Source organism: Noviherbaspirillum massiliense JC206, from assembly GCF_000312045.1.
Classification (GTDB): Bacteria; Pseudomonadota; Gammaproteobacteria; order Burkholderiales; family Burkholderiaceae_D; genus Noviherbaspirillum; species Noviherbaspirillum massiliense.
On sequence record NZ_HE978634.1, the window covers coordinates 159,903 to 271,910 of the forward strand.

112 protein-coding genes, 2 tRNA genes and 2 pseudogenes (1 of these 116 cut by a window edge) are annotated in these 112,008 nt (G+C 59.1%); 38 read left to right on the forward strand and 78 right to left on the reverse strand.

The features are described 5' to 3' along the window. Positions 1-111: 111 nt before the first annotated feature. Both HGHM_RS00775 and mltA read right to left on the reverse strand, forming a co-directional pair. On the reverse strand, positions 112-888 hold the full coding sequence (locus HGHM_RS00775; protein WP_019139592.1) for an enoyl-CoA hydratase: 777 nt from the start codon (positions 886-888) through the stop codon (positions 112-114). Between the two features lie 176 nt (positions 889-1,064). Then, on the reverse strand, positions 1,065-2,108 hold the full coding sequence (mltA, locus tag HGHM_RS00780; RefSeq protein ID WP_245549133.1) for a murein transglycosylase A: 1,044 nt from the start codon (positions 2,106-2,108) through the stop codon (positions 1,065-1,067). Between mltA and HGHM_RS23645 the strand changes: the two genes are divergently transcribed. Continuing rightward, entirely contained in the window at positions 2,008-2,442 is a 435-nt protein-coding gene (locus tag HGHM_RS23645; RefSeq protein WP_245549274.1) for a hypothetical protein, read from the forward strand. The genes mltA and HGHM_RS23645 overlap by 101 nt on opposite strands. Positions 2,443-2,444: 2 nt before the next feature. Here HGHM_RS23645 and apaG read toward each other — a convergent pair whose 3' ends face one another. Further along, positions 2,445-2,819, reverse strand: coding sequence for a Co2+/Mg2+ efflux protein ApaG (gene apaG, locus HGHM_RS00790; RefSeq protein ID WP_020693795.1), 375 nt, complete (start codon positions 2,817-2,819; stop codon positions 2,445-2,447). A 124-nt stretch (positions 2,820-2,943) separates the two neighbouring features. Here apaG and rpe point away from each other — a divergent pair, with 124 nt between their 5' ends. From rpe to trpC, 6 genes are all read left to right on the forward strand, one after another. After that, a complete protein-coding gene (gene rpe / locus HGHM_RS00795; protein ID WP_019139596.1) occupies positions 2,944-3,609 on the forward strand; it encodes a ribulose-phosphate 3-epimerase in 666 nt (221 codons plus the stop codon). Positions 3,610-3,623: 14 nt separating this feature from the next. After that, positions 3,624-4,298 carry a phosphoglycolate phosphatase gene (locus HGHM_RS00800; RefSeq protein ID WP_019139597.1) on the forward strand — a complete coding sequence of 225 codons (675 nt, stop codon included), beginning with the start codon at positions 3,624-3,626 and terminating at the stop codon, positions 4,296-4,298. A gap of 193 nt (positions 4,299-4,491) precedes the next feature. Continuing rightward, positions 4,492-5,988, forward strand: coding sequence for an anthranilate synthase component I (gene trpE / locus HGHM_RS00805; protein WP_019139598.1), 1,497 nt, complete (start codon positions 4,492-4,494; stop codon positions 5,986-5,988). A 1-nt stretch (position 5,989) separates the two neighbouring features. Then, positions 5,990-6,553, forward strand: coding sequence for an aminodeoxychorismate/anthranilate synthase component II (locus HGHM_RS00810; RefSeq protein WP_026075577.1), 564 nt, complete (start codon positions 5,990-5,992; stop codon positions 6,551-6,553). A 22-nt stretch (positions 6,554-6,575) separates the two neighbouring features. Then, the gene (trpD, locus tag HGHM_RS00815) at positions 6,576-7,613 is read left to right on the forward strand and encodes an anthranilate phosphoribosyltransferase (protein WP_019139600.1); all 1,038 of its coding nucleotides are present in this window, start codon (positions 6,576-6,578) and stop codon (positions 7,611-7,613) included. 6 nt (positions 7,614-7,619) lie between these two features. Further along, entirely contained in the window at positions 7,620-8,420 is an 801-nt protein-coding gene (gene trpC / locus HGHM_RS00820) for an indole-3-glycerol phosphate synthase TrpC (protein ID WP_019139601.1), read from the forward strand. A 2-nt stretch (positions 8,421-8,422) separates the two neighbouring features. Here the strand turns inward: trpC and HGHM_RS00825 are convergent, their stop codons facing one another. The 3 genes from HGHM_RS00825 to HGHM_RS00835 all read right to left on the reverse strand — a co-directional run bounded on the left by HGHM_RS00825 (position 8,423) and on the right by HGHM_RS00835 (position 12,404). Beyond that, entirely contained in the window at positions 8,423-10,213 is a 1,791-nt protein-coding gene (locus tag HGHM_RS00825; RefSeq protein ID WP_019139602.1) for a M61 family metallopeptidase, read from the reverse strand. Between the two features lie 243 nt (positions 10,214-10,456). After that, positions 10,457-11,179, reverse strand: a complete 723-nt coding sequence (locus tag HGHM_RS00830) for a DsbC family protein (protein WP_026075578.1) — start codon at positions 11,177-11,179, stop codon at positions 10,457-10,459. A gap of 10 nt (positions 11,180-11,189) precedes the next feature. After that, a complete protein-coding gene (locus HGHM_RS00835) occupies positions 11,190-12,404 on the reverse strand; it encodes a UbiH/UbiF family hydroxylase (RefSeq protein WP_019139604.1) in 1,215 nt (404 codons plus the stop codon). A gap of 120 nt (positions 12,405-12,524) precedes the next feature. Here HGHM_RS00835 and HGHM_RS00840 point away from each other — a divergent pair. Next, positions 12,525-12,600 (forward strand) — tRNA-Phe (locus HGHM_RS00840). Between the two features lie 236 nt (positions 12,601-12,836). Here the strand turns inward: HGHM_RS00840 and HGHM_RS00845 are convergent. Then, complete coding sequence (locus HGHM_RS00845; protein WP_019139605.1) at positions 12,837-13,871, reverse strand: fumarylacetoacetate hydrolase family protein; 1,035 nt, start codon at positions 13,869-13,871, stop codon at positions 12,837-12,839. A 259-nt stretch (positions 13,872-14,130) separates the two neighbouring features. Further along, on the reverse strand, positions 14,131-15,378 hold the full coding sequence (locus HGHM_RS00850; protein WP_161603759.1) for a GNAT family N-acetyltransferase: 1,248 nt from the start codon (positions 15,376-15,378) through the stop codon (positions 14,131-14,133). Positions 15,379-15,703: 325 nt separating this feature from the next. Here HGHM_RS00850 and HGHM_RS00855 point away from each other — a divergent pair, with 325 nt between their 5' ends. The 12 genes from HGHM_RS00855 to HGHM_RS00910 all read left to right on the forward strand — a co-directional run bounded on the left by HGHM_RS00855 (position 15,704) and on the right by HGHM_RS00910 (position 28,178). After that, entirely contained in the window at positions 15,704-16,882 is a 1,179-nt protein-coding gene (locus HGHM_RS00855) for a GNAT family N-acetyltransferase (protein WP_019139607.1), read from the forward strand. Between the two features lie 169 nt (positions 16,883-17,051). After that, positions 17,052-17,567, forward strand: coding sequence for a septal ring lytic transglycosylase RlpA family protein (locus tag HGHM_RS20315; protein ID WP_245549135.1), 516 nt, complete (start codon positions 17,052-17,054; stop codon positions 17,565-17,567). A 122-nt stretch (positions 17,568-17,689) separates the two neighbouring features. Then, positions 17,690-19,243: a DHA2 family efflux MFS transporter permease subunit gene (locus tag HGHM_RS00865; protein WP_026075579.1), complete on the forward strand. Its 1,554-nt coding sequence runs from the start codon at positions 17,690-17,692 to the stop codon at positions 19,241-19,243. A gap of 97 nt (positions 19,244-19,340) precedes the next feature. Further along, a complete protein-coding gene (locus HGHM_RS23575; RefSeq protein ID WP_218918027.1) occupies positions 19,341-19,586 on the forward strand; it encodes a hypothetical protein in 246 nt (81 codons plus the stop codon). 261 nt (positions 19,587-19,847) lie between these two features. Continuing rightward, a complete protein-coding gene (locus HGHM_RS00875; protein ID WP_019139612.1) occupies positions 19,848-20,537 on the forward strand; it encodes a response regulator transcription factor in 690 nt (229 codons plus the stop codon). Positions 20,538-20,699: 162 nt separating this feature from the next. Continuing rightward, entirely contained in the window at positions 20,700-21,989 is a 1,290-nt protein-coding gene (gene hemA / locus HGHM_RS00880) for a glutamyl-tRNA reductase (RefSeq protein WP_019139613.1), read from the forward strand. Between the two features lie 89 nt (positions 21,990-22,078). After that, positions 22,079-23,161, forward strand: coding sequence for a peptide chain release factor 1 (gene prfA / locus HGHM_RS00885; protein ID WP_026075580.1), 1,083 nt, complete (start codon positions 22,079-22,081; stop codon positions 23,159-23,161). Positions 23,162-23,251: 90 nt separating this feature from the next. Next, on the forward strand, positions 23,252-23,728 hold the full coding sequence (locus tag HGHM_RS00890) for a disulfide bond formation protein B (protein ID WP_019139615.1): 477 nt from the start codon (positions 23,252-23,254) through the stop codon (positions 23,726-23,728). 56 nt (positions 23,729-23,784) lie between these two features. Beyond that, entirely contained in the window at positions 23,785-24,621 is an 837-nt protein-coding gene (prmC, locus tag HGHM_RS00895; RefSeq protein WP_026075581.1) for a peptide chain release factor N(5)-glutamine methyltransferase, read from the forward strand. Between the two features lie 112 nt (positions 24,622-24,733). Continuing rightward, positions 24,734-27,079, forward strand: a complete 2,346-nt coding sequence (locus tag HGHM_RS00900) for a Tex family protein (RefSeq protein WP_019139617.1) — start codon at positions 24,734-24,736, stop codon at positions 27,077-27,079. A gap of 170 nt (positions 27,080-27,249) precedes the next feature. Further along, a complete protein-coding gene (gene grxD, locus HGHM_RS00905; protein ID WP_019139618.1) occupies positions 27,250-27,561 on the forward strand; it encodes a Grx4 family monothiol glutaredoxin in 312 nt (103 codons plus the stop codon). Positions 27,562-27,593: 32 nt separating this feature from the next. Beyond that, a complete protein-coding gene (locus HGHM_RS00910; protein WP_019139619.1) occupies positions 27,594-28,178 on the forward strand; it encodes a UbiX family flavin prenyltransferase in 585 nt (194 codons plus the stop codon). 110 nt (positions 28,179-28,288) lie between these two features. Here the strand turns inward: HGHM_RS00910 and HGHM_RS00915 are convergent. The 8 genes from HGHM_RS00915 to HGHM_RS00950 form a co-directional block, all read right to left on the reverse strand. After that, positions 28,289-28,364, reverse strand: a tRNA-Thr gene (locus tag HGHM_RS00915). Between the two features lie 28 nt (positions 28,365-28,392). Further along, positions 28,393-28,890, reverse strand: a complete 498-nt coding sequence (locus HGHM_RS00920) for a ClpXP protease specificity-enhancing factor (protein WP_019139620.1) — start codon at positions 28,888-28,890, stop codon at positions 28,393-28,395. 115 nt (positions 28,891-29,005) lie between these two features. Beyond that, entirely contained in the window at positions 29,006-29,617 is a 612-nt protein-coding gene (locus tag HGHM_RS00925; RefSeq protein ID WP_019139621.1) for a glutathione S-transferase N-terminal domain-containing protein, read from the reverse strand. Between the two features lie 83 nt (positions 29,618-29,700). Beyond that, positions 29,701-30,465: a cytochrome c1 gene (locus HGHM_RS00930; RefSeq protein ID WP_020693797.1), complete on the reverse strand. Its 765-nt coding sequence runs from the start codon at positions 30,463-30,465 to the stop codon at positions 29,701-29,703. A 23-nt stretch (positions 30,466-30,488) separates the two neighbouring features. Further along, a complete protein-coding gene (locus HGHM_RS00935) occupies positions 30,489-31,892 on the reverse strand; it encodes a cytochrome b (protein WP_019139623.1) in 1,404 nt (467 codons plus the stop codon). A 5-nt stretch (positions 31,893-31,897) separates the two neighbouring features. Then, entirely contained in the window at positions 31,898-32,506 is a 609-nt protein-coding gene (gene petA, locus HGHM_RS00940) for a ubiquinol-cytochrome c reductase iron-sulfur subunit (protein WP_019139624.1), read from the reverse strand. A 292-nt stretch (positions 32,507-32,798) separates the two neighbouring features. Continuing rightward, positions 32,799-33,500: a response regulator gene (locus tag HGHM_RS00945; RefSeq protein ID WP_034348588.1), complete on the reverse strand. Its 702-nt coding sequence runs from the start codon at positions 33,498-33,500 to the stop codon at positions 32,799-32,801. Positions 33,501-33,579: 79 nt separating this feature from the next. Next, positions 33,580-34,341, reverse strand: coding sequence for a Nif3-like dinuclear metal center hexameric protein (locus HGHM_RS00950; RefSeq protein ID WP_026075583.1), 762 nt, complete (start codon positions 34,339-34,341; stop codon positions 33,580-33,582). A 15-nt stretch (positions 34,342-34,356) separates the two neighbouring features. Between HGHM_RS00950 and HGHM_RS00955 the strand changes: the two genes are divergently transcribed. Then, a complete protein-coding gene (locus HGHM_RS00955) occupies positions 34,357-35,520 on the forward strand; it encodes a Do family serine endopeptidase (protein WP_026075584.1) in 1,164 nt (387 codons plus the stop codon). 5 nt (positions 35,521-35,525) lie between these two features. Then, the gene (locus HGHM_RS00960) at positions 35,526-36,215 is read left to right on the forward strand and encodes a DUF2461 domain-containing protein (RefSeq protein WP_019139628.1); all 690 of its coding nucleotides are present in this window, start codon (positions 35,526-35,528) and stop codon (positions 36,213-36,215) included. Here HGHM_RS00960 and tatC read toward each other — a convergent pair. The 34 genes from tatC to HGHM_RS01130 all read right to left on the reverse strand — a co-directional run bounded on the left by tatC (position 36,212) and on the right by HGHM_RS01130 (position 68,813). Beyond that, a complete protein-coding gene (gene tatC / locus HGHM_RS00965) occupies positions 36,212-36,976 on the reverse strand; it encodes a twin-arginine translocase subunit TatC (protein WP_019139629.1) in 765 nt (254 codons plus the stop codon). The genes HGHM_RS00960 and tatC overlap by 4 nt on opposite strands. After that, on the reverse strand, positions 36,976-37,488 hold the full coding sequence (tatB, locus tag HGHM_RS00970) for a Sec-independent protein translocase protein TatB (RefSeq protein ID WP_019139630.1): 513 nt from the start codon (positions 37,486-37,488) through the stop codon (positions 36,976-36,978). The genes tatC and tatB overlap by 1 nt, the downstream gene beginning before the upstream one ends. Before the next feature lie 66 nt (positions 37,489-37,554). Continuing rightward, positions 37,555-37,767, reverse strand: a complete 213-nt coding sequence (gene tatA / locus HGHM_RS00975) for a Sec-independent protein translocase subunit TatA (protein WP_019139631.1) — start codon at positions 37,765-37,767, stop codon at positions 37,555-37,557. A 61-nt stretch (positions 37,768-37,828) separates the two neighbouring features. After that, on the reverse strand, positions 37,829-38,203 hold the full coding sequence (locus tag HGHM_RS00980; RefSeq protein WP_019139632.1) for a histidine triad nucleotide-binding protein: 375 nt from the start codon (positions 38,201-38,203) through the stop codon (positions 37,829-37,831). A 121-nt stretch (positions 38,204-38,324) separates the two neighbouring features. Continuing rightward, positions 38,325-38,687 carry a phosphoribosyl-ATP diphosphatase gene (locus HGHM_RS00985; RefSeq protein WP_020693798.1) on the reverse strand — a complete coding sequence of 121 codons (363 nt, stop codon included), beginning with the start codon at positions 38,685-38,687 and terminating at the stop codon, positions 38,325-38,327. Between the two features lie 64 nt (positions 38,688-38,751). Next, the gene (hisI, locus tag HGHM_RS00990) at positions 38,752-39,156 is read right to left on the reverse strand and encodes a phosphoribosyl-AMP cyclohydrolase (protein ID WP_019139634.1); all 405 of its coding nucleotides are present in this window, start codon (positions 39,154-39,156) and stop codon (positions 38,752-38,754) included. Continuing rightward, complete coding sequence (gene hisF / locus HGHM_RS00995; RefSeq protein WP_019139635.1) at positions 39,153-39,917, reverse strand: imidazole glycerol phosphate synthase subunit HisF; 765 nt, start codon at positions 39,915-39,917, stop codon at positions 39,153-39,155. The genes hisI and hisF overlap by 4 nt, the downstream gene beginning before the upstream one ends. Next, positions 39,914-40,708: a 1-(5-phosphoribosyl)-5-[(5-phosphoribosylamino)methylideneamino]imidazole-4-carboxamide isomerase gene (hisA, locus tag HGHM_RS01000; RefSeq protein WP_026075585.1), complete on the reverse strand. Its 795-nt coding sequence runs from the start codon at positions 40,706-40,708 to the stop codon at positions 39,914-39,916. Before hisA ends, hisF begins: the two co-directional genes overlap by 4 nt. A 65-nt stretch (positions 40,709-40,773) precedes the next feature. Beyond that, on the reverse strand, positions 40,774-41,412 hold the full coding sequence (hisH, locus tag HGHM_RS01005) for an imidazole glycerol phosphate synthase subunit HisH (RefSeq protein WP_019139637.1): 639 nt from the start codon (positions 41,410-41,412) through the stop codon (positions 40,774-40,776). A 41-nt stretch (positions 41,413-41,453) separates the two neighbouring features. Further along, positions 41,454-42,050 carry an imidazoleglycerol-phosphate dehydratase HisB gene (gene hisB / locus HGHM_RS01010; RefSeq protein WP_019139638.1) on the reverse strand — a complete coding sequence of 199 codons (597 nt, stop codon included), beginning with the start codon at positions 42,048-42,050 and terminating at the stop codon, positions 41,454-41,456. Between the two features lie 20 nt (positions 42,051-42,070). Next, a complete protein-coding gene (hisC, locus tag HGHM_RS01015; protein WP_019139639.1) occupies positions 42,071-43,147 on the reverse strand; it encodes a histidinol-phosphate transaminase in 1,077 nt (358 codons plus the stop codon). A gap of 69 nt (positions 43,148-43,216) precedes the next feature. After that, on the reverse strand, positions 43,217-43,939 hold the full coding sequence (locus HGHM_RS01020) for a DNA-methyltransferase (protein ID WP_081583574.1): 723 nt from the start codon (positions 43,937-43,939) through the stop codon (positions 43,217-43,219). 67 nt (positions 43,940-44,006) lie between these two features. Beyond that, positions 44,007-45,320 carry a histidinol dehydrogenase gene (gene hisD / locus HGHM_RS01025; RefSeq protein WP_019139641.1) on the reverse strand — a complete coding sequence of 438 codons (1,314 nt, stop codon included), beginning with the start codon at positions 45,318-45,320 and terminating at the stop codon, positions 44,007-44,009. A gap of 7 nt (positions 45,321-45,327) precedes the next feature. After that, positions 45,328-45,978: an ATP phosphoribosyltransferase gene (gene hisG / locus HGHM_RS01030; RefSeq protein ID WP_019139642.1), complete on the reverse strand. Its 651-nt coding sequence runs from the start codon at positions 45,976-45,978 to the stop codon at positions 45,328-45,330. Beyond that, positions 45,978-47,228, reverse strand: a complete 1,251-nt coding sequence (gene murA, locus HGHM_RS01035; protein WP_019139643.1) for a UDP-N-acetylglucosamine 1-carboxyvinyltransferase — start codon at positions 47,226-47,228, stop codon at positions 45,978-45,980. Before murA ends, hisG begins: the two co-directional genes overlap by 1 nt. Further along, positions 47,228-47,464 carry a BolA family protein gene (locus tag HGHM_RS01040; RefSeq protein ID WP_019139644.1) on the reverse strand — a complete coding sequence of 79 codons (237 nt, stop codon included), beginning with the start codon at positions 47,462-47,464 and terminating at the stop codon, positions 47,228-47,230. Before HGHM_RS01040 ends, murA begins: the two co-directional genes overlap by 1 nt. Positions 47,465-47,490: 26 nt before the next feature. Next, positions 47,491-48,246: an ABC transporter permease gene (locus HGHM_RS01045; RefSeq protein WP_019139645.1), complete on the reverse strand. Its 756-nt coding sequence runs from the start codon at positions 48,244-48,246 to the stop codon at positions 47,491-47,493. Continuing rightward, the gene (locus HGHM_RS01050) at positions 48,243-49,154 is read right to left on the reverse strand and encodes an ABC transporter ATP-binding protein (RefSeq protein ID WP_019139646.1); all 912 of its coding nucleotides are present in this window, start codon (positions 49,152-49,154) and stop codon (positions 48,243-48,245) included. The genes HGHM_RS01045 and HGHM_RS01050 overlap by 4 nt, the downstream gene beginning before the upstream one ends. Positions 49,155-49,279: 125 nt before the next feature. After that, on the reverse strand, positions 49,280-49,585 hold the full coding sequence (locus HGHM_RS01055; protein ID WP_019139647.1) for an STAS domain-containing protein: 306 nt from the start codon (positions 49,583-49,585) through the stop codon (positions 49,280-49,282). Between the two features lie 8 nt (positions 49,586-49,593). After that, positions 49,594-50,244, reverse strand: coding sequence for an MlaC/ttg2D family ABC transporter substrate-binding protein (locus HGHM_RS01060; RefSeq protein ID WP_019139648.1), 651 nt, complete (start codon positions 50,242-50,244; stop codon positions 49,594-49,596). Positions 50,245-50,295: 51 nt separating this feature from the next. Then, a complete protein-coding gene (locus HGHM_RS20320; protein WP_019139649.1) occupies positions 50,296-51,228 on the reverse strand; it encodes an MlaA family lipoprotein in 933 nt (310 codons plus the stop codon). Next, on the reverse strand, positions 51,225-51,698 hold the full coding sequence (mlaD, locus tag HGHM_RS01070) for an outer membrane lipid asymmetry maintenance protein MlaD (RefSeq protein ID WP_019139650.1): 474 nt from the start codon (positions 51,696-51,698) through the stop codon (positions 51,225-51,227). The genes HGHM_RS20320 and mlaD overlap by 4 nt, the downstream gene beginning before the upstream one ends. Positions 51,699-51,808: 110 nt before the next feature. Then, positions 51,809-52,588: a lipid asymmetry maintenance ABC transporter permease subunit MlaE gene (mlaE, locus tag HGHM_RS01075; RefSeq protein WP_019139651.1), complete on the reverse strand. Its 780-nt coding sequence runs from the start codon at positions 52,586-52,588 to the stop codon at positions 51,809-51,811. Continuing rightward, complete coding sequence (locus HGHM_RS01080; protein ID WP_019139652.1) at positions 52,585-53,388, reverse strand: ABC transporter ATP-binding protein; 804 nt, start codon at positions 53,386-53,388, stop codon at positions 52,585-52,587. The genes mlaE and HGHM_RS01080 overlap by 4 nt, the downstream gene beginning before the upstream one ends. Positions 53,389-53,699: 311 nt before the next feature. After that, positions 53,700-55,163 carry a glutamate synthase subunit beta gene (locus HGHM_RS01085; RefSeq protein ID WP_019139653.1) on the reverse strand — a complete coding sequence of 488 codons (1,464 nt, stop codon included), beginning with the start codon at positions 55,161-55,163 and terminating at the stop codon, positions 53,700-53,702. Positions 55,164-55,321: 158 nt separating this feature from the next. Next, positions 55,322-60,001: a glutamate synthase-related protein gene (locus HGHM_RS01090; RefSeq protein WP_019139654.1), complete on the reverse strand. Its 4,680-nt coding sequence runs from the start codon at positions 59,999-60,001 to the stop codon at positions 55,322-55,324. Between the two features lie 170 nt (positions 60,002-60,171). Next, the gene (locus HGHM_RS01095) at positions 60,172-60,873 is read right to left on the reverse strand and encodes a transposase (protein ID WP_026075586.1); all 702 of its coding nucleotides are present in this window, start codon (positions 60,871-60,873) and stop codon (positions 60,172-60,174) included. 143 nt (positions 60,874-61,016) lie between these two features. Further along, the gene (locus HGHM_RS01100) at positions 61,017-61,577 is read right to left on the reverse strand and encodes a DUF2726 domain-containing protein (RefSeq protein ID WP_019139657.1); all 561 of its coding nucleotides are present in this window, start codon (positions 61,575-61,577) and stop codon (positions 61,017-61,019) included. Positions 61,578-61,644: 67 nt separating this feature from the next. Continuing rightward, on the reverse strand, positions 61,645-63,144 hold the full coding sequence (locus HGHM_RS01105; RefSeq protein WP_019139658.1) for an HDOD domain-containing protein: 1,500 nt from the start codon (positions 63,142-63,144) through the stop codon (positions 61,645-61,647). Between the two features lie 16 nt (positions 63,145-63,160). After that, positions 63,161-64,876: a putative bifunctional diguanylate cyclase/phosphodiesterase gene (locus tag HGHM_RS01110; protein ID WP_019139659.1), complete on the reverse strand. Its 1,716-nt coding sequence runs from the start codon at positions 64,874-64,876 to the stop codon at positions 63,161-63,163. Positions 64,877-65,145: 269 nt separating this feature from the next. After that, positions 65,146-65,892 (reverse strand): polysaccharide deacetylase family protein, encoded by a 747-nt coding sequence (locus HGHM_RS01115; protein WP_019139660.1) that lies wholly within the window; start codon positions 65,890-65,892, stop codon positions 65,146-65,148. Then, positions 65,889-66,959, reverse strand: coding sequence for a glycosyltransferase family 4 protein (locus HGHM_RS20325; RefSeq protein ID WP_019139661.1), 1,071 nt, complete (start codon positions 66,957-66,959; stop codon positions 65,889-65,891). The genes HGHM_RS01115 and HGHM_RS20325 overlap by 4 nt, the downstream gene beginning before the upstream one ends. Before the next feature lie 150 nt (positions 66,960-67,109). Further along, complete coding sequence (gene ssb / locus HGHM_RS01125; RefSeq protein ID WP_019139662.1) at positions 67,110-67,610, reverse strand: single-stranded DNA-binding protein; 501 nt, start codon at positions 67,608-67,610, stop codon at positions 67,110-67,112. A 9-nt stretch (positions 67,611-67,619) separates the two neighbouring features. Beyond that, positions 67,620-68,813 (reverse strand): MFS transporter, encoded by a 1,194-nt coding sequence (locus HGHM_RS01130; protein ID WP_019139663.1) that lies wholly within the window; start codon positions 68,811-68,813, stop codon positions 67,620-67,622. A 134-nt stretch (positions 68,814-68,947) separates the two neighbouring features. Between HGHM_RS01130 and uvrA the strand changes: the two genes are divergently transcribed. Both uvrA and HGHM_RS01140 read left to right on the forward strand, forming a co-directional pair. Continuing rightward, positions 68,948-71,800 carry an excinuclease ABC subunit UvrA gene (gene uvrA, locus HGHM_RS01135; RefSeq protein ID WP_019139664.1) on the forward strand — a complete coding sequence of 951 codons (2,853 nt, stop codon included), beginning with the start codon at positions 68,948-68,950 and terminating at the stop codon, positions 71,798-71,800. Positions 71,801-71,822: 22 nt separating this feature from the next. Then, the gene (locus HGHM_RS01140; protein ID WP_019139665.1) at positions 71,823-72,101 is read left to right on the forward strand and encodes an acylphosphatase; all 279 of its coding nucleotides are present in this window, start codon (positions 71,823-71,825) and stop codon (positions 72,099-72,101) included. Between the two features lie 31 nt (positions 72,102-72,132). Here HGHM_RS01140 and HGHM_RS01145 read toward each other — a convergent pair whose 3' ends face one another. Both HGHM_RS01145 and HGHM_RS01150 read right to left on the reverse strand, forming a co-directional pair. Further along, a complete protein-coding gene (locus tag HGHM_RS01145; protein ID WP_019139666.1) occupies positions 72,133-73,041 on the reverse strand; it encodes an AEC family transporter in 909 nt (302 codons plus the stop codon). Between the two features lie 90 nt (positions 73,042-73,131). Next, positions 73,132-75,117 carry a monovalent cation:proton antiporter family protein gene (locus HGHM_RS01150; protein ID WP_019139667.1) on the reverse strand — a complete coding sequence of 662 codons (1,986 nt, stop codon included), beginning with the start codon at positions 75,115-75,117 and terminating at the stop codon, positions 73,132-73,134. A 109-nt stretch (positions 75,118-75,226) separates the two neighbouring features. Here HGHM_RS01150 and HGHM_RS01155 point away from each other — a divergent pair, with 109 nt between their 5' ends. From HGHM_RS01155 to HGHM_RS01190, 8 genes are all read left to right on the forward strand, one after another. Then, positions 75,227-76,255: a KpsF/GutQ family sugar-phosphate isomerase gene (locus tag HGHM_RS01155; protein ID WP_019139668.1), complete on the forward strand. Its 1,029-nt coding sequence runs from the start codon at positions 75,227-75,229 to the stop codon at positions 76,253-76,255. Next, complete coding sequence (locus HGHM_RS01160; RefSeq protein ID WP_019139669.1) at positions 76,255-76,782, forward strand: KdsC family phosphatase; 528 nt, start codon at positions 76,255-76,257, stop codon at positions 76,780-76,782. The genes HGHM_RS01155 and HGHM_RS01160 overlap by 1 nt, the downstream gene beginning before the upstream one ends. Next, the gene (lptC, locus tag HGHM_RS01165; protein WP_019139670.1) at positions 76,779-77,372 is read left to right on the forward strand and encodes an LPS export ABC transporter periplasmic protein LptC; all 594 of its coding nucleotides are present in this window, start codon (positions 76,779-76,781) and stop codon (positions 77,370-77,372) included. Before HGHM_RS01160 ends, lptC begins: the two co-directional genes overlap by 4 nt. 36 nt (positions 77,373-77,408) lie before the next feature. Beyond that, positions 77,409-77,951 carry a lipopolysaccharide transport periplasmic protein LptA gene (gene lptA / locus HGHM_RS01170; protein WP_019139671.1) on the forward strand — a complete coding sequence of 181 codons (543 nt, stop codon included), beginning with the start codon at positions 77,409-77,411 and terminating at the stop codon, positions 77,949-77,951. A gap of 1 nt (position 77,952) precedes the next feature. Continuing rightward, on the forward strand, positions 77,953-78,693 hold the full coding sequence (gene lptB, locus HGHM_RS01175) for an LPS export ABC transporter ATP-binding protein (protein ID WP_019139672.1): 741 nt from the start codon (positions 77,953-77,955) through the stop codon (positions 78,691-78,693). Between the two features lie 18 nt (positions 78,694-78,711). Continuing rightward, positions 78,712-80,187, forward strand: a complete 1,476-nt coding sequence (locus HGHM_RS01180; RefSeq protein ID WP_019139673.1) for an RNA polymerase factor sigma-54 — start codon at positions 78,712-78,714, stop codon at positions 80,185-80,187. A 96-nt stretch (positions 80,188-80,283) separates the two neighbouring features. Then, complete coding sequence (gene hpf / locus HGHM_RS01185) at positions 80,284-80,634, forward strand: ribosome hibernation-promoting factor, HPF/YfiA family (protein WP_019139674.1); 351 nt, start codon at positions 80,284-80,286, stop codon at positions 80,632-80,634. A gap of 152 nt (positions 80,635-80,786) precedes the next feature. Continuing rightward, entirely contained in the window at positions 80,787-81,878 is a 1,092-nt protein-coding gene (locus HGHM_RS01190) for an enoyl-CoA hydratase/isomerase family protein (RefSeq protein WP_019139675.1), read from the forward strand. Here the strand turns inward: HGHM_RS01190 and HGHM_RS01195 are convergent. The 7 genes and pseudogenes from HGHM_RS01195 to HGHM_RS01225 all read right to left on the reverse strand — a co-directional run bounded on the left by HGHM_RS01195 (position 81,871) and on the right by HGHM_RS01225 (position 89,792). Continuing rightward, positions 81,871-83,034 (reverse strand): deoxyguanosinetriphosphate triphosphohydrolase, encoded by a 1,164-nt coding sequence (locus HGHM_RS01195; RefSeq protein ID WP_019139676.1) that lies wholly within the window; start codon positions 83,032-83,034, stop codon positions 81,871-81,873. The two genes, HGHM_RS01190 and HGHM_RS01195, sit on opposite strands and share 8 nt — an antisense overlap. Beyond that, positions 83,031-84,664 (reverse strand): annotated as a pseudogene (gene aroKB, locus HGHM_RS20330) (bifunctional shikimate kinase/3-dehydroquinate synthase AroKB). The gene HGHM_RS01195 and the pseudogene aroKB overlap by 4 nt, the downstream one beginning before the upstream one ends. 88 nt (positions 84,665-84,752) lie before the next feature. Further along, positions 84,753-86,879, reverse strand: a complete 2,127-nt coding sequence (gene pilQ / locus HGHM_RS01205; RefSeq protein ID WP_019139677.1) for a type IV pilus secretin PilQ — start codon at positions 86,877-86,879, stop codon at positions 84,753-84,755. Continuing rightward, positions 86,876-87,418, reverse strand: a complete 543-nt coding sequence (locus HGHM_RS01210) for a pilus assembly protein PilP (RefSeq protein WP_019139678.1) — start codon at positions 87,416-87,418, stop codon at positions 86,876-86,878. The genes pilQ and HGHM_RS01210 overlap by 4 nt, the downstream gene beginning before the upstream one ends. Continuing rightward, entirely contained in the window at positions 87,415-88,071 is a 657-nt protein-coding gene (locus HGHM_RS01215) for a type IV pilus inner membrane component PilO (RefSeq protein WP_019139679.1), read from the reverse strand. The genes HGHM_RS01210 and HGHM_RS01215 overlap by 4 nt, the downstream gene beginning before the upstream one ends. Positions 88,072-88,086: 15 nt before the next feature. Next, complete coding sequence (locus tag HGHM_RS01220; RefSeq protein ID WP_019139680.1) at positions 88,087-88,713, reverse strand: PilN domain-containing protein; 627 nt, start codon at positions 88,711-88,713, stop codon at positions 88,087-88,089. Continuing rightward, positions 88,710-89,792 carry a pilus assembly protein PilM gene (locus HGHM_RS01225; RefSeq protein ID WP_026075588.1) on the reverse strand — a complete coding sequence of 361 codons (1,083 nt, stop codon included), beginning with the start codon at positions 89,790-89,792 and terminating at the stop codon, positions 88,710-88,712. The genes HGHM_RS01220 and HGHM_RS01225 overlap by 4 nt, the downstream gene beginning before the upstream one ends. A 311-nt stretch (positions 89,793-90,103) precedes the next feature. On the opposite strand from HGHM_RS01225, the gene HGHM_RS01230 reads away from it, so the two are divergent. Continuing rightward, positions 90,104-92,449: a penicillin-binding protein 1A gene (locus HGHM_RS01230; protein ID WP_019139682.1), complete on the forward strand. Its 2,346-nt coding sequence runs from the start codon at positions 90,104-90,106 to the stop codon at positions 92,447-92,449. A gap of 52 nt (positions 92,450-92,501) precedes the next feature. On the opposite strand, the gene cyaY is transcribed toward HGHM_RS01230, so the two are convergent. Beyond that, positions 92,502-92,843 (reverse strand): iron donor protein CyaY, encoded by a 342-nt coding sequence (gene cyaY, locus HGHM_RS01235; protein WP_019139683.1) that lies wholly within the window; start codon positions 92,841-92,843, stop codon positions 92,502-92,504. On the opposite strand from cyaY, the gene lptM reads away from it, so the two are divergent. From lptM to HGHM_RS01245, 3 genes are read left to right on the forward strand one after another with little or no spacing between them, the layout of a single operon-like run. Then, positions 92,771-93,082 (forward strand): LPS translocon maturation chaperone LptM, encoded by a 312-nt coding sequence (gene lptM / locus HGHM_RS22530; protein WP_081583576.1) that lies wholly within the window; start codon positions 92,771-92,773, stop codon positions 93,080-93,082. The two genes, cyaY and lptM, sit on opposite strands and share 73 nt — an antisense overlap. A 12-nt stretch (positions 93,083-93,094) precedes the next feature. Beyond that, positions 93,095-94,378 (forward strand): diaminopimelate decarboxylase, encoded by a 1,284-nt coding sequence (lysA, locus tag HGHM_RS01240; protein ID WP_019139684.1) that lies wholly within the window; start codon positions 93,095-93,097, stop codon positions 94,376-94,378. A 33-nt stretch (positions 94,379-94,411) separates the two neighbouring features. After that, positions 94,412-95,164: a transporter gene (locus HGHM_RS01245; protein ID WP_019139685.1), complete on the forward strand. Its 753-nt coding sequence runs from the start codon at positions 94,412-94,414 to the stop codon at positions 95,162-95,164. Here the strand turns inward: HGHM_RS01245 and HGHM_RS01250 are convergent. From HGHM_RS01250 to HGHM_RS20335, 5 genes and pseudogenes are all read right to left on the reverse strand, one after another. After that, entirely contained in the window at positions 95,131-95,775 is a 645-nt protein-coding gene (locus tag HGHM_RS01250; RefSeq protein ID WP_019139686.1) for a protein-methionine-sulfoxide reductase heme-binding subunit MsrQ, read from the reverse strand. The two genes, HGHM_RS01245 and HGHM_RS01250, sit on opposite strands and share 34 nt — an antisense overlap. Positions 95,776-95,852: 77 nt before the next feature. Beyond that, entirely contained in the window at positions 95,853-96,833 is a 981-nt protein-coding gene (gene msrP, locus HGHM_RS01255; protein ID WP_019139687.1) for a protein-methionine-sulfoxide reductase catalytic subunit MsrP, read from the reverse strand. 70 nt (positions 96,834-96,903) lie between these two features. Further along, entirely contained in the window at positions 96,904-98,061 is a 1,158-nt protein-coding gene (gene ccsB, locus HGHM_RS01260; RefSeq protein WP_019139688.1) for a c-type cytochrome biogenesis protein CcsB, read from the reverse strand. Positions 98,062-98,108: 47 nt separating this feature from the next. Beyond that, positions 98,109-100,214, reverse strand: a complete 2,106-nt coding sequence (locus HGHM_RS01265) for a cytochrome c biogenesis protein ResB (protein WP_026075589.1) — start codon at positions 100,212-100,214, stop codon at positions 98,109-98,111. A gap of 83 nt (positions 100,215-100,297) precedes the next feature. After that, positions 100,298-100,956 (reverse strand): annotated as a pseudogene (locus HGHM_RS20335) (c-type cytochrome). A gap of 157 nt (positions 100,957-101,113) precedes the next feature. Here HGHM_RS20335 and yihA point away from each other — a divergent pair. Together yihA and hemB are read left to right on the forward strand one after the other, a co-directional pair. Then, entirely contained in the window at positions 101,114-101,833 is a 720-nt protein-coding gene (gene yihA, locus HGHM_RS01275; RefSeq protein ID WP_026075590.1) for a ribosome biogenesis GTP-binding protein YihA/YsxC, read from the forward strand. Between the two features lie 196 nt (positions 101,834-102,029). Then, complete coding sequence (gene hemB / locus HGHM_RS01280) at positions 102,030-103,049, forward strand: porphobilinogen synthase (protein WP_026075591.1); 1,020 nt, start codon at positions 102,030-102,032, stop codon at positions 103,047-103,049. An 84-nt stretch (positions 103,050-103,133) separates the two neighbouring features. On the opposite strand, the gene HGHM_RS01285 is transcribed toward hemB, so the two are convergent. From HGHM_RS01285 to secY, 13 genes are all read right to left on the reverse strand, one after another. Beyond that, entirely contained in the window at positions 103,134-103,772 is a 639-nt protein-coding gene (locus tag HGHM_RS01285; RefSeq protein WP_019139693.1) for a peroxiredoxin, read from the reverse strand. Between the two features lie 137 nt (positions 103,773-103,909). Beyond that, on the reverse strand, positions 103,910-105,745 hold the full coding sequence (gene dsbD / locus HGHM_RS01290) for a protein-disulfide reductase DsbD (protein WP_019139694.1): 1,836 nt from the start codon (positions 105,743-105,745) through the stop codon (positions 103,910-103,912). Continuing rightward, positions 105,732-106,064, reverse strand: a complete 333-nt coding sequence (cutA, locus tag HGHM_RS01295; RefSeq protein ID WP_019139695.1) for a divalent-cation tolerance protein CutA — start codon at positions 106,062-106,064, stop codon at positions 105,732-105,734. Before cutA ends, dsbD begins: the two co-directional genes overlap by 14 nt. 26 nt (positions 106,065-106,090) lie before the next feature. Further along, positions 106,091-106,876, reverse strand: a complete 786-nt coding sequence (locus HGHM_RS01300) for an ABC transporter permease (RefSeq protein ID WP_019139696.1) — start codon at positions 106,874-106,876, stop codon at positions 106,091-106,093. A gap of 3 nt (positions 106,877-106,879) precedes the next feature. Beyond that, on the reverse strand, positions 106,880-107,812 hold the full coding sequence (locus HGHM_RS01305; RefSeq protein WP_019139697.1) for an ATP-binding cassette domain-containing protein: 933 nt from the start codon (positions 107,810-107,812) through the stop codon (positions 106,880-106,882). A 111-nt stretch (positions 107,813-107,923) separates the two neighbouring features. Further along, positions 107,924-108,319, reverse strand: a complete 396-nt coding sequence (gene rplQ, locus HGHM_RS01310) for a 50S ribosomal protein L17 (protein ID WP_019139698.1) — start codon at positions 108,317-108,319, stop codon at positions 107,924-107,926. A 129-nt stretch (positions 108,320-108,448) separates the two neighbouring features. Continuing rightward, a complete protein-coding gene (locus HGHM_RS01315) occupies positions 108,449-109,426 on the reverse strand; it encodes a DNA-directed RNA polymerase subunit alpha (protein ID WP_019139699.1) in 978 nt (325 codons plus the stop codon). Between the two features lie 95 nt (positions 109,427-109,521). After that, positions 109,522-110,145: a 30S ribosomal protein S4 gene (gene rpsD, locus HGHM_RS01320; RefSeq protein ID WP_019139700.1), complete on the reverse strand. Its 624-nt coding sequence runs from the start codon at positions 110,143-110,145 to the stop codon at positions 109,522-109,524. A 156-nt stretch (positions 110,146-110,301) separates the two neighbouring features. Then, positions 110,302-110,706, reverse strand: coding sequence for a 30S ribosomal protein S11 (gene rpsK / locus HGHM_RS01325; protein WP_019139701.1), 405 nt, complete (start codon positions 110,704-110,706; stop codon positions 110,302-110,304). A 31-nt stretch (positions 110,707-110,737) separates the two neighbouring features. Further along, on the reverse strand, positions 110,738-111,103 hold the full coding sequence (rpsM, locus tag HGHM_RS01330; protein WP_019139702.1) for a 30S ribosomal protein S13: 366 nt from the start codon (positions 111,101-111,103) through the stop codon (positions 110,738-110,740). 27 nt (positions 111,104-111,130) lie between these two features. Then, the gene (gene rpmJ / locus HGHM_RS01335) at positions 111,131-111,244 is read right to left on the reverse strand and encodes a 50S ribosomal protein L36 (RefSeq protein ID WP_014004415.1); all 114 of its coding nucleotides are present in this window, start codon (positions 111,242-111,244) and stop codon (positions 111,131-111,133) included. A 35-nt stretch (positions 111,245-111,279) separates the two neighbouring features. Next, positions 111,280-111,498 (reverse strand): translation initiation factor IF-1, encoded by a 219-nt coding sequence (gene infA / locus HGHM_RS01340; RefSeq protein ID WP_005663428.1) that lies wholly within the window; start codon positions 111,496-111,498, stop codon positions 111,280-111,282. A gap of 21 nt (positions 111,499-111,519) precedes the next feature. Continuing rightward, a protein-coding gene (gene secY / locus HGHM_RS01345; protein WP_026075592.1) for a preprotein translocase subunit SecY crosses the window boundary here: on the reverse strand, positions 111,520-112,008 show its end. Its footprint extends 843 nt past the window's final position; 489 of the gene's 1,332 nt are visible here — the last part of the coding sequence; its start codon lies beyond the right edge, outside the window — the gene reads right to left on this strand; its stop codon occupies positions 111,520-111,522.

Below are 112,008 nucleotides of genomic sequence, written 5' to 3' on the forward strand. Positions count from 1 at the left end.
TTTGAAAAAGTTTTTTGATTTTTCCGAAGGCCTTGCGCTGCTTTCCACCTCTTCCGCTGCATTATTGGGCCGGTGTTTCTAGCCCCCGTTTGCAGCGGGAGGCGAACTATATCAAAGGTTTCTGAAGCGTGGCAAGCGTTTTTCTAGAAATGCCGCCATTCCTTCCTTTTGGTCTTCAATCGCGAAGGTGGCGTGAAATAGTCGGCGCTCGTACTGAACCCCTTCTGCGAGAGTAGTTTCGTATGCTCGATTAACGGCTTCCTTGATCATCAGGACCGTGGGCAGGGACATGCCGGCGATAGTTTTTGCGGCAGCGAGCGCTTCGTCGAGAAGCTTGTCGGCAGGCACGACGCGCGATACGAGCCCTGCCCGTTCGGCTTCAACAGCATCCATTATCCGAGCGGTCAGGCACATGTCCATTGCCTTTGCCTTCGAGATGGCCCGCGGAAGCCTTTGGGTGCCGCCCGCTCCGGGAATGGTTCCGAGCTTAATTTCGGGTTGCCCGAACTTGGCCGTGTCCGCAGCAATGATGAAGTCGCACATCATTGCCAGTTCGCATCCGCCGCCGAGCGCATAGCCCGCCACTGCTGCAATCACGGGCTTTCGGATGTTGCGAATCTGCTCCCAGTTACGGGTGATGTACCCACTCTTGAAGACATCCATGTAGGAATAGTTCGCCATTGCAGCAATATCCGCGCCCGCTGCAAAAGCTTTTTCGCTACCGGTAATGATCATGCAGGCGATCGCGTCGTCGGCGTCGAAAGCCCGCAGCGCATCCCCCAATTCATCCATCAATTGATCATTGAGGGCATTCAGTGCCTTGGGGCGATTCAAGCGTATCAGCCCCACCTTTTCGTTTGTCTCGACAATAATGTTTTCGTAGTCCATGAATCCCCTCCATGACGGCGTTGGTCCAAGATTGAGATGGTAAAGCATCAATGCGCGACAGGACATCAGGTCGGCCACGCGGAAAATCTTCTTAACGATCCCTTGTCACTTTCGGCAAATTCTTGATTTTCAGCAAAACGCAGTCGCTGCCGAATTCAGCTTCGCCCCCTGTAGCCCTACTGAGCACGGGTATTTACAGAATCCGCATTCCTGCCCAGCCTTGGCAACAGTAGCCACATCATTCCGCGCTGCCTCATCCTACCGGCCTTCTCGCCCGCCTCCGGACCGAAACCCCAGAAGTAGTCAGCGCGCACCGGATTTCTGATCGCACCGCCTGTATCTTGCGCCACAACCAGCCGCTGCAAGGGAATATCCTTGCCGGGATGTGTCGTTGCCAGGAATACCGGGACACCGAGCGGTACGAATTGCGCATCGACCGCGATCGAGCGCTGCGGCGTCAATGGGACGCCCAGCGAACCTTTTGGGCCTTTATTGGGATCAGTCAACTTCTCTTCCTTGAAAAACACATAACTTGGATTCGCATTCAGCAATTCCTGCAGCCGCGAAGGATGGGCAATCACCCATGCCTTGATGCTTTGTGCGGACGCCTGTTCCAATGTCATCTCCCCCTTGTCAACGAGGTAGCGGCCGATCGATTTGTACGGATGGCCGTTTTGATCGGCATACGCAACACGCACCACCTCTTTGGTGTCCGCCAGCTGCACCCGGCCAGATCCCTGGACCTGCAGGAAGAAAGCCTCGATCGGATCATCCACCCATAACATCTCTTTGCCGGCAAGCACGTTGGACTGCGCCATTTCGGCCCGCGTGAAATAAGGCACAACCTTGCCGCCGATCAAGCGGCCTCGCAGGCGCATGCCTTTCAGATCGGGATATACGCTTGCCAGATCAATCGCCAGCAAATCGTCCGGCGTCCGGTGCAGCGGCGTCTGATAACGACCGCCGCGCTTGCGCGATCCGCGCAGGAGAGGCTCGTAATAGCCGGTCACCAATCCATTGTCCGAACCGTCCGGATTGAGAACTTGATGCGGAACGAAGAAGGATTCGAAAAAGAGCCGCACTGCCTTTGCATCTTTTGCATTCACATCGCTTGCAACCGTGCAGGGCTCTTTCCATTCCGGTTTCTTTGCCAGCACCTCGCAGGAAGCAAGAAAAGCCGGCAAGGCTTCGCGCAGATCATCCTTGTCCCAACCGGGCAAAGCCGCAAACGTCGTCGGGCGCAGCAGTTCTTTTGGACCTTCAGCCGGCTTCGCCGGCGGCGTAGCCGCCGGAGGAGCGACTGTTACCGGTGGCGCGGGAGGATTGAGCGTGGTGCAGGCAGCAAGGCCGATCGCGAACAGCATTGCCGATACGGGTAAACTTCTCTGTTTGAATGACATTGGGATGCTAGTTATGTGGCTATTGTTGCTGGAAGCTGGTGTTGCATTATTCTTATTTATATTCATCGTCTGGTGGACGATGTTTTCAGGCAAAAAGCCGATGGACCCGCCGCAGCAGAAATCCACGCCGCCCGAAGACGACAATCCTCATTGAGTTCAGTGCAAGGTGCGCGGCAAGGACAATACGAACTCCGGAATCCTTGCCTCGAATTGTTCTCCGTCCTCGGCAACGCAGAAATATTTGCCCGCCATCGTGCCTTGCGGCGTTGCCAGGGTCGCTCCGCTGGTGTATTCGAACTGCTCGCCTGGCCGCAATAAAGGCTGGTGACCGACCACACCGAGGCCGCGCACTTCCTGCACATGGTTGCTGGCGTCGACAATCACCCAATGGCGGGAAATCAGTTGCGCGGCAATCTGACCGGTATTCCTGATCGTGATCGTGTAGGCAAACGCATAATTGGAGCGCTCCGGATCGGATTGCTCTTCCAGGTAGCGCGTCTTGACCGACACGGTGAATTCATAAGCAGCCATGGGAACTCCCTGTTCTTTATAAGGCATGCACGACGGCCCATTGCTGCCTGAGCAGGACCGGGCCGCAATACGTCATCTGCAAGCAAGCAGGTAAAATAGCGCATTCTTTCCGAGATGATCTGCCATGTCTACCTATCGTATCGCCCCAAGCATTCTATCCGCCGACTTTGCCCGCCTGGGAGAAGAAGTGCGCAATGTCGTGGCTGCCGGCGCCGACATCATCCATTTCGACGTGATGGATAACCATTATGTTCCCAACCTGACAGTAGGGCCGCTGGTCTGCCAGGCGATCCGGCCGCATGTGCAGGTGCCGATCGATGTCCACCTGATGGTCAAGCCGGTCGACCGCATCATCCCGGATTTTGCAAAAGCCGGCGCCAACATCATCACCTTTCACCCGGAAGCGTCCGAGCATATCGACCGCACGCTGCAACTGATCCACGACAATGGTTGCAAGGCTGGCCTGGTTTTCAACCCTGCCACGCCCCTGCACTATCTCGAGCATGTCATGGACAAGCTCGACATCGTCCTTATCATGTCGGTCAACCCGGGCTTCGGCGGACAGTCCTTCATTCCGCAGGCTTTGAAGAAGATTGCAACAGTACGCAAGATGATTGACCAGTCGGGCCGCGACATCATGCTGGAAGTTGATGGCGGCATCAAGGTTGAAAACATCGCGGAAGCCGCGCGCGCCGGCGCCGACACCTTCGTCGCCGGATCAGCCATTTTCGGCAAGCCCGATTACAAGGTGGTAATCGACGCCATGCGCGACCAACTGCCGCGCGCATGAGTACTCCACAGTCAATGCTCCTGAGCGGCATCCGGGCAGCCATCATCGATCTGGATGGCACCATGCTCGACACTGCACCGGATTTCCATGTCGCGGTCAATCGCATGCGGGAGGAGCTCGATCTGCCGCCGCTTCCTATCGAAACCATTACCGATTTCGTCGGCAAGGGGACGGAAAACCTGATCCGGCGCGTGCTGGGCGTGAATTTCGATGCGGCCGGGGTGGAACGGCATTTTGAACAGGCGCTGCACTCTTATACCCGCCACTACCTCGCCATCAATGGCGATTACGTGAGCATTTATCCCGGGGTGCGCGAGGGGCTGGAAGCGATGCAGGCCAAGGGTATGCGTCTTGCCTGCGTGACCAACAAGCCGATCGCATTCGCCCGGCCGCTGCTGGCAAGAATGGGACTGCTGCAATACTTCGACGTGGTGTACGGCGGCGATTCGCTGCCCCGGAAAAAGCCAGACCCGTATCCCTTGCTGAAGGTATGCGAGGATTTCAATCTGCAACCTCCGCAGGTGGTCGCCATCGGCGATTCATCGAATGATGCGCAGGCAGCGCGCGCAGCCGGTTGCCGGGTGCTGAATGTCCCTTACGGCTACAACCATGGGCAGCCTATACAAGAAGTCGATTCGGATGGTATAGTTTCGTCGCTGCTCGACGCAGCTCATCTTATTTCGGCATAAAACCACCAAATGTTTCTCGCAAAAAAACGTTACGTAACCCAGCTGGGCGCCTTTGAGGCTTGGCTGTGGCGACGCTGGCAATCCCGGGCTGAATAACCCAGATCGCCGCCAACCCCTTTGCACGGTTGGCAACGTTTTTAGACATTTGCCCCGCTGTTCCGCATACAACCTACAATAGCGGGCGGAGAGAAACATGACCGAACTCGAATTCAAATCGCTGGCCGCACAAGGCTACAACCGTATCCCGCTGATCGCCGAGGCTTTCGCCGATCTCGAAACTCCCTTGTCGCTCTACCTGAAACTGGGCCAGTCCCAGGGCGGAGGCAGGAACACCTTCCTGCTGGAATCCGTGGTCGGCGGCGAGCGTTTCGGCCGCTATTCCTTCATCGGCCTGCCGGCATCGACCCTGATCCGCAGCTTCGGCAACCGCGTCGAAGTCGTCAGGAACGGCAAGGTGGTCGAGACCGCGGACACCAATCCACTGGATTACATTGCCGAATTCCAGTCGCGCTACCGTGTCGCCATCAGCCCCGGCATGCCGCGCTTCTGCGGCGGTCTTGCCGGTTACTTCGCCTACGATACGGTGCGGCATGTCGAAAAGCGGCTTGCGCATTCGGCACCCAAGGATGATCTCGGTCTGCCGGAAATCCAGTTGCTGCTGACGGAAGAACTGGCTGTCATCGATAACCTGTCCGGCAAGCTGTACCTGATCGTGTATGCCGATCCGACCCAGCCGGAAGCTTATTCCAGGGCACGCCAGCGCCTGAAAGACTTGCGCGCCATGCTGCGCCGTGCTGTCGATGTGCCAGTCACTTCCGGTTCGGTGCGCACCGACACAATCCGCGAATTTGCCAAGGAAGATTATCTGAGGGCGGTGGCAACTGCGAAGGAATACATCATGGCCGGCGACCTGATGCAGGTGCAGATCGGCCAGCGCATCAAGAAGCCCTATGTCGATGCGCCACTGTCGCTGTATCGCGCGCTGCGCTCGCTCAATCCTTCGCCATACATGTATTTCTACAACTTCGGCGATATGCACATTGTCGGGTCCTCGCCTGAAATCCTGGTGCGCAATGAAAGCATCAGCGGCGGCGGGAAGAAGGTCACGATTCGTCCGCTGGCAGGCACGCGTCCGCGCGGCTCGACGCCGGAACGCGATGCGGAACTGGCCAAGGAACTGCTGTCCGATCCGAAAGAGATTGCCGAGCATGTGATGCTGATCGACCTGGCCCGCAACGATATCGGCCGCATCGCCGAAACCGGCAGCGTGCGTGTCACCGACAAGCTGGTCATCGAAAAATACTCTCATGTGCAGCACATCGTTTCAAATGTCGAAGGCATCCTGAAGCCGGGCCTGTCCAATCTCGACGTGCTCAAGGCGACCTTCCCTGCCGGTACCCTGTCCGGCGCACCGAAAGTGCGTGCGATGGAAATCATCGACGAGCTGGAGCCGGTCAAGCGCGGCATTTATGGCGGCGCCTGCGGCTACATTTCCTTCGGCGGCGAAATGGACCTGGCGATTGCGATCCGCACCGGCGTGATCAAGGATGGCATGCTCTACGTGCAAGCTGCAGCCGGCGTGGTAGCCGACTCGATTCCGGAAATGGAATGGCAGGAAACCGAGAACAAGGCTCGCGCAGTGCTGCGCGCTGCCGAGCAGGTGCAAGACGGTCTGGATGGGGGAATCTGACATGCTGCTGATGATCGACAATTACGATTCCTTCACCTACAACCTGGTCCAGTACTTCGGCGAACTGGGTGAAGACGTCCGCACCTTCCGCAATGATGAAATCACGCTGGACCAGATTGCGGCGATGAAGCCGGACCGCATCTGCATTTCGCCCGGCCCCTGCAGCCCAAATGAAGCAGGCGTCTCGGTGCCCGTGCTGAAGCGCTTTGCCGGCGAAATTCCCATCCTCGGCGTCTGCCTCGGCCATCAAAGCATCGGCGCAGCCTTCGGCGGCAAGGTCGTGCGCGCACAGCAAGTCATGCATGGCAAGACCTCCACCATCGAGCATACCGGCGTCGGCGTATTCAAGAACCTGCCGAGCCCCTACACCGTGATCCGTTACCACTCCCTCGCGATCGAGCGCGCCTCGCTGCCGGAGTGCCTGGAAGTGACCGCCTGGACCGACGATGGCGAAATCATGGGCGTGCGCCACAAGCAGTTCGACGTGCAGGGTGTGCAGTTCCACCCCGAATCCATCCTGTCCGAACACGGCCACGCATTGCTGAAGAATTTCCTTGCCGGTTGACATCCACGGAGCACGACTCGCCATGCCGATTACCCAACAAGAAGCGCTGCTGCGCTGTATCGAACATCGCGAAATCTTTCACGATGAAATGCTGTCCCTGTTCCGCTCGCTGATGAGCGGCGAGATGTCGCCGGTGATGATTGCTGCACTCACCATGGGGTTGCGCGTCAAGAAGGAAACCATCGGCGAAGTCACGGCTGCAGCCCAGGTGATGCGCGAATTCTGCACCAAGGTGCCGGTGGCGGACACGACCAATCTTCTGGACATCGTCGGCACCGGCGGCGACGGCGCCCACACCTTCAATATCTCGACCGCGACGATGTTCGTCGTGGCGGCAGCTGGCGGACGCGTAGCTAAGCATGGCGGCCGCAGCGTATCCTCGTCCTCGGGCAGCGCCGACGTGCTGGAAGCGCTTGGCGCAAACATCAACCTGAAGCCGGAACTGGTCGCCCAGTCGATCGCGGAAACCGGCATCGGCTTCATGTTTGCCCCCAACCATCATGCCGCCATGAAGCATGCGGCGCCGGTGCGCAAGGAACTCGGGGTACGGACGATTTTCAACATCCTCGGTCCGCTGACCAATCCGGCCGGCGCGCCCAACATACTGATGGGCGTATTCCATCCCGACCTCGTCGGCATCCAGGTGCGCGTCCTGCAACGCCTTGGCGCCCAACATGCCATCGTCGTCTGGGGGCGCGACAACATGGATGAGGTGTCGCTCGGCGCAGGGACCATGGTGGGCGAACTGATCAATGGCGAAGTGCGCGAATATGAAATCCATCCGGAAGATTTCGGCCTGCAGATGGTGGCCAGCCGCAATCTGAAGGTCGCGGGAGCCGCCGAATCCAAGCAGAAAGTGCTGGAAGCGCTGGACAATGTGCCGGGCCCGGTGCGCGACATCGTCGCCCTGAATGCCGGTACCGCACTGTATGCAGCCGGCGTTGCCCCCTCGATTGCGGCGGGTTTGCAAAAGGCCCGTGAAACCATCGCTTCGGGAGCGGCACGCGCCAAGCTCGAACAATTCATCAAGGTAACGCAACAGCTCGGCGCTGCTGCCTGATCGACCATGTCCGATATCCTGAACAAGATTCTTGCCATCAAAGCCGAAGAAGTCGCAGCGGCAAAAAAATACCGTGATCTGGCGAGCCTGCGCCGTGAAGTCGAAAGCAATGCGGAAGCGCACCAGGCCTTGCGCGGCTTCGAGGCCAGCCTGCGCAAGAAGATCGCAGCGGGGCATGCCGGCGTGATTGCCGAAGTCAAAAAAGCTTCGCCTTCCAAGGGCGTGCTGCGCGCGGATTTCCGGCCCGCCGATATCGCCGCCAGTTATGCCGAACATGGTGCCGCATGCCTGTCGGTGCTGACGGACAAGCAATTCTTCCAGGGTTCGCCGGAATACCTGCAGCAGGCGCGTGCCGCCTGCGTGATTCCGGTCTTGCGCAAGGACTTTCTGGTCGACCTGTACCAGGTCTATGAAGCGCGCTCCTGGGGCGCCGACTGCATCCTGCTGATCGTCGCGGCGCTGGACCATGGCTTGATGGCGGAGCTGGAAGCCTGCGCGCTTGAGCTGGGCATGGGTGTGCTGGTGGAGGTCCATGATGCGCAGGAACTGGAAGCGGCCTTGCGATTGAAAACGCCGCTACTCGGCATCAACAACCGCAACCTGCGTACCTTCGAGACTTCGTTGCGTACCACGCTGGATCTGCTGCCGCGCATTCCCTCGGAAAAGCTAGTGGTCACCGAATCCGGCATCCTGTCCGCGGACGACGTGAAGCTGATGCGCGATGCGAATGTCCATGCCTTCCTGGTCGGCGAAGCCTTCATGCGCGCCGCCGACCCGGGCAAGGAATTGAGCCGCCTGTTTAACTGATCCTATCTGGTCATCAGCCACGCGGCCCGCGCACGGGCTGCGTCCGCAGGCTGCGCATTCGGCTCCAGGCTGACCTGCGGCGCATCGTCGCCTTCCAGCCTTACCCAGAACATCATCAACTCATCACGCCGGAAGGCGTGCACGGCGACCTGATCGCCGACGCGGTAACGCGTGATCAGATTTTCCAGATTGCTCGCCGTCACCCGCAAACCATCGACAGCAACCAGAATGTCGCCCGCCGACAAGCCTGCCTGGTGCGCCGGCCCGCCCTCGTACACATTGGCCAGCTTGCAATCATTGCTGTCCCGCGTGGTGCGAGCGCCGAGAGCGGGCTTGCCATTCTTGCGCTTGTCGGAGAACGTGACGCCGAACGGCGCGAACAGCTTCGCGAATGGAAAATCTTCCGTGCCGCGCACGTAGCGGTCGAAAAAGCGCTTCAGCTTCAACCCGGTCACTTCATCGAACAGCGCTTCCACCTCGGCTTCGGTAATGCCGCGCCGGCCACCTTCATAAAAGTCCCGGCCATAGCGCCGCCACAGCGTGCGCATCACGTCATCCAGCGATTTCCTGCGCCCGGTCTGTTCGCGTATCGTCAGATCCAGCGCCAGCGCCACCAGTGAACCTTTGGCGTAATAGCTGACCACTGCATTCGGTGAATTTTCATCCTGGCGATAGTATTTGACCCAGGCATCGAAGCTCGACTCTGCCACACTCTGCTTGCTGCGGCCGCTGCCGCGCAATACGCCGTTGATGGTTTTCGCGACCAGCTTGAAATACGCTGCCTCATCGATCACACCGCTGCGCACCAGCATCAGGTCGTCGTAATAACTGGTGAATCCCTCGAACAGCCACAGAAGCGTGGTATAGCCTTCATTCTGCAAGTCATACGGCGCGAAAGCTGCGGGCTTGATGCGCTTGACGTTCCAGGTATGGAAATACTCATGACTGCACAGTCCGAGATAGGTCCGGTAGCCATCGCTCATTTCCTTTTGCCCCTTGACCGGCAGGTCACCACGGGAACAGATCAGTGCGGTCGACGCACGATGCTCCAGCCCGCCGTAGCCGTCACCCACCGCCATGGTCATGAACACGTAGCGCTCCATGGGCGCGCGCTTGCTCCTTGGCTCGAACAAGGCGATCTGCGCCTCGCAAATCTTTTTCAGATCAGCGCAGAGCCGTGCCATGTCGAGATTCGGCACGCGCCCGGTGATGACGACATCATGCGGCACGCCATGCGCCCTGAATGTCGCCAGTTCGAAGGTACCCATCTCGACTGGATGGTCAATCAGCTCGTCATAATCGGCTGCGATATAGGTACCGAAGCCGTAGCGCTTCGCCTTCAGTTCCCGCAATGCAGTGGCCACCCGCCAGCCATCGTAAAAGGCGTCGTCGGGCCGGCGGATGTCCACCACATGTTCGCCCTCTTCCTGCCCCACGACCCGCAGGAACACGCTTGTGCCGTTGAAAAAGCCATGCGTCTGATCGAGATGGGCGGCGCGCACCGACAAATCCCAGGCATACACCTCATATTCGAGCGTCAGCGGTCCGCTGCAAGGTTCTGCCTGCCAGGTATGCTTGTCGAGTTTCTCGAGTGCCACTGGCTTGCCGGCGGATTCTGCGCGAATTTGCACGATATTACGTGCGAACTCGCGAATCATGTAGCTACCGGGAATCCATGCCGGCAAGGCAAAGCGCTGCCCTTCGGGGTCCGGCTGAAGTACGACGAGCGTCACGCCAAAGAGATGCGCTGCCGGGTCTTTCGGAACGATGGTGTATTGGATTGCGTTTTTCATATTCTTCCTTGCCGGGTACGCGAACGCGAGGCCATGCGCCATTCGCAGTCAAAGCGCATAGTGTAGCGGGATTGGCGGAAAAGGCCGGGGTGAGGAGAAAGGCAGGCCGGCTCGATCCTGGGAGGAATGCGTTGCGATGCCGGGATGATGTGAATGCGGATAAAGGTAGTCGCGCATACGGGATCATTCAGGCGTCCATCGATCTGGACTCGAGCGACCCCGTTTCCGCGACTGCCGGCTTTGCTACTTGAGCGATGCCAGCTTGCCTTCCAAGGTCTTGGCGTCCACTGCGCCAGGGATGCGGCTGCCGTCGGTGAAGATGATGGTCGGCGTACCGGTGACTTTCAATTTCTCGCCAAGCGCGCGGATCTTTGCGTTCGGATCCGCGGAGCAACCGGCGGGCGCGGCCGCAGGTGCTTTCCCGTTCAACATCCAGTCATCCCACGCCTTGGCACGGTCGGCGGAGCACCAGACATTCTTAGACTTGACGGCAGAATCTTCCGCGAGGATGTTGTACATGAAGGTGTACACCGTAATGTTGTCCACCTCTTGCAGGGTATGGCGGAAACGCTTGCAGTAGCCGCAATTCGGGTCTTCAAAGACGGCGATCACGCGCTTGCCATTGCCCTTGACTGTCTTCACCGCCGATTCAAGCGGCAGGTCGGAAAACTTCACCCGGGTCAGGTCATCCACACGTGCTTTCGTATAGTCCTCGTGCGTTTTCGCGTCGATCACGCGACCGACAAACAGGTAGTCGGCCTTGGCATCGGTATAGAGGATGTCGCTCCCGATGCGCACTTCGAACAGTCCGGCATACGGCGTTTTCGCGACGGCATCCACTTTCGCATCCCCGCCTAGCCGCGCTTCGACCAGCTTCCTGATCGACGCTTCCTGGGCGGTTTCGGCAGAAGCCATCATGGTAATCAGTCCGAGGACTGCTGCTGCGCTTATTCTGGCTAGTCTCATGGCTCTCCCTTTAATCCGTATGTTTCCAAGGTCTTTTTCCCAATGCCTGGGCAATCAATGTGCGCTTTATGACAGGCAATTTGTTGACCAAGTTCAATCCAATGTTTCGCGCCAGCCGCAAAGGCTCGAAATCGGCCGCAAACAAGCGCTCCAGGCCATCGGTAGCAAGCTGCATCAGGAATATATCCTCTTTGCGTGCCCGCGCGTATCGCGACAATACCCGATCATCGCCGCAATCGCGATGCTGTTCACGTTCCGCAACAATTTTCAGCAAGGCGTCCACATCGCCGAAGCCAAGATTCATTCCCTGCCCGGCAAGTGGATGCACGACGTGAGCGGCATCGCCTACGAGCGCTACGCGTGATGCCGTAATTGCATGTGGCCGTATCAGGCTCAGAGGAAAAGCCCTGACGAGTTCCGGCTGCAGTGGCCGCAATGAACCGAGCTGGTGCCCGGTCAAGGCATTCAGGCGCTCGGCAAGCTGACTCAGGGAGCCATTCAGGAGCGTCTGCGCCAGGGCCTCCGGCGCCGACCACACCAGCGATACCCGCTGCCCGGGCAGGGGCAGCAAGGCCACGATGCCTTCGGCAGAGGTGAACCACTGATAGGCGACGCCGTGGTGCGGCTTGTCGCATTCGAAGTTGCTGACGATCGCCTGATGGCCATACGAGCGGTAATCGATCCCGATATCGCACTGGTTGCGCACCCAGGACTGGCCGCCGTCGGCGCCGACTAACAGTTCGGCACTGAGCATACCGCCATTGTCGAGCTGGACACTGGCGCAATCTGGGCCGGCGCGCAGGGCGACTGCCTTGCCATTCACGATCCGAAGATTGGGCGCAAACCGCAGGGCCGTATCGAGCGCCCGATTCAGGTTGCGGTCTTCCACGATCCAGGCCAGCGCATCGGTGCGGGCGCCGTAGGCATCGAAATCGAGACGACCCGGGCGCTGTGCATCATCGCCCCGGACCACCATGCCGTCGACCGGCGCAATGCGCGCAGCGTCCATCGCATGCCAGGCCTTCACCGAATCCAGCAAGCCACGAGCCACATGGTTCAAGGCATAGACCCGCGCATCCCAAGTTTCCTCCTGAGGATTCAACTCTGACGATGCAGCCTGCGGCGCCAGCAGAGTGACGCTCAAGCCCATCTGCGCAAATCCGAGGGCAGCGGTCTTGCCGATTGCGCCATTGCCGATCACACAAATATTGCTTCGCACATCCATAGAAGAAAGCCGCCGAAAATTGAAATGCCACTCGAAGAGCGGCCATTATAGCTGTTGAGAAATCGCGTCACGACGATAAGTCTTGCATAATCCCACAGGTTTGTTATACTTGCGCGCCTTGGCCCGGTAGCTCAGTTGGTAGAGCAGAGGATTGAAAATCCTTGTGTCGGTGGTTCGATTCCGCCCCAGGCCACCAAGAAAATCAAGGGCTTACAAGTTTCGGCTTGTAAGCCCTTTTGTTTTGCCTATTGTTTTGCGCACGTCCCTTTGTCGGGGGCCTGAAGACCTGGCCCTGCTTCTTTCCTGCGCTTCTGGAAAAACCTTTCTTTCCTCTGTACGGCAACGCACGCCCTTGGTACCGGACGTTCATCATGACGTTCCGCCCGCGGGCGCGAGCGGAACGAAGTGGCAGAGGAAGTCAGGGAGCTGCGGTCAAGCCAGCCGGAATTTGAGATCCCCCAGCTTCTCGATCGAGCTGACGACTTCGTCCCCAGCCTTCAGCCACACCTGTTTGTCCTTGGGATAGCCGGCAATCACGCCTTGAGGCGTTCCGGTGAAGATGATGTCGCCGGGCTGCAGCGTCCAGAACTTGCTGATGTAGGAAATCATCTGCTGCGTGTTGAAGATAAAGTCGTTGGTATTGGACGACTGGCGCACTTCGCCATTGACCCGCGTTTCGATCTTCAGGTTGTTCGGATTGCCAACCAGGTCTGCGGAGACGAAGTAGGGACCGATCGGCGCGAAGTTGTCCAGCGTCTTCCCGATCATCCACTGGCTATTGGGCAGCTCCAGCTGCAGGTCGCGCGCGGAAAAGTCGTTCGAGGTGCAGTAGCCGGCCACGTACTGCAGCACGTCCGCTTCGCTCACGTTGCGGGCCGCCTTGCCCATCACGATCAGGAGTTCGGTCTCGTAGTCGAACTTGTGCGAGATGTCCTTGGGTGGCAGCTTGATCGTGCCGTTGTGGGCAGCCAGGGCATTGTTGTACTTGTTGAAGAGCGGCGGCACGCGCGGCGGCTGCATGCCCACTTCCCTGGCGTGCTGCCGGTAGTTGAGGCCGACGCAGATGATCTTCGAAGGACGCGTGAAGAGCCTGCCATGGGTGATCCTGGATTCGTCCAGCAAGGGCACGCCGGAGGACGGTGCGGCAGCAATCACCTGCTTGAGGCCGTCGGCATTGCCTTCCTGGAGCAGCTCATCCAGCGTCAGCGGTGCGGCAATTTTGCGCTTGGCGGCAACTGCCCGCACATCGATGACACCCTTGTCCGTCACTGCGCCCAGCGTCTCGGTGCCATCGGCATTCCGCATCGACAGCAGCCTGACCCCTTCCGGCATCTTGTGTGGGCCGTTATAGCGGGCGCTGGCCGTGTTTGTCGCCTTTGCTACATTAGCGCACCCCGTCATGCCAGCCGCTGTCAGTCCGACGCCGGCAGCGCCGACCCCTTTGAGAAAGTTGCGTCTTGAAGCCATGTTGTCTCCTCTTGTGTCGTTATGGAGTTTTAAATTGGATTTCGCATTGGCATGGCACGCACGACGGAGGCATGTAACTTTATTCCGGGGCTGCGCGCCCTCACCCATGCGCAATCCGCTCTAAAATTACACAACGCTGGATTCACGTATTGTCAGGAATCAACGACCTGTCGAGGGCTGCGAGTTTCGCTTTTCAGCCCTTTCGCTTTTGTCCGCCCATAGGATTTGTGCCGAGGGAAATCACGGAAAAAGCTGCTGCTTACGAATTCGCCGCCTTGGCTTGCAATTCCGCTTCCGGCTGCACCGCCTGCAGCTTCCTTTGGCGCAGACCGCGCGCCAAGTCGATGGCAAGACGCAGCACGGGATTATCCCGGCGCTCGGGGGCTTGGAGCCAGAGCCGGAACTGCCGCTCATGGCGCCTGGCGAGATTCCGCAGGACCACATCGCAGCTCAACACCATGTGCTTGCGCGAGCGGTAGATGGCGAGGTGATCAAGGCCACGCTCGATGCCGCCGAGCCGGTACTTGTAATCGTTTTGCCCCCACAGGAAATGGTATTCCCGGCCGCCGCGGGCGATGCATTCGCAAATGGTGAAGTAACAGCAGAGGGTCCCGAGCCGGTAGTCGTTATATTCGGAATCATGGCTGATCACATCCAGGAAATAATTGCTGCCCGCCTGGTAATTGATCGTCCCGGCACATACCCTGCCATCTATCTCGAGCACGCTCACCAGTCCATGCGAACGGGCAAGCTGGAGCACACGCTGCACCTCCTCTTCATCCTTGTTGGATACCCTGCCCTTCTCCGCCATGCGCGCCCGGTTCAGCTGGATGATGTCCCGGACATGCTTTTCCTGTACCTCCTCCCCCGTGTAGACAACATGGCGATATGAGGGAAAGCTTCGCTTCAGCTTGTTCTGATAACGGCCCAGATAGTTGCGTGTGGCCTTGCCCAGGCTGGCCCGATACTCCTCTGCGGTATCGGGCAAAGTCAGGACAATGTCTTCAAGGCAGTTGAAGCGCTGCATGGGCAAGCGCATTCCACCGGTCTCGGCAGTAACCGCATGCAGGGAAATGACTTTCACCGATGCGTAGGTGCTGAAGATGAAGTCGGCAAAACGCTGCAGTTCGACGCCACTGATCCTGGCGCCTTCATTGAGGACTTGCACCCGCGTTTTCTCGCGGAGAAACAGCAGCATGCTGACCAGTTCTCCGCCTTCACGCACCATGCAAGTGCTGATGTTTCCGATGTTGACGCCGCGGCATACGGTTATCTCGCTCAGCGACGAAAAAATATTGCCGTACAGCCGCTCCAGCTCCGACTCGACAAAAGGCGGCACAGCATTCTCGTAACACGCAACCGAGTAGCCATCGCAGTTCAGGATATGTGACGGCTCGGATTCCCCGACCGGCATATGCAGCAACTGCAAGTCCCTATTCGATACCCCCCCGTTTCCGGGCGCCGCCGCCTCATTCTCGAGCTCCCGGCATTTCGTATCAAGTGCCATATGCGCGCTTCTTGACTTATTGATTGATGGAATACTTTCCCTTGATATCTTTCGGCATTCCAAAGCGACTGCGAAGGAGGAAACGAGTCCTGCGCGAACTGAAGGAAATGCCAGTCTTGTTCGAGCAGCGTAAAGACATATTCGTTTTTTGTTGATGGTTTCCATTGTGTGGAATCAAGAACTCTCTCCAAGTTCCAGGACACATCTTGCAAAATCGCGTTTCCTTGTTAAAGCACAAGAAACATGACTTGCGGGTGTTGGAAAGTACAACAGATGTGGATGTGCGCTCGTCCATCGAGTGCAGCCCACCTGGAAAATAGGGAACATGGAATTTGACAACATGACCGCAGGCAGTCCGCTCGCTGATGTATCCTCCATCACGCTGGAACCGAGGCAGGCAGGCATTCCGGGCAGCATTTCCATCACCTGTTACGAGCATGATGTCCCACCCTTTGTCGAAGCCGAGCTCGAGCGCCTGTACGCGCACATCTATTCATCGCTGGTCCAGTTCAGGATTTATGGGGGTCTCAACGAGCAGACGAATACCTATGTCGTCCATGAAGGCGAGAAAGTCGTCACCATATTTCTGTTCCGCATTGACGGAGAATCGGTGGAAGTGCTGAACCAGAGCATCTGGATCAGCAACGAGGATATTCTCCGGTTCGCACGCCACATCTTTTCCGCTTATCCCTCAATCAAGCGCATTGCCTTCCATGCGGTGCGGGCCGACGCGCTGCAGCTTCCCTATCCGCATCAGCGTTTCAACTGCACGGATGACATCGTCATCACTCTGCCTTCGACGGCCGAGGAATATCTCGCAAGCCTCGGCAAGAACACGCGCAGGAACATCAAGCGCTACATGGACCGGCTCAAGCGCAGCTTTCCCTCGTTCCGCTATGAGTGCCATGTGAAGGATGAGATCAACGAGCAGCAGGTACGCGAGATCATCGGCTTCAATCGCGCCAGGATGGCCGGCAAGAACAAGGTGTCGACGCTGGATCAGCTGGAAGAAGAACGCATCGTCCAGCTCGTCAAAGCCTGCGGGCTGTTCGGCGTCGCCACCATTGACGGCCGCACCTGCGCTGGCGGCATCGCTTATCGCTGCGGGGACAATTATTTCCTGTACGTCATCGCGCACGATCCGGCCTATGACGATTACTGGATCGGGATACTCTGCTGCTACCTGACGATTTGCGAATGCATCGCCCGTGGCGGCAAGGCCTTTCACTTCCTGTGGGGCCGCTACGAATACAAGTTCACCCTGGGCGCAGTCCTTCGCCAGCTGGACCGCATCATCATCTACCGATCGCGCTTGCAGTTCCTCCTGCATGCAAGGATGGCGTTGCGGATCGCTTTCAACGGCTACATGCACAAGCTGAAATTCGGGCTGCTGGAAAAAGCCCGGCGGCGCGACAGTTTCTCCGCGCGACTGCTCTCCGATTGCTTCAACCATGGCCGCCGGCTGAAGCGGTTTGCCGACGGCCTGCTGCAGCGCCGAACATGAACCCTGCCCTCTTGCCCGCCACATGAATCCGCGTAGTGCAACTGGCACTGATTCGGGACAGAGAAACTTCTTGTCAAAAAGTCCATCGAACGGATGTCATTGAACTAGATGCGTTCAATGATATTTTCCGCCGCGCAAATCATTCCCGCCGCGGTGGATGGAGATGGCAATGCGATCGAAGCGAACAATCAGAACCTGCATCGGCCTGTCTCTGGTACTCGCCTCCATGAGCCTTGCAGTTGCAGCGAAAGAGCCGGCTCCCGAGAAAGCGAATCCCGAGACCGCGAAGACCAGCAAAAAGCCGAAACTCGACCGCTCCGGCAAGCCACGCCGTGGCAAGGCGTCCTATTACGGCAAGGAGTTCCACGGCAGGAAAATGGCCGACGGCACGCCCATGAATCCGAACTCGAATGTTGCCGCGAGCAGGACGCTGCCGCTCGGCACCAAGGCCAGGGTCACCAACCTGGAGAACGGGAAAAGCGCCGTGGTCGAAATCCGCGACCGCGGCCCCTATGTGGATGGACGCATCGTCGACCTGACGCCCAAGGTCGCGGATGCACTCGACATGCGGGAACAGGGTGTCGTGCCGGTCGAGGTCAAGCCGATCGAACTGCCTGGATCGCCCGCCCGCGCCGCCCCCCCCACACCGGAACCGCAACAGGCTGCCGCCGAGCTTACCCCCTGAAGAAGTGGCCTGGCGACATGTCCGGACTACCCGCCGGCAAGAATGACCGAAGCGGACTATAGTGTCGATCTTTTGCGCAGCTGCAGCGTCGCGCCTGCGCTTTCTCATCCCATCGTCCGTACATGAGTTCTCCAGCCAGTTCTCCCTTGCCGCCGCTGCAGGGCGGCCAGCTCGTGCTTGGCACCATGGCACTGTCTCTCGCGGTGTTCATGAACGTGCTCGACTCTTCCATTGCCAATGTCTCGATCCCGGCCATCTCCGGCGACCTTGGCGTGTCACCGCAGCAGGGCACCTGGGTCATCACTTCCTTCGCCGTGTCCAACGCCATCTCGGTTCCGCTGACCGGATGGCTGACGCAGCGCTTCGGACAGGTTCGCCTGTTCATCAGTGCGGTGCTGCTGTTCGTGATCGCTTCCTTCCTGTGCGGGCTGGCGCCGAACATCGCCATCCTGATCGCGGCACGGGTAATCCAGGGTGCGGTGGCCGGGCCGATGATTCCGCTCTCGCAGGCGCTGCTGCTGGCCAGTTATCCGCGTTCGAAAAGCGGGATGGCGCTCGCCTTCTGGGGCATGACGACGCTGGTAGCGCCCATCATGGGGCCCTTGCTCGGCGGGTGGATTTCCGACAACTACTCCTGGCCCTGGATTTTCTACATCAATGTGCCGGTGGGCATCCTCGCCGCCTGGGCGACCTGGACGATCTATCGCAAGCGTGAATCGGCGACGCACATCCTGCCGATCGACAAGATGGGGCTGTTCCTGCTGGTCGTGTGGGTCGGCAGCCTGCAGCTCATGCTCGACAAGGGCAAGGAACTGGACTGGTTCAATTCGGGCGAAATCATCGCGCTCGGCATCGTCACCTTCATCGGCTTCATCTATTTCATCGCCTGGGAATTGAGCGAAGCCCATCCGGTCGTCGACCTGTCGCTGTTCAAGGGCCGCAATTTCAGCGGCGGCGTGGCGGCCATTTCCGTCGCCTACGGCCTGTTCTTCGGCAGCCTGGTGATCCTGCCGCTGTGGCTGCAAACCCAGATCGGCTATACCGCGACCGAAGCCGGCAAGGTCATGGCGCCGGTGGGCATCCTCGCGATCATCCTGTCGCCGGTGGTGGGCAAGCTGCTGCAGAAATTCGATGCCCGCTATTTCGCGACCGCCGCCTTCACCATCTTCGCCGTCGTGTTCTTCATGCGCGCGAAATTCACGCCGGATGTCGACACCTGGACCCTGATGATCCCGACCGTGATCCAGGGCGCAGCGATGGCCATGTTCTTCATCCCGCTCACCTCGATCATCCTGTCCGGACAGCCGCACGAGAGGATGCCGGCTGCGGCAGGCCTGTCGAACTTCGTGCGCATCATGTTCGGCGGCATGGGGACTTCCGTCATATCCACCATGTGGGAAAACCGCACCACGCTGCATCATGCGCAGCTCGCGGAAAGCACCGGCCTGCAAAACCCGGCCTTCGGGCAAACGGTTCAAAGCCTTGCCGAACAAGGCATACCGCAGTCCGGTGCCTGGGCCGTGATCGACCGGACCATCAACGTGCAGGCCAGCACCATGGCCGCCACCGACATTTTCTGGATTTCAGGCTGGCTGTTTCTCAGCCTGATCAGCCTGGTGTGGCTGACAAGGCCGATCAAGTCGAGCGGCCCGGTGGATGCGGGCGGGGCGCACTGAGCGGCACACCGCGCGTCATCGCGGCGAAGTCTGCTTGCACAGGGCTTTCTGGCCCTTGCAGCTCGCATCCTCGGATGGATTTCTTGGCGTGTGCCTTTTGCCGGGCTTCCTGCTCTTGGCAGGAGATGTCGGCTTCGCCTTTCCGGCCGCCTCGGGGCTCGCATTTTTTCGCTCCACCGGTTTCGGCGACATGATGATGGCGCCGGAATCCACCGGCGCCTTTTCCCCGGATCCCGGTGGCGCATCCGGCGCGGGAGACTGCGCCCACGCGGAAACAATGAATGCCAAGGGCAAGGCCGCAATGAAAAGCTGTGGTTTTTTCATATCTTCGGCGACGAATTGAAAAGAGTGAAGCAGGAATGGATTGCATCCGCTCGACATCATGGAGCGAGCATGCCGGCGGCCCTGCCGATATGACAGAAACTCTTCCGCCACATCCGGCTGCCTGAACAATTCGATAGGCTCTTTTTGCAATAAAAGGTTCCTTGCGATTCGACAAGGACAATGGCCAGGTCTCCGCTGCCTGCGTGGCCATGGCTTCAGGTGGAGGATTTGGCATAAGATGATGCCGGCCAATTGTTAAGGCAAAGGGACTCCCCAGCTTATGAAGATTGCAGTACTCAGCGACCAGCCGGACCAGACTGCCTTGCTATGCGACGTCCTCGCAGCAACGGATCATGCCTGCCAGGCTTTCGCGACCGGCAAGGAATTGGTCGCCGCGCTTCATCGCGAGCGTGCGGACATGCTGGTGCTGGACTGGCAAGCGACCGACGGAAGCGCCGCTGACGTACTGGCCTGGGCACGCGCCAACATGGCGCCGGAAGTGCCGATACTCCTGGTTGCCGGCCGCTCGGCCGAAGAAGCGGTCGCATCGGCTCTGGCAGCGGGCGCCAGTGACTACATTGTCAGCCCGGTGCGGCGCGGCGAGCTGCGCATGCGCACGCAAGTCCTGCTGCGTCGCGCCTATCCTGCCCAAGCCGCGCCGGAGCAGATCCGGTTCGGCCCTTACCTGTTCGAAAAGCCGACGGGAAGGCTGACCGTAGGCGGACGCCCTGTCGAACTGACGCAAAAGGAATTCGATCTCGCGCTCCTGTTCTTCCGCAACCTGGGCCGCCCCTTGTCGCGCGCCTACATACAGGAAGCGGTATGGACGCGAGAGGCGCAACTACCTACCCGCACCGTCGACACCCACGTTTCGCGGGTAAGAAGCAAATTGCATCTGCGTCCGGAAAACGGCTTCCAGCTGACACCGGTGTACAGCTATGGCTACCGGCTGGAACAGCTTGCAAGTTGACGACCTCTGCTGAAATGGCAGGCAGGCAATATTGCATTTTCGGCGAGCTCGATCTGATGCAAATCCGCCATCAAACTGCCCGAACGACGGCTTCCGTCTCCTTATGCGAGGCAGCAACAGGCTATAATACGAGTCACTTCTGGTTCACTGATCTCCCCCGGAATGCAGCTTCTTGCCGTTGGCCTCAACCACACTACCGCGCCTGTCTCGCTACGGGAAAAGGTCGCGTTCCCGGCTGACCGGCTGGGACATGCAGTGGCGGCGGCGCGCGCATGGTTCGGCCGTGTCGGTACGGTCCCTGCAAATGATGAAGCTGCAATCCTCTCGACCTGCAACCGCACCGAACTGTATGCGGCCAGTCAGCTCTCCGGCGGCGTCAATACCGCGATCGATCTCACCGGCCATTTCCTCGCCGATTACCACAAGCTGCCCTATGGCGAGCTGCGTCCCTACCTGTACGCGCTGCCGCAGGACAATGCGGTGCGTCACGCGTTCCGCGTCGCTTCCGGGCTCGATTCCATGGTGCTGGGCGAACCGCAGATCCTGGGCCAGATGAAGGATGCGGTCCGGCAGGCGGAAGCCGCCGGCGGCCTCGGGACTTACCTGCATCAGATGTTCCAGCGCACGTTCGCAGTGGCCAAGGAAGTGCGCAGCACGACCGACATCGGCGCCCACAGCGTATCGATGGCGGCTGCGGCAGTCAGGCTGTCGCAGCGCATCTTCGACAAGATCTCCGAGCAGCATGTGCTGTTCATCGGCGCCGGTGAAATGATCGAATTGTGCGCCACCCATTTCGCCGCGCAGAACCCGAAATCCCTGACGATCGCCAACCGCACGCTGGAGCGCGGCGAAGCGCTTGCCAGCCGCTTCAACGGGCGCGCCATCTGCCTCGCGGAATTGCCGGACCAGTTGTCGAAGTTCGACATTGTCGTGTCCTGCACCGCGTCTTCTTTACCGATCATCGGCCTCGGGCTGGTCGAGCGCGCGGTCAAGGCGCGCCGCCACAAGCCGATGTTCATGGTCGACCTCGCGGTGCCGCGCGACATCGAGGAAGAAGTCAGCCGCCTGGACGACGTCTTCCTGTACACCGTCGATGACCTCGGCGCTGCGGTCCAGACCGGCATCGAAAGCCGGCAGGCGGCTGTGGCACAGGCGGAAGCCATCATCGAAACCCGGGTGCAGTCCTTCATGCACTGGATGGACAGCCGCACGATCGTACCGGTGATCCAGCACCTTCATGAGAGCAGCGAAGCCATGCGCACGGCCGAGCTGGAACGCGCGCGCAGGTTGCTGGCCAAGGGCGAGGATATCGATGCGGTGCTGGAAGCGCTGTCGAAAGGCCTGACGGCGAAATTCCTGCACGGCCCGCAGCAAGCCTTGAACAATGCACAGGGTGACGAGCGCGCGCGTCTTGCCGCCCTGCTGCCGCAGCTGTTCCGCACCAAGCGTTAGCCGTTCTCCCTCGCGCCTTCGGTGGCGCATCCCGTTCAGCACAGCCTTGCCGCTGCCGCGTCTTTTCCAATCCATTACCGATCACGCTTATGAAACCTTCGATGCTTGCCAAACTCGACCAGCTGAGCGAACGCCTGGTGGAAGTGAACAGCCTGCTGATGCAAGAAGGCGTGACTTCCGACATGGATCAGTACCGGAAGCTGACGCGCGAGCATGCGGAACTGGGCCCGCTGGTGGAGGTGTACAAGGCGTACTCGCAGGCCGACAAGGATGTGAAGACTGCCCAGGAAATGCTGGCCGATCCGGAGATGAAGGAATTCGCGCAGGAAGAAGTGACGACCGCGAAGGCGCGCATGGAGCAGCTGGAAGTCGACCTGCAGAAAATGCTGCTGCCGAAGGACCCGAACGACGAACGCAATATCTACCTCGAGATCCGTGCCGGTACCGGCGGCGACGAGGCAGCGCTGTTTGCAGGCGACTTGTTGCGCATGTACACGCGATTCGCCGAGCGCAACCGCTGGCAGGTCGAGATGGTGTCGGAGTCGCCGTCGGAAATCGGCGGCTACAAGGAAGTCATCGTGCGCATCATCGGCTTCGGCGCGTATTCGAAGCTGAAATTTGAATCCGGCGGGCACCGGGTGCAGCGCGTGCCGGCGACGGAAACGCAAGGCCGCATCCATACATCGGCCTGCACGGTGGCGGTGATGCCCGAAGCCGACGAGGTGAGCGATGTCGACATCAATCCGGCCGACATCCGGATCGACACCTTCCGCGCCTCAGGCGCGGGCGGCCAGCACATCAACAAGACCGACTCGGCAGTACGCATCACGCATATGCCGACCGGCATCGTGGTCGAGTGCCAGGACGACCGCAGCCAGCACAAGAACAAGGCTTCCGCACTGAAAGTGCTGGCAGCCCGGATCAAGGACGTGCAGCTGCGCGAGCAGCAGGCGAAGGAAGCCGCCACCCGCAAATCCCTGATCGGCTCCGGCGACCGCAGCGAGCGCATCCGCACCTATAACTTTCCGCAGGGCCGGATGACCGACCACCGCATCAACCTGACGCTGTACAAGCTCGACTTCATCATGGATGGCGACCTGGAAGAACTGACCAACGCGCTGATGGCCGAGCACCAGGCGGAATTGCTGGCGGCGCTGGCCGAAGAGGCATAATGAGGGTTTGCGCGGCGCGTACAGCGAAAGAGTCGCATGCCGGAGCGCACCTTTCCTTCATCACATTCTTATAACTGCTCGCAGAGAACAATGAAAACCTCCAGACCTTATCTCGTCGGCGTCGGCCTCGTTTGCCTGGCACTGCTTGGCTTTGCGCTCTACCTGCAGCACGTCGAAAAGATGCTGCCCTGCCCGCTGTGCATCATCCAGCGCTATGCGTTTGCCGCAGTCGCCCTGATCTGCTTCATCGCCGCGCTGCTGCCTGCGCGGGCAAGGCCTGTCGGTGCCGGACTCGGCGTGCTGGCGGCATTGTCCGGGGCGGGCGTCGCCGGCTGGCACATATGGGTCAAGGCCCATCCCAGCGTGTCCTGCGGCATCGATCCGCTGGAAACTGCGCTGAACCGGATCCCCTCGGCGGAACTGCTGCCATTCCTGTTCAAGGCCGATGGCTTGTGCACGACCGAATATGCGCCCATCCTCGGCCTGTCGATCCCGCAATGGTCACTGCTATGGTTCCTGGCGCTTGCACTGGTGTTGGTCCGTGCCACCTTGTTCCGCCTGAAATAAGGCTCGACAGCAAAGGCTGACTTCAGATGGCCGACCAGCTTTCCAGCAATTCTCAAATGCCGAGCCGCGACAGCGCCCTGGTCGCGCCGGGCGCGGCTATCGGGAGCATTCTTCGCAAGCCTCCGATCGATCCGCTGGAAGGCCGCATCCTGCTGAGCCACGCACTCGGCCTGTCACGCGTGCAACTGGTCACGCAGTCCGAACGCGAATTGTCAGCCGAGGAAGCGCAAACCTTATCCGAGCTGTTCCAGCGCCGCCTGCAAGGCGAGCCGATTGCCTATATCACCGGCGAGCGCGAGTTCTTCGGCCTGCCCTTCCATGTCACGCCCGATGTGCTGATTCCGAGGCCGGAGACGGAACTGCTGGTCGAGCTCGCGCTGGAGCGCCTGCCACGGCATGGCCGGGTGCTGGACCTCGGCACCGGCTCCGGGGCCATCGCGGTGGTGCTTGCCGCAACTCGTTCCGATGCCTCGGTCACCGCGATCGATCTCAGCGCCGCCGCCCTGACGATCGCAATGCGCAATGCCGAACGAAACCGTGCAAACGTGACATTCTTGCAAGGAAGCTGGTACAGCCCTTTGGGCAATGAGCAATTCGATCTCATCGTTTCCAATCCTCCCTATATCGCTGCCGGTGACCGGCATTTATCGGAAGGCGATCTGCGCTTCGAGCCGGCCAGCGCGCTGACCGATCACGCCGACGGCTTGTCGGCATTGCGCACGATCGTCTCCGGCGCCGGCAAGCATCTCGCGCCGGGCGGCTGGCTCCTAATGGAGCACGGCTACGATCAGGCTGCGGCAGTTCGCGATTTGCTCGCTCAGCACGGCTATTGCGCGCGGCAAAGCTGGAAGGACCTGGCCGGCATCGAGCGGGTGTCCGGCGCAACCCGATAGCAGAATGGCAAAGACCCTCGCGTTGCTGCGGCTTTTCTGCACTGTCAAGACTGGCAGGCTCGCATAATTTGCGTATCATCTGCCGCTGGATTTTTTCTCATTTCAGGTTTACATGCTGCCCTCCATCGAACAACGTCTTGCCGTAGAACTCTCCGCCAAACCCGTACAAGTCGCTGCCGCCGTAGCCCTCCTCGATGAAGGCGCGACCGTGCCCTTCATCGCCCGCTACCGGAAGGAAGCCACGGGCGGGCTGGACGATGCGCAGTTGCGGCTGCTGGAAGAGCGGCTGCGCTATCTGCGCGAGCTGGAAGATCGGCGTGCTGCGATCATTGCCTCGATCGAAGAACAGGGCAAGATGACGCCGGGACTGCTGGATGCGATCACCCATGCGGAAGACAAGACCCGGCTGGAAGACCTCTATCTCCCCTACAAGCCGAAGCGCCGCACCAAGGCGCAGATTGCGGCGGAAGCCGGCCTGACGGAACTGGCCGATGCGCTGCTCGCCGATCCGAGCCTGAACCCGGAAGAGGAAGCGGCGAAGTATTTGAAACCGGCGTTCACCACCGACAATGGCGACAACCCGGGCGTGCCGGATGCGAAGGCAGCGCTGGATGGCGCGCGTCAAATCCTGATGGAGCGCTTCGCCGAGGATGCGACGCTGCTGCAGGCCCTGCGCGAATACCTGACTGAGCACGGCGTGGTGGAATCGAAAGTCGTGGAGGGCAAGGAAGATGCAGGTGCGAAGTTCGCGGATTATTTCGACTATTCCGAAACCATCGGCACCATCCCTTCGCACCGCGCGCTGGCGCTGTTCCGCGGCCGCCGCGAGGAAATGCTGACTGTCTCGCTGCGCCTCGACAGCGAGGGAGAAAAGCCGAAATGGGATGCGCCACACAATCCCTGCGAAGGCCGGATCGCGGCGCGCTTCGGCATCAGCAACCAGGGACGTCCGGCGGACAAGTGGCTGTCGGACACGGTGCGCTGGGCCTGGCGGGTGAAAGTGTTCATGCACCTGGAAACTGAATTGATGACCAGCCTGCGCGAGCGGGCGGAAGCCGAGGCGATCAACGTCTTTGCGCGCAACCTGAAGGATCTGCTGCTTGCCGCGCCTGCCGGACCGCGCGCGACCATGGGCCTCGACCCGGGCCTGCGCACCGGGGTGAAGGTCGCAGTGGTCGACGCCACCGGCAAGGTGGTGGATACGGCGACGATTTATCCGCACCAGCCGCGCAACGATTGGGAAGGCTCGCTGCACACCCTCGCCCTGCTCGCCAGGAAGCATAATGTTGCACTGGTTTCGATTGGCAACGGCACGGCCTCGCGTGAGACCGACAAGCTGGCGCAGGACTTGATCAAGCGCCATCCGGAACTGAAGCTGACCAAAATCGTAGTGTCCGAGGCGGGAGCGTCGGTGTACTCCGCATCGGAATATGCATCGCGCGAATTACCGGAGCTGGATGTTTCGCTGCGCGGCGCGGTATCGATCGCGCGCCGCCTGCAGGATCCGCTGGCGGAACTGGTGAAGATCGATCCGAAATCGATCGGTGTCGGCCAGTACCAGCATGACGTGAGCCAGAGCCAGTTGGCGCGTTCGCTGGATGCAGTGGTCGAGGATTGCGTGAACGCGGTCGGCGTTGACGTGAATACCGCCTCCGCTCCCCTGCTGGCACGCGTATCCGGTCTGAACGCGAGCGTGGCGCAAAGCATCGTGTCTTATCGCGACATGAAAGGCATGTTCGCTTCCCGTGCCGCGCTGCGTGAAGTGCCGCGCCTGGGAGAAAAGACGTTCGAGCAGGCGGCCGGCTTCCTGCGCATCATGGGCGGCGAGAATCCGCTCGATGCATCCGCCGTGCACCCGGAATCCTATCCGGTCGTGCAAAAAATTCTGGCCGACATCAAGAAGGATGTGAAGGAAGTGATTGGCGACGGCAAGCTGCTGAAAACGCTCACGCCGGCCAAGTACGCGGATGAAAAATTCGGCGTGCCGACGATCACCGACATCCTCAAGGAACTCGAAAAACCCGGCCGCGACCCACGCCCGGAATTTACGACGGCGACCTTCAAGGAGGGCGTGGAAGACATCAAGGATTTGCAGCCGGGCATGATTCTCGAAGGTGTAGTCACCAACGTCGCCGCTTTCGGCGCCTTCGTGGATATCGGCGTGCATCAGGATGGCCTGGTGCATATCTCGGCCCTGTCCAACACCTTCGTGCGCGATCCGCATAGCGTCGTGAAAGCCGGGCAGGTGGTGAAGGTGAAGGTGCTGGAAGTGGATGAGAAGCGCAAGCGCATTGCCTTGACGATGCGCCTTGCGGATACACCGGCAGCAACCGGATCGAAACCCGAGCAGCGCGGCGACCGCAATGATGCGAAGCGTCTTGCGCAGCATCAGCAGCAGTCACGCCAGCCGGCGGTGAACAATGCGATGGCGGCTGCGTTCGCCAAGCTCAAGCGATAGCACGCCTGTCCACAAAGGGAAAAAGCGGTTGTCCTGACGGCAACCGCTTTTTTTTATTCTTCGCGTGCATGCGCGGTCGGCTGTCATCGCTGCGCGCATTTTTGCCACGCCCGCATCGGCAACGCCTTTTTCATATAATGGCGATATTCCGAATTTTTTGAGGTGATGTCATGAGCGATGTACAAAACTGGATCAAAGAGACCGTGACCAACAATCCGGTCGTGCTGTTCATGAAGGGGACCGCGCAATTCCCGCAATGCGGCTTTTCCGGGCGCGCAGTGCAAATCCTGAAAGCCTGCGGCGTCGACAATATCGTGACGGTCAATGTGCTGGAAGACCCGGAAGTACGCCAGGGCATCAAGGAGTTCTCGAACTGGCCGACCATCCCGCAGTTGTATGTGCGCGGCGAGTTCATCGGCGGCTCGGACATCATGAGCGAGATGTTCGAGTCCGGTGAATTGCAAACCGTCCTGAAAGGCTGAGGCAAGCGTTCACTGACGCTTCGCCTTCCTCCATGTCTGCTCCGCGGCGCCTGATCATTGCGCTTACCGGCGCTACCGGCGCCGTGTATGGCGTGCGGCTTCTGCAGGTTTTGCGGGTCATGCCCGGCATCGAGACCCATTTTCTGATTTCCGATGCCGGCGTACTCAGTCTGCACCAGGAACTCGAGATGCATCGCAAGGAGGTTGAAGCCCTCGCGCATGTCACGTACAGCGTCCGCGATGTAGGAGCCTCGATCGCCAGCGGCTCCTTTCAATCGGAAGGCATGATCGTCGCCCCATGTTCGATGAAGACGCTCGCGTCGATTGCTCACGGACTTTCGGACAACCTGATTTCCCGCGCAGGCGACGTGGTGCTGAAGGAACGGCGCCGGCTGGTGCTGATGGTGCGCGAAACGCCCTTCAATCTTGCCCACCTGCGCAACATGACTGCTGTGACCGAAATGGGCGGCATCATCTTCCCGCCCTTGCCGGCGTTCTACCAGCGGCCGCAATCCATCGACGAAATGGTTGACCACACTGTCGGGCGCGCCCTCGATCTGTTTGGGATAGGACATGACCTGGCGCCACGATGGAACGGCATGAAAGTTGCGATTTGAGAAGTGCGCAGCGCATACGGCGGCCTTGAATACAGAGATTCCAACTCGCGGCGCTGAAAGTGGCCGCGCAAGAAAAAACCCATGCACATTTCTGAGCATGGGTTTTTTATTGGTGCCGGCTGCAGGACTCGAACCCGCCACCTGATGATTACAAATCAACTGCTCTACCAGATGAGCTAAGCCGGCGGAAACTGAAAAGGAACGTAATTATAGTTTATTTGATGCGGGTAAGTGTAGGCCTGCCACCTTTTTTCGGTGGATCGTTATTGTCGTCCGGATTGTCCGAAGCATTACCCTCTCCGGATTCCTGCTGCGATGGCGGCACTGCGGTCAAAGCTGGCCCGGAAGAACCAGCGTCGTCCTTATTTGCCTGGCTGCTTTCTTCCGGCGTCGAGGAAGGCCGCGACACTTCGAATGCCATGCCCTGTCCATTCTCCCGCGCATAGATCGCGACAACATTGTCTACCGGCACCGATACTTCTCTTGATACACCGCCAAAGCGTGCATGGAAGCTAATGAAATCATTCTCCATCTTCAATCCGCTGGTGGCGGCAAAACTGATGTTCAAGACGATTTCACCATTCTTGACATACTCCCTTGGCACGCGTGTGCGTGCATCCACTGCCGCTGCGACATACGGGGTGTACCCATTGTCGGTACACCACTCGTAGATGGCGCGAAGTAGATAAGGCTTGGTAGAAATTTCGGACATGATTTGAAGACCCGGACGGCCGAAGCCGTCTATGTCAGATACACGCCAGGCAGTATCGCCGAATATCGGCAAACCTGCACTGGGCGCAGGCATGCAGGAATGGCAACAATGCCGGTCAACGCCGCATTACTTTTTCCGAGGGCGTCAATGCCTCGATATATGCCGGCCGGGAGAAAATCCTTTCAGCATATTTCATCAGCGGCGCCGCAGTCTTCGACAGTTCGATGCCGTAATGGTCGAGACGCCACAGCAACGGCGCAATCGCCACATCCAGCATCGAGAACTCATCGCCCAGCATGTACTTGTTCTTCAGGAACAATGGCGCAAGCGTGGTTAGGCGGTCGCGAATTTCCGCGCGTGCTTTCTCGTGCTGCTTTTCCGCACCCTTCGACTTGTCATTCTCGAGCGTGTGCACGTGGATGAACAATTCCTTTTCGAAGTTGAACAGCATCAAGCGTGCCCGCGCACGCATCAGCGGGTCTGCCGGCATCAGTTGCGGATGCGGGAAGCGCTCGTCGATGTATTCGTTGATGATGTTGGACTCGTACAGGATCAAGTCCCGTTCGACCAGGATCGGAACCTGGCCATAAGGGTTCATGACCGAAATGTCTTCCGGCTTGTTGAACAAGTCGACATCGCGAATCTCGAAATCCATGCCCTTTTCGAACAAGACGAGACGGCAACGCTGGGAAAATGGGCAGGTTGTGCCCGAATAAAGAACCATCATTTTGCAGTTCCTCAGAAACAAAGAGGGTGAGACGCTTTACGGCTCACCCCGAAATCAACTGCCCGCAAGGCGGGCGCTAAATCTTACTTGACGTTTTTCCAATAAGATGCGTTCAAACGCCAGGCAAGCACCAGGAAGAAACCAAGGTAGAGCAATACCCAGACCCCGAGACGCTTGCGCGCATTCTGCGCCGGCTCCGCCATCCACTGGAGGTATCCAACGAGATCGGCGACTGCATTGTCATACTCGATCGGAGTCATCTTGCCTGGCCTGACCTGCTCGAAACCGACAAATTTCTCTACCGTCTTGGCAGGATCGTGCGGATCCTTTTCTTCGACGAACTTCGCCCTGTTCACGCCTTGCAACTCCCAGAGGACATGAGGCATGCCGACGTTCGGGAATACCAGATTATTCCAGCCGGTCGGACGCGTATCGTCACGGTAGAACGTCCGCAGATAAGTGTACAGCCAATCAGGGCCGGTTCCGGCTTCGGATGCCTTGGCGCGGGCAATTACCGAGAGATCCGGCGGCACTGCACCGAACCAGGCTTTGGCATCCTTGGCAGGCATCGCAACCTTCATCAGGTCGCCGACCTTTTCGGAGGTGAAGAGCAGGTTGTTCTTGATCTGGTCTTCAGTCAGGCCGATATCTTTCAGGCGGTTGTAACGCATTGCCGACGCCGAGTGGCAGTTCAGGCAATGGTTGACGAACAGCTTTGCGCCGTTTTGCAACGCGGCAAGGTCTGTGGTCCGGTCAGGAGCCTTGTCAAGGGGAAAACCACCCTCGGCAGCCAAGGCCAGTGTCGGCGCCAATGCCAGAGCCGCAATCAAATTTTTCAGCAATTTCATGATTGTCATATCCCTTTTACACCTTAGTGCGGCTGGTAGGTGACGCGATCAGGCACGGGCTTGAACTTGCCCATCGTGCTCCACCAGGGCATCAGCAAGAAGAAGCCGAAGTAGATGAAGGTGCAGACCTGGGCCACAATCGTGCGGGTTTCGGTCGGCGGCAAGACACCGAGATAGCCGAGGATGAGGAACGCGACACCGAACACGAGATACACATACATGTGCCAGCCCGGACGATAGCGGATCGACTTCACTTCGGAATGATCGAGCCACGGCAGCGCGCCGAGGATCAGTACGGAAACGCCCATCAGGACCACGCCCCAGAATTTCGCGTCAAAAGTGAACATGCCGATCAGCGCAAGCACCGCAATGACAGCAATCGCCGCCTTGACCGTGCCGCGCAGCCTGGTCTTGACAAAAATCAGGGCCACATAAGCGATGACGCCAGCGGCCAGCCAGTACATGAATTGGGAGGTAGTGGCACGCAGAATCGAGTAGAACGGCGTGAAGTACCAGACCGGAGCAATGTGCGGCGGTGTCTTCAGCGGATCAGCCGGGATGAAATTGTTGTACTCAAGGAAGTAGCCTCCCATTTCCGGAGCAAAGAAGACGACGGTGCTGAACACGATCAGGAAGACCGCGGCAGCCAGCACATCGTGCACCGTGTAATACGGATGGAAAGGAATGCCGTCGAGCGGTATGCCGTTGGCGTCCTTGTTCTTCTTGATCTCGATGCCGTCCGGATTATTGGAACCGACTTCGTGCAAGGCGACGATGTGCGCAACCACGAGTCCGATCAGGACCAGCGGAATGGCGATCACGTGGAAGGAGAAGAAACGGTTCAAGGTCGCATCGGAGACCACATAATCGCCGCGAATCCAGAGCGACAGGTCAGGACCGATGAACGGGATTGCACCGAACAGGTTCACAATGACCTGCGCCCCCCAGTACGACATCTGCCCCCAGGGGAGCAGATAGCCGAAAAAGGCCTCTGCCATCAGGCACAGGAAAATGGCGACGCCGAACAGCCAGACGAGTTCACGCGGCTTGCGATAGGAGCCATAGAGCAGGCCACGCACCATGTGCAGGTAAACGACGATGAAGAATGCCGAGGCGCCAGTCGAGTGCATGTAGCGCACCAGCCAACCCCAGGGCACATCACGCATGATGTACTCAACCGAAGCGAACGCAAGGTTGGCATCCGGTTTGTAGTGCATCACCAGGAAAATGCCGGTGACGATCTGGATGACCAGCACCAGCAGAGCCAGAGACCCGAATGCATACCAGAAGTTGAAATTCTTGGGCGCGTAGTATTCCGATACGTGAGCTTTCCAGGTAGAAGAAAGCGGAAAACGCTGATCAATCCACTCCAGGGCCCTGCCCGAGAATGGCACAGGGGTGCCGGTTGGTTTTTGTTGTGTCGACATGATGATTAAGCTTCGCCTTTCTCGTCTTTACCAATCACCAGCTTGGTGTCGCCTACATACATGTGACGCGGCACTTGCAGGTTATCCGGCGCCGGCTTGTTCTTGAATACGCGGCCAGCAAGGTCGAATGTGGAACCGTGGCAGGGGCACAGGAATCCGCCAGCCCAGTCATCCGGCAGCGAAGGCTGCGGGCCGGCCTGGAATCTGGCAGTTGGCGAGCAGCCGAGATGGGAACAGATACCAACCGCAACCAGGACGTCGGGTTTGATCGAGCGATGCTCGTTGCGGGCATACGGCGGAGTCAGGTCATCCGGATTGCGCTGCGACTTGGGGTCTGCGAGCAGAGGATCAAGCTTGGGCAGTTCCGCCACCATGGCTGGCGAACGCTTCAAAATCCACACGGGCTTGCCGCGCCACTCGACTGTCTTCATCTCCCCTGGCGCCAGGTCCGAGATATCCACTTCCACCGGTGCGCCCGCGGCTTTCGCCCGCTCCGACGGCTGGAAGGTGGACACAAAGGCCCCGGCAGTGGCCAACCCGGCCACACCGCCCGCCGCACATGTGGCGACGAGCAAGCCGCGCCGACCGGAATCGACCTGCTTTTCGTTACTCATACCAACCCCAATAAGTGAAAATGCCAAACCTGTTTGAACTTCTTGCAACCTGCGATTATAGCGGACGCCGAAACTGATTTAAAGGGAATCACTATTCCGTTGCGCAACATCGGGTTTTAAGGGGGGGTGGGGGAACAACCGCGGCCGCTTGAAAATCCGGCACTTCGGCGTCGCGCCGGCGCGGCTTCGATCGCGGAGAACTTAAGGAACACGCAGAAATGGCTGCCGGATTCGGGGAAAATGCAGCCTCACGACAGACTTTTTCTGCGAAAAGGAAGGACGAGCCTTGGCGTCATTCCGGTTTGGGGCGCCCCAACTGCAGCAAGCCGCGCCGATGTGCCTCGAACACTGCCTCGCCTCGGGAATGCACCGAAAGCTTGGCGTAAATATTCTTGATATGCGTCTGTACGGTACCGACCGACACCGACAGTACACGCGCGACTTCGCCGTAGCTGCCGCCATGTGCAATCAGTTCGAGAATTGCAGCTTCTCGCTTGGTCAGGGTGACGGGCTCGGCTTCCTCGACCGCGGCAGCCTCGGCTTCGGGCTTCTTGTTGCGCATCTTTGCCAGCACCATGCGCGCAATCGTCGGACTCATCGGCGCCCCGCCCGCACGCATATCCAGGATGGAGCGCGCGACATCGATACGGCCGGCATCCTTCAGGATATAGCCGGATGCACCCGCTTCAATGGAAGCCAGCACGTTCTCTTCGTCGCTGGAAATCGTCACAACCATGATGTCGCAATGCGGATGGTTACGGGCGCAGGCCTTGATCACCTCCAGACCGGAGCCATCCGGGAGGCCAAGATCCGTCAGCAACACGTCGACAGTTCCCGTTTCCAGCCAGGTCAACGCCTGGTAGATATTGTCGAAGTCGGCAGCCAGCCGCAGCGAAGGCTCTGCCTTGATCCCCAGGCACAAGGTCTTGCGCGTCACCGGGTCGTCCTCAACCACCATGACGTCAAGCGGACGTCCCGCCGTTTTTTGCAGCATTGCTTGTCTCTCGCTTGCGATGATCATAGTCCGCGATTCATGCCTGAATGCAGGAATGCAACCAAATGGCGGTAACTTATCAGACTGGATTGGCAATGTCGACAAATTGGTGGTGTATACCAAATTGTGCCGCGAGGTGGTCGCCCAGCGCCTGGACGCCATAACGCTCGGTCGCATGATGGCCGCAAGCGAGATAGGCCACCCCGCTCTCCCGCGCGAGATGGACGGTCGGTTCCGAGATTTCTCCGCTGAGGTAAGCAGTCGCGCCGGCCTCAATCGCCGCGCCGAGCATGTTTTGCGCAGCGCCCGTGCACCAGCCGATGCGTCCGAGCGGCTGGTGCAGGTCGCCGATGATCAGCGGCGTACGCTCCAGGCGCGCTTCGATCAGGTTCGCAAGGTCGCCGACCGTCCTGACACCGTCGGCGGTCCCGAGCCAGCCCAGGCTGTCTTCGCCGAAGCGCCCGTCGGGATGCAAAGCCAGTCGGCGTGCCAGCTGGACGTTATTGCCGAACTCGGGATGCATATCGAGCGGCAGATGATAGGCGAACAGGCTGATGTCGTTCCCGAGCAGCAGCTTCAGCCGCTTCTGCTTTTGCCCGATGACGCGTGCATCTTCCCCGCGCCAGAAATAGCCGTGATGCACCAGAATCGCATCCGCTCCCGCATCGATAGCGGCCTCGATCAGTGCCAGGCTAGCGGTGACGCCGGTCACCAAGCGTCGGATCGTCGCTCTGCCTTCAACCTGGATTCCGTTTGGGCAATAATCACGAAAGCGATTAATATCAAGGGTTTGCTCTAGATATTTTGTAAATTCGTCCCTATCTACCTGTCCCTTGCTCATTTCTGACATTCCTTTATGCGACGCCTCTGGTTATTGTTTGCCCAGACCGTAACGGTCGGTCTGGCGATTTGGTTCATTGTAGCGACCTTGAAACCGGATTGGGCCCGGGTGACGGGCGGCAGCCTGCATGGCGTGCAAATCGCCTCCTCCACCGTCCCGCTGCTGGAAGCCCCGGCGAGCGCTGCGCCCGCACAGGATTCTTATCGCAATGCCGCCCAGCGCTCCATGCCGGCGGTCGTCAACATTTACACCACAAAAGGAATGAAGGAGCCGAATCATCCCTTCATGGATGATCCCCTGTTCAGGCGATTCTTCGGCGAACAGGACGAAAGGCAGTACAGCCTGGGCTCCGGCGTGGTGGTCAGCTCGGAAGGCTTCATCCTGACTAATAACCATGTGGTGGAAGCGGCGGACGAGATCGAGGTGGCGCTGGCCGACGGCCGCAAGGCGGTGGGCAAGCTGGTTGGCACCGATCCGGAAACCGACCTCGCCGTCATCAAGATCAATATGCAAAACCTGCCCAGCATCACACTCGGGCATGTGGAACAGGCGCGCGTCGGCGACGTGGTGCTCGCCATCGGCAATCCTTTCGGTGTCGGCCAGACGGTCACGATGGGCATCATTTCCGCGCTCGGCCGCAATCATCTCGGCATCAACACCTTTGAAAACTTCATCCAGACTGATGCGGCGATCAATCCCGGGAATTCCGGTGGCGCCCTGATCGACACCCGCGGCAATCTCCTCGGAATCAATACCGCGATTTATTCGCGTAGCGGCGGTTCGCTCGGCATCGGCTTTGCAATCCCGGTCAGCACGGTGAAAACCGTCATGGAATCCATCATCACCACCGGCCAGGTAGTGCGTGGCTGGATCGGCGTCGAGCCCCAGGACATCACTCCGGAACTGGCGGAAAGCTTCGGCCTGAACCGGAAGTCGGGCGCGATCATTGCCGGCGTATTGAAGGGCGCCCCCGCGGACCGGGCCGGCATGCGGCCGGGCGACATTCTCGTGGCCGTCGATGGCAAACCGGTCAATGACACCACCGAAATGTTGAACCTCATTGCCCAGCTGACGCCTGGGCGGCGGGTGAAGATGACCGTACTGCGCAAAAACCAGGAATCGGTGCTCGACATCACCGTTGGCCGGCGTCCGCGGCCGCAGCGCCAAGAACAGGAATAAGCATCGTGCACACACGCGACCTGATCCAATTCCTTGCAGAACTTTCGGAAAACAACAAGCGCGCCTGGTTCGTCATGAACAAGCCGCGTTATGACATCCTGCGCGCGGAATTCTGCGAACTGGTCACCCGCCTGATTGCGGACATCAGCAGATTCGATCCGGCGGTCGCCGATTGCAATCCGAAAAAGGCCTTGTTCCGCATTAACCGCGACATGCGGTTTTCCCATGACAAGAGCCCTTACAAAACCACATTTTCAGCGGCAATTACTGCGAGCGGGCTGAAAAAGCCAAGCCAGGGCGGCGGTCCAGCCTATTACTTTCACATTGATGCAAACGGAATGCTGCTGGTGGCCGGCGGCGAATACATGCCGCCACCCGACCGCTTGCGGGCCATACGCCAACAGGTAGTCGAGGATGCGGCAGGATTTGCGAAGCTACTGAAGAACAGGCGGCTGGTCGAGACCTTTGGCGACTTGCAGGAGGAAGGCAAGCTCACGCGCCCGCCCAAGGGCTTCGATGCGGACGCGCCGCACATCGAATATCTGAAGCTCAAAAGCTTTATCGTTTGGAAAGAAACGAGCCTGAAAAAGAAAATTCCGGCAGATCTGGAAAAAGAGATTGCTGCCGGCTTCAAGGATGCCTACCCGCTGATCGCCTGGCTGCGCCAGGTAAAACAGGCGGTGCCGGCAGCTTAGGTTTCTTCCACTTCTTCCGGCGCCTGCGTCGCGCGCACGAATAGCGGCGCCACCAGCAGGCCGGCTTCGAACAGCAGCCAGAGCGGCATGGCCAGCAGCATCTGGCTCATGATGTCCGGCGGCGTCACCACGGCGGCGATGATGAAAGCGGCAACGATGACGTAGGGACGCATCTCCTTCAGCTTGTCGACTGTCACCAGCCCTATCCGCACCAGCACGATCACGATGACCGGGACTTCGAAAGTCATGCCGAACGCAATGAACATCGTCATCACGAAGCCGAAATAGCTTTCGATATCCGGCGCCACTGTAATCGACTTCGGTGCGAATTCGTTGATGAACTTGAAGATCACGCCGAACACGAAGAAATAACAGAATGCCACGCCGATGACGAACAGGATCGATGACGAGATCACCAGTGGCGCGACCAGGCGCTTTTCATGCGCATACAAACCCGGCGCGACGAATGCCCATGCCTGGTAGAGCACCCACGGCAGCGCGATGAGGAAGGCGAGCAGGAGCGTCACCTTTACCGGAATCAGGAAGGGAGTGATCACGCCGGTAGCGATCATTTTGCTTCCCGTCGGCAGCGCGGCCATCATCGGGATGGCGAGCATGTCGTAGATTTTGCCGGCCCAGGGCATCAGGCCGAAAAACACCAGAAGAACCGCCGCAGCCGCCTTGAGGATGCGGTTACGCAGTTCGACCAGATGCGAAATGAAGGTGTCTTCCGCACCTGTCTTGAATTGATCTTCAGCCATTAGTAGAAAGAGACGGGAGACTTGCGGGCGGCGCCAGCAGGCCGGTACTTGGCGACACGTGCCGCGCCTGAAATCACGTGGGTCCGGTAACCATTGTGCCGCTTGTACCAGGAGGGAATGGCCGAAGTGCGGGCCAGCTTCTTGCGCCGGAAGTCCTTGGCTTTCACTGCAATCTGTTCGGGATTCGGAGGTTCCCGCAGCGGATCGGCTGACACGCCATCATGGGTAGGATCACTCCACGCCGACTTCAGATCGCTCTGGACTTCCGAGACGTCTTTTGCAAAGCTTTGCTCGAAGTTACTTGCAGTATCCTGCATATCCTTCTGCATCTTGCGCAGCTCTTCCAGCTCGATTTCCCGGCTCACTTCCGACTTGACTTCATTGAGGTAGCGCTGCGCGCGACCAAACAGGGTACCGGCCATGCGCGCCACCTTGGGCAGGCGCTCGGGGCCGACGACGATCAAGGCGACAACCCCGATCAAGGCGAGCTTGGAAAGGCCGAGATCAATCATGCTGGACAGTCAAAGAAGAAAAGGTCGGCTCGGGCCGCGTGCTTATGCACAGCGGCAGCGCAAGCATCAACCTTTGCTCTTTTCTTTTGCATCCACGTCAATCGTGGTCTTGTCAGCGACCGGCGCCGTAGGCTTTTCTTCTTCGGACTTGATGCCTTCCTTGAAGCCCCTGACCGCCTTGCCAAGGTCGGTGCCGATATTGCCGAGCTTTTTCGTACCGAACACCAGCATCACCACGATCAGCACGATCAACCAGTGCCAAATGCTAAACGAACCCATTTTCTTCTCCTAGCCGGACACAAGTCCGATGACAATTCCTACTTCAGACGCCCAAAGCTGCTTATCGCATGCCACGCCAGGGACGCGGCCCGCCGATAACATGCAGATGAAGATGGTACACCTCTTGGCCCCCATCCGGTCCGGTATTGAAAAGCGTCTTGAACCCGCCCTTGCCAGCAGCGCCATCGCCGTTGCTGGTGTAGCCGCAGCCTTGGTCTTGTGCGAGCTTCGGCGCCAGCAACATCATTTTACCCAACAAAGCAGCATGCCTCTCATCACAATCTGCCAATGTATCAATATGCTGCTTGGGCACAATCAGGAGATGTACGGGCGCTGCCGGATTGATGTCATGGAAGGCGATCAGGTCCTCGTCTTCATACACTGTCTTGGACGGGATTTGCCTGGCAGCGATCTTGCAGAAGATGCAGTTTGTCATGGCTTTCGGATAAGGATGAATGTTTAAATTCGGTAATTCCGGGTCGGCTCAAACACATATAGCCAAAGAGCCTTGCACCAAAAAAATCGTTGCGGAATCGCCGACGCAAAGCTTGCGACCATCAGTCTCCGTTTTGCTCCCGCTCCATCAATTTGCGATTCGCTTTTTCCTCGATCCCTGAAATGCCTTCGCGGCGAGCCAGTTCATTCAATACATCCTGCGGCGTCAGGTCGAATTGTGCCAGCATGATCATTGAATGGAACCACAAATCGGCACACTCATACAGTACCTTGGACTTGTCGCCGGTAAAGCGCGCGTCCTTGGCTGCCATCACGGTTTCGGTGGCTTCTTCACCGATTTTTTTCAGGATCGCATCGTCACCCTTGGAAAACAGGCGGGCCACATAGGACTTGTCCGGATCCCCGCCGTTGACCAGTTTGCGTGATTCGATCACATTGGCCAGGCGTTTCAGTGTTTCACTCATATATTTCGACGGCATGGCCGTCTTCCGCTCTCAGCCGGGACAGGCCAATTGGCGCACCCCATGTTCACTTGTAAATATGTTCCGGATCTTTCAGCACCGGTTCGACGGCTTCCCAAGTGCCGTTGTCGGCGGCGCCTTCGAACTTCTGATAAAAGCAGGAATGCCGGCCGGTGTGACAGGCGATTTTGCCGACCTGCTCCACCTTGAGCAGCACCACGTCTTCGTCGCAGTCCAGGCGAATTTCATGCACTTTCTGGATATGGCCTGACTCTTCGCCCTTGTGCCACAGCTTCTTGCGCGAGCGGCTCCAATACACCGCTTCGCCCAGCTCCACCGTCCGGGCCAGCGCCTCCCGGTTCATCCAGGCAAACATCAGCACATCGTTGGAGCCAGCTTCCTGCGCGATGACCGGCACCAGGCCGTGCTCATCCCATTTCACCTTGTTCAGCCAGGCTGCCCGTATATTCATGCCAGTCTCATCGGGATGTTGCGCTCGGCCATGAAACGCTTGGCTTCCTGGACCGTATGCTGGCCGTAATGGAAGATGCTGGCGGCCAGCACCGCGTCTGCCTTGCCGACCTGGATACCATCCGCCAGATCCTGCAGTCCGCCCACGCCGCCGGAAGCGATCACGGGAACCGATACCGCGTCCGATACCGCGCGCGTCAGTGCAAGATCGAAGCCGCTGCGGGTGCCGTCGCGATCCATGCTGGTCAGGAGGATTTCGCCGACACCCAGGCTTTCCATCTTTTGTGCCCACTCGACCACGTCAAGACCGGTCGGCTTGCGTCCGCCATGAGTGAACACTTCCCACTTGCCTTCGCCGGCCTTCTTGGCGTCAATCGCCACCACGATGCATTGGGAACCGTACTTCTGGGAAGCGTCAAACACCAGTTGTGGGTTGGCAACCGCAGCACTGTTGACGCTGATCTTGTCGGCTCCGGCATTCAGCAGGCGGCGCACATCGTCCACCGTGCGCACGCCACCGCCCACCGTCAGGGGAATGAATACCTGGGATGCCACTGCTTCGATGATGTGCAGGATCAGGTCGCGTTCGTCGGAAGTGGCGGTGATGTCAAGGAATGTCAGCTCATCCGCGCCCTGCTCGTCGTAGCGCCGCGCGATTTCCACCGGATCACCGGCATCGCGCAGCTCGACGAAATTGACGCCCTTGACCACACGGCCGGCAGTCACGTCCAGGCAAGGGATGATGCGTTTGGCAAGGGTCATGCTTCGTCTTCTTCTGCCGCTTCTTCAAAGCCGCTCAGTTCATCCGCCCGGTCCTGCGCTGCACGCAGATCGAGGGTTCCTTCATAAATCGAGCGGCCGCAGATCACGCCTTCGATGCCCTCATCCTGAACTGCGCATAGTGCTTCGACATCCTTGATGTCATGCACGCCGCCGGATGCGATCACCGGGATGGTCATGCTCTTGGCCAGCTTGACCGTCGCCTCAATGTTGACGCCGGCCATCATGCCGTCGCGTCCGATGTCGGTGTAGACAATGGCTTCGCAGCCGTAATCCTCAAATTTTTTTGCCAGGTCGATCACTTCATGCCCGGACAGCTTGCTCCAGCCATCGGTAGCCACCTTACCATCCTTGGCGTCGAGGCCGACGATGATCTGGCCGGGGAAGGCGCTGCACGCATCATGTAGAAAGCCGGGATTCTTCACTGCCGCCGTGCCGATGATGATGTAAGACAGGCCGTCGTCCAGATAGCGCTCGATCGTGTCGAGGTCGCGGATACCGCCGCCCAGCTGAATGGGAATTTCTTCGGTGTCGTTCTCGACGGCGAACTCGCGCACGGCCTTGATGATCGCCTTCACCGCCGCCTCGTTCTTGGGCTTGCCGGCGAACGCGCCGTTCAGATCCACCAGATGCAGCCGTCGTGCACCCTGTTTCAGCCAATGCCGCGCCATTTCGGCGGGGTCTTCGGAAAACACGGTGGCTTTGTCCATATCGCCTTGTTTGAGGCGCACACAATGACCGTCCTTAAGGTCGATGGCAGGTATGAGCAGCATGGCTACATTCGGTGTGGATTGAGGTTAAGTGGGTGAGTGAAAGTATGCCTTGTCACGATCGGCAATCAGGGCTTCCAATTTACGAAATTTTTGTACAGTTGCAAACCCGCTGTTGCGCTTTTTTCCGGATGAAACTGAGTCGCGAAAATATTATCCCGGGCGACGACGCTGGTAAAACGTGTGCCGTAGATCGTTTCCCCGGCGATGTGCGCCGGATTGGCGGGCTGCGCATAATAACTGTGCACGAAGTAGAAGAAACTGTTGTCAGCTATACCATTCCACAGCGGATGGGACAAGGATTGCCTGACACGGTTCCAGCCCATCTGTGGCACCTTGAAGCGCGAACCGTCTTCCTGCAGCAAGCCGTCGAGGCGAAAGCGCATCACCTTACCCGGCAGTAATCCCAGCCCCTGGGTATCGCCTTCCTCGCTCCAGTCGAACAGCAGTTGCTCGCCGACGCACACGCCAAACAGCGGTTTGGAGCGCGAAGCTTCGACCACCGCTTCCTGCAGGCCGGACTCGCGCAGGCAGCGCATGCAGTCGCGCATGGCCCCCTGCCCTGGCAGGACCAGACGGTCGGCAGAACGCAGGTCCGCCACCTCGCCGGAAATGCGGACATCGGCTTCCGGGGCGACATGGCGCAGTGCCTGCGCGACAGAGCGCAGGTTGCCCATGCCGTAATCCACTACAACGATCTTGTTCATCTCAAAAGTCTTGAACGGAATGCGCAGCAGAATCGCTGCACTTACAGGCTACCCTTGGTCGACGGGATGGTACCGGCTGCGCGTGGATCGAGTTCCGCGGCCATGCGCAAGGCACGGCCGAAGGCCTTGAACACGGTTTCGCATTGATGATGGGCGTTTTCGCCGCGCAGATTGTCGATGTGCAGCGTGACCAGCGCGTGGTTGACGAAGCCCTGGAAAAATTCATGCGTCAGGTCAACGTCGAATGCACCGATCATGGCTCGCTTGAAGGGCACGTGGAACTCCAGGCCCGGGCGGCCGGAAAAATCCACCACCACCCGCGACAGCGCCTCGTCCAGCGGCACATAGGCATGGCCGTAACGGCGGATGCCCTTCTTGTCACCGATGGCCTTGGCAAATGCCTGGCCCAGCGTGATGCCGACGTCTTCGACCGTGTGGTGCGCATCGATGTGCAGGTCGCCCGTGGCTTCGATCTGGAGGTCGATCAGGCCGTGGCGGGCGATCTGGTCGAGCATGTGATCGAGGAAAGGCACGCCGGTATTCAGCCTTTGCTGGCCGGTGCCATCAAGGTTGATCGAGACGCGGATTTGCGTCTCGTTGGTATTGCGGCTGACTTCGGCGACGCGTGGCGTAGGCATGTTAGAACGGATACGAGAAATTAGGATGCGAGCGCGGCTTTGAGCGCATCAAGGAATAGTCGGTTTTCTTCCGGTGTGCTGACGGTCACCCGCAAGCAGTTTTCCAGCAATTTGTGCATTTTACCGACATTTTTGATCAAAACCTTTTTCTGCAGCAGGTTTGAAAAAACAGGGTCGGCGCCCGGCACGCGAAACAGCAGGAAATTGGCTGCCGAAGGGAAAACTTCTACACCGGGCAGTGCCGCCAGCGCCGCCGCGAGTCTGGTACGTTCCTCGCGCAGATTCGCGGCCTGAGCATCGAGCACCTGCACGTGGTCGAGCACGAATTCCGCCGCGGCCTGGGTCAGCACATTGATGTTGTAGGGAGGCCGCACCTTGTCGAATTCCGCCAGCAAGGCGCTGCTGGCGGACATGTAGCCGAGGCGGATGCCGGCCAGACCAAGCTTGGACACGGTGCGCATCACGACCAGGTTCTCGAACTCCGCGAGGCGCGGCATGAAGCTGGTTTGGGCGAACGGCTGGTAGGCTTCGTCGACCACCACGATGCCGGAGTCGCCGACTGCACCGATGATTTCCAGCATGTCGTCCGCATCGAACAGGTTGCCGGTGGGATTGTTGGGATAAGCGAGGTAAGTAATCGCTGGCTTGTGCTGCGCGATCGCGGCCAGCATGGCCGCCTTGTCCAGCGTGAAATCCGGCTTGAGCGGTACGCCGATGAATTCCATGCCGGCGAACCTGGCTGACATCCCGTACATCACGAATCCGGGCAGCGGCGCCAATGCCTTGGCGCCCGGCTTGGCACAGGCGACTGAAATCATCGAAATCAATTCATCCGAGCCGTTGCCTAGCACCACGTCGAAGCCGGCCGGCACGCCCAGCCCGGTGCGGATCTTCGCCTTCAATTCGGTATAGGACGGCACTGGATAGCGGTTCATCGCTACATCCGCCAGGCGCGCCGCCAGCTCCCGGCGCAGCTCCGGCGGCAGGGTGTAGGGATTTTCCATCGCATCGAGCTTGACGAAGCCGGAAGCGTCCGGCACGGGATATGCAGCCAGCGCGCGGACGTCGGAACGAATGATGTTTTCAATGACAGACATGGTTGTAGGCTCTTGGTATCGTTCAAATTGCAAAAGGCAGCGGGCCGGACATGCTCTTTCCAAGCGGCTTCAGGCAGCAAGATCCTTGTCCAGCGCCATCAGCCGGGCCTCGGCCAGCTCGCAGTATTCCGGATTCAATTCGAAGCCGACGAACTGGCGTCCGCAGCGCCTGGCCGCAACCGCCGTGGTGCCACTGCCGAGGAAGGGATCGAGCACGATGCCGCCGGGCGGGCAGGATGCCTTGACCATGCGCTCGATGATTTCCAGCGGTTTTTGCGTCGGATGATCGGCACGCTCGCGATGCTCGCGGTGCAGGCGCGACACGCTCCACACATCTTTCGGGTTGTAGCCGATCTCCAGCCATTTCGCGCCGACAAAGATCGAGCGCGACCGTGCCTTCTTGGTTTCGGCATCGTAAGGAATGCGCACCGCATCGAGGTCGAAATAGTAGTCGCGCGCCTTCACAAAGAACCCGATGGTGTCATGCACCGATGAAAACCGGCGGGTGCTGCCGCCCATCGACGGCACGCGGCGATCCCAGATGATTTCGTTGACCATGGTCATGCGCTGCTTCAGCATCACGAACACTTCCGGCGAATAGCGCCAGGTCAGGAACACATACAGGCTGCCATTGGGCTTCAGCTTCGGCAGCGCGATATCGATCCAGCGCGCCATCCACTCAAGGTAGGCAGCAGTTTCCAGCTTGTCGGAATCGTTGCCGTAATCCTTGCCGAGACCGTAAGGCGGATCGGCGATCACGAGGTCGATCACGCCGTCGGGAATACGCGCCATCCCGGCCAGCGCATCCTCGCAATGCACCTGGTTCAGCCAGGCGCTCACGGATGAACCCGTACCTGGCTCATTTCAGCCGGTATTCCGCGGATTTGGCATGCGCCTGCAAGCCTTCGCCATAGGCGAGTTCCGCCGCGATCTTGCCGAGTGTCTGTGCACCGGCTTCGCTCACCTGGATGATGCTCGAGCGCTTCTGGAAGTCATAGACTCCGAGCGGCGAGGAAAAGCGCGCTGTGCGCGAAGTCGGCAGCACGTGGTTCGGGCCGGCGCAATAATCGCCGAGTGATTCGGATGAAAAGCGCCCGAGGAACATGGCGCCCGCATGGCGGATCCTGTTCGCCCATTGCTGCGGGTTATCCGCGGAAATCTCGAGATGCTCGGCAGCGATCAGGTTGGCGATGTCACAGGCCTCTACCATGTCGCGCACCTTGACCAGCGCACCGCGATTAGTGAGCGAAGTGCGGATCACGTCCTTGCGCGGCATCCCATCGAGTTGCCGGTTGATGCTGGCTTCAACCTTGGCGATATACAGGGCATCGGGGCAGAGCAGGATCGATTGCGCCAGCTCGTCATGCTCGGCCTGCGAAAACAAGTCCATCGCCACCCAGTCCGGATCCGTGCTGCCATCGCAGATCACCAGGATTTCCGACGGGCCGGCGATCATGTCGATGCCGACCACGCCGAACACGCGGCGCTTGGCGGCGGCCACATAGGCATTGCCGGGGCCGACGATCTTGTCGACCTGGGGAATCGTCGCCGTGCCATAAGCCAGCGCGCCGACCGCTTGGGCGCCGCCGATGGTAAATACTCGGTCGACACCGGCAATCGCCGCCGCTGCCAGCACCAGCTCATTCTTCACGGCGCCCGGCGTCGGCACCACCATGATGACTTCCTGCACGCCCGCCACCTTGGCGGGAATCGCATTCATCAGCACCGACGACGGATAGGCAGCCTTTCCGCCCGGCACATAGATGCCGACGCGATCCAGCGGCGTGACTTTTTGACCAAGCACGGTGCCGTCCGCTTCGGTGAAGGTGAAGCCGTCGGAGCCGCATTCCTGCTTCTGCCGCTCGTGGTAGGCGCGCACCCGGTCGGCAGCGGCCTGCAGTGCGTTGCGCCGGGCCGGCGGCAAGCCGTTCAGCGCCGCCTGCAATTCATGCCGGCCGATTTCCAGGCTGGCGATGCTGCCGGCATCCAGCCGGTCAAAGCGGTTGGTGCATTCCAGTACCGCCGCATCGCCGCGCGCCTTCACATCCGCCAGAATCTGGGCGGCAGCACGATCGATCACCTCGTCTTCGCTGGCTTCGAAGGCCAGCACGGAAGCAAGCTGCTGCCTGAAATCAGGATGGGTCGAGTCGAGCTTTCGGATCTGGATGGACATGATTTTCTCAGCGGGCTTTGGATGCTCTGTCGAACGCTTCCAGGATAGGCTGCAGGCGTTCGCGCTTCAATTTCAGTGCGGCCTGGTTGACGATCAGCCGCGACGAGATATCCATGATGTGCTCGACTTCCACCAGGTTGTTAGCGCGCAGGGTGCTGCCGGTGCTGACGAGGTCCACGATCGCATCCGACAGGCCGACCAGCGGCCCCAGCTCCATCGAGCCGTACAGCTTGATCAGGTCCACGTGCACGCCCTTGGCCGCGAAATGCTCGCGTGCGGTCTGCACATACTTGGTCGCCACCCGCAAGCGCGCACCCTGGTGCACCGCGCTCGCATAATCGAAGCCGGCTGGCACCGCTACTGACAGCCTGCACTTGGCGATATTCAGGTCGATCGGCTGATACAAGCCCTCGCCGCCATGCTCGATCAGTACGTCCTTGCCGGCCACCCCGAAATCGGCGGCACCGTACTGGACATAGGTCGGCACATCGGAAGCGCGCACGATGACCACTCGCACCTGGGGATCATTGGTGGGCAGGATCAGCTTGCGCGAGGTTTCCGGATCTTCGGTCACCGTGATGCCTGCAGCCTTCAGCAGCGGCAAGGTTTCTTCGAAGATGCGTCCCTTGGACAGAGCGAGGGTCAGTTGCTGGCTCATTATTTTGTTCGCTGGATATCGGCGCCGACTGCAGACAATTTCACTTCCATCCGGTCGTAACCGCGATCCAGGTGATAAATCCGGTCAATCAGGGTATGGCCCTGCGCAGCAAGGCCGGCGATCACCAGCGAAGCGGATGCGCGCAAGTCGGTCGCCATGACCGGTGCACCGATCAGCTTGTCCACGCCGGTAATGACAGCGGTATGACCGTCGATGTCGATGGAAGCGCCGAGTCGGTTCAATTCCTGCACATGCATGAAGCGGTTTTCGAAAATCGTCTCAGTCACGCGGCTGCTGCCTTCCGCAATGCAGTTGAGCGCCATGAACTGGGCCTGCATGTCGGTTGGAAAACCGGGATATTCCGTGGTGCGGAAGCTGACCGCCTTCGGCCTCGCCGCCATTTGCGCACGGATCCAGTCGGGACCCGTTGTGATGACCACGCCCGCTTCGCGCAGCTTGTCGAGGGCGACATCCAGGATGTCGCTCCGCGTGCGGGTCAGTGTGACGTCGCCGCCTGCCGCCGCCGCAGCGCACAGGAAAGTGCCGGTTTCGATGCGGTCGGGGATGACGGCATGGGACGCGCCGTGCAGGCGGTCCACGCCTTGCACGACGAGGCGGTCGGTGCCGATGCCGTCGATTTTCGCGCCCATCGCCACCAGCAGGTTGGCCAGGTCGGTGACCTCCGGCTCGCGCGCAGCGTTTTCCAGGATGGTTTCGCCTTCCGCGAGAGTGGCGGCCATCAGCAGGTTTTCCGTACCGGTGACCGTAATCATGTCGGTAACGATGCGGGCGCCCTTCAGCTTTTTCGCCTTGGCATGGATGTAGCCGGCTTCGATGGTGATTTCCGCGCCCATCGCCTGCAAGCCCTTGATGTGCTGATCGACCGGACGCGAACCGATGGCACAGCCGCCAGGCAGCGACACCCTGGCTTCGCCGAAACGGGCAACCAGCGGCCCGAGCACGAGAATGGACGCGCGCATGGTTTTCACCATTTCATACGGCGCTTCCAGCCTTTCGATCGCACCGGCATCCAGGGCGAGGCGATCCCCATCCTGTTCAGTGCGCATGCCCATCTGGCGCAAGAGCTTGAGCATCGTGGTCACATCCTGCAGGTGCGGCACGTTGGACAGCTGCAGCGTCTCGCTGGTCAGCAATCCCGCGCACAGGATGGGCAGCGCGGCATTCTTCGCACCGGAGATGGCGATTTCGCCGGAAAGGCGCTTGCCGCCGGTGATAAGCAATTTGTCCATTATTTCTGGAATTCTTCCGGGGTAAGGGTTTTCATCGACAGCGCGTGGATTTCTTCGCGCATGCGCTCGCCCAGCGCCGCATACACGAGCTGGTGGCGTTGTACCGGACGCTTGCCTGCAAAGGCTTCGGAGACGATGACCGCCGTGAAATGCTGGCCGTCGCCTTCGACTTCAAGGTGTGAGCATTGCAGGCCGGCGGCGATATAGCTTTTGACGAGCTCGGGTGTGGGCAACATGGTTTTGCTTCTTCAAATGAATGCGATCAGTGGCGCAGCTTGTAGCCGCGCTTGAGCAGCTGGATGGCAAAGCTGGCCAGCAGCACAAAGAATACGGCAACGATCGTCAGGCTTCTGAGCGGATCGATATCGGACTGGCCGAAGAAACCGTAGCGGAAGCCGTCGATCATATAAAAAAACGGGTTGAAATGCGACACTGCCTGCCAGAAGGGCGGCAGCGAGTGGATCGAGTAAAACACGCCGGACAGGAAGGTTGCCGGCATGATCAGAAAATTCTGGAACGCCGCCAGCTGGTCAAACTTTTCCGCCCAGATGCCTGCGACCAGGCCCATGGTGCCCAAGATCGCCGCGCCCAGGAGGGCAAATGCGACAATCCACCACGGCGCGACAAAGGACAGCTTCGCAAACCACGCGGTGATCAGGAAAACGCCGGCCCCGACCGCAAGGCCGCGCACCATGGCCGCCAGCACATAGGCGCCAAACAGTTCCCAATGCGAGAGCGGGGGCAGCAGCACGAACACCAGGTTGCCGGTGATCTTCGACTGGATCAGGGACGACGAGCTGTTGGCGAAGGAATTCTGCAGCACGCTCATCATCACCAGGCCCGGGATCAGGAAGGAGGTATAGCGCACGTCCTTGTAGACCTGCACATGGTCCTGCAGCACATGGCCGAAGATCAGCAGGTAGAGCATCGCAGTCAGGATTGGTGCGCTGATGGTCTGGGTCGCCACCTTCCAGAAACGCAGCACTTCCTTGTAAAACAGCGTTTGAAAGCCGATCATTTTTCGCCTTCCATGATCTGGATGAACACATCTTCCAGGTCGGCCTGCTGCAGGTGCATGTCCTCGATGACCGCGCCGGCTTCGCGCAGCGTGGCGAGGATGGGCTCGACCTCGATGTATTCATTGACGCGCAGGGTGTACTTGCGCCCTGCCACCAGTTCGTCCGGATGCGACACCAGCGGTTTCAGCGCTTCCGGCAGGCCTCCCTTTGCCAGGCGCAGCACCAGCTGCGATCCGGAGATGCGCTTGAGCAGCGCACTGGTCGAATCCAGCGCCACCACCCTGCCCGCCTTCAGCATCGCGATGCGGTTGCATAGGGCTTGCGCCTCTTCCAGGTAATGGGTGGTCAGCACAATCGTGTGGCCTTCCCGGTTGAGGCGGGTGATGAATTTCCACAGCGTCTGGCGCAATTCGACATCGACGCCGGCAGTCGGCTCATCGAGCACGATGACAGGAGGCTTGTGCACCAGTGCCTGCGCCACCAGCACGCGCCGCTTCATGCCACCCGACAAGGCACGCATATTGGTGTCCGCCTTGCCCGCAAGATCGAGGTTTTCCATTACCTCGTCGATCCACTTGTCGTTGTTCTTCAGGCCGAAGTAGCCGGACTGCATGCGCAGGGTTTCGCGCACCGTGAAGAATGGGTCGAACACCAGTTCCTGCGGCACCACGCCCAGCCTGCGGCGTGCTTCACGATAATCGCGCACCACATCATAGCCATGAATCGCCACGTGACCGGCATCTGCGCGATTCAGTCCCGCAATAATGGAAATCAGTGTCGTCTTGCCGGCTCCGTTCGGCCCCAGCAGACCGAAAAACTCGCCCGGCTCGATTGAGAGCGACACACCGCCCAAGGCCTGCAGCGCCTTGTAGCGTTTTTCGACATTGACAATCTGAAGAGCAGCCATGCTGGCTTGATATTGTATGGAGAGAAGGCCGAAGTACCGGACGAGCAATCGTGCCGGCTGGCGAAACCATTGATTATATTGGATTTCCGGCGATTAAGCCGGATGCGCCAAGAGCGGGCGGGAGCTTAAGGGCGGTGTCGTGAGCCGTCCTGCGCGACGCCTGCAGCGTGGCGGTGGATATGCAGCAAATCCGCCACGCCATACAGGGAAGCCAGGTTTTGCAGGCCGGCTGGAATGTTGTGAAAGGTGAGAGAGTGGCCGGCGCCACGTGCCGCCCGCTGCCATGCAAGGAGGGTGGCAACCGCGGAGGAATCGACCGCAGTCAGCGCGCCTAGGTCGATCTCGGCCTGTCCGGACGCGATCGCCTGCAGGCCTGCCTCGAACACGGTTTTCGCGTTATTGAAAGTGAGCGTGAGTGCAGGTTTGAACATTATCGCAATCAGGAAGTCTTCCCGTTTTTGCCCGCACTGGCTGCCAGGCGCTTGTTCTTTTCGGTCAGCGTCTTGATCAGGCCATCGATGCCGCCCTTGCTGATTTCCGAGGCAAAGTTGCCCTTGTAGGTCTCGACCAGCCAGGCGCCGAGCACATTCACGTCATAAATCTTCCAGCCCGAGGCTTCCTTCGCGAGGCGGTAGTTGAGCTGGATAGGATCGCCGCCGCGCGGCTGCAACACCTGCGAGCGTACTTCCACTTCGGTATCGGAAGGGTCGGCGCGCATGGGCTTGAACTCCAGCTTTTGATCCCTGATTTGAGTGATTGCGCCGGAATAGGTGTAAATCAGCAAGGTGCGGAATTCATTGGTCAGCTGCTTTTGCTGCTCGGGTGTGGCCTGGCGCCAGTAGCGGCCAGCCGCCAAGGCGGTCATGCGCTGAAAGTCGACATGCGGCAACACCTTGTTTTCCACGAGTTCGAGCACGCGCTTCATGTTGCCGCTCTGAATATCCTTGTCAGTCTTGGCAGCTTCCAGCACTTCCTGGCTGATCCGCTTGATCAAGGCATCGGGCGCTTCCTGCGCGGCAGCAGGATTGATGAAAGCAAAGAGGCCGATGACAAGGCCAAATATTGCAAAAAATTTGTTCAGGATTTTCATGATGTATTAGATTAACTGATTACGATAGGAAGCAAATTACCCGACCGCATCTCATTGCGCACTGGAAGAACTGGATGACGCGGGCAGGGGCGTTGCCTTTGCAGATTCGATGTTTTGACTCGCCTTCTCTGGAGCGGTACCGGGATGGGTAGCATTGGCATCAGCATGTTCCATTGTGACAACCGGTTTACCCGCTGGTTCCTCTGCGCTGAAGGAAGATTTCCCTTCCGCCGCGGCCGAAGCGTCAGATTCCGTCTCCGGTTCGTTATCAAACCCGGCCGTCGGCCCCATATCATCCTCGTAGCTCGTGCGAGGCGTTTCCCCGTCCCGCACCTTGCTCTCGCGTCGCTGCAAATACGCGTCGCGTACGAATGCGTAACGATCCAGCGCAGCATCTTCCAGCAGACTGGACGCATTCAGCAAGCCGGCGCGCTGATCGATCAGGTGCAATCCGGTGCCTGCAGCGCGCCAGCGAGCAGGATCTTTGTAACTCCATGGATCGGCGGCGAAGTCGAGCGGCAGCGCGCTGGCGTCGCGCACGGTCGAAGGCCCAAGAAGCGGCAAGACTAGGTAAGGGCCGGACTTGACACCCCACTTGCCCAGGGTTTGTCCGAAGTCTTCATTGTGCTTGGCCAGGCCTGCTTCGGAACCGATATCCAGCAAGCCGCCGAAGCCAAGCGTGGAGTTGACTGCGACCCGCATCACGTCTGACATGCCGTCTGCCAACTTGCCTTGCAGCAGGTTGTTCACGGCCGTGCCGACATCGCTCAAATTACCGAAGAAATTGTACACCCCGGTTTGAACAAAGCTTGGGAGCTTCGTATAGAGCTTTGCCGCCGGCTTGACCGCTGCCTGGTCTACTTTATCGTTGAACTGGAACATGGCCCGGTTGTATGGTTCCAGCGGATCTTTCGGATTCGTGGTGGCGCAGCCGGTCAAAGCCAGCAACGTCGACAATGCAAGAATCCTCCCTGCCTGATTCATTTACTACTGTCCTTTCCTTCGGCTGCCTTGCTGTAAAGGAATTGACCGATCAGGTTCTCCAGTACCATTGCCGATTGCGTCATTTTGATATTGTCACCGGCGGCCAGGTTATTGGTATCGCCGCCCGGCTCCAGGCCGATGTATTGCTCGCCCAGGAGTCCGGAAGTCAGAATCTTGGCTGAACTGTCTTTGGGGAATTTGTATGCGCTATCCAGATTCAGGGTCACGACGGCCTGAAAAGTCTTATCGTCAAACCGGATATCGCCGACGCGCCCCACCACGACGCCGGCGCTCTTGACCGGCGCACGCGGCTTCAGTCCGCCGATATTGTCGAACTTGGTCGTGACCGCATAGGTCGGACCCAGCGACAGCGAGCTCATGTTGCCCGCCTTCAGTGCAAGGAAAACCAGGGCCGCCGCGCCCAGCAGCACGAACAGGCCAACCCACAAGTCCAGGGATTTGCGTTGCATGATCAGATACCTCAATAGGTCAAAACTGCCTCTGTCGAGCGCGCCGCCGGCGTGAACCGCGCGGAACGCAGGGGAATCGCTACGCGCCAGTGCTTCCGGCGCCCTTCCCCTCAATTAAACATCAGTGCCGTGAGCAGGAAGTCCAGCCACAAAACGCTCAGCGAAGCGATGACCACGGTGCGTGTCGTCGCACGCGAGACGCCTTCCGGCGTCGGCTGCGCCTCGTAGCCCTGATAAAGGGCGGTGAACGTGACTGCGAAACCGAACACGATGCTCTTGATGACGCCGTTGGCGATGTCACCCCACACGTCAACGCCGGCCTGCATCTGCGACCAGAATGCGCCTTCGTCCACACCGATCAGTTGCACCCCGACGATGTAGCCGCCGAAAATGCCGACCGCGCTGAAAATCGTCGCCAGCACCGGCATCGCGATGACGCCAGCCCAGAAACGCGGGGCGACAACCCGCTGCAAGGGATCGACCGCCATCATTTCCATCGCCGACAACTGCTCGCCGGCCTTCATCAAGCCGATTTCCGCAGTCAGCGACGTCCCGGCACGGCCGGCGAACAGCAGCGCCGTCACGACGGGCCCGAGTTCGCGCGTGAGGGACAGGGCCACCAGCAATCCGAGCGCCTGCTCCGAGCCGTATTTGTTCAGGGTGTAATAACCTTGCAGGCCGAGCACGAAACCGACAAACAGGCCGGAAACCGCAATGATCACCAGCGAGTAATTGCCGATGAAATGGATCTGATCGGTCACCAGGCGCAGGCGGCGCAGCAAGCCGCCGGAGCACCTCAGGATGGCAAAGAACGACCGGGTTGCGAAACCGACATTGGAAATCGCCTCCCGCACCCAGCGCCCGAGGGCCGCAATGAAATCCAGGATCACGCGCGATCCTCCAACCCCAAGTCGGCCGCAAACGACTTGCCCGGGTAATGGAAAGGCACCGGACCGTCGGCTTCCGCATGCACGAATTGCTTCACGTAAGGGTCGGTCGATGTCAGCATTTCCTTCGGCGTGCCCTGAGCGACGATTTTTCCCTGCGACAGGAAATATACATAGTCAGCGATCAGGAAGGATTCATGCACGTCGTGCGATACCAGGATCGAGGTCGAGCCAAGCGCATCGTTCAGCTTGCGCACCAGGTTGGCGGTGACGCCCATCGAGATCGGATCCAGTCCGGCGAATGGCTCGTCATACATGATCAGTTGCGGATCAAGGGCGATTGCCCGCGCCAGCGCAACCCTGCGCGCCATGCCGCCGGAAATTTCGGCGGGTTTCAGCTCTGCGGCATTACGCAGGCCCACCGCATTGAGCTTCATGAGCACCAGGTCGCGGATCAGCTCTTCCGGCAGATCGGTGTGCTCGCGCAAGGGGAAGGCGACATTTTCGAATACGGTCAGGTCGGTGAACAGCGCTCCATGCTGGAACAGCATGCCCATCTTGCGGCGCATCGCATACAAGGTCTTGGCATCTGCCGTATGCACCGCCTGCGCGTTGATCGTGACGCCGCCGGTTTGCGGACGCAGCTGGCCGCCGATCAGGCGCAGGATGGTTGTCTTTCCCGACCCGGAACCGCCCATGACAGCAATTACTTTCCCGCGTGGGAAATCCATGTGCAAGTCCGACAGAATCGGACGCGTTCCGTAGGAAAAATGCAAATTGCGGATTTCAACCAGGTTCGGCACAGCGGGCAGTCAAAAAGGCAAAGATGAGATTGTAATTCAGAAATGAATCCTGCACTTCCGGGCTAGAAGCGGGGCTCAGATTCTTGTCAAAAATGCGATAAAAAAACCCGCCGGGCTTGCACCACGGCGGGTTTCTTTATCGGGGGCCGATCTGATTATCGCGGCAGGACTGAACTGCCCATCAGGTATTCGTCTACGGCACGGGCGCACTGGCGTCCCTCACGGACGGGAGCCGGATCAGGCAGGCAGACCTGCGTCTGCCTGTCCCGGCGAGCGCTGCCTTGGCTTGCAAGCCTAGGCTGGGCGATCCGTTACCGTGGCAGGACCGAGCTGCCCATCAGGTACTCGTCCACCGCACGGGCGCACTGGCGTCCCTCACGGATCGCCCATACGACCAGTGACTGGCCGCGCCGCATGTCGCCCGCGGCAAAGACGTTGGGAACCGAAGTCTTGTAGCAGCCCTCGCTCTCGGTGCTGGCCTTGGCATTGCCGCGTGCATCCTTGTCGACGCCGAACGCGTCGAGGATTTGCGCTACCGGAGAGACGAAGCCCATGGCCAGCAGGACGAGGTCGGCTTTCATTTCGAATTCGGAGTTCGGCACTTCGACCATCTTGCCGTCCTTCCATTCGACGCGCGCCGCGATCAGCTTTTCGACCTTGCCATTCTTGCCCTCCAGGCGCTTGGTCGCGACCGACCAGTCACGCTGGCAGCCTTCTTCATGGGATGAAGAGGTGCGCAGCTTGGTCGGCCAGTACGGCCATACCAGCGGCTTGTTTTCCTGTTCCGGCGGTTGCGGCAGCAGTTCGAACTGCGTGACCGAAGCCGCGCCGTGACGGTTGGATGTGCCGACGCAGTCGGAGCCGGTGTCGCCGCCGCCGATGACGACCACATGCTTGCCAGTGGCCATGATCTGGTCCTTGAGCTTATCGCCGGCATTGACCCGGTTCTGCTGCGGCAGGAATTCCATCGCGAAATGCACGCCCTGCAGTTCGCGTCCCGGCACCGGCAGGTCGCGCGGTTGCTCGGCACCGCCGGCGATGATGACGGCATCGAATTCCTTCTTGAGCTGGTCCGGAGAAACCGTTTCCTTGGCCAGGCTGAGGATCTTGGCAGGGAAGTCCTTGCCGACCAGCACGCCGGTCCGGAACGTCACGCCCTCGGCCTTCATCTGCTCGACGCGGCGGTCGATCAGCTGCTTTTCCATCTTGAAGTCGGGAATGCCATAGCGCAGCAGGCCGCCAACGCGATCATTCTTTTCAAATACCGTCACATCATGGCCGACGCGCACAAGCTGCTGGGCGGCAGCCAGGCCCGCAGGCCCGGAACCGACAACGGCAACCTTCTTGCCGGTCTTGGCAGCAGCCGGCTGCGGCTTGACCCAGCCGTTTTCCCAGCCTTTGTCGATAATGAAGTGCTCGATCGACTTGATGCCGACGGGATCGTTGTTGATGCCGAGCGTGCAGGCTGCCTCGCAGGGTGCGGGGCAGATGCGGCCGGTGAATTCCGGGAAGTTATTGGTGGAATGCAGGTTTTCCAGCGCTTCCAGATAGTTGCCGCGATAGACGAGGTCATTCCAGTCCGGAATGATGTTGTTGACCGGGCAGCCGTTGTTGCAGAAGGGGATGCCGCAGTCCATGCAGCGCGCGCCCTGGATCTTGGCGTCGGCGTCGCTCAAGTGCAGCATGAATTCCTTGTAATGCTTCTTGCGCGTCTGCGGCGCTTCGCTCGCTTCTTGCAGGCGCTGGTATTCCAGAAAGCCGGTTACTTTTCCCATGATGTTCCTTCAGTGTTTTTCTCTCTGCAGCCTTGCTTCCGATGGGAAGGCCGGGACGGGGTTGGAAGCGCGAGCGAACATATGTCTTTCGCCCGCACTACCTTCTCCCTGCCCTTCCCCCAGGAGGAGGAAGGAACTCCCGACAGCTGCGGATTGTGTTACGCCGCGATCTTTTCCTTGGCCTGCTTTTCCGCATTGAGTTCGCCGAGTGCCCGCTTGTATTCGGTCGGGAACACTTTTACGAACTTGCTGCGCGCATTGTTCCAGTCATCGAGCAGGTTGCGCGCGCGCGTGCTGCCGGTGTACTTGAAGTGGCGCTCGATCAGGCCTTTGAGGATCGCTTCGTCCGTCTGGACTTCGCCGCCGCGCACCGCGCTATGCCAGATGGCGCGGTCGACCTTCGATTCCTGGTCTGCGCTGGACAGGACGGGATCGAGAGTGACCATCGCCATATTGCATTTCTTCGCGAAGTCGCCGTCCGGATCGTACACATAGGCGACGCCACCGGACATGCCTGCCGCGAAATTGCGGCCGGTCGCGCCGAGCACGACCACGGTGCCGCCGGTCATGTACTCGCAGCCATGGTCGCCGGTGCCTTCCACTACCGCGGTCGCGCCGGAATTGCGCACTGCGAAGCGCTCGCCGGCGACGCCGTTGAAGAAGGCTTCCCCGGCAATCGCGCCGTACAGGACGGTATTGCCGACGATGATGTTGTTGACGGCCCAGCCACGGAATTCCGTGTTCGGACGCACGATGATGCGGCCGCCGGACAAGCCCTTGCCGACGTAGTCATTGCCTTCGCCGACCAGATCCAGGGTGACGCCGTGCGCCAGGAAGGCGCCCGCCGACTGACCGGCCGTGCCTTGGAGCTGGATGTGGATGGTGTCATCCGGCAAGCCCTCGTGGCCGTACTTCTTCGCAACTTCGCCCGACAGCATGGCGCCGACGGTGCGGTTGACGTTCTTCACAGGCGAAATGAAGGAGACTTTTTCGCCCTTGTCGAGCGCCGGCCGCGCTTGTGCGATCAGCTTGTGGTCGAGCGCCTTTTCGAGGCCATGGTCCTGCACTTCGACATGGTAGCGCGGCTCGGAAGCAGGCACATTGGGCTGATGGAAGATCTTCGAGAAATCCAGGCCCTTAGCCTTCCAGTGGGCGATCGCCTTCGACTTGTCGAGCAGGTCGGCGCGGCCGATCAGCTCGTCGAACTTGCGGATGCCCAGTTGGGCCATGATCTGGCGCACTTCTTCGGCAACGAAGAAGAAGTAGTTCACCACATGCTCCGGCTTGCCCTGGAACTTCGCGCGCAGCACCGGATCCTGAGTCGCAACGCCGACCGGGCAGGTGTTCAGGTGGCATTTACGCATCATGATGCAGCCTTCGACCACCAGCGGCGCGGTCGCGAAACCGAACTCATCCGCACCGAGCAGCGCGCCGATGACGACGTCGCGGCCGGTCTTGATCTGGCCGTCGGTCTGGACACGGATGCGGCTGCGCAGGCGGTTCAGCACCAGGGTCTGCTGGGTTTCGGCCAGGCCGAGTTCCCACGGCGTACCGGCATGCTTGATCGACGACAGCGGCGACGCACCGGTGCCGCCATCGTGACCGGCGATCACGACGTGATCCGCCTTGGCCTTGGCGACGCCTGCGGCAACCGTACCGACGCCCACTTCCGACACCAGCTTGACCGAGATCGAAGCTTTCGGATTGACGTTCTTCAGGTCGTGGATGAGCTGCGCGAGGTCCTCGATCGAATAAATGTCGTGGTGCGGCGGTGGCGAAATCAGGCCCACACCAGGCACCGAGAAGCGCAGCTTGGCAATGTATTCCGACACCTTGTGGCCGGGCAGCTGACCGCCTTCGCCGGGCTTCGCGCCCTGGGCCATCTTGATCTGGATCTGGTCGGCCGAAGTCAGGTACTCGGCGGTGACGCCGAAGCGGCCCGAGGCGACCTGCTTGATCTTGGAACGCAGCGAATCGCCGTCCTGCAGGGGCAGGTCGACTTCCACCCGCTCCTCGCCGATCACGGATGCGAGTGTCGCGCCCTTCTTGATCGGGATGCCCTTGAGTTCCATGCGATAGCGATTTTCATCCTCGCCGCCTTCGCCCGTATTGGACTTGCCGCCTATGCGGTTCATTGCGATGGCGAGGGTCGCATGGGCTTCGGTAGAGATCGAGCCGAGCGACATCGCGCCGGTGGCAAAGCGCTTGACGATTTCCTTGGCTGGTTCGACCTCGTCGATCGGGATCGCCTTGCTCGGATCGAGCTTGAACTCGAACAGACCGCGCAGCGTCATGTGACGCTTGCTCTGGTCATTGATGATCTGCGCGTATTCCTTGTAAGTGGTGAAGTTGTTGGCGCGGGTCGAATGCTGCAGCTTCGCGATCGCATCCGGGGTCCACATATGTTCTTCGCCGCGTACGCGGAACGCGTATTCGCCGCCGGCGTCGAGCGCATTCGCCAGCACCGGATCGCTGGAAAACGCGAGTTTGTGCAGGCGCAGCGCCTCTTCCGCGACCTCGAACACACCAATGCCTTCAACGTTGGAAGCCGTGCCCTTGAAGTACTTGTCGACCAGCTTCTTGTTGAGGCCGATCGCTTCGAAGATCTGTGCGCCGCAATAGGACATGTAAGTCGAGATGCCCATCTTGGACATGACCTTCATCAATCCCTTGCCGACCGCCTTCTGGAAGTTGGCGATCGCTTTTTCCGGCGACAGTTCGCCCGGCAAGTCCTTGGCCATGTGAGCCAGGGTATCCATCGCGAGATAGGGATGGATCGCTTCCGCGCCATAACCTGCGAGCAGCGCGAAGTGATGAGTTTCGCGGGCAGAGCCGGTCTCGACCACCAGGCCGGTGGACGTGCGCAGGCCCTTGCTGACGAGATGCAAGTGGATGGCCGAAGTGGCAAGCAGCGCCGGAATGGCGACATGCTCGGCGTCAACCTTGCGGTCGGAAATGATCAGGATGTTGTGGCCCGACTTGACGGCATCGACCGCTTTCGCGCACAGCGAGGCCAGGCGCGCTTCGATGCCTTCCTTGCCCCATGCAACCGGATAGCAGATGTTCAGCTCATGCGACTTGAACTTGCCGCCGGTATGGGCGCTGATGTTGCGCAGCTTCGCCATGTCGGCGTAGTCGAGGATGGGCTGCGACACCTCGAGACGCATCGGCGGGTTGATGTTGTTGGTGTCGAGGAGGTTCGGCTTGGGACCGACGAAGGACACGAGCGACATCACCATCGCTTCGCGGATCGGGTCGATCGGCGGGTTCGTCACCTGGGCGAAGAGCTGCTTGAAGTAGTGGTACAGCGTCTTGTTCTTGTTGGACATGACGGCCAGCGGCGAGTCATTGCCCATCGAGCCGACGGCTTCCTCGGCACTCGCCGCCATCGGCGAGAGCAGGAACTTGAGGTCTTCCTGGGTGTAGCCGAATACCTGCTGCAGATCGAGCAGCGGCACGGCCGGCTTCGCTTCTTCCGGCTCCTTCGGCAGTCCGCTCAGCTTGATGCGCACCGAGTCGATCCACTGCTTGTACGGCTTGGCGTTGGCGTAGGTATCCTTCAGTTCCTTGTCGTCGATGATGCGTCCGGCATCGAGATCGATCAGGAACATCTTGCCCGGCTGCAGCCGCCATTTCTGGATGATCTTCGATTCCGGGATCGGCAGCACGCCGGATTCCGACGCCATTACCACCAAGTCGTCGTCGGTCACAATGTAGCGTGCCGGACGCAGCCCGTTGCGGTCCAACGTGCCGCCGATGTGGCGGCCGTCGGTGAAGGCCATTGCGGCGGGGCCGTCCCACGGCTCCATCATCGCGGCATGGTATTCATAGAAGGCGCGACGGTTGTCATCCATCAGCGCGTGGTTTTCCCAGGCTTCCGGAATCATCATCATCATCGCCTGGGCGATTGGATAGCCGGCCATCACCAGCAATTCGAGCGCATTGTCGAAGCAGGCGGTGTCGGATTGACCTTCATAGATCAGCGGGAACAGCTTCTTGAGGTCGTCGCCGAGCACGGCGGACTTCATCACGCCTTCGCGGGCACGCATCCAGTTAAAGTTGCCCTTGACGGTGTTGATTTCACCGTTGTGGGCGATCAGGCGGTACGGGTGGGCCAGCGGCCACTCGGGGAAGGTGTTGGTGGAGAAGCGCTGGTGCACGAGGGCGAGCGCGGATACGCAGCGCGGATCCTGCAGATCCTTGTAATACACGCCAACCTGGTCAGCCAGCAGCAGGCCCTTGTAGACGACGGTCCGTGCCGACATCGAGGGCACGAAAAATTCCTTGCCGTGCAACAGGTTCAGCGCCTGGATGGCGTGACCGGAAGACTTGCGGATCACGTACAGCTTGCGCTCCAGGGCATCGGTCACCATGATGTCCGGGCCGCGGCCGATGAAAATCTGGCGAATGACCGGTTCCTTTTGGCGAACGGCTGGCGACATCGGCATGTCGGTGTCAATGGGAACGTCGCGCCAGCCGAGGACGACCTGGCCTTCCGCCGCGACGGCGCGTTCGATTTCCTGTTCGCAGGCAATTCGCGAGGCGTGCTCCTTGGGCAGGAAGATCATGCCGACCCCGTATTCGCCGGGAGGAGGCAGGTTGACGCCCTGCTTCGCCATTTCTTCACGGTAATACTGATCCGGGATTTGTATCAGGATGCCGGCACCATCGCCCATCAGCTTGTCGGCACCGACCGCGCCCCGGTGGTCCAGGTTTTTCAGGATGAGCAGACCCTGCTCGACGATGGAATGGCTTTTCTTGCCTTTGATATGGGCAATGAAACCGACGCCACAGGCATCATGTTCATTGGACGGATCGTATAAACCTTGCGCTTGCATGAGCGTACTCCGCTACTTTTTGGGATTGAGGCTGAAGAATAAAGCACAGGCAGTTATTCATCAACGAAAATAATTAGGGTCGGAGTAGTTGCAGAAACGCCGGTTTTTTGTCTTATCTTTAATGGGGACAGAGTGAAAGGGGCGGCAAGAAGGCGCCTTTTGCATTTTTCTTATATGGAATTAGGCTGATTCTTGACCGGGCGCCCTCGTCTTGCCGGCTGCACGCGCCTGCCGGCCTGCTTTTCAAGGCTGGCCTTAAACCTATCCGGCCCCAGCGCCCATCCCTTCAGGGTGCCCTCGGTAAGCCCCTCGATTTCAGCGGCCGTCAACCCTTCCTCCAACAAGGCCCGATAAGCCGCCTCCCGCTGAAAGGGCGTGTTTCCCAAGGACCAATATGTTGCGTGGTCTACGATTTGAGGATTGGGGTTGATCCCGATGTGATGCTGGCAACTGGACCAAACGTATTCTTCCGGTTCGGTAACCAGGCCAGAGCGCACCGGGTGAAGCTCGATATATCTGCTGCAGAGCATTGCAAAGCTCTCCGCTTCGAGGACTGTTGCCCTGAAGCGCCCCTGCCATAAGGTGCCGCTGCGGCCATACTTCCGATTGAAGTAAGGCACATATTGGCGGCCGATCCATTGCATCATCCGCCCCAAACCAACGGCGTCGGATGGCGTCAGCAGAAAGTGGACATGGTCCGGCATGAGTACATAGGCATGAAGCGCAAGCTTGAATTGGCGGGAGGCTTCACCCAGCCAATTCAGGAAAACGGAATAGTCTTCTTCATCCCGGAAAATCGCCTGGCAGTCGATACCGCGCTGGATCACGTGATGAGGATGGTGGGGAATGACAAGACGGGGAAGACGGGCCATATGGAAATCGCCGACAGGAAAAGAAACATTGCCACTGCCGGCATTCTACTCTGACCCCACTATTTTTGCGGGAGGAACACCAAGACGCAAGCACCACGCGCCGTCATAACAACGCCGGCTACCAACCCTGTTCCGCGCCAATCTTACCTATGGGCATTCAAGGTATTGCGCCACGGCGTCTTGACCCGCCCGCTCTCGCGTCTCGCAAAATGAATCCTGGTATGGACTTTCATCCGCGCTGCGGGCGACTGGGGCGAATTGGCAAGGATGGTGCGCTGGATTCTGGCTTCGGAGGGAAATTGCCCGGGATGAAAGTGCACCGTCCTGATTCCAGCGCTGGCCAAATAGGCTTCCTTTTTCGATTCCCTGCGGCGAGAGCGGCTAGGGCTGAGTTCGACCACCGCAAGAACCTGCATCTCCTTGTCGAACACGGCATATCCGACCCGCCGCGCAGCAATACGCTCGTACGCCGACATCCGGAGCTTGCCCATGCCTTGCGGCTCGATCAATGCAGCCAGCGCCATCCCGGGAAACACGTGGCATTCGGGCAAGGCGCGCTGCAGGAGATAAAAGAAATCCAGTTCCGCGCCCAGCAGCACCGGCTTGCGGTGATAGCGCGGAATTTTTCCGGCGCCGAACACAAACCGCAGTGCGAGGGCGCCAATGACGGCAACCACCGCTCCGACGAAAATCATTTCTTTCATGTTTTCCGACTATCGCAAGAATCCACTCACTAGTTGCCCATGACCTGCTGCCGCGCAGGCGCCGTTCTCATGACATCCTGCGCATCCAGGCCGGCTCCATCTGCCGCCTGCGCTCAAGGGCCTGCATGATCAGCCCGCGCAATTCATTCAGAGGCGCGATTTCCGCCGATTCGATTCTGGCGGGCGGCAAGGACAAATCCCAGTCGCCATAGATGAAACCGGCAGGCTGGCGATTCACGACCAGCGGCAGCACCATGAAACTGCGCGCAGTCGGCAGCACTTCCTTCCACCAGCGCGGCACCTTGCTCAGGAAGGCAGCGTCATGCGCGTTTTCCACGAAAATCGGCTTGTCATTTGCCAGCGCGGCATGAAACACGTCCGGCTGATAAGCGTCGCTGAACACCAGGCGCGGCAACAGTTCCTGCACCCCGTCACCGAAGTACATCCGCGCCCGGTATTGCGCCTGGGTCTGGTCGCGCAGGAATGCAATCGTGCGCGAAAATCCGAGCCCGTGATGCACGATCTCCAGCGCCATGGCCATAACTTGGGCCGCACTGGAATCCTGCAGAGCATCGCGCATGTCGGCAACGCCGCGCTGCAGGGCCGCCAGCGCATCCGCCGGCTTGCCACCCAGAGCAGGCAGATGCTTCTCGCGTTCGGCGCGAGTGGTGGTGCGAACCATGACCGCGTCTTCCTCGGCAGCGACATGCTGCGCCGCTTCCACGGCCGTCAATATCTGCGACGCTTCCAGGCCAAGCATGTCTGCGTATTCAGTGGCGAGCCGGTCGAATTCCTCGCGCGGACCTTCTGCTGCACAGAGCGCCTTGGCATACTTAAAGGACAGCGTCGACACTGCCGTCAGCCAGTCACCATGGCCCAGCGGCTCACCGGCCGAGGCTGGCGGCACGTCGCGCAAGGTTTCGATCAAGGCTGGCGGGAAGCCCCATTTCTGGCCGGCCCGTCGCCCGATTTCATCCAGACCGATCCCCAGCACCTCGTGCGCCGCCTGCTCTTCGCTGGCACCGTTTTCCGTGCAATAGGCCTGCAATTGCTGCCAGCGCTCGGGCAGATAGAACGTGACCATCATGCGACCGAGGGAATGCAGGATCGAGCAGACCACAGCTTCTTCCGCGTCCCGCGTACTGGCGGAGGATGCCAGCTGGCGCGCGATATGACCGGCCAGCACTGCCTTTTCCATCTCATCGCGGGCGCTGGCAGAATCGGCGGATGCCGCAGACAAGCCATCGATCAGCTTGAGTCCGAGCGCCAAGTGCCCGATAGCTTCGGTACCCAGCACCATCACCGCCTTGGACACGGTATTGATGCCCTGGCCGAATACCGAGTACATGGGACTGTTCGCCAGCCGCAGTACCTTCTGGGTCAGGGCCGGGTCGGACAATACCGTCTTGGTCATGCTGAATTCGCGATCATCATCTCCGCGCATTGCCTGGATGATGGCGCTGATCACCTTGGAAAAACCGGGCAGGTCGCCGCGACGGCGCACGCGCGACCACAGCAGCTCCATGGTTTTCTCGGCACTGGCCGGTTCGATCTTTATGGAAGACATCCGATACGTCTTTCTCTCATGAAGCTGCCTGCTGCTCTGCGGACGCTTCTTCCTTGAGCAGGGTGAGAACCTCCTCCGGCAGCAGAGGCCGCCCGGTCAGGTACCCCTGGATCAGGCCGCAGCCATGCTCGGCCAGGAATGCGAACTGCTCTTCCTTCTCCACGCCCTCCGCTACCGTGCTGAGGTTCAGGTGGCTGGCAAGGCTGAGCACCACGTTGCAGATCGCGGCGTCCTTGACCGACGAAGGCAGGTCCTTGATGAAGGCACGGTCAATCTTCAGGGTCGCAATCGGGAAGCGCTTCAGGTAGGCAAGCGAGGAGTAACCGGTGCCGAAGTCATCGATCGCGATCCGCACGTCGCGCGCGATCATCGAATTCAGAATCGCCTCGGCGTGCTCCGGATCCGCCATCAGGATGCCTTCGGTGATTTCGAGCAGAAGCTGCCGCCCCTGCAGTCCCGAGAGGCGAATCGCCTCGTCCATGACATCCAGGAACTGGTCGTTCCTGAACTGGCGCGGGCTGACGTTGACCGAGACATAGAACTGGCGCCCCGCGACTTCCTCGAAGCGCTTGATCTGGACGCATGCGGCTTTCAGGGCCCAGGCGCCGAGCAAGTTGATCAAGCCGTTGCTTTCCGCCATCGGAATGAACTGTGCCGGCGGAACCATGCCATGCCCCGGACGCAGCCAGCGCATCAGCGCTTCGAATCCCATGATCCTGCGCGTGCGGGCATCGACGATGGGCTGGTAATGCAGCAGGAATTCGCCATCCCGCACCGCCTGGAACATGGCGGCTTCGAGGGAAACGTCATGCTCGGGCTGGTTGAATTTCTCGGGACTGAAGACCACGCACCGGCCTTTTCCGGTTTCCTTGGCGCGATACATCGCGGTATCGGCATGGGCCAGCAGCTTCACCTCGCTGTCGCCATGCTCCGGGAAAACCGCTGCGCCGATGGAAGTACCGACATACAGCGTGTGCCCGTGGATTTCGAACGGCAGCTGCATGGTCGAAATCATGCGCCGGGCGACAGTCTGAATTTCCTGCTCTGTGGTTGCACCGGGCAGCACCGCGACGAATTCATCGCCGCCTACCCGGGCCAGGGTATCCACGTCGCGCAGGGAATCGTAGAGGCGCATCGCCGCCACCCGCAGCAGCGCATCGCCGACCGGATGGCCGAGCGCGTCATTGACTTTCTTGAACCCGTCCAGATCGAGGGCAATCAAGGAAAAACCCTTGCCGGTACGCTTGGAATGGGCGATCGCCATGCGGATGCGGTCGGACAGCAGCGAACGGTTCGGCAAGCCGGTCAGGCCGTCATGGGTGGCCATGTGTCGCAGGCGTTCCTCGGTCGCCTGCTGACCGGAGATATCGCGCCCCACCGCCAGCAGCTCGTGCTCGCCGCGTGCGTTCGCGTAAGCGACAATTCGCAGTTCCATCCAGAGCGGGGCCGCCAGGGTTCTGAAGCGTATGTTGACCCGGCTGCGCTGCCCGGGCTCGGCAGCTTGGGCAATGGCATTGCCAATCGCCGTATGGTCGGCCGAACTGACCAGGCCCTGGAGGCTTTGCCCCACCAGGGACGCTTCCTGGCCGATCAACTCAATGGCTCGCTTGCTCGCGTACAGGATTTCGCCGTGCCTGTTCAGCCGGAATACCGCGTCCCCGGCAGCTTCCATCAGGCTGTTCAAGCCCTCGGCAGCCAGGAGATCGGACCGGTCACGGCGTAGCGAAAACATTGTCAGAACTTCACTCGGTCAAAGCCTCGGCGCAATGCGGCCCGGAATATCCAACCTGCATGCCGAATACGCGACACCAAAAAATTGATTAATAGAAATTATTTACTTGCGGATAGTAATCCAGTTTAAGTAAGAGGGGAATGGGATGCAAAAAAGAAAGCCCTGCATTGCAGGGCTTTGTAGACATTTTCCACACTCTCGAGGGAACCGGTCGCCCGGCGCATGTGGAATCGGAGGAAACCTGCGCGGAATCCTCGGAACTGGATCCGTCAGGCTGTTTGACGCCGTACCGGCGGTCGCTTGGAAATGTTCTTGAAGTGCATCTTCCACCAGACGCCGACCAGGGAATCACCCCACGACACCGCCTTGCGAGGCAGAGTGAGCGGATCGTCTTCCGGCGTGGCCCACGCCCGCTCGCAAGTCGTGCCGGACTGGTACCCGGCTTCCGCCACCGCTTCCACCGCCCGGATGTCATGGCTGCCATAGGGATAGCAGAAGTGGTCGACCCGTGCGCCGAGCGCATCCTCGAGCTCCTTCTTGGACCGCGTGACTTCTTCACGGATGTGCTCCGTGCCCTGCTCGGCGAGGCGAACGTGGCTGGCCGAGTGTGAACCGATCTCGATCCCGGCCGAGTGCAGCTGCCGCAGACGTGCCGCGCTCATCAGGGGCGGCGTCGCATGGCCGTCGGCCGCGAGCCAGCTTGCCGATTGCCCCAGCAAACTGGAAATGGCATACACCGTTGCCGGAAATCCGTGCTTCTGCAGTATGGGGAAAGCGTATTCGTAGAAATTCTCGTACGCGTCGTCGAAGGTCAGCACCACGCCGCGCGGCGGCATCGGCGCATCCCCACGCAGGCACTTCAGCGCTTCTTCCATGCGCAAAACCTGGTAGCCGCCCAGCTTCAGCCAGGCCATCTGGGTTGCAAAGCGGCGGTGGTCGCAATAGGTGGCGCGATGGCTTGCCATCTCTGGAAAATCGCCGACCTGGTGATACATCAATATCTGGATGCCCTTCATGCATTGCCTCCGGCTGCAACTTCTCGGTACACAGCGCAGGTTCCCCGCACCATGCTTTCCAGGGAAAAGCGCTTCTCATAACGCTCGCGTCCGGCTTTCCCCATGCGCCGCCGCAAATCCGCATCGTCGAGCAGCCTGCCAATGGCTTCAGCCAGCGCTGCCGGATCCTCGGGCGGCACGAGCAAACCGGTTTCGCCGTCGGCAACGGCTTCACCTATGCCGCCCACATCCGCAGCCACGATCGGCAGCCCGAATGCAGCCGCCTCAAGCAGGGTCAGCGAAAGCGCTTCCCGGCGGGACGGCGCAAGCAGGATGTCGGCGCTTGCATAAATGCTGGCGACATCGTCGCGGTGGCCGGCAAAGCGCACCCTTTCCTCGATCCCGAGCTGCGCGGCGAGCAGTTTCATTTCCTCAGCCCAGCGCGTGTCGAGCGCGCCGGCCAGAACCAGGTTCCATTGCCGCACTTTCAGGCCAGCAAGCGCGCGCAAGGCAATGTCATGACCTTTTGCAGGCTCAAATCGTGCCACCATCGCCAGCACTGGCGCACCGTTAAGCTTCAGACTGGCGCGCAAGGCTTCGCGCGGCAGATGCGGCTGCGCGGCGTAATCCGGCACGCCGTGGTGCACGGTGCGCAGGAGCTCGCCTGGATAGCCGCAATCGACGAGGAAGCGGCGGACCGCATCCGATACCGCAATGATCCGCTGGGCCCTTCCGAAATGCTTGCCCGCATTCGTCGAATGGGCAGTGGCAACGCCCGGCACCTTGGCCAGGCGCGCGGCCCAGCCCGCGTAATGCGCACCGCGGGTCAGGTGTCCATGCACCAGGTCCGGCTTTTCACGACGGATCAGTGCCACCAGCCGCGCGAGTGACACGAGGTCGAAGCGGCCGTGATAGGGAATATGCTCGCAGTGGAATCCGGCCGCCCCCAGCTGCTCTCCCAGCCAGCCGTCGAGCGGACCGGCATAGATGCAGTCGACGCCTGCCGCAGACAGTCCTTGCATCAATTGCAGCAAGTGACGTTCGGCGCCGCCGGAGCGATGGCTGTGCAGTACGAAAATGACTTTCATCGCGGCAGACCCGCTCCCCTGCACTGCCGGGATGGATCAGGACGCAATGGCGCGCGAAGCCGCCCTTCCCTGGCTGGACATGCAAACAAGAAACCCGGCAAGAACGAGTCTTGCCGGGCTCTTATGTTCGAAACCTGCGGTTGGCCTGCCTCAGAACGGAATGTCATCATCCATGTCGCTGAAGTTCGGCGCCGGACGGGACGATCCGCGCGCAGCACCCCCACCGCCGCTACCGCTACCGCCCGCATTCTGACGCGGCGCCGGTGCCCCGCCGCCGTACTCCTCGTCCATGCTCGGCGCACCGCCACCCATGCCTTGCCGGCTGCCCAGCATCTGCATGGTGTCGGCGATGATTTCGGTGGTGTAGCGCTCGACGCCATCCTTGTCGGTCCACTTGCGCGTCTGCAGGCGGCCTTCCACATAAATCTGGCTGCCTTTCTTCAGGTACTGACCGGCGACTTCAGCAAGCCGGCGATAAAAGGTGATCCGGTGCCACTCGGTCAATTCCTTCTTCTCGCCGCTCGCCTTGTCTTTCCAGCTTTCCGTGGTTGCGACCGCAATGTTGGTGACCGCCTCGCCGTTCGGCATGTAGCGCGTTTCAGGATCGCGCCCGAGATTGCCGACGATGATGACCTTGTTTACCGATGCCATAAATTTCTCCTATAAAGCAGTCGCGGGCGCCGAGCCACGACGCGGCAGATTTTTCATTCCGGATGCGATTATAAGCCACGCGACAGCCAGTCCCGAGCCCAAAATGAATACCGACGATGGACCTGCATGTTGTTTCAGCCAGCCGCCGAGCGCGCCGCCGCAGAACAGGCCCAGCGCCTGCAAGGTGTTGTATACGCCGAGCGCAGCTCCCTTCGCCGCGGGAGGGGCTAGGCGGGATACCAGGGACGGCTGGCTGGCTTCGAGGATGTTGAAAGCAACGAAATACACCAGCAACAGCAGGACCAGGATCATCCAGCGCGAATTCGATTGCGACAGGAACAGCCACATCCCGGCTTGCACGATCAGCATCAGGATGATGGCTGCCATGAATACCTGCTTCATCTTGCCGCGCTTTTCGCCGATGAAGACCGGCGGCAGCATCAGGATGAAGGAAGCGAGTACCACCGGCAGATAGATTTTCCAGTGCTCCGCCACCGGCAGGCCGGCATACTGGACCAGGGCAGACGGCATGACGACGAACATTGCCATCTGCATGAGATGCAACGCAAAGACACCGAAATCGAGGCGCAGCAGTTCACGGTTGGCCAGCACCGCGCTGAAGGGCTGGCGTTTGGCGACCACCATCGGCACATCCGGCACGACATACAGCACGACGAAGATGGCGGCAATCGACAGGATGCCCGTCAGCGCGAAAATGCCGCCCATGCCTATCCATTTATATAGCACCGGCGCGGCCACCAGCGAGACGGCGAAGGTCAGGCCGATCGAGCCGCCGACCATCGCCATTGCCTTGGTGCGATGCTCCTCGCGCGTGGCATCGGCGATGAAGGCAGTGATCGCGGCGGAAATCGCGCCAGCGCCCTGCACTGCGCGACCGACGATCATCCAGACGATATCGTTTGCCGTTGCGGCAATGAAGGAGCCAAGCGCAAACAGGATCAGGCCGATGATGATGACTCGCTTGCGGCCGTATCTGTCGGAAGCGACGCCGTACGGGATCTGACCGACGGATTGGGTCAGTCCATAGATGCCCATTGCCAATCCAACCAGGGTAGCGTTATTGCCCCCAGGCAAACCTTTCGCATGCACGGCAAATACCGGCAGGATTAAGAACATGCCAAGCATGCGCAAGGCGAAAATCGACGCCAGCGATGCGCTCGCTCGAATTTCGTTGGCAGACATGCCAGCATTTATTTCAAGGGAAGAAGGGGAAGCCATGAGGTTGTAATTTCAGGTCAAGCCTGATGACTACAGCGAACATCAAAACCCGTTATAGTATCAGGTTGACCCGTTTAAAGCCTATGCTCCAAGCAGCCATGGAAGAAATCCGAATTCGCGGTGCGCGTACGCACAACCTCAAGAACATCAACCTGGAATTACCCCGCAATCAGCTCATTGTCATCACCGGCCTGTCCGGCTCGGGCAAGTCCTCGCTTGCCTTCGATACGCTGTATGCGGAAGGACAGCGGCGCTACGTGGAATCGCTCTCCGCGTACGCGCGCCAGTTCCTGCAGCTGATGGAAAAGCCGGACGTCGACCTGATCGAAGGCCTGTCGCCCGCGATCTCGATCGAACAGAAGGCGACCTCCCACAATCCGCGTTCGACGGTCGGTACCGTCACCGAAATCCACGATTACCTGCGCCTGCTGTATGCACGCGTCGGCACGCCTTATTGCCCCAACCATCCGGAAAAGCCGCTGGCCGCACAATCGGTGTCGCAGATGGTGGACGCGGTGCTGGCCATGCCTGAAGACACCAAGCTGATGATCCTCGCGCCGGTGGTAAGCAACCGCAAGGGCGAACATGCCGACCTGTTCGAAGAGATGCAGGCGCAGGGTTTCGTGCGCTTTCGCATCCAGAGCGGCACCGGCAAGGCGAAGGTGTATGAAGTCGATGAATTGCCGAAGCTGAAGAAAACCGAAAAGCACACCATCGATGTGGTGATCGACCGTGTCAAGGTCCGTGCCGACATCAAGCAGCGCCTTGCCGAAAGTTTCGAGACCGCACTGCGCCTGGCTGAGGGCCGCGCGATTGCACTGGAAATGGACGGCGGCGCCGAACATGTATTCTCGAACAAGTTCGCCTGCCCTATCTGCGGCTACTCGCTGCAGGAACTGGAGCCGCGCCTGTTCTCGTTCAACAACCCGATGGGCGCCTGCCCCGAATGCGACGGCCTCGGCCACATCGAATTCTTCGACCCGAAGCGCATCGTCGCCTTCCCGAATCTGTCTCTCGCCTCCGGCGCGATCAAGGGCTGGGACCGGCGCAACCAGTTCTATTTCCAGCTGCTGTCCAGCCTGGCCGAGCATTACGGCTTCGATATCGATACGCCCTTCGAGGAGCTGCCGGAAAAGGCGCGCCAGGTGATCCTCCATGGCTCCGGCCGCGAGACGGTCCCGTTCACCTATATCAATGAACGTGGCCGCGCCGTGGTGCGCGAGCATACTTTTGAAGGCGTGGTCAACAACCTGCAGCGGCGTTATCGCGAAACCGATTCGATGGCGGTCAAGGAAGAGCTGGCGAAGTTCATCAACCAGAAACCCTGCCCTGAATGCGATGGCGCGCGCCTGCGCATCGAGGCACGCCATGTCAAGGTCGGCACCGGCAAGCAGGAGCGCGCGATCTATGAAGTGGCGGCCACGCCGCTGCGCGAAACACTTACCTTTTTCGAAAACCTGAAATTGACTGGCGCGAAAAGGGAAATCGCGGACCGCATCATCAAGGAAATCGTGGCGCGGCTGAAATTCCTCAACAACGTCGGCCTCGATTACCTGTCGCTCGAACGCAGCGCGGACACGCTGTCCGGCGGCGAGGCACAACGCATTCGGCTTGCTTCGCAGATCGGCTCCGGCCTGACCGGTGTGATGTATGTGCTGGACGAGCCTTCGATCGGATTGCATCAGCGCGACAATGACCGGCTGATCAACACCCTCAAGCACTTGCGCGACATCGGCAACAGCGTTTTGGTGGTGGAACATGACGAAGACGCCATCCGCTGCGCCGACTTCATCGTCGACATGGGCATCGGCGCGGGCGTGCATGGCGGCGAAGTGATTGCGCAGGGCACGCTGGAACAGATCCTGAAGAACAAGAAGTCGCTGACCGCGAAATACCTGAACGGCACGCTGGAAATCACGGTGCCGAAAAAACGCACGCCGGCGGATCCGCACCGGCAACTGGTGATCAGCGGTGCTTCCGGCAATAACCTGAAGAATGTCACGCTCGAGCTGCCGGTCGGTTTGCTGACCTGCGTAACCGGCGTGTCCGGCTCCGGCAAGTCGACCCTGGTCAACGATACCTTGTATCACGCTGCGGGTCGCCATCTGTACGGCTCGCAAGCCGAGCCGGCGCCGTATGAATCGATCACCGGCCTGGAACATTTCGACAAGGTGATTTCGGTCGATCAGGCGCCGATCGGCCGCACCCCGCGTTCCAACCCGGCCACCTACACCGGCCTGTTCACGCCGATCCGCGAACTGTTCGCCGAAGTGCCGGCGGCGAAGGAGCGCGGCTACAGTGCCGGGCGCTTCTCCTTCAATGTCAAGGGCGGGCGCTGCGAGGCTTGCCAGGGTGATGGCGTCATCAAGGTGGAAATGCACTTCCTGCCCGATGTCTATGTGCCTTGCGACGTCTGCCACGGCAAGCGCTACAACCGCGAAACGCTTGAGGTCCAGTACAAGGGCAAGACCATTACCGAAGTGCTGGACATGACGGTCGAGGAAGCACATGAATTCTTCAAGCCGGTGCCGGTCATCGCGCGCAAGCTGCAGACCCTGCTCGACGTCGGCCTCGGCTACATCCGGCTCGGACAGAGCGCCACCACACTGTCCGGCGGCGAGGCGCAACGGGTGAAGCTGTCGCTGGAATTATCCAAGCGCGACACCGGCCGCACGCTGTATATCCTCGACGAGCCGACCACCGGCCTGCATTTCCATGACATCGCCCTGCTGCTGAAGGTGATTCACCGCCTGCGCGATCAGGGCAATACCGTGGTCATCATCGAGCACAACCTCGACGTGATCAAGACCGCGGACTGGATCATCGATCTCGGACCAGAGGGCGGCGCTGGCGGCGGCCAGATCATTGCGACCGGCACGCCGGAGGTAGTGGCGAAATCCCCGATCAGCTTTACCGGGAAATACCTGGCGCCTATGCTGAAGAAGAAGTAGGCGGACCTGAGCGCGGAAGACCATGGCGAAGCACCTGATCATTACCGGCATCGTGCAAGGCGTGGGCTACCGCGCCGCTTTCGAGGCGCGGGCGCGTGCACTCGGACTTTCCGGCTGGGTGCGCAACCGCCGTGACGGTTCGGTCGAAGCCATGGTGGCCGGCAAGGCAGAATCGCTTCAGGCGATCGTCGGCTGGGCCTGGCAAGGGCCGGCGGCGGCGCGGGTGAGCGACGTGTCGGTACGTGATGCGGACGATGCTCGGATCAGCGAAGGAAGCTTCGAACAGCTGCCGACCTGTTGACCGCGCAGCCGGGACTTGCGGGGAACGGGAGTTAGCGCAAGCCCATCCACAATCCCGCCGGAACAAAGGCCAGGGCCGCGAGATTCCCGAGCATGACGATGGAGGCGACCTTGTCCGGCTCCTGCTGATAGCGCTCCGCCACCATAAAGCAGAACACCGCAGGCGGCAAGGCAGCGAACAGATACATCTGGCCGCGCTGCATGGGCGTGAGATGCAGCAGATTATCCAGCAGCCAGGCTGCGATCAGGCCCGCAACCGGGCAAATGATCGCGCCCATCAGGCCAATGTGCCAGCTGCGAAAACTCACGTCCAGCATACGCACGCCGAGGGAAAACAGCATGATGGGGATGCACGCCTCGCCCAGGATCTTCAAGCCCTGGAACAGCCACGCGGGCAGGCTGATATGCGCCAGGGCGAACGCCAGACCGATCATCATCGCCAGCATCATCGGGCTGGCAAGAAATTGCAGAGACGAGCCGGATTTCTTCTCCCTGCCGGCTTCGATGATCTTGATCCCTACCGAGAAATAAACCAGATTGCAGGCCATGAATAAGGCGACTGCGGCCGGCAGTCCCGCCGTACCGAATGCCAGCATGGCCAGCGGCAAACCCATGTTGCCGCAGTTGTTGTACATCATCGGCGGCACGAAGCTGCGCACGTCATATCCAAGCAGTCGCGCGACCGGCCAGGCAATCAGGCCGGAGCCGAGGGAAATCAGGACGCCGGCAAGAATCAGCGTTCCGTTATGGGCGATGTCGAAATCCTTGGAAGCCAGTGCCGTGAAGACCAGCAATGGACAGAGGACGTCCATGCTCACGCGGTTGATTGCCACCATGTCGGCTTTCACGCTGCTTCCCCGCATGCGGCCGTAAGCGTAACCCAGGGCGATGATGATGAATACCGGCAGGATGATGCCGAGGATACGCTCGAAGACTTGCATTGATGATGCCTGATGCGAAATACCAAAAGGCAAGCATTGTAGCGGGATATGGTGTTCCCTGTTTTCCGCTATGCAGGCAGCGCGATGCCCTTATTGCAACAGCCGGTGCTCCGCTCTTGCGACACCATCGGCAGTGCCGCGCAACACAACGATGTCCCCGGCCTGCAGCACGGTTTCTGGCTTGGCTTCGATGCGCGCCTTGCCGCGCCGGATCAGCATCACATCGGCGCCGGCTTCCTTCAGTTTCAATCTTGCCAACGACCTGCCGACGGCCCGCGCGCCCTTTTCGAGCGTGACCGAATGCAGGCGCACCTGCAAGTGCTCCGCATCGTCCGGTCCGTCGCTCGTTCCATGGAAATAGCCGCGCAGCGATGCATAGCGCTCCTCGCGCGTTGCTTGGATACGGTGCACGACGCGCCGCAGCGGCACGCCCAGCATGAACAGCGCATGCGAAGCCAGCATCAGACTGCCTTCGATGGCTTCCGGCACGACTTCGGCTGCCCCGGCGGAGCGCAGCTTGTCGAGGTCGCTGTCGTCATGGCTGCGCACGATGACCGGCAAGGCAGGCGCCAGATCATGCGCAAAATGCAAGGCCTTCAAGGCCGACGGCGTGCTGGCAAACGTAATCACCATGGCGGCGGCGCGGTGGATGCCGGCTGCCAGCAGGCTTTCGCGCCGGGCGGCATCGCCATAGGACACATTCGCTCCGGCAGCCTGAGCCTCGCGCACCCGGTCGGGATCAAGGTCCAGCGCATGGTAGGCGATGCCCTCCTCTTCCAGCAGCTTCGCCAGGCTCTGGCCGGAGCGGCCGAAGCCGGCGATGATGACGTGCTTCTGGGTGGACATGGTGCGCGTGGCGATTTGCGTCAGTGCCAGCGATTGCACCATCCATTCATTGGCCGCCAGCTTCATCACGATGGCATCGGACTTGGCAATGATGAAAGGCGCAGCCAGCATGGACAGCACCATCGATGCCAGGATGACCTGAATGAGCAGCGGGTCCATCAGCTGCAGGCCACCCGCCTGATTCAGCAAGACGAAGCCGAATTCCCCTGCCTGTGCCAAGGCCAGGCCGGTACGCAGGGCGACGCCCGTGGAAGCGCCGGACAGCCGGGCCAGGGCCGCGATCAGCCCGAACTTCAGCAGAACCGGCCCGGTCAGGAGCAGCAGTACCAATACCCAGTGCTCCAGCACCAGTCGCACATTCAAGAGCATGCCGACGGTAATGAAGAACAGCCCGAGCAGCACGTCGCGGAATGGCTTGATGTCTTCTTCCACCTGGTGCTTGTATTCCGTTTCCGAAATCAGCATGCCGGCAACGAAGGCGCCAAGCGCGAGCGACAAACCGGCGCGTTCGGTGATCCAGGCGGCGCCCAAGGTGATCAGCAACAGGTTGAGCATGAACAATTCCTGGGAGCGCCGCTTCACCACGATTCGGAACCAGCCGCGCATCAGCTTCTGGCCGATCACCAGCAGCAGTACCAGCACGACCACTGCCTTGAACGTGGCCCATGCCAGCGTGACCAGCAAGTCGCCGGAGTTTCTCGCCAGGGCGGGGACCAGGATCAGCAGCGGCACCACTGCCAGGTCCTGGAACAGGAGAATTCCGATGATCTGGCGTCCATGCTCACTCTCGAGTTCCAGCCGCTCGGTCAGCATTTTCGACACGATGGCGGTGGATGACATCGCCAGCGCGCCGCCCAAGGCAAAGGCGGCGCGCCAGCTGATATCGATGAGCTGCGGCAATACTTGGGAAACCAGCCAGCCGAACACCATCACCATGCCGATCGTGCACAACACTTGCGCCAACCCGAGGCCGAACACCATGTGCCGCATCGCCGACAGCCTGGGCAGGGAGAACTCCAGTCCGATCGAGAACATCAGAAAGACGACGCCGAATTCGGCGAGGGTATGCGTCGTCTGCGTGTCTTCCGCCAGTCCGAGCCCGAACGGGCCGATGCAGATGCCGACCACGAGATAGCCCAGCATGGGCGGCAGGTGCAGCGAGCGGAATGCCACCACGCCGAGCACTGCGGCACCCAGCAGCAGAAGCGTGAATTCGAGAGCGGAAAACATGATGAAGGAAAGTGCCTGCTAAACGCCTGTCTCTTGAGCGGTCTCAAAGCGATACTTTTTATTACGACTGGCAGATTTCTTGCTTAGTCAATTCGTTTATACTTCCCGCATGAGTGTACCTTACGAAAAAACCCTGCCCAAAGCTTTTGATGAAAAATCTGCACGACGTGCGCTGGAGCTCGCACGCGACACCCTGCAGATCGAAGCTGACGCAATCCTGAATCTGAAAAATCGCCTTTCCTCCTCCCCGGATGACAGCTTCGCCCAAGCCGTTGGACTCTTGCTCCAGTGCAGCGGCCGGGTCGTCGTTTCCGGAATGGGAAAATCCGGCCATATCGCACGCAAGATCGCGGCGACCCTGGCTTCCACCGGCACGCCCGCGTTTTTCGTGCATCCAGGGGAAGCCGCCCACGGCGACCTTGGCATGGTGACGGAAAATGATGCCGTCATTGCCATTTCCAACTCCGGGGAAACCGGGGAGCTGCTGGCAATCGTTCCCATCATCAAGCGCATGGGCGCCAAGCTGATCGCCATGACCGGCAATCCGGCGTCCAAGCTTGCCGAACTGGCCAATGTCCATCTGAACGTGCGCGTCGACAAGGAAGCCTGCCCGCTGAATCTTGCACCGACCGCGAGCACTACCGCGACCTTGGCGTTGGGCGATGCACTGGCCGTCGCCTTGCTCGATGCCCGCGGCTTCCAGGAAGAAGACTTTGCGCGCTCCCACCCGGGCGGCGCGCTCGGGCGGCGCCTGCTGACCCATGTACGCGACGTCATGCGTACCGGCAGGGCAATTCCCACTGTGGCCGCTGACACTCCCTTGTCCAATGCCTTGCTGGAAATTACGGACAAGGGCATGGCCATGACGGCAATAGTCGACGCCGACAAACACCCCATCGGCATCTTTACCGACGGTGACTTGCGCCGCCTGATCGAAAAGAAGCAGGATCTGCGCGACCTGTCGATTGCCGATGTCATGCATGCGAATCCACGCACGATTGGGCCGGATCAACTGGCGGTCGAGGCGGTGGAATTGATGGAACAGTTCCGCATCAACCAGCTTCTGGTGGCGGACGCCGACGGCAAGCTGGTAGGCGCTCTGCACATCCACGATTTGACAAGAGCCAAGGTAATTTGATGAATGAATCCGCTGTCGACAGGGCTGCGCGCATTCGCCTGATGATTTTCGATGTCGATGGCATCCTGACCGACGGCAGCCTGCATTACGGGCCGGAAGGTGAAGTCATCAAGACCTTCAATGTCCTCGATGGTCACGGCATCAAGCTGCTGCAGCAGTCCGGCGTGGCCACGGCGATCATCAGCGCGCGCCAATCCGCCATCGTCGCCAGACGCGCCGCGGACCTCGGAATACAGCACCTGTACCAGGGTGTGCATGACAAGCGCTCGGCATTCGAACAACTCCTGCAGAAAACCGGCATTCCGGCGGAGCAATGCGGCTTCATCGGGGATGACGTCATTGACCTGCCCATCCTATTGCGTGTCGGTTTCGCCGCCAGCGTCCCGAATGCCCATCCCGACGTCCGCTCACGTGTGCATCATGTGACGCAAGCCGGCGGCGGCCACGGCGCAGCCAGGGAAATCTGCGATTTCATCCTGCGCGCCCAAGGAAGCTACGAGGCGGCAATTGCGCCGTACCTGCGATGAGTGCCAGTGCACCGAGCCAGCGCTTTCGCCTGTGGGGCCTGCTGGCACTCATGCTGCTGCTGGCGCTGGGCGCAATTTGGCTCAACCAGGTCCTGCAGCGAGCGACGGATGACTATATCCCGCGTGCGGCGCGAACTGAACCGGATTTTTGGGTGGAAAATTTCAGCTACGTCAAAACCTCGAAAGATGGGCAGGCGCGCTATCACATTTCCGGCCAGCGGCTGACGCACAATCCCCGGGACGATTCCTACGATGTCCAGCGTCCGGTCGTCAACAGTCTCGTCAGCGGCCGGGCGCCGACGACGATGCGAGCCGTAAGGGCCAAGGTCGATAGCGATAACAGCAAGGTGCATCTCTACGACGATGTGCACGTGGACCGCCCCGGAACCGCTGGCAGCGACCCTCTGCATCTCAGCACCGATTATCTGCTGGTGCTGCCTGACGATGACGTGATGCAAACCGACAAGGCGGTCGACATTACTATTGGCACGTCGCACCTAAGTGGAATCGGCATGTATGCGAACAATGCAACGCGTGAGTTTCGGTTATCCAATCGTGTCCATGGGACCTATCAAAGCACGGCGCATTGATTCGGCTATAAAGAATGCATCCTTGAAGAGATTTTCATGAAACATTTTTTGTTCGCCCTGCTGTGCATGCTCGCAACCGGCATTGTCCAAGCGGAGAAAGCCGATGCGGACAAGCCGACCAAGGTCGAAGCCGACCAGATGGCTTATGACGACGCGAAGCAAATCACGACTTTCACCGGCAACGTCGTGATGACACGCGGCACGATGACTATGCACGCGGGGAAAGTGGTGGTCTCTCAAGATCCGGCCGGTTATCAATACGCCACGCTGCTGGCACCTTCAGGTGGACTGGCAACATTCCGTCAGAAACGCGACGGCGGCCAGAACCTGTGGGTGGAAGGGCAGGCCGAACGCATCGAATACGATGGCAAGGCGGAGCTCGTCAAGCTTTTCACCCGGGCAAAGATTCGCCGCCTGGAAGGCGGCAAGCCGCTAGACGAGATCGAAGGGGACTTCATTTCTTATGACAGTCGCGCCGAATTTTTTTCAGTAAATACCACCCCCTCCGGCGAGAACAAGCAAGGCAAGGGAAGGATCACGGCAGTCATTCAGCCGCGGACCGAAACGAAGGATAAATGAGATGGTAAGTACCCTGGTTGCGAATGGCTTGCAAAAGAGCTACGGCGCCCGGCAGGTGGTGCGTGATGTTTCCTTGCAGGTGGAAAGCGGTGAAGTAGTCGGTTTGCTCGGGCCGAATGGCGCCGGCAAAACCACCTCTTTCTACATGATCGTCGGTCTCGTGCCATCGGATGCGGGCAGCATTGACCTCGACGGTGTCGCCATCTCGCGCCTGCCCATCCATCGCCGCGCAATGCTCGGCCTGTCCTATCTGCCGCAGGAAGCCTCGGTCTTCCGCAAGCTGACGGTCGAGGAGAATATCCGTGCCGTGCTGGAGCTGCAGCGCCAGGACGGCAAGCCGCTCCCAAAGGAAGTGATCGACAAGCGCCTGAATACCCTGCTTGCGGAGCTTCAGATCGAAAAGCTGCGCGAGAGTCAGGCGCTGTCTTTGTCCGGGGGAGAGCGCCGGCGCGTGGAGATTGCGCGCGCCTTGGCGACCAGCCCCCGCTTCGTCCTGCTGGATGAGCCTTTTGCCGGCGTCGACCCGATTGCAGTGATCGAGATTCAGCGCATTGTGCGCTTCCTGAAAGAGCGCGGCATCGGGGTGCTGATCACCGATCACAACGTGCGCGAGACGCTCGGGATTTGCGACCGCGCCTATATCATCAACCAGGGTTCCGTTCTGGCAAGCGGACGCCCTGATGACATTATTGCCAACGAATCGGTGCGACGCGTGTATTTGGGTGAACACTTCCGGATGTAACGGGAGCCATACATCGCAATGAAACAGACTCTACAACTTCGCATATCGCAGCATCTTGCGCTGACGCCGCAGTTGCAGCAGTCGATTCGTCTGTTGCAGTTGTCGACGCTCGAACTGCATCAGGAACTTGAACAGATCCTGTCGGACAATCCCTTGCTCGAACGCGTGGATGACCCGCTCGATCATTCGATCCGCCTTCTGGCGGATGGCGCAATCAGCACCGGCACCGGGCTGTCCGAGCCTGCCAATAACGAGTCTGCACCCGCCGAATCCGGCGAAGCCGAAAGCGGATTCGAAGGAAATGATGGTGCAGATGCTGCTGGCTCCGGCGAGGCCGACTGGAGCTTCGATGATGTTGCGCGCACTTCGAAGGCGCCTGATGACGAGGATGCACGGCCGCAACTCGAGGCACCCGAGATCACCTTGCGCGAGCATCTGCTGGAACAGGTCCGGCTGACGGTGCGGGAAGCGCGCGACCGTGCGTTGCTTGAACTGATCATCGATGCGCTGGACGACAATGGCTATCTGGAAGAATCAATCGAAGAGATCCATGCACGCTTGCCGGAAGAACTGGGCATTGAGCTCGATGATCTTTCGGTTGCGCTGAAGCTGCTGCAGAGTTTCGAGCCCGCCGGCGTGGCTGCACGCAATGCTGCCGAATGCCTGGCGATCCAGATCCGGCGTTTCCCCAAGGTGCCACTGGTTACCCGGCGGCGTGCGCTGGCCATCGTGGAGAACCATCTCGCATTGTTTGCACAGCGCGACTTCAACAAGCTGAAAAAACTCCTGGATTGCGATGACGAGGATTTGCGGGAGGCGCAGGCGATCATCAGGCAGTGCAATCCCCATCCCGGGGCTATGTTTTCTTCAGGCGCGTCCGATTACGTTGTGCCGGATGTCATCGTGAAGAAGACCAAGAACGGCTGGCAGGCAATGCTCAATCATGAAGTGATGCCGCGGCTTCGGGTCAATGCCTTGTATGCGAATATCCTGAAGCAGAACAAGGGCGAAGGATCGCTGAGCTCGCAGTTGCAGGAAGCCAAGTGGCTGATCAAGAACATGCGCCAGCGCTTCGACACCATCCTGCGCGTGGCTCAGGCAATCGTCGACCGCCAACGCAACTTTTTTTCTCACGGGGAAGTGGCGATGCGGCCTCTTGTCCTGAGGGAGATTGCTGATACACTGGGTTTACACGAGAGTACTATTTCTCGGGTCACCACCCAAAAATACATGCTTACTCCGCACGGCATGTTCGAATTAAAGTATTTCTTCGGCAGTCATGTTGCTACGGAAGCTGGCGGCGAGGCTTCGTCGACGGCAATTCGTGCGCTCATCAAACAACTGATAGGAGCGGAAGATCCCAGGAACCCATTCTCCGACAGCAAAATTGCCGACATGCTCGGGGAACAAGGCATGGTAGTTGCGCGTCGTACAGTGGCGAAATACCGGGAAGCTTTAAAGATTCCACCCGTGAACTTGCGCAAATCCTTGTAGTCTCTTTTGTTGTGTTTTTCCATCGCTGTGTTCCGGCGCGCCTGCCTGGGCCGGCATGTTGCGAACCGCCAGCGATACCATCCATAGGAGCGCTGTATGAATATCTTGATCAGTGGACAACACCTTGAATTGACTCCCGCCATCCGCGACTATGTGACGAGCAAAGTGGAACGCGTCGTGCGCCATTTTGATGATGTCATCGATGTTGCAGTCATTCTCGGCGTCGAAAAACCTGCGCAGAAGGATAAGCGGCAAAGAGCGGAAGTGAACATGCGTTTGAAGGGCAATGTCATTCATGTGGAGAGTTTCGCGGAAGATGTTTACGCAGCCATTGACAGCATGATCGACAAGCTCGACCGCCAGGTTCTCCGATACAAGGGCAAGGTCCAGGATCATCAGCACGAAGCGATCAAGCGAATGCCGGAAGCAGCGAACCCCGCCTCCTAACATGCGGGCTTCACACTGATACAGTCGTGAACGGAAAGGGCGCAAACGAAGCGCCCTTTTTTATTGGCTGCACGGGTGCGGTCCCAACTAATGCAGTAATTTGGCCAGCCCTATTAGAATGGCAGTCTGTTCATTTCCGATGATTCCCCTTCATGACCGAATTTATCCGAACCGCGATCAAGGGCAGGACCGGTTTCATTACCCTGGACCGGCCGAAGGCCCTGAATTCACTTTCACTTGATATGGTGCGGGCTTTGACAGCTTGCCTGCTCGCCTGGCGCGACGAACCCAAGCTTGCTGCCGTGGTTATTCACAGCTCCAGTGAAAAGGCATTTTGCGCCGGGGGTGATATCCGCTTTTTTTATGAAGCCGGGAGAAGCACGCCCTTGGACGGCAGTGCCCTGCTCGAGGATTTCTTCACCGAGGAATATGCGCTGAACCATCTGATTCGCTATTATCCCAAGCCTTATATTGCTGTCATGGATGGAATCGTGATGGGTGGCGGCATGGGCATTGCGCAGGGAAATCCGGCCAATTGCCTTCGCATCGTCACGGAGCGCACGAAGATGGCCATGCCGGAAGTGAATATCGGTCTGTTTCCCGATGTGGGTGGCAGTTATTTTCTGTCGCGTGCTCCGGGACAGATTGGCGCGTATCTCGGCGTGACCGGCGAAATCATCGCGGCGGCGGATGCCTTGCATGCCGGTCTGGCCGACGTGTTCCTGCCGTCGGCGCAATTGCCGGCGCTGATGGACCTGCTTGCCTCGGACGGGGCTGCGGACCTGCATAAGGCAGCGCTCGATTTTTCGGCGTCGTTCCAGTCACAAGCCGATCCGGCCAACAGCGTGCTGGCGGCAAACCGGAGCCTGATCGATTCTTGCTTTGACCATGACAGCGTGCAGTCGATCATTGATGCATTGAGGCACAGTGATTCATCGTTTGCGCAAAAGACGCTTGCGACCATGAGCAAGCGTTCGCCTTTGATGATGTGCGTGACGCTTTCGCAAATCCGCCGCGGCGCCGGCATGACGGTAGCGGAATGCCTGCGGATGGAACGCAACCTGGTGCGTCGGGTGTTCGAACACGGGGAGGTGCTCGAAGGCGTGCGGTCAGTGGTGATCGACAAGGACAATGCTCCGCAATGGAATCCGGCGACACTCAATGAGGTTTCACCGCAGATGGTTGAGCGTTTCTTCGAACCGGCGTGGCCGGCATATGCTCATCCCTTGCGCGATCTCAGCTGAATCTGGGTTCAGCCTCGTCCACCATGAACAGGCGCCGGTGTTCGCGCATCGCATAGCGATCGGTCATTCCGGCGATGTAGTCCGCCACTTTGCGCGCCTGAGCATGCGCCTTGCCGGCGCCGTCGCTTCCCGTTACCTGGTAATCGGGCGGTAACAAGCGGGGTTCTTCCGTGAAGGCCTCGAACAGTTCCCGGATGATGCGTCGCGCCTTGCTGGTCATGCGGTTGACCTGGTAATGGTGATACAGGTTCTCGCGCAGGAAGCGCTTCAGAAGCGTCGCCCGCTGCGTCATCTCATCGGAAAAGCCAATCAATGGTGGCGCATTGCGCACATCATCCGCTGTCTTCAAGGGCACGGCCTGAATGCGTTCCCGTGAAGTGTCGATCAAGTCCACTGCCAGGGCATTGATCATGCGGCGTATCGTTTCATGGATCGCACGGCGTCCGCTGATACCCGGGAAGGCTTCCTCGACTTCCCTGCGGTGACGGGCGTACAAGTCGATTTCGTCCAGCTGCGCCGTGGTCAGCAAGCCTGAGCGCAGGCCATCGTCGATATCATGGTTGTTGTAGGCGATTTCATCGGCGAGATTCGCGAGTTGCGCTTCCAGAGTAGGCTGCTTTTTTTCGATGAAGCGCTGGCCGATGTCGCCCAGCGCCTTCGCGTTTGCCTGGGAACAGTGCTTGAGTATGCCCTCCCGGGTCTCGAACATCAGGTTGAGGCCATTGAACGCGCCATAATGCTCTTCCAGTTCGTCGACGACACGCAGGCTCTGCAAATTATGCTCGAAGCCGCCATAGTCCTTCATGCACGCATTCAGGGCTTCCTGTCCGGCGTGCCCGAACGGGGTATGCCCGAGGTCGTGGGCGAGCGAAATCGCTTCGACCAGATCTTCATTCAGAGACAGATTACGCGCGATGGAGCGGGCGATCTGCGCGACTTCGATGCTGTGCGTTAGGCGGGTGCGAAACAGATCCCCTTCGTGATTCACGAAGACCTGGGTTTTGTATTCGAGGCGACGGAATGCCGTGGAATGAATGATGCGATCGCGATCACGCTGGAATTCGGTGCGCGAGCCGGGCGCTGGCTCGGGGAAGCGCCGGCCTCGCGATGCCGCGGGATGTGCAGCATAAGGCGCAAGGCGGGCGTCGAAATTCATGCTTGCACACAGGCCTTCAAGGTGGCCCGCAGGGCATCCTGCGGAACCGGCATGACGACCGATGTTCCGAGCGGCTTGAGCAGGATGAATTTGATCTGCCCCCCTTCGTTCTTCTTGTCGACCTGCATCAGCTCAAGCCAGCGCTCGACACCGAGGTCAGGAGCAACAGTTGGCAAGCCTGCAGCTCTGACCACGGCCGCGATGCGCTGAACGGTGTTGCCATCGATGAAGCCAAGGCGGTGGGACAAGTCTGCCGCCATCATCATGCCGCAGCCGACGGCTTCGCCATGCAGCCACTTGCCATAGCCGAGCCCCGCTTCGATGGCATGGCCAAAGGTATGACCGAAGTTGAGAATCGCTCGCAAGCCGCCTTCGCGTTCGTCCTGGCGCACGACATCTGCCTTGATTTCGCAAGAGCGCTTGATTGCAAACGCCAGCGCTTCCGGATCACGGATGACAAGCTTGGCAATGTTGTCCTCGATCCAGTCGAAGAATGCGGCATCGATGATGGCGCCGTGCTTGATGACTTCGGCCAGCCCTGCAGACAATTCCCGGGCCGGCAGGCTGTCGAGCGTCGACGTATCGGCGATCACTGCCTGCGGCTGGTAGAAGGCGCCGATCATGTTTTTGCCGAGCGGATGATTGATGCCGGTTTTACCACCGACGGAGGAATCCACCTGTGCCAGCAGGGTGGTCGGAACCTGGATGAACGGAATGCCGCGCATGTAGGTCGCGGCGGCGAAGCCGGTGAGGTCGCCGATCACGCCGCCGCCAAGCGCCACCAGGGTCGTCTTGCGGTCACATTTCTCTTGTAGGAGAACATCGAAGACCCGCATCAGGCTTGACCAGTTTTTTTCTTCCTCCCCGTCCGGCAGCACGATGGCAGTAACCTGCTTGCCCGCGGCCAGCAGCGTTTGGCGCAAAGGTTCGAGGTATAAAGGGGCAACCACGTCATTGGTGACGATCGCCACTCGCTTGCCCTTGATGTAAGGCGTGAATAAATCGTCCTTGGCAAGGAGCGACTGGCCTATCGTGATCGGATAGCTTCGGTCGTCCAATTCAACCTGAAGTGTGGTCGGGGAAGGATACGGCGTCATTATGGATGCGGGAGAAATCAGCCTGGCTTTCCGTCAGGCACTTGTTTACCATCGGCCAGTTCAAGCTGGCCGAGAATCGTCTGCACCAAGGATTGTACGTTAGGTCGACCGGTATCGACGACCAGATCGGCAACCTCAAGGTAGAGCGGCTCGCGCTCGCGCATCAATTGCTCTATGCGCTGCCTCGGATCGGCTGTTTGCAGCAATGGACGATTCTTGTCGTGGCTGGTCCGTTGCAAAATGCTGTTGACGCTGGCGCGCAGATAAATCACGGTGCCGCGTGCTTTCAAGTATTCGCGGCTTTCCGGCTTGAGAATTGCACCGCCGCCAGTAGCCAGCACGATATCGGAGCGGCTGGTAAGGTCGCGTATGACCTCGGCTTCTCGTGCTCGAAAACTCGCCTCCCCTTCGATCTCGAAGATCCAAGGGATTGAGGCACCGGTGCGTGCCTCGATTTCATGATCGGAGTCGATGAACTGTTTGCCCAGGCGCCGTGCAAGAGCCCTCCCCACGGTCGTTTTGCCCGCGCCCATCAAGCCGACCAGGAAAATATTCTCTCGCAACTCTAGCAACTTTCTTGCGGCCACGGACGCTTGTCCGTGGCCTCTCATACAAAGGTCATCAATTCACGCTGACCTTCTCGTTGATGATCTTCGGAGTGAGGAAAATCAGCAATTCCGTTTTGTCATTGGTACGGGCCGTTGTTTTGAATAAGCGGCCAAGCACCGGAATGTCGCCTAGGTATGGCACCTTGGTAGCATTTTCGCTTTCAACCTGCTGGAAAATGCCACCGATGACAACCGTACCGCCATTATCAATCAAGACCTGTGTTTTGACATGCTTGGTGTTGATTGCGATCCCGGCAGTGGTGACATCGCCCACCGTATCCTTATTGATATCCACATCCAGAATCACATTTCCATCCGGCGTGATCTGAGGTGTGACTTCCAACTTCAGGTTCGCTTTACGGAAGGCGATGCTGGTGGCGCCGCTACTCGTTGCCTGCTGATAAGGCAGTTCCGTGCCCTGCTCAATCAATGCCTTCAACTGATCCGAGGTAATAACGCGAGGACTAGAAATGACCTTGCCCTTGCCCTCCGCTTCCAAAGCGGACAACTCCAGGCCAATGAACTTGGTCAGCGAGGCATTGAATAATGTCAAGGCAAGCGAACTTGCGTCATACCCATTCAGGCCATTGGCTGGCAAATTGACGGGGTTGCCGTTCACCGTCTGCAATGCGCTGGAGTTCAATCCTGGAGCAGTGGTATTGGTCCCGGTCTGCGTGCCACTACCTTCGAGAATCGCATTGTTTGGCGTTCCGCGATATCCGAAAGCGAGTTTGGCACCCAGGTTTCTGCTGAACTTGTCGTCGGCTTCCACAATGCGGGCCTCAATCAGCACCTGACGGGTAGGAATATCAGTTTTCTCAACCAGTTTCCGGACTTCTTCCAGCTTGGAAGGAATATCCGTCACAAAGAGCTGATTGGTGCGCGGATCCACCACGGCACTGCCGCGCTTGGACAGGATGCTACGGCCGGTTCCCGCATCGATGCCGAACACCTGCTTGAATGATTCCGCCTTCTGGTAATTCAACTGGAAAGTTTCCGTCCTCAGTGGCTCGAGTTCGGCAATCTGGGATTTTTGTTCCAGTTCCAGCTTTTCCTTCGTGAGGATTTCATCCTTCGGCGCGATCCACAGGACCGAGCCGTTTTTACGCATATCCAAGCCTTTGGCCTGCATCACGATATCCAGGGCCTGATCCCAGGGCACGTCTTTCAGACGCAAGGTCAGGTTGCCGTTCACAGTGTCGCTGGTGATGATATTCAGGCCGGTGAAGTCGGCGATGACCTGCAATACTGCCCGCACTTCCACATTCTGGAAATTGAGGGACAAGCGCTCACCGCGATAACCTTGGGTACCTTGAGTCAGCTTGTTCGGATCTTCCTTGATCGGCTTCACGTCAATGATCAATTGCGTGTCACTCTGATAGGCACTGTGTTCCCACAATCCCTTGGACTCGACCACCATTTGCACGTTCTCACCCTTCGGCGTGGTGGTGACGGTCTGCACCGGCGTGCCGAAGTCGGTAACATCGAGGCGGCGGCGGAGTACTTCCGGCAAGTTTGCCTTCAAAAAGTCGACGACGATCTTTTTCCCTTGTTGGCGCACATCGACTGTGATCTGGTTGCTCGGCAAATCAACCACGATCCTGCCTTCGCCGCCGGCGCCGCGCCGGAAATCGATGTCCTTGATTGCCGGCTTGCCCGTTTCGGCGGGCTGAGAAGCCGCCCGCACTCCGGACGCATTCACAGCAGTGGCGACACCGCCGGAGCCATCGATCGTCATGATGACGGTATTGCCCTCGATTGCGGTCGCGTAGTTCAAGGGACGGGAAAGGTTGAATACCAGCCGCGAACGCTGGCCAGCCTGCACCAGATTCACCGACCGCACATCACCCAAGCCGATATCCTGCGCAGTCTTGCCGGTCGCATTTGCGGTACCCGCAAAGTCGAGCGCAATCCGGGCCGGATTGGTAATCGCGAAACCAATCGGCGGCTTGGCGACCGGATTTTTTAAGCCGACCTTGACGATGATGTTTGCGCCTTGCTGACTGGCGCTGATGGATTCGATGGCGTTTTCCTGCGCAGCGGCGAAAGTACATAGCGCCGACAAAAACAGGAAACCGGCTGGTTGCAGCGCCTTGCGCATCAATGCGCCCACACGTCCTAGCTGTTTGATCGTCATCATTTCTTATTCTCCTGCAACTCTAATTTGGCATCACGCTCGACCCATTCGCCGGACGCATCTCGAACGATTTCCTTCAACTCGACTTCGGTGGCAGTAATCTTGGTAACCATGCCGAAGTTCTGCCCTATGTAATTCCCAACTTTCACCTTGAAAACCGTCTTGTCCGCTTGCAGCAACGCATAGCTCAGTCCAGGTTTTTCCAGCGTCCCAACCATCGTGATGGTGTCCAGCGGGTAAGCTTCGAGTGCTTCGCGGCGGCGGTCGAAGTCGGGCTTGATTCCGCTGTTGGAATTCGCTTGGGCTTTGGCGAGCGCGATGGAGAGCTTGACCGGGCTGAAAGGGTCGACATCGTTCTTGCCGTCATAAGCAGACGGAGTAAATTGCTTCGGCGGCGCAATTGGCGTGATCATCACTTTCGCACTACGCCTGGTTTCATCCATCCATTGCTTCACTTCGTGCACGCCACCGTCGCCACATCCAGTCAGGCCTGCCAGCATGACTGCCAAGGTAGCGGCATGCAAAATCCGCGAACTGGTCATTTCTTATTTCCTCCCTTGGGACCTGATGCCTTGCGCTGGGCCTGCACCTCATCCTGATCGAGGTAACGGAAGGTCTTCGCCACCGTATCCAGAGTGAGCACGCCGTCCTTACCGGTCGCCAGAGCCAGATTGTTGAGAGTGACGATGCGTGGCAAATTCGCGATGTCGCTGGTAAAGGCGCCGACATCATGGTAACTGCCGGTCACCTTGATGTTGATGGGCAGTTCGGCGTAATAATTCTTCACCACGACCTGCCCCGGCTTGAACAATTCGAATTGCAATCCACGACCAAGTCCGGCCTGATTGATGTCGGACAGCAGTGCATCCATTTCCGCCTTGCTCGGCAACTGCTTTTCCAGAGTAGCCACGTACTCGCCGACCTCCTCTTTCTGCTTGCGCAGAGCTTCCAGGTTGACTGCCTGCTGCACCTTGACCTTGTATTGGTCCTTCAGCTGAGTCTCTTCCTGCTCGCCGCGTGCAAGTTCATCCTGCTGCTCCTGCAAATACAGGAACCAGCCGACGACAATCACGCCCAGCATTGCGCCGACCCCGCACAGGAGCCGTGGAATGAGCGGCCATTGCCCGGGATGGCGTCCGTTCAGACCGCGAAATTGGGCTGAAAGCGAGTTTCCGATGTTTTTTAGATCTGCCATGATGCGTCTCTCATGTCACAGTTGCTTGGACTTGGCCTGGGCGGCAGCATCACTGCCCGAATTGGCGGCAGCTGCTTCCTTGTCCCGGGGGCGCTTGATACCGACGTTGACAGTGAAATCGAAAACCCTCTTGGAATCCTTGCCCTGCCCCACCACAGCGGAGCGGATTTCAACCAGGTCCGGCCGCTCCAGCCAGGGTGAATGATTGCCAAGATTGCGCAGCAGTTCGGAAATGCGCTCGTTCGATTGCGCATAGCCATTGAGTGCGACACGCTGGCCTTCCTGCTTGAACGCACGCAGGTAAACCCCTTCTGGAACCTGCTTGACCAGTTCATCCATCAGATAAACCGGCTGGTTGCGGTCACTTTGCAAATCCTCGACCGCCTGCTGCCTGGCCTTCAACGCCTCGATTTCCTGCTTGAGCATGGCGATCTCCTTGATCTGCTCGTCAAGCTTCCTGTTCTCGGCCTTGATGAAGTCGTTGCGCTGATTTTGATTGGAAATCTGGGCAGCGAAATAGCCACCGCCTGCCAGCACGATGGCAAAGCCCAGTATCGCGGAGAGTACCAGCATGCCGACAAAAGCTTGCTTGCGCTGCTTGCGTCTCTCTTCACGATGGGGAAGGAGATTAATCTTGATCATTGGTCGAATCTCCTCATTGCCAAACCACAGGCAACCAGAAAGGCCGGCGCTTCCGCCCGCAATTGCTTTTCACGCACGCCAGAGGCCAGTTGCATGCCCTCGAATGGGCTGAAGACCGATGTGGGAACCTGCGCCCGTTCGTTGACCAGCTCCACCAGCCCCGGAAGTACTGCACAACCTCCCGCCAGATATATATGATCGACTCGCGTGTAGGGAGTGGAAGTGAAGAAGAACTGGATGGCTCGGGTAACTTCGAGGGCGGCATTCTCCAGGAATGGATGCAGAAGCTCTCGTTCATAGCCGTCCGGCAGATCCCCGGTTTTTTTCTTTGACTCCGCGTCTTCAAAAGACAGGCCGTAAGCACGCACTATTTCCTGAGTCAGCTGATTGCCTCCGAAGGGCTGTTCGCGCTCATACACCGCCTGCCCGTCAAGCAGCATCGATACATGCGTCATCTGGGCGCCGATCTGGAATAGCGCAACGATCTGTCCCTGCCCCCCTTTTGCCGGACGTTCGGCGAGACGATCAACCACAGCCCGGGCTGCATAAGACTCGATGTCCATCACGATCGGCTTCAATCCGGCCGCCTCGGCCACAGCCACCCGATCTTCGACCTTTTCCTTGCGAGTAGCAGCGAGCATGACTTCAACATCTTCCGGCGCGCTCGGTGCGGGGCCGATTACATCAAAGTCGAGACTGACCTCATCGAGTGCGAAAGGAATGTATTGACTGGCTTCACTTTCCACCTGGACTTCGAGTTCATCCTCGTTCAGTCCACCCGGCAGGACAATCTTTTTGGTGATCACGGATGCCGGCGGCATTCCTAGTGCGACATGCTTGGCGCGTGTGCCGCTTTTCTTCCAGACGCGGCGCACCGCTTCGGAGACCTGCTCGATGTTTTCGATATTGCCGTCAACCACCGCGCCGCGAGGCAAAGGCTCACTTGCAAGGCGCTCCAGGCGGAATTCGTTCCTCCCCGCCTCGGACAATTCAACAAGCTTGACCCCTGATGAACTGATATCCACGCCTACGAGAGGCAGTTTTTTGTTACCGAATAAGAAACCCAGATCTAAGCTCAAGGGCTACCTCCCCGAAAATGTGGCTTATTGCGTGAACGCACCACTTTTTTTGTTGTCGAATCGCGGAATAGCGAATAAGACCGCAAAAAACCTTTTAAAAACCTATATTTAGGCGACACACATCCAACGTTACATTAAATGCTAGCAACAAGGTTTGCATGGTGTAAAGCAATTTCCTTTGAGTAATTTGTAATTTCGTTGCCAAAACCCCACGCCGTTAACACGCCCTGATCGGATTCCTCGTTGTCGCATAGCAAGCTTTCTCATGGCTATAATGCAGCGCACATTCACTGACCTCCGCAACTTTCCGCATGTCTTCTCAAAATTCTTCAGGCCGCACTTCGGGCACGTCCAAATCTTCCTTTCCAGTGTGGGCACGCGTGGTACTCGGCATCCTGGGCGGGCTCTTCGGCTTGGGCCTTGCGGGCATCCTGGTCATCGGTTTTGCATTGGCCATGGCCTATCCGAATCTGCCAGCACTTGATTCGCTGACGGATTACCGGCCAAAGATCCCGCTGAGAATCTATTCCGCGGATAACGTGCTGCTCGGCGAATTCGGGGAAGAGCGCCGCAACCTGGTGCGCATCAAGGATGTGCCGGACATCATGAAAAAGGCGGTGCTCGCGATCGAAGATGACCGCTTCTATGAGCATGGCGGGGTGGACTATATCGGCATCGTACGCGCTGCCGTGCACAACCTGTCTGGCGGTGCCAAGCAAGGTGCGTCGACCATCACGCAACAGGTCGCCCGCAATTTCTTCCTGACCAGCGAGCAGACCTTCAAGCGCAAGATCTATGAAGTCCTGCTGGCCTGGAAGATTGAAAAGAATCTGTCGAAAGACCAGATTCTTGAGGTCTACATGAACCAGATCTACCTGGGCCAGCGCGCATATGGATTCGCATCCGCAGCCCAGATCTATTTCGGCAAGAAGCTGCAAGACCTGACCGTCGCCGAAGCGGCAATGCTGGCCGGCCTGCCGAAAGCGCCCTCGGCCTACAACCCTGTCGCCAACCCCAAACGAGCGCGTGCCCGCCAGCAGTACATTCTGGAGCGGATGTACAACCTCGGGTATATCAATCAGGCCGACTATGAGGCTGCCAAGAATCAGGTGCTCAAAATCAAGACCGACAGCAGCGAGTTTGGCATTCATGCCGAATACGTCGCCGAGATGACGCGCCAGCTGGTCTACGAACAATTCAAGGACGATACCTACACCCGAGGCCTGAACGTCTATACGACGATCACGAAAGCGGATCAGGATGCGGCTTATCTGGCGTTGCGGCGCGGGGTGATGGATTACGAGCGCCGCCATGGATATCGCGGGCCGGAAGGCTATATGGAAATTCCGGCATCGAAGGATGAGGCCGAGAATGCGATCGAAGTGGAACTGGCGGAGCATCCGGATAGCGATGACATTGTGGCAGCCGTCGTGCTCGATGCCTCGCCTAAACAAGTTCGCGCCATGCTGTCCTCGGGCGAGGAAATCACCATCTCCGGCAATGGTTTGAGTTTCGCCGCCAATTTACTTAGCACCAAGGCGCCGCCCAACCGCCGCATCAGGCGCGGCGCCATCATCCGCGTGACGCCCGAGGGGCAATCATGGGCCATCACCCAGATGCCGGAAGTCGAAGCGGCATTCGTAGCCGCCAATACCACCGACGGCTCGATCCGCGCCCTGGTAGGCGGCTTCGACTACAACCGCAGCAAGTTCAACCATGTGACTCAGGCATGGCGCCAGCCGGGCTCTTCCTTCAAGCCCTTCATTTACTCGGCGTCGCTGGAAAAAGGCATGTCACCGGCAACCGTGATCAACGATGCGCCGCTCAGTTTCGATGCAGGCCAGACCGGCGGCCAGGCGTGGGAACCGAAGAACTATGACGGTAAGTATGAAGGGCCGATGACGATGCGCAAGGGCCTGACCAAGTCGAAGAACATGATTTCGATCCGCATTTTGGACAAGATCGGCCCCAAGTACGGACAGGAATATGCAACCCGTTTCGGCTTCGATGCCGACAAGAACCCGCCTTACCTGACGCTTGCTCTCGGCGCCGGCGCGGTCACCCCGCTGCAGATGGCAGGTGCTTACGCAGTGTTTGCCAACGGGGGATACAAGGTCAATCCGTACATCATTTCCAAGATCACGGATGCCAATGGCAAGGTCTTGCTGCAAGTGGATCCCGACAAGGCCGGCAATGAAGCGAATCGGGTGATCGACGAGCGCAACGCCTTTCTGATGGACAGCATGCTGAAAGACGTCGTCAAGCATGGCACGGCGATGAAGGCGCTGGTGTTGAAGCGCCCGGATATCGCCGGCAAGACCGGCACCACAAACGACTCGATGGATGCCTGGTTTGCCGGGTATCACCCGAAGATCGTCGGCGTGGCCTGGATCGGATTTGACCAGCCGAAGAATCTGGGCAACCGGGAAACCGGCGGCGGACTGGCGTTGCCGATCTGGATCAGCTACATGCAAAAGGCTTTGAAAGATTTGCCCATCGAGGATCGGGTCGCACCGGAAGGCATCATCTATGCGAATGGTGATTTCTATTACGCCGAGAATCCACCGGGCATGGGTGTACGCAGTGTCGGCGTGGATGAACAAGCACCGACGGAAGAAGAAAAAACCAAGGACGAGGTAAAGAACGAATTGTTCTGACCGCGCGATTCAAGAAGAAGCCGGAGCATTGGGGAAATGCTCCGGCCTTTTTTTATTGGCGCCGGGCGTCGAGAATGACCGGGGTGCCGCTTTGCTCGCTAACCACTTTTGACAATGCGGCAAACAGTTCGGACCCATCGCGCGTATTCTTCCAGACCCCGCCTTCATGGCGATAATGGAAGCCGCCGGATCTCGCTGCGACCCAGATCTCCTGCATCGGCTCCTGGCTATTGACGATGATTTTCGAGCCGTTGTCGACGAACTCGATTTCCATCACATTGCCGCTGCGGCTGCATTCTACGTCCAGATCGCTGTCGCTCGATGCCCGTTCCAGCGCGGCTTCGATATCGTTCAGGGTCGCTTCCGCCAAGGCCAGGAATTCCGATTCAGTCATGCTACACTCCGGTGAGTTTTATCCAAATCGTGATTCTAATCGTGAAGTCTCTCCCTGATTTGTCGCGCCCTGGTTTGCTTGCCATTGCAGTTTCCCTCAGCCTGCTCGCCGGATGTGGCCAGAAGGGGCCGCTGTTCCTTCCCAAGCCGCAGCCGGATAAGACCGCGACTCCCCCCGCCATCCCGGCGCCGGCGTCTCCTGCGACTGCAACGCCAAGCGATACTCCAGCCTCTCGATAATTGATTGAAACCATGCCGCATTTTTCTTACCAGAACGGCGTTCTGCATGCCGAGCGCGTTGCCTTGACCGATATTGCCAAGCAATTCGGCTCCCCCACCTATGTCTATTCGAAAGCAGCGCTGGTCGAACATTTCTCCGCCTATGCGAATGCTTGCAAGAAAAACGGGCGTAACGCAGATACCGCGCTGGTTTGCTATTCGGTGAAATCCAATTCCAACCTGGCGGTTCTGCACCTGCTGAGCAAGCTCGGCTCAGGCTTTGATATCGTGTCCGGCGGTGAATTGCTGCGCGTGATCGCAGCGGGAGGAAATCCGCGCAAGGTGATCTTTTCCGGCGTCGGCAAGAACGAAGAAGAAATGCGACTCGCGCTCTCGCACGACATCCTGTGCTTCAACGTGGAGTCGGTGGCAGAGCTGCACCGCCTGAACCAGGTCGCGAAAGAGTTGGGGAAACGGGCGCCGGTTTCCCTGCGCGTGAATCCGAACGTGGATGCGAAAACTCACCCTTACATTTCCACCGGTCTGAAGGAAAACAAGTTCGGCATCGCATATGAAGATGCTCTGCTCACCTATCGGACCGCGGCCGGCATGTCGAACATCAAGGTGGTCGGCATCGATTGCCACATCGGATCGCAATTGCTGGATGACGCTCCCTTGCTGCAAGCGCTCGACAAGGTGATCGAATTGGTCGACCAGCTGGCGGAAGAAGGCATCGTTCTGCACCACTTGGACATCGGCGGCGGCATCGGCATTACGTACGACCAGGAAAGGCCAGTCGCCATCGGTGCCTATCTGGACCGTTTGTTTGCCAGGGTGGATCAGTGGCGTCAGCGCCGACACAATGGCAGCCCGATTCAAGTCATGTTTGAGCCCGGCCGCTCGATTGCAGGCAATGCCGGCATCCTGCTGACCAAGGTCGAATACCTGAAGCATGGCGAGACAAAGAATTTCGCCGTGGTCGATGCGGCGATGAATGACCTGATGCGGCCGGCGATGTATGAGGCATGGCATGCCGTGCAGCCGGTGCTGCAGCGCACGTCGGCAGTGCAGACCTACGATGTGGTCGGACCGGTATGCGAGTCGGGCGACTGGCTGGCGCGCGGCCGCGCACTGGCGATCGAGCAAGGCGACCTGCTCGCCATCATGTCGGCCGGCGCGTACGGCATGAGCATGGCTTCGAACTACAATACCCGGGGCCGGGCTGCTGAGGTTCTGGTGGATGGCGACCGGGTGCATCTGGTTCGCAAGAGGGAGGTTCCGGAGAACCTGTTCGCTCTGGAATCGATTGTGGATTGAGCGCCGCCGCCAAGAATGGTACGGCATCGACGAATGATCCGAATGCCCTCCTGGCGGCTACCATTCCTGACGCTCTGCCTCCTTTCTCCCTGCGCACATGGGGCGCATCCGCTGGTCACCGAAGACAGCGGCACCCAGGACAAGGGCAATCATCAAATCGAGCTCAATACCGATTGGGCTGGCACAAGCAGTGACAGAACCGGCAAGGCTGGCTTCACCTATACCTATGGTGTGACACGCGAGCTTGATGCGCTGGTGAACATGCCGGTCGGCATTTCTGGGCCTTCCGGCCTGAATGACTTGTCGGTAGGCCTGAAATGGCGGGCGCTGGAAAATGGCCCGGCGAGCTTCGCGATCAAACCGGAACTTTTGCTGCCAAGCGGGAATGAAAACAAGGGTTTGGGCAATGGCCGCACGAGCGCCGCACTTACCTTCGTGGCATCCTACGAGACAGGGCCATGGCAATGGCATGGCAATATTGCCGCGACAGTCAATCGCTTCGGACTGCAAGAAGACCGGGAAGCGAACCGCCGTGTCATATGGCGCGCGTCGACGGCGATCATCTACGCTCTTGGCGAACACTGGAAGTGGTTATTGGATACCGGCTTGGCACAGGACCCGGCCAAAGCCAGCAGTGCGCATCCAGGATATATCGTGACCGGCGGGATTTATTCGCCGCGTGAAGACCTGGATCTCGATGCCGGTATCAGATTTGGTCTGCCATGCAGCAAGTGCACTGAGCAGCCGGGCCATCAGGTTGGAGTCGGCTTGACCTGGCGCTTCTGACTCTGTGCCTGCTGCTGGCGCCAGTAAATGACGCGCACCAGAAGCAGCAGCGCGACGATGATGCCGAATAGGATCGGCTGGGCAAAGTCATTCTTGCCGGCCTTCATCCACCAGAAATGCAGTATGCCCAATGGTGCGATCAGGTAAATCGCGCGATGCAGCCGCTGCCAGCGCTGCGCACCCAAGCGCCTCACCATGGCATTCGTACTCGTTGCCGCCAGCGGGATCAGCAGCACGAAGGCACAAAAGCCCACCGTAATGAACGGGCGCTTGAGCACATCCTTCCACATTTCCCGCACATCGAAGAAATGGTCGAACCAGAGGAAGGTGATGAAGTGCAGTGCCGCGTAAAAGAAGGCAACCAAGCCCAGCATGCGGCGCAGCTTGATCAACCAGTTCCATTTGCTCAGTCGCCGCAGCGGCGTGACTGCCAGCGTCAGGCAGAGGAAATACAAGGTCCAGTCGCCGGTATTGCGGGTGATAAATTCGATCGGATTGGCGCCGAGCTGGTCGGTGAAGGCAAACACGACCACGCGCAAGAAAGGCAGCAAGGCTGTGGCGAACAGTGCGAACTTGATGATCTTGAGTTGAGTCTGGGCAGGATTGAACATGAATATCGCCATGGAACGGGAGTGACACCGGCAGCAGAGATGCGGGGATGACCGCTGCTGCCGGAGCAGCTCGACCATCAGAAGAACTTCTTCAAATCCATTCCGGCATACAGGGAAGCGACTTCGCTGTAACCGTTGAACATGAGAGTCTTGCGCTTGCGCGTAAAAAATCCGTCCTCCCCAATGCGGCGCTCGGTGGCCTGCGACCAGCGCGGGTGGTCCACTTCCGGATTCACGTTCGAATAAAAGCCGTATTCCTGCGGGGCGGCGATATTCCAGGCGGTGCGCGGCTGCTCCCTCACAAACCGGATCTTCACGATCGATTTGGGGGACTTGAAGCCGTACTTCCATGGCACGACGATGCGCACCGGGGCGCCATTCTGATTGGGCAGAACTTCGCCGTACATGCCAAGCGTCAGGAGCGTCAGGCGATGGTTTGCCTCATCCAGCCGCAGGCCTTCGACATAAGGCCACTCCAGCACAGGGCTGCGCAAGCCCGGCATCTGCTTCTTGTCGGCGAGCGTGACGAATTCGACGTATTTCGCATTGCCATTCGGCTCGACTTTCCTGATCAGCTCGGACAAGGAATAGCCAATCCAGGGAATGACCATCGACCAGCCTTCGACGCAGCGCAAGCGGTAGACCCGCTCTTCCAGCGGGGCCAGCTTGAGCAGGCTATCGATATCCAGGGTCATCGGCCGCTTGACTTCGCCTTCGATGGCGATCGTCCAGGGGCGAGTCTTGAGCGCGTCGGCGTTACGTGAGGGCTCGGTCTTGTCGGTGCCGAATTCGTAGAAATTGTTATAGGTGGTCGCGTCCTTGAAGGACGTCACCTTGTCCATGATGACGTAGGCGGGATTGGCAGTTGCAGCAAGCTTCTGTGCGCCTGTCGTTTGCGCGAACGCCTCGCGCGTCGCCATGTCTGCGAGCGCACCGCCGGCTATCGAGCCGACGGCAAGCTGCTTCAGGAAAGTTCGACGCGATTCGAACAGCTCACGCGGCGTGATTTCAGATGCGCGGGGACAATCGACGCCGTACGAATGTCGCTTGATGAACATGGCTGCTCCATGGTGCAAGATTCATTACAAGCTTGGCCTGAATAATGACAACCTTACACCATTTCGCAGATCAGAGTTGGCCGTATGAATGCAGTCCGGACAAGAACATGTTGACGCCGAGGAAGGCAAAGGTGGTGACCAGCAGGCCGCCAAGTGCCCACCACGCCGCCACCTGTCCGCGCAAGCCTTTCATCAGGCGCATGTGCAGCCAGGCCGCGTAATTGAGCCAGACGATCAGGGCCCAGGTTTCCTTCGGGTCCCACGACCAGTAACCGCCCCAGGCTTCGGCTGCCCACAGTGCGCCGAGGATAGTAGCAATCGTGAAGAAAGCGAAGCCGACTGCGATCGCCTTGTACATTACGTCATCCAGCAACTCCAGCGAGGGCAGTCGCTCGGCGAGCACGCCGGACGATTTCAGCAGATAGGCCACTGCCACCATCGCGGCCAGCGCAAAGGTGCCATAGCCGATGAAGTTGGCCGGGACGTGGATTTTCATCCACCAGCTTTGCAGCGCCGGCACCAGCGGCTGGATCTCCGAAGCTTCGCGGCTGATCGTGTACCACAGCAGGAAGCCGACCGCGGCGGAAATCACCAGCAGCACGAAGGGCCCAAGCTGGCGCGTCGCATAATGCTGCTCATAGTACAAATAGAACAAGGCCGTGATCACGCAGAACAGCACGAACACTTCGTAGAGGTTGGAGATCGGGATATGGCCGATATCCGGGCCGATCAGATAGGATTCGTACCAGCGCACCAGCATGCCGGTAAAACCCAGCACTACCGCGGACCAGCACAGCTTGCTGCCTACCGAGGCGCCGAAATCCGAGCGGACAAGGAAGCCGCCCCAGTAAAACAGCGTCGACAGGAAAAACAGGGTGCTCATCCACAGGATCGCGGACTGACTCGACAGGAAATATTTCAGCAGGAATTTCTGGTTGGCCGCATCCAGCGCGCCGCCGTACAGCGCCGTCGCCGACAATGCCAGGACTGCCAGCAAGGCCATCAAACCGCGTATCGGCTTCCATTGCCAGCCCAGCCAGGCGAAAGTCGGAACGGACAGAAGCAGAACGGCTTTCTCGTAGTAGTCCATATACGCGCCATAACGGCTCAGAGCGAACAGCGCACCTCCCAGCAGCGCGGCGGCAAACAGCCAGTCGATCAGCGTCAGGCGGCGAAAGAAGCCACGCGGCGGCGCATAAGTCTGCGATTGAGTTTGGGTCAATTCCATGATTGTCTCCGGTCATTTCCTGGCAGGCTTTTGACGCCTGCCGGGGATCAGGCTGATTGCACCAGCTGCACTTTCAGCGTTTCGAATTCCTTTTCAAAATCCAGCGTCTTGCGTTGGGTGCTCATTGCCATCACGGCACGCGACTGGCCATCCGGTTCGGATTTCAGCCAGATCCACAGGCGCCGCTCGCGGACATAGAACATCGAAAACACGCCGATCACCAGCAACAGGCACCCGAGATAGACAATCTTCTTGCCGGGCGAGCGTGTCACCTGCAACACCGAGGCCTTCACCTGATCGAATTCCCTCAGCTGCAGATAGACCGGCGCATGATAGAAAAACGCATCGGACAAGGCATTCGTGCTCAGTTGCAGGAAGCGTGCGTGCTTTTCGTCCGGAACGAATGGTTTCAAGCCGTCCTTTTCCCGGGCAACCTGCCACAATTCCCACAGGCTTCCGTTCAGGATTTTCATGAAGACTTCCGCTGCCTTCTCCTGCTCGGCAGGCGGGATCTTTTCCAGGAAATTCGAGACGGCGAGATAACCGGCCTGACGCTCATCGCCGGCGAAAATCGACAGGCTTTTCAATGCCGACTGCTGCAACTGGTCGCGCAACTGGCTGGCCTCGCTGCGTGTCTGCGGCACCGCCAGCCGCGCATAGCGTTGGGCCGCCTGCGCACGCAACGCAGGATCGGCGACGGCGGCGCGCAGGCGCATCCATTCCTCTACCGAGTCATTGTCATCGGCCGGAATGCGCAGGTAACGGAACGGTTCCGCGGGCGATTCGCGCATGCCGGTCAGGAAGACGTAGGAGCCATCGACCTGCACCGGCTGCATGTAATTGTGATATTCGCGCGCCTGGCCGGTCTTGTCGCGCAGCTTGTATTGCACGCTCGGTCCGACATTCTTCAGATCCTTGCTGTTCGCAGCTTTCGCCGCCGAGCCCAAATGCTTTTCCAGTCCTGAGCTGACTCTTTCGTTGAACGGTTTGTTGAGATTGACCGCGCGCGCGTCCTGGCCATTCTGGGCCATGTTTTCCACATTGAATGCCCGGAAATCGGCCCATTCGACAGTGTAGTCGCCGCCTTGCTTGTCGAGTGGCGTCGATCCGCCGACTTCGCCTGCTATCGGGAAGGATTTCTCATCCGCGCCCTTCATCGGATAGCCGACCAGCCTCAGCTTGCTGCCGCCATCTTCGAAACTCGACTGATAGACTGCCACGCCCTTGTAGATCAGCGGCTCGTTGACCTTGATCGTTGCAGGAAAGGTCTTCCCGGTTTCATGGTCGTGCACCACCACCTCGCTTGCGAACAGCTTGGGCATGCCGGTCGAGTAATGCTCGATGATGAATTGCTTCAACTCGATGGTGAATGGCAGATCCTGTATCAGCACGCCATTCTGCTGCGGGAGGATGGCAGTGCTGCTGCTGCTTCCCTCCGGAATCAGGGTATTACCGCGAAAGGTCGGGTTGCTCAGGCTCAGGCGATGCTGCGCCGGAATCTGGGCGATGATGCCATTGCCGTTGAATGGCGTTTTGCCCCCGAACCACTGCTGGAAACGGATCGGCAAGTCCGAATCAAGCAGGCCGCCGATACAAATGATGACAATCGCGCTATGCGCAAAGATGTAGCCCCATTTGTTCGCTGCGCCCCGTTTTGCGGCAATCAGAGTGGCATCACCCTTGTCGGCAAGCTTGATCTTGTAGCCGGCTGCAGCGACGCGGGCAGCCAGCTGCTGGACGAGCGCTACGCGCGGCTGCGGTGATGCCCATTCGGCCTTGTGATGGAAATTGCGCAGCGACTGTTCGCGCACGTTTTCGCGCCAGCTGCGCATGTCCTTCAGCATCTTGGGCGCGTTGCGGATGATGCAGAGCGAAGTCGATACGACCAGGAAGCCCATGATCAGCAGGAACCACCAGGCCGAATACACGGAATACAGGCCGAGCTTGTTGAACACCTCGAACCAGAACGGACCAAATTGATTCACGTAATTCGGCATCGGCTCGTTCTGCTTCAGCACCGTACCGATGACCGACGCGATCGCGATGAGCGTCAGCAGGCTAATGGCGAAACGCATCGACGACAGCAGCTCGACGAAGTCTGCCAGCCATCTTTGCCTGGTTTTCAATTCCAGCCCGGAAGTGCTAACGCTCATGTGATCCATTCGTAAAAGCAAAGGGGGCAGCTTGCGCCACCCCCTGACAAATTTTCTTTTATTTTATTTTGCTGCGGCAGTGCTTATTTCAACCCAGCAACGTAATCCGCTACTGCCTTGATTTCGTCATCCGACATGCGCTTGGCAATTGTCGTCATCTGTGGGCTGTTGTTGCGTGCGCCCGAACGGAAATTCGTCAGTGCGGTCACAGTGTAATCCTGATGCTGGCCAGCAAGGCGAGGAAATTGAACCGGGATCCCGCCGCCGTCTGCACCGTGGCAGCTTGCACAGGCCGGAACACTCTTTTCAGCGATGCCGGCGCGGAAGATTTTCTTGCCTTGTTCAATCGTGTCCTTGTTCCTTGCGGCACCGGGTTTCGGTGTTTGCTTCTCGAGGAAGGCGGCGATGTTCATCATCTCCTCTTCGCTCAGATTCTTCGCAATCGGGCTCATCACCGGATTATTGCGCTGCGGCGTCTTGAAATCGGCGAGCTGCTTAGCGATATAGGCAGCAGGCTGGCCGGCGAGTTTCGGATTTTGCACGATGGTCGAGTTTCCGGCAGCGCCATGGCAAGAGACGCAGGCCACGATGTTGCGTGCGGCATCACCATTGGTGAAGAGCTGCTCGCCCTTGGCCGGGTCTACCTTCGGTGCTTTTTTTCTTCCGCGGCATGAGTAGCGGAAGAAACCGCCAGCAGCGCGACGAACAAGGACTTCACAACTGGTACAAACGCACGATTCATTCAAACACCCTGAGACTTGATATTAAAATTCTGGGCCTAAGCGGCGGTTTTTTATGAATGCCGGCGCCTCGTTTGCGCGGCGCATCGACATAACCCCTTATTGTACAATAGCTTCTCGGCATTTTTGCCGCCCCTCCCGCTTTTTCTGCTCACGCTCATGTCCCTGCTCTGGCAAGCCCGATTTTTCACCACGGTGAACCACCTTCGCGATTTGCCAAGGACGAAGGTACCGGAAATAGCCTTCGCCGGCCGCTCGAATGCCGGCAAGTCCAGCGCGATCAATGTATTGTGCAACCAGAAGAAGCTTGCATTTGCTTCCAAAACACCCGGCCGCACGCAGCACATCAATTATTTTTCCATAGGCGGCGCCCATGTCGGCCAGCACCGCAAGGATGCAGCCAGGACGGAAGAGATCCGCGCCATGCTGGTTGACCTGCCGGGATATGGCTATGCCGAAGTGCCGGGAGCAGCCAAGTCGCACTGGAATGAACTGCTGGGCACGTACATCCAGTCCCGGGAACAACTTACCGCTCTGGTATTGATCATGGATGCGCGCCGTCCCTTTACCGAGCTGGATGTGCAGATGCTGGAATGGTTTGTGCCGACCGGGAAGCCAGTGCATTGCCTGCTGACGAAGGCGGACAAGCTTGGGCGCAATGATGCGACCAATGCGCTTCGCCTGGCCCGCACGGTATTGAGCAGTTATGTGGATGAACTGGGCCAGCCTTTTCCCTTCACGGCGCAATTATTCTCGGCCATGAAGCGGAGTGGGCTGGAAGAGGCTAATGAGCGTATTCTGGAACTGCTCGGCTTGACTGACGATCCCTCAAATGCCGGAAAGCTTTCGGAGGTGCCTCCGAATGACGCAGGATCCTGAATCTTCCGGACAAAAAAACCCTGGAGAAAGGGGAAGATCTCCAGGGCAGTAACGCCTTATCGCTAATGCCACGATAGGCCCCGCTCAGGGAGGAGAAGCGGGAGGTGAGTAAATCACCCATTGCTGAGAGGGTCCCCGGCGAAAAAAGTTTCGAAAATTTTTACGTTTTTTTTGAGTAATTACTGTTTTTCTTCCTATGTCTTCTACATTGCCCAACAACCAGTTTCCCGCCATCCGGATGCGCCGCATGCGCAAGGATGCTTTTTCCAGAGCGCTGATGCGCGAGCACACGATCACGACGGCCGACCTGATTTATCCGGTATTCATACTGGAGGGAAAGAATCAGCGGGAAAAAGTGCCTTCGATGCCCGAGGTGGAGCGCGTTTCCGTCGATTTGCTTTTGCATGTTGCGGAAGATTGCGTCGCGCTTGGGATTCCCGTGATGGCCTTGTTCCCTGTCATTAATCCCAGCCTGAAAACTCCCGATGGCATCGAAGCCGTCAATCCCGAAGGCCTGGTACCGCGCGCGGTGCGTGAACTCAAGCGCCGCTTCCCGGAACTCGGCATCCTGACTGATGTGGCACTGGACCCTTACACCAGCCACGGCCAGGATGGTGTCCTCAACCAGAATGGCTACGTGCTGAACGATGAGACCTGCGCTCTGCTCGTGAGGCAGGCGCTGGTGCAGGCGGATGCGGGCGTGGATATCGTTGCGCCTTCCGACATGATGGACGGCCGCATCGGCGCCATCCGCTCGGCCCTCGAAACGAACAAGCACATCTACACCCGGATCATGGCGTATTCTGCCAAGTACGCGTCGGCTTTCTACGGCCCTTTCCGGGATGCAGTCGGCTCGGCCGGCAACTTGGGCAAGGGCGACAAGGCCACTTACCAGATGGATCCAGCCAACAGCGATGAAGCCTTGCGCGAAGTGGCCATGGACCTTGCGGAAGGCGCCGACATGGTGATGGTCAAGCCGGGCATGCCTTATCTCGACATCGTGCGTCGCGTCAAGGAGGAGTTCAAGGTGCCGACCTTTGCCTATCAGGTCAGCGGCGAGTACGCGATGATTAAGGCTGCGGCGCAAAACGGCTGGCTCGATCATGACAAGACCATGATGGAAGCCATGATGGCCTTCAAGCGCGCCGGTGCAGATGGGGTGCTGACTTATTTCGCTCGGGATATCGCGCGACGCCTGAAGCAGCACGGTGCCTGAGGCTGCCTCCTTGGCAGCGATGCATGCACTTCAGACATGAAAAAAGCGCCGGCAAGGCGCTTTTTTCCTTGGAGGGCGAATTGTTTATTTGTTCGGCTGCGGGGTGATGCGCAGATAGGGCCGCGGAGCGGTATAGCCTTTCGGGAATTTCTGCTTGAGCACCGCTTCATCCTGAATGCTCAGGGGAATGATCACATCGTCGCCGTCGCGCCAGTTGCCCGGAGTTGCGACGGTATAACCGTCGGTAAGCTGGAGTGCATCGATGACGCGCATCACTTCATCGAAGTTGCGGCCGGTGCTCATGGGATAAGTGATGATCAGGCGCACCTTCTTTTTCGGGTCGATCACGAACAGGGAGCGCACGGTCGCCGTTTCGGACTGATTCGGATGGATCATGTCATACAGAGCGGAAACCTTCTTGTCCACATCGGCAATGATGGGAAAGCCTACGACTGTCTTCTGGGTGTCCTCGATATCCTTGATCCACTGATTGTGTTTTTCCGCCGGATCGACCGACAGGGCAATTGCCTTCACATTCCGCTTGTCGAATTCGGGCTTGAGCTTGGCGGTCAGGCCGAGTTCGGTGGTGCAAACCGGCGTAAAATCGGCCGGATGGGAGAACAGGACGACCCAGGAATCGCCTGCCCACTCATGGAACTTGATCTTGCCGATCGAGCTTTCCTGCTCAAAGTCGGGTGCGGTATCGCCGAGACGCAAAGCCATGTTTTTCTCCTAGAAATTGTTGAGCAAATAATATAGGGGCTCGAATTACAACTTTCAACGATAGAGAAGTTAGCTCTTTATATCGGATCCCATATATCTGTTTGAACACCCGTCCTGCCAGCGGGTGAGCGCGTAGATCAGGAACCGGTCGCACGCTGCAATGAATTGAGGAACTTATCCGCATTCTGGTAGCCGATGACCCGCGCGCCCTCGATTTCGCGTCCTTCCCTGTCGAAAAAGAGGATGCCGGGCGGGCCGAACAGGCGAAAGCGCTTCAGCAGGGCCTTGTCGTCGTCATTGTTTGCCGTCACATCTGCCTGCAGCAGGAGCATGTCCGCAAATTGTGCCTGGATGCGGGGATCGGCAAAGGTGAACTTCTCCATTTCCTTGCAGGAGACGCACCAGTCGGCATAAAAATCCAGCATCACGTTCTTGCCCTTGGCCTGGGCAATGGCTGCATCCAGTTCTGCCAGCGATTTCACCCGGCGGAACTCGGCCTTTTCCGAATTCCTGTTGGTCATGTGGGCCAACGGCGCAAGCGCATCGCGACCACCGGTAGCCAGCCCGACCAATTGCACCAGGCCCAAAATCATTACGAGCAGGCCGAATGCGACCGAGGCCCATCCCGCCCTCCTGATGGTCAGCAGATAGGCGCCATAGCCCAAGCCGAGTGCCGCCCAAGCTGCCATCTGCGCCCAGCCGGGAATGATCGGCGAAACGATCCACAAGGCCAGGCCCAGCATCAGCACACCGAAGAAGCGCTTGACCCCCTCCATCCAGGCGCCGGCACGCGGCAGCAGCGAACCGGCGGAGACGCCGACCAGCAGCAAGGGCACACTCATGCCGGCCGCCATCGCAAACAGAGCGCCCCCACCCACCATGACATCGTGCGTCTGGCTAATGTAGAGCAATGCGGCTGCAAGTGGTGCGGCGACGCAGGGTCCCACGATCAGGGCGGAAATTGCACCCATGACAAACACGCCGAACAATTTGCCCGAGCTTTGCTTTCCCGATGCTTCGGTCATTTTGGTCTGGAGCGACGCCGGCAGCTGCAATTGATATACGCCGAACATCGAGAGCGAAAGCAGCACGATGAGAACGGCAAAGGTCGACAGTACCCAGGGATTTTGCAGGGCTGCCGACAGTCCTTCCCCAATTAGCCCGGCGGCAATGCCGAGCGCGGTATAAACCAGGGCCATGCCGAGCGAATACGTGCCGGACAAGGCGAGGCCGCGGATGCGGCTTGCCTTGGCACCTTCGCCGACGATGATGAAGGAAATGATTGGCACCATCGGCAGTACGCAGGGCGTGAATGCCAAGCCCAGCCCGAGCAGGAAGAACAAGGGCGCGATCGCGAGCAGCCGGCCGCTTTTCAGCGACGCTTCCAGCCGGCCCATGTCGGAATCGCTTTGTGCGGACGGGGCGGCAGTCATTAAAGGCGCATCTCTGGCGGGGTCCGTGGCCTGCTGGGCGATGCCGACGGTGGCAAGCACGGCACTGCCGGAAGGATTCAGGGTCGCGCTGGATTCCATCGGCGGATAGCAAAGGCCCTTATCCGCGCATCCCTGGCCGGTCGAAGTCAGGGTGAAAGGACCAGCCGCCTCTACCGGGATCCGGATGCTGACCTGGTGCCGGTAAGTTTCCACCTCTTTCTGGAATGTCTCGTCAAACTTGACCTTCCCTTCTGGAAAAATCGGCTCACCCAGCTTCGCTCCGTTTGCCCTGAAGGCAAAGCGCTCGCGATACATGTAGTAGCCGTCGGCGATCTTGTAAGTGACCTCGGCGGTTTTCGCGTCGATCATCTTGGCCGAAAACCGAAATGCCGCCCCGGGCTCGAGATAATCTTCACTTGCGTATGTAACCGACACCATGGCGAGAAGACCAAGCATGGCAAGCGCGACAGTCGCCTTGGCGAGGAGCGCGGTGGCGACATTGCCCGGGCAGGGTTGGATAAAGCGCTTAAACGTCCACATTCTTTTTCGTTTCCTGTGCAATCCAGGCCAGGTATTGCGGCAAGCCGCCGCTTGTTGGCAGGGCGATGATTTCCGGTAGTTCGTAGGGATGCACCGACTTGATTGCCGCTTCCAGTTCCGCATAACGCACTTGCTGTGTCTTGATCAGCAGCGTGACTTCGTCAGCCTCTTCCACTGCCCCCTGCCAGCGATAGACGGAGTGGACCGCTGGCAGTATGTTGACGCAGGCAGCGAGGTGCTGGTCGACCAGTGCACGCGCCATCGCTTGCGCGGTCTGCATATCGGGCAAGTTGGTCAAGACAAGCAGTGGCGTTTGCATGGTCGTGGTCCGAAATCTGGTTCCGCTTATTTCAGGAGTCTGCGTCGCGTCAGGATGGTCGCGACGTAAAAGCCGGCGATACAGTATGCGAACAGGATAGCAAGATCCAGGGCCGGATTGCGTGGCCATTCGCCAAGGATGAGCGGCCGTACCAGATTGACTGCCGCAGTCAATGGCAGAAGTGAAGACAGATTCTGCAGCCATGCCGGCAACTGGGCGACCGGATAATAGATGCCTGACAGGAACATCATCGGTGTCAGGAGCAAGGTGAAGTAATAAGTAAAAAAATCATAGCCTTTTGCCAGTGCGTTCATCACGAGCCCAAGGGATGCGAAGGTCATTCCGACAATGAACAACAAGGGCAAGACCAGCACCACCTGGGGATGCAGGCCGATGCCAAGCATGAAGATCACCAGCAGGATCGCAGCGCCGGAAAAGAGCGACTTGGTCGCTGCCCACAACATTTCCGCCAGGACTACGTCGTCCAGCGCGAGCGGCGCATTCAGCAAGGCTTCCCAGGTTTTCTGGACATGCATGCGTGAAAAGGCCGAATACAGCGCCTCAAACGAAGCTGCCATCATGACAGACATGCAGATCGAACCGGATGCGAGATACTGAATGTAGGAAACACCGTTGATGGCGGGCAGCAGGCTTCCCAGGCCGTAGCCGAAGGCGATCAATGTAATGAGCGGTTCCGCGATGTTGCCGAGCACGCTGGCCACGGCGAGCTTTCTCCATACCAGGAAATTGCGGCGCCAGATCGGCAGGAAGCGTATCGAAAATGCAGGAAATGCGTATATGCTTGCTTGCATGGCTTAATCCCTCATCTCGCGGCCGGTCAGCTTCAGGAATAGATCTTCGAGGTTGGCTGGGCGATGCAGATAGCGCACACCTCTAGCCGTGTGTAAGGCGTCCAGCAAGGGCTGCGCGTCGTTCGTATAGCAGAAAACCGTTTCTCCGCTGACCTCGAGGCGCGCCGCTCTTCCGCGGCCTTCCGCCTCACCCCATGCGACGGCCTGGTCGCCGTAGACTTCGACGACTTCAGCTTCGATATGCTGCCGGATCAAGTCGCGCGGCGCCCCTTCCGCGATCATTTGGCCATGGTCGATTACCGCCAGCCGGTCGCACAAGCGCTCCGCCTCGTCCATGAAGTGCGTGGTGAGCAGGATCGTCTTTCCTTCGCTAAGCAGGCTCTTCAGGCGATCCCAGATCATGTGGCGGGCCTGCGGGTCGAGGCCGGTGGTCGGCTCATCCATGAAGATCAGGTCGGGATCGTTCACCAGTGCCCTTGCCAAGGTCAAGCGCCTCTTCATGCCGCCGGACAGCTCGCCTATCCTTGCATCCTTCTTCCCAGTGAGGTTGGCGAACTCGAGCAGGCGCGGAATCCGGCGCTCGATATCGACGTCGCTCATGCCGAAGTAGCGGCCAAACACCAGCAGGTTTTCCGCGACGGTGAAATCGGGATCGAGGTTGTCACCCTGGGGCACCACGCCCACCCGCAGGCGTGCCGGCCGGGCTTCCGCCGGGATGCGCTTGCCGACGAGCGTGATGTCGCCGCTATCCGGCGCAGTAAGCCCGAGACAAAGGCGCAGCGTGGTGGTCTTCCCGGCACCGTTCGGGCCGAGCAGTCCATAGCACTCGCCGCGCCGAAGAGAGAACGACAGACCATTGACCACCGCGTGCTTAGCGGCGCCATTGCCGTAGGATTTGCGCAAGTCGGTGACAGAGAGAATGCCTTGTCCTGCCATGCTGTCAGGTGCTTCCTTCAAAAAACCTACATCTTGCCACATTCAAAACGAAGACATACAAAAGCAAAAAGCCAGGCGTTGCCTGGCTTTTTGATCTGCGTGCAGCAGCGCTTATTCAGCGGAGGGCACTTCTGCGGCGTCGCTGATTTCCGGGCGGTCAACGAGTTCGACAAAGGCCATCGGCGCATTGTCGCCCTGGCGGAAGCCCATCTTCAGAATGCGGATATAACCACCATTGCGGGCGGCATAACGCGGGCCGAGTTCGCTGAACAGCTTGCCGACGATTTCGCGGTCACGCAGGCGGTTGAAGGCGAGACGCTTGTTGGCTACGCTGTCAGTCTTGCCCAGCGTGAGGATCGGTTCGACCACGCGGCGCAGTTCCTTCGCCTTCGGCAGGGTGGTTTTGATCGCTTCGTGGCGCAGCAGCGAAACGGTCATATTGCGGAGCATGGCGAGGCGATGCGACGAGGTGCGGTTCAGTTTGCGGAGGCCGTGACGGTGACGCATGTTATTTCCTTTCTGGTTTCAGTTTTCATGCCAGCTCTTCTATCGGCAGCAAGTGCTTTGCTGCCGCGGGCCGGTAATTCGCTAACGGGTTTGCTGCCTAAATGACCGGGAGCTTGCGCTCCCGTGCCATTATTTTTCCAGGCCGGCGGGCGGCCAGTTTTCCAATTTCATGCCCAAGGTCAAACCACGGGATGCCAGCACTTCCTTGATTTCGTTCAGGGACTTGCGGCCGAGGTTCGGGGTCTTGAGCAGTTCGTTTTCGCTGCGCTGGATCAGATCGCCGATGTAGTAGATGTTTTCGGCCTTGAGGCAGTTCGCCGAACGCACGGTGAGCTCCAAGTCGTCCACCGGACGCAGCAGGATCGGATCCACTGCTGGAGCGCGAGACGGTGCCTCGGCTGCAGCTTCTGTGCCTTCAAGGGCGGCGAACACATTCAGCTGATCGACCAGCACGCGAGCCGACTGGCGAATCGCTTCTTCCGGCGAGATCACGCCGTTGGTTTCGATATTCATTACCAGCTTGTCGAGGTCGGTACGCTGCTCCACGCGGGCGGATTCGACCGAGTAGGACACGCGGCGAACCGGCGAGAACGACGCGTCGAGGATGATGCGGCCGATCGTCTTGTTGGCGTCTTCCGACAGACGGCGCACGTTGCCCGGCACATAGCCACGACCTTTTTCAACCTTGATCTGCATGTCGAGCTTGCCGCCCGCAGTGAGATGCGCGATCACATGATCTGGATTGATGAGTTCGACGTCGTGCGGCAAATCGATATCGGAAGCCAGAACCGGACCTTCGCCTTCCTTTTTCAGCGTCAGAGTCACGTCGTCGCGATTGTGCAGCTTGAACACGACACCTTTCAGGTTCAGCAGAATGTCGACCACGTCTTCCTGCACGCCGTCGAGTGAAGAATATTCGTGCACGACGCCGGCGATCGTCACCTCGGTCGGAGCATAGCCAACCATGGAGGAAAGCAGAACGCGACGCAGGGCGTTGCCGAGAGTGTGTCCGTAGCCGCGCTCGAACGGCTCCATCACGACTTTTGCGTGGCCGGTGCCGAGTGCTTCGACTTCGATAATACGGGGTTTCAACAGGCTATTTTGCATGGAATGTCCTTTTCAATACCCTCGGCTCGTTACACCGATAAGGCTGATGGCATTACAGAAATGCCCACCCCTGACGGGATGGGCGGAAATGGGAATTAGCGCGAATACAATTCGACGATCAGCGACTCGTTCACGTCGCCAGCGATTTCAGAACGGTCCGGGAGAGACTTGAACGTACCTTCCATCTTCTTGGCATCCACCGATACCCAGGACGGCAAGCCGCTCTGCTCGGCGAGGGACAGCGCTTCGACGATGCGAGCCTGCTTCTTGGCCTTTTCGCGTACGGCGATGACGTCGCCGGTCTTTACCTGATACGACGCAATGTTCACCACTTGGCCATTGACCGTGAACGCCTTGTGGCTGACCAGCTGGCGCGCTTCGGCGCGGGTCGAGCCAAAGCCCATGCGGTATGCGACGTTGTCGAGGCGGCATTCAAGCAGCTTCAGCAGGTTTTCACCGGTATTGCCCTTGCGGCGGTCTGCCTCGGCAAAGTAGCGGCGGAACTGGCGCTCCAGCAAGCCATAGATGCGCTTGACCTTTTGCTTCTCGCGAAGCTGGTTGCCGTAGTCGGAAGTGCGCGCGCCCGAGGTGCGGCCATGCTGGCCCGGCTTGGAATCCAGCTTGCACTTGGAATCCAGGGAGCGGCGGGAGCTCTTCAAAAACAGGTCGGTGCCTTCACGGCGGGAAAGCTTTGCTTTAGGTCCGATATAACGTGCCACGAGTATTTCCTTTTTGTGATGACGCCCCAGGTGATATCCGGCTTGGCCGACATCGTTAGGCGCTAGTCTGATTCGACATCAATCAAACGGTGGTCTTAAGAACAAAACCCGCCAAGGGTGTTGGCGGGCAACTTTCGCTACTGCCTTTTACAGCAATTAGATACGACGGCGCTTCGGCGGGCGGCAGCCGTTGTGCGGAACCGGTGTCACATCCTGGATCTGCGTGATCTTGATACCGAGGTTGTTCAGCGCACGCACTGCAGATTCGCGACCAGGGCCCGGGCCCTTGATGCGGACTTCAAGGTTTTTCACCCCGTACTCCATCGCAACCTTGCCGGCGGCTTCAGCCGCGACTTGTGCCGCGAAAGGAGTCGACTTGCGGGAGCCCTTGAAGCCGGCGCCACCTGACGTAGCCCAAGACAACGCATTGCCTTGGCGGTCGGTAATCGTGATGATCGTGTTGTTGAAGGACGCGTGGATGTGCGCGACGCCTTCGGCAACGTTTTTCTTTACTTTCTTGCGCACTCGCGCTGCGGCGGCGCTAGAGGGGGCTTTTGCCATAATGTTTTCCTTGAATCCGATTTATTCTGGATTATTTCTTCAGCGATGCCGCTGCCTTGCGCGGCCCCTTACGGGTACGGGCATTGGTGCGGGTACGCTGACCACGGACCGGAAGGCCTTTGCGATGACGCAAGCCACGGTAGCAGCCCAGGTCCATCAGGCGCTTGATGCTCATCGACACTTCACGGCGCAGGTCACCCTCCACCACGAACTTGCCGACTTCGTCACGCAGCTTCTCAAGCTCGTTGTCGTCCAGATCCTTGACCTTCTTGGTGGTGGGAACACCGGTCTTGTCGCAGATTTCCTGGGCGCGCGGACGGCCGATGCCGTAAATCGCGGTCAGTCCGATAACGGTATGTTGGTGGTTGGGGATATTGACCCCTGCAATACGTGCCATTCGTTATTCCTCAATCAATAACGTTGATTAACCTTGACGCTGCTTGTGGCGCGGCTCCGTGCAGATAACACGAACGACGCCTTTGCGCTTGATGATCTTGCAGTTGCGGCAGATCCGCTTCACTGATGCGAGCACTTTCATTTTCGCCCTCTTCCTTACAGTTCTTGATTCGATCTTTACTTGGTACGGAACACGATACGTGCCCGACTCAAATCGTAGGGAGTCAATTCCACGGTCACCTTGTCTCCAGGCAGGATACGAATGTAGTTCATTCGCATTTTCCCCGAAATGTGACCGAGCACGACATGCCCGTTTTCCAACTTCACTCTAAATGTTGCGTTCGGGAGGTTTTCGAGAATCTCCCCTTGCATCTGGATGACGTCGTCTTTTGCCATGCGATCGTTCGTATCCTTAGCTTAGCGCGAAGGCATTCCGCCCTTGAAATTCGCCTTACGCAGCAACGATTCATACTGCTGGGACATCACGTAATTCTGCACCTGCGCCATGAAGTCCATCGTTACCACCACAATAATCAGCAGCGAGGTTCCGCCAAAGTAGAACGGCACCTTCCACCGCGCGATCAAAAATTCGGGCAGCAAGCAAACCAGGGTGATATACAAGGCCCCAGCCAGAGTCAGCCGCATCAGAATCTTGTCGATGTAACGCGCTGTCTGTTCGCCTGGTCGGATACCCGGCACAAAAGCACCGCTTTTCTTCAGGTTGTCTGCCGTTTCCTTGCTGTTAAATACCAGCGCCGTATAGAAGAAACAGAAGAACACAATGGCAATGGCATACAGCAATGCATGGATCGGCTCACCCGGCGCCAGGGACGCCGCGAGGTCCTTCAAAAACCGCACGAAAGGATTACTCGTGTCGCCCGACGTAAACCAACTTGTGATCGTCGC

Bases quoted from the DNA above. Each gene is read 5' to 3' on its own strand.
- HGHM_RS00775 (WP_019139592.1), bottom strand. From the start codon at position 888: ATGGACTACGAAAACATTATTGTCGAGACAAACGAAAAGGTGGGGCTG.
- apaG (WP_020693795.1), bottom strand. From the start codon at position 2,819: ATGGCTGCTTATGAATTCACCGTGTCGGTCAAGACGCGCTACCTGGAA.
- rpe (WP_019139596.1), top strand. From the start codon at position 2,944: ATGTCTACCTATCGTATCGCCCCAAGCATTCTATCCGCCGACTTTGCC.
- HGHM_RS00800 (WP_019139597.1), top strand. From the start codon at position 3,624: ATGCTCCTGAGCGGCATCCGGGCAGCCATCATCGATCTGGATGGCACC.
- trpE (WP_019139598.1), top strand. From the start codon at position 4,492: ATGACCGAACTCGAATTCAAATCGCTGGCCGCACAAGGCTACAACCGT.
- HGHM_RS00810 (WP_026075577.1), top strand. From the start codon at position 5,990: ATGCTGCTGATGATCGACAATTACGATTCCTTCACCTACAACCTGGTC.
- trpD (WP_019139600.1), top strand. From the start codon at position 6,576: ATGCCGATTACCCAACAAGAAGCGCTGCTGCGCTGTATCGAACATCGC.
- trpC (WP_019139601.1), top strand. From the start codon at position 7,620: ATGTCCGATATCCTGAACAAGATTCTTGCCATCAAAGCCGAAGAAGTC.
- HGHM_RS00825 (WP_019139602.1), bottom strand. From the start codon at position 10,213: ATGAAAAACGCAATCCAATACACCATCGTTCCGAAAGACCCGGCAGCG.
- HGHM_RS00830 (WP_026075578.1), bottom strand. From the start codon at position 11,179: ATGAGACTAGCCAGAATAAGCGCAGCAGCAGTCCTCGGACTGATTACC.
- HGHM_RS00835 (WP_019139604.1), bottom strand. From the start codon at position 12,404: ATGGATGTGCGAAGCAATATTTGTGTGATCGGCAATGGCGCAATCGGC.
- HGHM_RS00845 (WP_019139605.1), bottom strand. From the start codon at position 13,871: ATGGCTTCAAGACGCAACTTTCTCAAAGGGGTCGGCGCTGCCGGCGTC.
- HGHM_RS00850 (WP_161603759.1), bottom strand. From the start codon at position 15,378: ATGGCACTTGATACGAAATGCCGGGAGCTCGAGAATGAGGCGGCGGCG.
- HGHM_RS00855 (WP_019139607.1), top strand. From the start codon at position 15,704: ATGGAATTTGACAACATGACCGCAGGCAGTCCGCTCGCTGATGTATCC.
- HGHM_RS20315 (WP_245549135.1), top strand. From the start codon at position 17,052: ATGCGATCGAAGCGAACAATCAGAACCTGCATCGGCCTGTCTCTGGTA.
- HGHM_RS00865 (WP_026075579.1), top strand. From the start codon at position 17,690: ATGAGTTCTCCAGCCAGTTCTCCCTTGCCGCCGCTGCAGGGCGGCCAG.
- HGHM_RS00875 (WP_019139612.1), top strand. From the start codon at position 19,848: ATGAAGATTGCAGTACTCAGCGACCAGCCGGACCAGACTGCCTTGCTA.
- hemA (WP_019139613.1), top strand. From the start codon at position 20,700: ATGCAGCTTCTTGCCGTTGGCCTCAACCACACTACCGCGCCTGTCTCG.
- prfA (WP_026075580.1), top strand. From the start codon at position 22,079: ATGAAACCTTCGATGCTTGCCAAACTCGACCAGCTGAGCGAACGCCTG.
- HGHM_RS00890 (WP_019139615.1), top strand. From the start codon at position 23,252: ATGAAAACCTCCAGACCTTATCTCGTCGGCGTCGGCCTCGTTTGCCTG.
- prmC (WP_026075581.1), top strand. From the start codon at position 23,785: ATGCCGAGCCGCGACAGCGCCCTGGTCGCGCCGGGCGCGGCTATCGGG.
- HGHM_RS00900 (WP_019139617.1), top strand. From the start codon at position 24,734: ATGCTGCCCTCCATCGAACAACGTCTTGCCGTAGAACTCTCCGCCAAA.
- grxD (WP_019139618.1), top strand. From the start codon at position 27,250: ATGAGCGATGTACAAAACTGGATCAAAGAGACCGTGACCAACAATCCG.
- HGHM_RS00910 (WP_019139619.1), top strand. From the start codon at position 27,594: ATGTCTGCTCCGCGGCGCCTGATCATTGCGCTTACCGGCGCTACCGGC.
- HGHM_RS00920 (WP_019139620.1), bottom strand. From the start codon at position 28,890: ATGTCCGAAATTTCTACCAAGCCTTATCTACTTCGCGCCATCTACGAG.
- HGHM_RS00925 (WP_019139621.1), bottom strand. From the start codon at position 29,617: ATGATGGTTCTTTATTCGGGCACAACCTGCCCATTTTCCCAGCGTTGC.
- HGHM_RS00930 (WP_020693797.1), bottom strand. From the start codon at position 30,465: ATGAAATTGCTGAAAAATTTGATTGCGGCTCTGGCATTGGCGCCGACA.
- HGHM_RS00935 (WP_019139623.1), bottom strand. From the start codon at position 31,892: ATGTCGACACAACAAAAACCAACCGGCACCCCTGTGCCATTCTCGGGC.
- petA (WP_019139624.1), bottom strand. From the start codon at position 32,506: ATGAGTAACGAAAAGCAGGTCGATTCCGGTCGGCGCGGCTTGCTCGTC.
- HGHM_RS00945 (WP_034348588.1), bottom strand. From the start codon at position 33,500: ATGCTGCAAAAAACGGCGGGACGTCCGCTTGACGTCATGGTGGTTGAG.
- HGHM_RS00950 (WP_026075583.1), bottom strand. From the start codon at position 34,341: ATGAGCAAGGGACAGGTAGATAGGGACGAATTTACAAAATATCTAGAG.
- HGHM_RS00955 (WP_026075584.1), top strand. From the start codon at position 34,357: ATGCGACGCCTCTGGTTATTGTTTGCCCAGACCGTAACGGTCGGTCTG.
- tatC (WP_019139629.1), bottom strand. From the start codon at position 36,976: ATGGCTGAAGATCAATTCAAGACAGGTGCGGAAGACACCTTCATTTCG.
- tatB (WP_019139630.1), bottom strand. From the start codon at position 37,488: ATGATTGATCTCGGCCTTTCCAAGCTCGCCTTGATCGGGGTTGTCGCC.
- tatA (WP_019139631.1), bottom strand. From the start codon at position 37,767: ATGGGTTCGTTTAGCATTTGGCACTGGTTGATCGTGCTGATCGTGGTG.
- HGHM_RS00980 (WP_019139632.1), bottom strand. From the start codon at position 38,203: ATGACAAACTGCATCTTCTGCAAGATCGCTGCCAGGCAAATCCCGTCC.
- HGHM_RS00985 (WP_020693798.1), bottom strand. From the start codon at position 38,687: ATGAGTGAAACACTGAAACGCCTGGCCAATGTGATCGAATCACGCAAA.
- hisI (WP_019139634.1), bottom strand. From the start codon at position 39,156: ATGAATATACGGGCAGCCTGGCTGAACAAGGTGAAATGGGATGAGCAC.
- hisF (WP_019139635.1), bottom strand. From the start codon at position 39,917: ATGACCCTTGCCAAACGCATCATCCCTTGCCTGGACGTGACTGCCGGC.
- hisA (WP_026075585.1), bottom strand. From the start codon at position 40,708: ATGCTGCTCATACCTGCCATCGACCTTAAGGACGGTCATTGTGTGCGC.
- hisH (WP_019139637.1), bottom strand. From the start codon at position 41,412: ATGAACAAGATCGTTGTAGTGGATTACGGCATGGGCAACCTGCGCTCT.
- hisB (WP_019139638.1), bottom strand. From the start codon at position 42,050: ATGCCTACGCCACGCGTCGCCGAAGTCAGCCGCAATACCAACGAGACG.
- hisC (WP_019139639.1), bottom strand. From the start codon at position 43,147: ATGTCTGTCATTGAAAACATCATTCGTTCCGACGTCCGCGCGCTGGCT.
- HGHM_RS01020 (WP_081583574.1), bottom strand. From the start codon at position 43,939: ATGGCGCGTATTCCCGACGGCGTGATCGACCTCGTGATCGCCGATCCG.
- hisD (WP_019139641.1), bottom strand. From the start codon at position 45,320: ATGTCCATCCAGATCCGAAAGCTCGACTCGACCCATCCTGATTTCAGG.
- hisG (WP_019139642.1), bottom strand. From the start codon at position 45,978: ATGAGCCAGCAACTGACCCTCGCTCTGTCCAAGGGACGCATCTTCGAA.
- murA (WP_019139643.1), bottom strand. From the start codon at position 47,228: ATGGACAAATTGCTTATCACCGGCGGCAAGCGCCTTTCCGGCGAAATC.
- HGHM_RS01040 (WP_019139644.1), bottom strand. From the start codon at position 47,464: ATGTTGCCCACACCCGAGCTCGTCAAAAGCTATATCGCCGCCGGCCTG.
- HGHM_RS01045 (WP_019139645.1), bottom strand. From the start codon at position 48,246: ATGATCGGCTTTCAAACGCTGTTTTACAAGGAAGTGCTGCGTTTCTGG.
- HGHM_RS01050 (WP_019139646.1), bottom strand. From the start codon at position 49,154: ATGGCTGCTCTTCAGATTGTCAATGTCGAAAAACGCTACAAGGCGCTG.
- HGHM_RS01055 (WP_019139647.1), bottom strand. From the start codon at position 49,585: ATGTTCAAACCTGCACTCACGCTCACTTTCAATAACGCGAAAACCGTG.
- HGHM_RS01060 (WP_019139648.1), bottom strand. From the start codon at position 50,244: ATGAAAATCCTGAACAAATTTTTTGCAATATTTGGCCTTGTCATCGGC.
- HGHM_RS20320 (WP_019139649.1), bottom strand. From the start codon at position 51,228: ATGAATCAGGCAGGGAGGATTCTTGCATTGTCGACGTTGCTGGCTTTG.
- mlaD (WP_019139650.1), bottom strand. From the start codon at position 51,698: ATGCAACGCAAATCCCTGGACTTGTGGGTTGGCCTGTTCGTGCTGCTG.
- HGHM_RS01085 (WP_019139653.1), bottom strand. From the start codon at position 55,163: ATGGGAAAAGTAACCGGCTTTCTGGAATACCAGCGCCTGCAAGAAGCG.
- HGHM_RS01090 (WP_019139654.1), bottom strand. From the start codon at position 60,001: ATGCAAGCGCAAGGTTTATACGATCCGTCCAATGAACATGATGCCTGT.
- HGHM_RS01095 (WP_026075586.1), bottom strand. From the start codon at position 60,873: ATGGCCCGTCTTCCCCGTCTTGTCATTCCCCACCATCCTCATCACGTG.
- HGHM_RS01100 (WP_019139657.1), bottom strand. From the start codon at position 61,577: ATGAAAGAAATGATTTTCGTCGGAGCGGTGGTTGCCGTCATTGGCGCC.
- HGHM_RS01105 (WP_019139658.1), bottom strand. From the start codon at position 63,144: ATGTCTTCCATAAAGATCGAACCGGCCAGTGCCGAGAAAACCATGGAG.
- HGHM_RS01110 (WP_019139659.1), bottom strand. From the start codon at position 64,876: ATGTTTTCGCTACGCCGTGACCGGTCCGATCTCCTGGCTGCCGAGGGC.
- HGHM_RS01115 (WP_019139660.1), bottom strand. From the start codon at position 65,892: ATGAAGGGCATCCAGATATTGATGTATCACCAGGTCGGCGATTTTCCA.
- HGHM_RS20325 (WP_019139661.1), bottom strand. From the start codon at position 66,959: ATGAAAGTCATTTTCGTACTGCACAGCCATCGCTCCGGCGGCGCCGAA.
- ssb (WP_019139662.1), bottom strand. From the start codon at position 67,610: ATGGCATCGGTAAACAAGGTCATCATCGTCGGCAATCTCGGGCGCGAT.
- HGHM_RS01130 (WP_019139663.1), bottom strand. From the start codon at position 68,813: ATGTCTGCCAACGAAATTCGAGCGAGCGCATCGCTGGCGTCGATTTTC.
- uvrA (WP_019139664.1), top strand. From the start codon at position 68,948: ATGGAAGAAATCCGAATTCGCGGTGCGCGTACGCACAACCTCAAGAAC.
- HGHM_RS01140 (WP_019139665.1), top strand. From the start codon at position 71,823: ATGGCGAAGCACCTGATCATTACCGGCATCGTGCAAGGCGTGGGCTAC.
- HGHM_RS01145 (WP_019139666.1), bottom strand. From the start codon at position 73,041: ATGCAAGTCTTCGAGCGTATCCTCGGCATCATCCTGCCGGTATTCATC.
- HGHM_RS01150 (WP_019139667.1), bottom strand. From the start codon at position 75,117: ATGTTTTCCGCTCTCGAATTCACGCTTCTGCTGCTGGGTGCCGCAGTG.
- HGHM_RS01155 (WP_019139668.1), top strand. From the start codon at position 75,227: ATGAGTGTACCTTACGAAAAAACCCTGCCCAAAGCTTTTGATGAAAAA.
- HGHM_RS01160 (WP_019139669.1), top strand. From the start codon at position 76,255: ATGAATGAATCCGCTGTCGACAGGGCTGCGCGCATTCGCCTGATGATT.
- lptC (WP_019139670.1), top strand. From the start codon at position 76,779: ATGAGTGCCAGTGCACCGAGCCAGCGCTTTCGCCTGTGGGGCCTGCTG.
- lptA (WP_019139671.1), top strand. From the start codon at position 77,409: ATGAAACATTTTTTGTTCGCCCTGCTGTGCATGCTCGCAACCGGCATT.
- lptB (WP_019139672.1), top strand. From the start codon at position 77,953: ATGGTAAGTACCCTGGTTGCGAATGGCTTGCAAAAGAGCTACGGCGCC.
- HGHM_RS01180 (WP_019139673.1), top strand. From the start codon at position 78,712: ATGAAACAGACTCTACAACTTCGCATATCGCAGCATCTTGCGCTGACG.
- hpf (WP_019139674.1), top strand. From the start codon at position 80,284: ATGAATATCTTGATCAGTGGACAACACCTTGAATTGACTCCCGCCATC.
- HGHM_RS01190 (WP_019139675.1), top strand. From the start codon at position 80,787: ATGACCGAATTTATCCGAACCGCGATCAAGGGCAGGACCGGTTTCATT.
- HGHM_RS01195 (WP_019139676.1), bottom strand. From the start codon at position 83,034: ATGAATTTCGACGCCCGCCTTGCGCCTTATGCTGCACATCCCGCGGCA.
- pilQ (WP_019139677.1), bottom strand. From the start codon at position 86,879: ATGATGACGATCAAACAGCTAGGACGTGTGGGCGCATTGATGCGCAAG.
- HGHM_RS01210 (WP_019139678.1), bottom strand. From the start codon at position 87,418: ATGACCAGTTCGCGGATTTTGCATGCCGCTACCTTGGCAGTCATGCTG.
- HGHM_RS01215 (WP_019139679.1), bottom strand. From the start codon at position 88,071: ATGGCAGATCTAAAAAACATCGGAAACTCGCTTTCAGCCCAATTTCGC.
- HGHM_RS01220 (WP_019139680.1), bottom strand. From the start codon at position 88,713: ATGATCAAGATTAATCTCCTTCCCCATCGTGAAGAGAGACGCAAGCAG.
- HGHM_RS01230 (WP_019139682.1), top strand. From the start codon at position 90,104: ATGTCTTCTCAAAATTCTTCAGGCCGCACTTCGGGCACGTCCAAATCT.
- lptM (WP_081583576.1), top strand. From the start codon at position 92,771: ATGCCCGTTCCAGCGCGGCTTCGATATCGTTCAGGGTCGCTTCCGCCA.
- cyaY (WP_019139683.1), bottom strand. From the start codon at position 92,843: ATGACTGAATCGGAATTCCTGGCCTTGGCGGAAGCGACCCTGAACGAT.
- lysA (WP_019139684.1), top strand. From the start codon at position 93,095: ATGCCGCATTTTTCTTACCAGAACGGCGTTCTGCATGCCGAGCGCGTT.
- HGHM_RS01245 (WP_019139685.1), top strand. From the start codon at position 94,412: ATGATCCGAATGCCCTCCTGGCGGCTACCATTCCTGACGCTCTGCCTC.
- HGHM_RS01250 (WP_019139686.1), bottom strand. From the start codon at position 95,775: ATGTTCAATCCTGCCCAGACTCAACTCAAGATCATCAAGTTCGCACTG.
- msrP (WP_019139687.1), bottom strand. From the start codon at position 96,833: ATGTTCATCAAGCGACATTCGTACGGCGTCGATTGTCCCCGCGCATCT.
- ccsB (WP_019139688.1), bottom strand. From the start codon at position 98,061: ATGGAATTGACCCAAACTCAATCGCAGACTTATGCGCCGCCGCGTGGC.
- HGHM_RS01265 (WP_026075589.1), bottom strand. From the start codon at position 100,214: ATGAGCGTTAGCACTTCCGGGCTGGAATTGAAAACCAGGCAAAGATGG.
- yihA (WP_026075590.1), top strand. From the start codon at position 101,114: ATGTCCCTGCTCTGGCAAGCCCGATTTTTCACCACGGTGAACCACCTT.
- hemB (WP_026075591.1), top strand. From the start codon at position 102,030: ATGTCTTCTACATTGCCCAACAACCAGTTTCCCGCCATCCGGATGCGC.
- HGHM_RS01285 (WP_019139693.1), bottom strand. From the start codon at position 103,772: ATGGCTTTGCGTCTCGGCGATACCGCACCCGACTTTGAGCAGGAAAGC.
- dsbD (WP_019139694.1), bottom strand. From the start codon at position 105,745: ATGTGGACGTTTAAGCGCTTTATCCAACCCTGCCCGGGCAATGTCGCC.
- cutA (WP_019139695.1), bottom strand. From the start codon at position 106,064: ATGCAAACGCCACTGCTTGTCTTGACCAACTTGCCCGATATGCAGACC.
- HGHM_RS01300 (WP_019139696.1), bottom strand. From the start codon at position 106,876: ATGCAAGCAAGCATATACGCATTTCCTGCATTTTCGATACGCTTCCTG.
- HGHM_RS01305 (WP_019139697.1), bottom strand. From the start codon at position 107,812: ATGGCAGGACAAGGCATTCTCTCTGTCACCGACTTGCGCAAATCCTAC.
- rplQ (WP_019139698.1), bottom strand. From the start codon at position 108,319: ATGCGTCACCGTCACGGCCTCCGCAAACTGAACCGCACCTCGTCGCAT.
- HGHM_RS01315 (WP_019139699.1), bottom strand. From the start codon at position 109,426: ATGCAAAATAGCCTGTTGAAACCCCGTATTATCGAAGTCGAAGCACTC.
- rpsK (WP_019139701.1), bottom strand. From the start codon at position 110,706: ATGGCAAAAGCCCCCTCTAGCGCCGCCGCAGCGCGAGTGCGCAAGAAA.
- rpsM (WP_019139702.1), bottom strand. From the start codon at position 111,103: ATGGCACGTATTGCAGGGGTCAATATCCCCAACCACCAACATACCGTT.
- rpmJ (WP_014004415.1), bottom strand. From the start codon at position 111,244: ATGAAAGTGCTCGCATCAGTGAAGCGGATCTGCCGCAACTGCAAGATC.
- infA (WP_005663428.1), bottom strand. From the start codon at position 111,498: ATGGCAAAAGACGACGTCATCCAGATGCAAGGGGAGATTCTCGAAAAC.